Origin of the sequence: Stenotrophomonas sp. CASM114 (assembly GCF_049384325.1) — a bacterium.
Lineage (GTDB): Bacteria > Pseudomonadota > Gammaproteobacteria > Xanthomonadales > Xanthomonadaceae > Stenotrophomonas > Stenotrophomonas muris.
Map to the genome: position 1 here is coordinate 1 of NZ_JBMRGJ010000001.1, position 114462 is coordinate 114462.

Sequence of the window (114462 nt, forward strand, 5' to 3'; positions counted from 1 at the left end):
GGCCGCTGGACAGGACCGTTGGCGCCATCCTTGGCGCCATCGAGCACCATGGAGGGGCTTTTGCGTGTCCTGGCCAGCGGCCCCCGCCCCCTCCCACACGGATCAACGAAAGCGCCGGCAGGCGAACCAGCCGCCAGCGCCTTCATCAACTCAACCAATCCTTGCACGCACCATCAACCTGTTCCCCGCACGCCTGCTGCATCCGCTGCTGCAGCCGCGCCAGTGTTTCGGCGCCCTGGTGCTTGCCGCTCCACGTCTTCAACTGCCCGGCCAGGCGCTCGAAACGCTGGCGGGTACGCTGGTGGTAGCCCGACGGCTGCGCTTCCAGTTCGGCGATCAGCGAGGCGGTGGCCTGCTCGATGCGTGGTGCATCATCCGGCGCCAGCTTCAACAGGCCCTCCACGTACAGCACGCCCCACTGTACGCGGGTGGCCGGGCCCTGCGCGCCATCGTAGGCGCGCTTCAGCCACTCCAGCGCACCGGCGGTGTCGCCGCGCTGCTCGGCCAGTTCGGCCAGCTCGGGCATGTAGTAGTACGGCTGTTCGCTGCGTTTCAGCTCGGCCAGCAACAGCGCCTCGGCGCCCGCGTCGTCGCCGACCTGGCGCAGTGCGTAGACCGCGCTGCTGATCGTCGCCTGGCGTGCATGCGCATCGGTGGCGGCGGCATCGGCAGCGACCACCCGCTGCTTGACCCGCTCAACCAGGGCCGCGGGCAGTGCGCCGTTTGGCTGCTGCTGACGGGCCAGCGACACTTCGGTCAGCGCACGCGACAGCGCGTCGTCGGCACGGTTGCCGCGCTCGGCATCTGCGCGCTCCAGTGCGACCAGCAGCTGCTGCCCCAGCGTGTTGCTGGTGGCCGGGCCGGCGCTGGCCTGCTTGACCAGCGTCGCGCCCGCGTAGCCCAGCAGTTCGCGGTTACGACGGACTTCGGCAGGTTGCGCCAGCACTGCCTGCAGCAGCTCACGCACCTCGGTGGGCGAGCTGGCGGGCGTGTCGGCGGTGGCCAGGGCCAGCAGGGCGAAGCGGCGTTGCAGCGCCGCGTCGGGTGCGGCCTTGGACAGCTGGCGCAGCACATCCTGGCTCTTGCGCTCGCCGGCCAGGCGGTTGGCGTCGACTTCCCAGCCGTAATCGCCCAGCACCTGCCAGTCTTCGGCGGCCAGCCTGTCCGGCGTGGCCAGTGCCGTCGCCAGGGTGGCGGCGATGGCGCTGCGGCGCCCGGCCGCGACGGTCAGCGCACGGGTCAGTTCGGCCGCGTCGTTGCCGCCGGCCACGCGGGTGAGCTCATTGCGTTGTGGGTCCAGCACGATCAGGGTCGGATAGCCGCGCACCCCGAAGCGTTCGCCCCAAGCCTGTGCCCCTTCCTCGTCGCCATCCAGGTAGACCGGCACGAACTTGCCGGTCAACGCGATGAACGCCGGGTCCTTGAACAGGCCGGCCTTGAGCTGGTTGCACGGCGGGCACCAGACCGCGCCCCAGTACAGCAGCACCGGCTTTCCGCTGTCGGCGGCCTCGGCGAAGGCATCGTCCACATCGCCCTGGCGCCAGGCGATGGCGGACGCCGGCGCGGGCGCCTCGGCGGAGCTGGCGGTGGACACCGGGGCCGGGGTGCAGGCGCTCAGCGCCGAAGCCAGCAGCAACACGGAAAGCGCGACGCGCATCGGCGGCATCTCGAAGGGGGGACAGTCCATTGTAGGAATGGCCGGGGAGTGTGCTGATTCAGTTTGCTTATATCGGCCGTGCAGCGGGGCATGACACCCGCTGCCCTCAGGCGGCTGCCCGCACCATCTGCTGGTACACCAGCCCGTTGAACTCGCCGACATCACCGTCCAGCACGAAGCCATAGCGCAGGTAGGTAGGCACTGCGTTGAGCGAGGCGCGCACGGTCAGCACCGGTGTGCGCAGGTGCGGCAGCACGGCTTCGAACAGGGCATGGCCGATGCCCTGGCCCTGGCAGGCGGGATCGACGAACAGCATCGCCAGGTGGCGGCCTTCCTTCAGCTCTACCACGCCGAGGATGCGGCCATCCTGCTCGGCCACCAGGATGTGGTTGTCACCCTGCAGGCGTGCAGCGAACGCATCGGCGGCGGCGACACTGCCGAACGTAGCAATGCCGGCCGCGCTGAGCGAGGGCGCGACGGCCGCAGTGAATGCGGCCAGGCATACCGCGCTCATCGCGGGCAGGTCATCGATGTGGGCGGGGCGGATCCTCGGCATGCAGCGATCTTCATGTGGTGTGTGGCGTGTCATCGTCGCCGGTTGCCTGCACGCTAAGCTGGTCCCATGAGTGAATTCAATCCCGCCTACGCTTCGTTGTTTCCGCAACAGGGACTGAGCCTGGGCCTGATGACGCCCGTTGCGGCGCATGGGCTGGCCGATCCGGGCGCGGCGCGGCGCATTGCGCGGCTGGCCGACGATCTTGGTTTCGCCGCGTTGTGGGCGCGCGATGTACCGCTGATGGTGCCGCAGGGCCCGGACGCGACGGCGAGCGCGCTGGACGACCCCTTCCTGTGGCTGGGCATGCTGGCCGCCGCGACCACGCGCATCGTGGTCGGTACCGCCGCCATCGTGTTGCCGTTGCGCCAGCCGTTGCAGGTGGCGAAGTCGGCCTTGAGCCTGGACCGGATCAGTGCAGGGCGGTTCGTGCTGGGCCTGGGTTCGGGTGACCGCCCGGAAGAATTCGCCGCCTTCGGCGAGGATCTGGAGGGCAGGGCGACGACCTTCCGTGAGCGCTGGACGTTGCTGCGCGCGGCGTTGTCACCGGAGGCCGATGCGCGGACCGCCGTACTGCAGGCCACGGGTGGCTTCGACGTGCTGCCGGCGCCGGCAACCCGCATCCCGATGCTGGTGGTGGGTACCGCGCGGCAGAGCCTGCAGTGGATCGCGCGCGAGGCCGAAGGCTGGGCCACCTATCATCGTGAGGAGGCCGCGCAGGAGGGGCGCATCGGCCTGTGGCAGCAGGCGCTGGTGCAGCGTGGTGGCCCAGGCAAGCCGTTCGTGCAGTCGATGCTGCTGGATCTGCAGGCAGATCCGCAGGCGCCAGCTGAGCCGCTGCCGCTGGGCCTGAAGGTCGGCCGCGATGGCCTGCGTGACTATCTGCTGCGCGTGCATGGGCAGGGCGTGGCGCACGTGATGTTCAATCTGGTCGACAACGGGCGGCCGATGGACGCGGTGTTGCGTGAGATCGGGGAGCAGGTTCTGCCATACACGCTCCGGTAGGTGTCCACCTTGGTGGACACGCTCCAACAGTCGAGCACGGCTCGACTCCATACGTGGCTCGCCTCTGCGTATCATTCGCATTTGATACCCCCGCTGCCGGAGCCCCGTGTGACCCAACGTTCCCCCATGCACCCGAGCGGACGCCTGTTCGCCGCGGTCGCTTTCATCGAGGCCGTGACCTGGGCCGGCCTGCTCATCGGCATGTGGATGAAGTACGGCCCCATGGCCAACGTGGCCCTGGTGAAGCTGTTCGGACCCCTGCACGGCGTGGCGTTCCTGCTCTATGTGGCGGTGACGCTGTTCGCGGCGCTGCGCCTGCGCTGGCCGTGGTGGGCCAGTGCGCTGGCGCTACTGGCAGCCATCCCGCCGCTGGTGACGCTGCCATTGGAATGGTGGTTCAAGCGCCGTGGCCTGTTGGGCCTGCGCGCGGTGCGCTGAAGTCGCTGTTGCGTGCCCGTTCAAGAGAATGGGTATCAAATGCAAATACGAGCCGTTATCATTTGAGGATGGCGTCCGGTCCTGAGCAGGGCCGGCGCCGGGCGGGGCGCAGGTGCGCCCGGCGATCCCTTCCTGTTACGGCTGGTGTTCCATGCACGCACGTCCCGTCGTTCCCGGCTTGCCGGCGCTGGTAGTGGCCGCCCTGATCGGCACCATGGCGATGATGTCCTTCGTCGCCGTGATCGGTCCGGTGGTCCGCATGCTCGGGCTGTCCGAGTGGCATGCCGGCCTGTCGGTCACCGCCGCAGGCGTGTTGTGGATGCTGGCCGCGCGCCCCTGGGGCCAGCTCAGCGACCGCATCGGCCGCAAGCGCGTGCTGATGCTGGCGATGAGCGCCTACACCGTGGTCTACATCGCGCTGGCGGTGTTCATCGACGTTGCCCTGCAGGCGGTGCCGCCGGTACTGGTATCGGTGCTGGTGCTGGTCGGTGCGCGAGGCCTGATCGGCCTGTTCTACGCGGCGGTGCCGCCCACCGCAGCCGCGCTCATCGCCGACAAGGCACCGACCGGCCAACGTGCGAAATTCCTCGCCCGACTGGGCAGCGCCAATGCGCTGGGCATGGTGCTCGGGCCGGCCGCTGCCGGCTGGCTTGCCTATACCAACCTTTCGCTGGCGCTGTACGTGGCCGCGTTGCTGCCGCTGCTGGCACTGGCATTGCTGGCCTGGCGGCTGCCGGCTACACCGCCGGTGGTTGGCGCGTCCGCACAGCGCCGCGCGCCGATGAGCCGCCTCGACCCGCGCCTGCGCCTGCCGCAGCTGGCGGCGCTCATCGCCATGGTCTCGGTGACCATCGCGCAGGTGACGGTGGGCTTTTTCGCGATTGATCGCCTGGGCCTGGATGCTGCCGCTGGTGCACGCATGGCCGGCATCGCGCTGACCGCGGTCGGCATCGGACTGATCCTGGCGCAGGCGCTGGTGATGAAGCTGGAGGTGCATCCGCGCCGCTGGATCATCCTCGGCGCGCTGATTTCCGGCATTGGCTTTGCTTCGGTGGCGGGCGTGCAGCAGGGCTGGCAGTTGCCGGCGGCGTACGCGCTGGCCGCGTTCGGCATGGGCTTCGTATTCCCCTCGTTCCAGGCGCTGGCCGCCGACGCGGTGGAAGCGCACGAGCAGGGTGCCGCAGCGGGCACGGTCGCTGCCGCGCAGGGGCTGGGCATGGTGGCCGGGCCGATGCTCGGCACGCTGTTGTATCGCGGCGGGCCCAGCCTGCCATATCTGCTGGTCGGCGCGCTGCTGCTGTTGCTGTGCGCGCTGGCTGCAGCGCATCGGATGAAGGAGACCCCATGAACGATTCCCTGATGCAGGGCGCGTGGCCGGAGGCTGCGCCCGCGCCGCTGGAGAGCACTGACGACGCGTCGCTGTTCCTGCTGCAGCACGCAGGCCAGCATGTGCACGCACGCGGTTGCCGCCTCGCGCTGCCGGGTGGCGCGCTGGCAACCCTGGCGGAGCGCGTTGCGGCCTTCTTCGCCCAGCAGCGTGGCGGTCCGGGCCTGCTGGTCGGTGCGGTGCCATTCGAACCGCATGCCGACGACGCGTTGTACCAGCCCGAGCGCCTGCTGCCGGCCCTGCCGTTGCAACCACGGGCGGCGCCGGCGCTGCAGGGCCCGCTGCAGGCGGAGCCCGCAGCGCAGGACTATGCAGCCGCGGTTGCCGCGGCAGTGAAGGCGCTGCGCGCGCCCGACCAGGACCTGCACAAGGTGGTGCTGGCGCGCAGCCTGCTGGCGCACAGCCGCCATGCGCTGTCTCCAGAGGTGCTGCTGGCGCGGTTGGGCGCGGATCCCTCGGTGGCGACCTATGCGGTGCCGCTTCCGGTTGAACCGGGGCACGCACCGGCCTGGCTGGTCGGCGCAACACCGGAGCTGCTGCTGCGCAAGCGTGGCGCCGAGCTGTTGTCGCACCCGCTGGCCGGGTCCGCGCGCCGCAGTGCCGATGCCGCCGAGGACGAGCGCGCCGCGCAGGCGCTGCTGGCTTCGAACAAGGACCATGACGAGCACCGCCACGTGGTCGAGGCCATCATCGAGGGCCTGGCGCCGTACTGCAGCCACATCGATGCGCAGCCGCGCCCGGTGCTGCATGCCACCGCCAGCATGTGGCATCTCGGCACCCGCATCCACGCCACCCTGAAGGATCCGCAGACATCGGCGGCCGAGCTGCTGGCGCAGTTGCATCCAACGCCGGCGGTCTGCGGTACACCCCGGCTGGCGGCACTGCAGCGTATCCGCGAGCTTGAGCCGGTGCCGCGTGGCTTCTATGCCGGGGCGGTCGGCTGGCTGGATGCGCAAGGGGATGGTGACTGGTATGTGGCGATCCGCTGCGCACGCCTGCAGGGCACGCAGCTGCGCCTGTACGCCGGCGCCGGCATCGTTGCCCAGTCGCAGCCCGAGGCCGAGGTCGCCGAAACCGCGGCGAAGTTTGCCGCCCTGTTGAACGCGTTGGGCGCCCACGACGCCGCGCCCGTCATCGGGCCTGCTGCATGAACACGCCCACTGTTTCTTCCCGCCTGCCACTGCAGCAGGCATGGCCCGATGCGCTGGTGGCGCGCTATCGCGAGGCGGGCTACTGGCGCGGCGAGACCTTCCCGGCGTTCCTGCGTGAGCGTGCGGAACGCTACGCTGATGACATCGCCGTGGTCGCTGGCGATGTGCGCCTGAGCTACGCGCAGCTGTGGCACGAGGCCGGTCGCATCGGTGCCGGACTGCTGGCACTCGGCCTGCAACCCGGTGAGCGGGTGCTGGTACAGCTGGGCAACACCGCCGGGTTCATCGCCACCGTATGCGGGCTGTTCCGCGCCGGCCTGGTGCCGGTGTACGCGCTGCCGGCGCACCGCATCACCGAGCTGGTGCACTTCGCCAACAAGGCCGAAGCCAGTGCCTACATCACTGCCGACCTGCACGATGGCTTTGATCATCGCGGGCTGGCGCGGGCGCTGCAGGCCGAGGTGCCGGCGCTGCGCCACGTGGTCATCGATGGCGACGCAGCAGAGTTCACCGCGCTCGAGGCGCTGCAGGGAGACCGCAACCAGCTGCCGGCCGACCCGGACCCGCAGTCGGTGGCGTTCCTGCAGATCTCCGGTGGCAGCACCGGGCTGTCCAAGCTGATTCCACGCACCCACGACGACTACATCTACTCGTTCCGTGCCAGCAATGACCTCTGCGGCATCGACCGCGACAGCGTGTATCTGGTCGCGCTGCCGGCCGCGCACAACTTCCCGATGAGCTCGCCCGGTTTCTTCGGTGCGCTGTATGCCGGTGCCCGCGTAGTGCTCAGCCCCGGTCCGGGGCCGGATGCGGCCTTCCCGCTGATCGCGCGCGAGCAAGTGACCTGCTGTGGGCTGGTGCCGCCGCTGGCGCTGTTGTGGGCACAGGCCGCCGCCACCAGCAAGCACGACCTGTCCAGCCTGCAGGTACTGCAGGTAGGCGGGGCCAAACTGGTGCCGGAAGCCGCACGGCGGGTGATTGACGGCCTGGGCTGCACCCTGCAGCAGGTGTTCGGCATGGCCGAAGGCCTGGTGAACTACACACGGCTGGATGATCCGGAAGAGCTGATCGTAGCCTGCCAGGGCAGGCCGATCAGCCCGGACGACGAGGTGCGCGTGGTCGATGACCATGACCAACCGGTGCCGGAAGGCGAGGTAGGGCATCTGCTGACCCGCGGCCCGTACACCATCCGTGGCTACCACAACGATGCGGTGGCCAATGCGCGTTCGTTCACCGACGACGGCTTCTACCGCACCGGCGACCGCGTGCAGCAGCTGCCCGGAGGCTACCTGGTGGTGCAGGGCCGTGCCGGTGACCACATCAACCGGGCGGGCGAGAAAATCTCCGCCGAGGAGATCGAAGATCACCTTCTGGCCCACCCCGGCGTGTTCGACGCCGCCGTGGTCTCCATTCCTGACGAGTATCTCGGTGAGCGCAGCTGCGCGTTCGTGATTGCGCAGGGCGAGCCGTTCAAGGCGCCGGCACTGAAGGCCTGGATGCGCGGGCGCGGCCTGGCCGCGTTCAAGGTGCCGGACCAGGTCGTGTTCGTCGACAGCTTCGATACCACCGCGGTCGGCAAGATCAGCCGCCGCGAACTGCGCGCGCAGTTGCGTGCGCGTCATCTGCAACAGACAGGAGGAACGCGCTGATGGCGCTGCCCCGTATCACCGATTACCCCTTGCCGACTGCCGCCGAACTGCCGCAGGCGCGCGGCCCGTGGCGCCCGAAGCGCGATCGTGTCGCGCTGCTGGTGCACGACATGCAGCGCTATTTCCTGGCCGCATTCGACGCCGGCAACGCACCGCTGCGGCCGGCAGTGGACAACATCGCACGGCTGCTGGCGCATTGCCGCGCGCACGGCATTCCGGTGTTCTACACCGCCCAGCATGGCGACCAGGACCGCCGTGACCGTGGCCTGCAGGCCGACCTGTGGGGACCAGGCATGCGTCGCAGCGCCGACCATGAACCAATCATCGAGGCACTGGCACCGCAGCCTGGCGAGCACGTGCTGGTGAAGCACCGCTACAGCGCGTTCCAGCGCAGCAACCTGGAGACGCTGATGCGGGTGCGTGGACGCGACCAGCTGCTGGTCATTGGCGTGTATGCGCATATAGGCTGCACGGCCACCGTGGTCGAAGCCTTCCAGCGCGACATCGAGGCGTTCATCGCGGCCGATGCGGTAGCGGATTTCTCGCGTGCCGACCACGATCAGGCCCTGCACTGGATTGCCCGCACCTGTGGCGTACCGATGACCACCGACCAGTTGCTGGAGGTGCTGTGATGGCCGCCACGGGTGACGTGCTGGATCTGGAGCGGATGCGTGCCGACGTGGCGCGCGTGCTGGAATGTGCTCCGGCCGAGATCGGTGACGACGACAACCTGATCGACCTGGACCTGGACTCGATGCGCATGCTCGGCCTGGTCCTGGCCTGGGGCAACACCGGCCTGCCCATTGAGTTCTCGCAGCTGGCCGAGCACACCACGCTGCGCCAGTGGTGGGCTGTGGTGCAGCAACTGCAGGCCGCGCAGAACGCATGAACGCCGCTGCGCTGGCCACACCGGTGGCATTGACCGAGGCCCAGGCCGGACTGTGGTTCGCACAGCGGCTGGCACCGGACAATCCGTCATTCAATACCGCGCACGCGGTGTGGATCGACGGCCCGTTGGACGTGGCCGCGTTCATTGCAGCGGCAGACCAGGCTGCAGGCGAGGCCCAGGCCTTCGCATTGCGCTTTGCCGAAGGGGCCGATGGCCAGCCGCTGCAGTGGCATGACCCGGCACACGTGCCGCTGCTTTCGGTGCGCGATGTTTCCACCGCGGCGGATCCCACCGCGGCGGCACGCAACCTGATGCAGGCCGATCGGCTCAGCGCGGTCGATCCGACCCGCGACCGGATCAGCCAGCAGGTGTTGTTTGACCTGGGCGGGCAGCGCTGGGTCTGGTACCTGCGCGTGCATCATCTGGCCGCCGATGGCTACGGCATGGCGCTGTTCACCGATCGCGTGTGCGCGTTGCATGCCGGTCGCATGGCTGAACCGCTGCCAGGGCTGGCGGGCGTGCTGGCGGATGACGCCGCCTATCGTGCCGACCCGCGTCGTGCGCAGGCCGGGCACTGGTGGCGCGAGCAGTTGCAGGGGGCGCCGGCGGGCGTGGGCCTGGCAGGCACCGTGGCGGCCAGCGACGATGCGCTGCGCTGGGTGCGGCCGCTCGATGCGGCCTTCCGTGAGCAGCTGCTGCAGGCCTCGGCACGTTGGCTGCAGCCCTGGCCGGATGTGCTGGCCGCGCTGGCGGCCGAGTACCTGCGGCGGATGAGCGCCGCCGATGAAGTGGTGCTGGGCGTGCCCTACATGGGCCGGCTCGGCAACGCGTCGGCGCGGGTGCCGGCGATGGTGATGAACGTGTTGCCGCTGCGCGTAGCGGCCGGCGAGGGCAGCGTCGAGGCCTTCACCCGCGGCCTGGGCCGGCAGCTCAGCCAGGGTCGCAAGCATGGCCGTTACCGCAGTGAGCAGCTGCGCCGGGACCTGGGGCTGGTCGGCGCGCAGCAGCGCCTGCACGGTCCGCTGGTGAATGTGCAGCCGTTCTACAAGCCGCTGGCGCTGGCCGGCGCGCAGGCAACGCTGGAGGTGCTGTGCACCGGGCCGGTGGATGATCTGACACTGGGCTTCCGTGGCGATGGCCAGCACCTTCTCGATCTGGAGATCGAGGCCAATCCCGCGCTGTACAGTCGCGAGGATGTCGGGGCGCATGCAGCGCGGTTGCTGCATTTCGTGTCGGCAGCATTGCAGGCTGACGATATCGCAGCCGTGCCTTTGGCGACGCTTGAGGAGGCGCAGCAGGTGCTGCACGGTTTCAATGCCACCGCGCATGCGCTTCCCGAGACTACCCTGGTTGAACTGCTGCAGCAGGGCATGGATCGGGATCCGCACGCGCCGGCGCTGGTGTTCGGCGACACTACGCTCGACTATGCAACGCTGGAAGCGCGCAGTTTCGCGCTTGCCGCACAACTGCGCGGCATGGGCGTCGGCCCGGGCAGCGTAGTCGCGGTGGCATTGCCGCGCTCGCTGGAACTGGTGCTCGCGCTGGTCGCGGTGCTGCGCGCAGGCGCGGCCTATCTTCCGCTGGACCTTGCCCATCCCGATGAGCGGTTGGCACGTATTCTTGCGTCGGCGCAGCCGGTGTGCGTACTGGCTGCGCCAGACGTATCGGTGCGCATGGCCGGTGTGCCGGTGCTCGCGCCGGAGCAGTGGACCGCGCTGAGTTTTGCAGCGCCATGGGCGGATCCTGCGTCCAGCGATGCCGCCTATGTGATCTATACCTCCGGTTCGACCGGCGAGCCCAAGGGCGTGGTCGTCGAACACCGCGCGATCGTCAATCGCCTGCTGTGGATGCGCGAGCACTACGGCATCGGCGCCGATGACCGCGTGCTGCAGAAGACCCCTGCCACCTTCGATGTCTCGGTCTGGGAATTCTTCCTGCCGCTGCTGTGCGGGGCTACGCTGGTGGTTGCCGGGCCGGACGCGCATCGCGATCCCACCGAGCTGGCGCGCTTGATCCGGGGCCATGGCATCACCACGGCGCATTTCGTGCCGTCGATGCTCGACGCCTTCCTCGCTGCGCCGGCTTCGGCAGGGCTGCAGCTGCGCCGCGTATTCACCAGTGGCGAGGCGCTGGACGCTGCGTTGCGCGACCGCTTCCATGCGCGCGTGCGCGCAGAACTGCACAACCTGTACGGCCCGACCGAGGCCGCAGTGGATGTCAGCTATTGGCCGGCGTCAGCGCAGGATCGCTCGCGGCCGGTGCCGATCGGCTTCCCGGTCTGGAACACCCGCCTGTACGTGCTGGACGCCCGGATGCAGCCGGTGCCGGTCGGTGTGGCCGGTGACCTGTACCTGGGCGGCGTGCAGCTGGCACGCGGCTATCTCGGTCGCGACGATCTGACCGCCGAACGCTTCCTTGCCGATCCTTTCCTGGCGGGCGAGCGCATCTACCGCACCGGCGACGTGGCGCGCTGGCGCCGCGATGGTGCGGTGGAGTACCTGGGCCGCAGCGACCATCAGGTGAAACTGCGCGGCCTGCGCATCGAACTGGGCGAGATCGAGGCGGCTTTGCGCGAACTGCCGGGCATGGAACGGGTGGAAGTGCTGCTACGCCAGGATGCTCCCGGCGAAGCGCGTCTGGTGGCCTATGTGCCGACCGCGCTTGCCGATGCCGTAATGCTGCGCAGCCACCTCGCCACGCGTGTGCCTGACTACATGGTGCCCTCGGCCATCGTTGGTGTGGACCACTGGCCGGTGACCGCCAACGGCAAGCTCGACCGCAACGCGTTGCCGAAGCCACCGCAACGTGAAGTTGCCGGCTTGGCGCCGCGCACGCCGTTGGAACAGGAGCTGGCGTTGCTGTTCGCACAGGCGCTTGGGCGTGAGGCGCCGGTGGCGGTGGATGCGGACTTCTTCAGTCTCGGCGGTGACTCGCTGTCGGCGGTGCACCTGCTGCTGGCGATCGAGCAGCGCTGGCGCTGCGATCTGGGTTTGGGCGCCTTGTTTGCCCAGCCCACCGTGGCCGCGCAGGCGGTTCGTATTGCCGCGCCACCCGCGCTGGCCGATCACGGGCTGGGGCCGGTGATCGCGCTGGCCGCAACCGACGCTGCCGGGCCCACGCCGCTGTTCGTGCTGCACCCGGCCGGTGGCATCGCCTGGAACTACCGCACCCTGGCCCGGGCACTGCAACCAGCCCGCCCGGTGTATGGCCTGCAGTCGCCGGCACTGGACGCGCGGCTGCCACTGCCGAGCAGCATCGAGGCGATGGCCAACGAATACGTACGGCGCGTGGTCGCACTGCAGCCGAAGGGGCCGGTGCATCTGCTGGGCTGGTCGGTGGGCGGCATCCTCGCCCAGGCGATGGCGGTGCGGCTGCATGAGATCGGCCGCGACGTCGGCGAACTGGTGCTGCTGGACGCCTATCCCAGCGAGTGCTGGCGGGCCGAGCCTGAACCGGACGCCGTCGCCGCACTGCGGGCACTACTGGCGATTGCCGGCCATGACCCGGATGCGCATCCGGAACTGGACAGTCGTGAACGCATACTCGCGTTCCTGCGTCGCGGCGGGAGTGCACTGGGCAGCCTGCCGGATGTGGTGCTTGACGGCGTGGTGCGCGCGGTGACCGGTACCAACCGGCTGATCCGCGAGCACATCCACCAACCATTCGACGGCACGCTGGTGCACGTCCGCGCGGGCCGGGATCACCAGGCGCGGCCACAGCTGCAGTCGGCGTTGTGGCGGACCCACGCGCGCAAGGTGCAGGCACTGGAACTGCCGTTCCTGCACGCCGAACTGACCGGCCGCGATGCGGTGGCGCAGCTGGCACCGTGGTTGTCGGCGCGGCTGCGCCACTGGGACGAGCAACAGGAGACCGCAACATGCAATTGACCGGTTTTGATGGTCGTGTGGCGCTGGTGACCGGCGCTGCCGGCGGCATCGGCGAGGCACTGGTACGGTTGCTGGCCGCGGCCGGTTGCACCGTGGTGGCGACCGATCGCGAGGCACCCATGTTCGCGGATGCACGTGTGCAGGCGTTTGCTCTTGACGTGACCGACAGTGCGGCCGTCGACGCCTTGGTGGATCGGGTCGAGTCCAGCATCGGGCCGATCATGCTGGCCGCCAGCGTGGCCGGTGTGCTGCATGTGGGCGGCGTGACCGAGACCGGCGATGACGACTGGCGCCGGGTGTTCGCGGTGAACACCGACGGCGTGTTCCATGTCGGGCGTGCTCTGGCGCGGGTGATGTCGCCGCGCGGGCAGGGCGCGATGGTTACCGTCAGCTCGAATGCGGCCGGTGTGCCGCGACACGGGATGGCCGCCTATGCGGCATCCAAGGCCGCCGCCACCATGTTCACCCGCTGCCTCGGGCTGGAGCTGGCGCCGCTGGGAATCCGCTGCAACATCGTCGCCCCGGGATCGACGTTGACCCCGATGCAGACCGGCATGTGGCAGGACGAGCACGGTGCCGAGCGGGTGATCGCCGGCAGCCTGGAGACCTACAAGGCCGGCATTCCACTGCGCAAGCTGGCCACCCCCGAGGACATCGCGCACTCGGTGATGTTCCTGCTCTCGGAACAGGCCGGGCACGTGGCGATGAGCGACCTGTACGTCGACGGCGGCGCCACCCTGCGCGGCTGAGCCCCGACGGCTGGTAGTGCCGGCCGCTGGCCGGCAACCTCACTCACCTTCAGACATCTCCCAACCCCCGTCGAGCCATGGCCCGACAGCCAACGCGCAATGATCGACCCACCATGGCGCATGAGCAGCCATCGCCTCCGCCTGGGCCGTCACTCGATCATCGGCCAGGTCTACGTTCTGACAACTACCACGCATCAGCGCCGCCGGCTCTTTGAAAGCGAAGCTGCAGCAGCATGTGTGATCGACCAGTTCGATTACATCGAGCAGCGCGGGCTCGTACGGTCACACGCATGGGTCGTCATGCCGGATCACGTCCACTGGATGTTCGAGCTGCGCGCAGCCCACCTTCCAGACATCGCACGCCGGATGAAATCGTCGAGCGCGCTTGCCCTGAATCGCTTGGCGGGCCGTCGAAGTACGGTGTGGCAGCCCGGCTACTTCGATCATGCCGTGAGGGCCGAGGAGTCGATGGCGCGGCAAGCGCTGTACATCCTGGGGAATCCGGTACGCGCCGGTCTTGCTGGGCAGATTGGCGAGTATCCGCATGCGTGGTCGGTCTGGGTGTGATGCCGGCCAGCGGCCGGCACTACCACGGCAGAACCGAAGCGCAGCGCAGATCGCGCTGCGGCGCACAGAGCACCCGCGATGGTAGTGCCGGCCGCTGGCCGGCAACCCCATGACCCGCGCGGAGACGCGTAGCCGCCGGCCAGCGGCCGGCGCTACTCCTTCGGCGCCTGGCGCGGCTTGCGCGTGCGCTTCGGCTTTGCGCTATCCGCACCGCTGGCGGCGCCATCCTGCAGTGCCTGCAGCCAGGACAAGGTGTCCACGTAGTCGATGAAGTGGCGCAGGTAGCCGGGGCTGGTGGCCTGCATCGTGTCCAGCATGCGCTGCACCAGCACCGCCGAGTTCAGCGGGCCGCCGTCAGCCGGGGCCTCTGTGCGCAGGGAGCGGCGCACCTGCAGTTCGCTGCGCAGCTCCGACCACTCGCGCTGCACCTGCTGCAGCATCGGCACCTGCGGGTAATGCGGCAGCGAGCGCGACCCTGCATCAAGGTCGCGCACCAGTGCGCGCAGGCCTTCGAGCGCTGGCGGCTTACTTGGCATCCGGGGCCTTGGGCTTGGGAATCGGCGCGATCTCTACGCGACGGTTGCGTGCGCGGCCTTCCTCATTGGCATTGGAACTGACCGGCTGCTCGCTGCCGAACGCGGCGGCGAACACGGCGTCCGCCGGTACGCCATCGGCGATCAGGGTGCGGGTGACGGTCAGCGAGCGCTGCGCCGACAGCTCCCAGTTGTCGGCGAAACGCCGGTTGCCTTCGCGCACCGGCGCGTCATCGGTGAAGCCGCTGACCATCAGGATCTCTTCGCGGCTGCCCAGGTAGGCGGCCAGCGGTGCGGCCAGGCTGCGCAGCAGCTCCTGGCCTTCCGGCTGCAGCTGGTCGGAGTTCAGCGCGAACAGCACGCTGCCGCTGATGCCGATGCGGCCATCCACCAGCGTCACGCGACCGGCCGCCAGCGGGCCCGCCAGCGCCTGTTCCAGGGTCTGCAGACGCTTGGCTTCGGCCTGGCGCTGTTTCACTTCCTGGTCCAGTCGCTGCGACAGCTCCAGCTGCACGGCGACCACACCGACCAGTATCAGCACGAACGCGCCCAGCAGCACCGACATCAGGTCGCCGAAGGCTGCCCAGATCGGGGCATGCGAACCGCCGTCGACCTCCAGCTCGTCGCTCATGCGCTGCCGGCCTTGCCGCGGCGCGCGGCCAGCTGCTGCAGTTCTTCCATCACCTGCTTCTGCGACAGCAGGCTGAGGTCGACCACCTCGCGCGCCTGGGCTACGTAGTAGGCCAGCTGCTCGTCGCTGCGGGCCAGCGAGGCATCCAGTGCGCCGCCGATCTGTTCCAGGCGGCCGGACAGCTCGGTGGCGGCACTGCCGAACTGCGCGACCGCTTCGCCGAACGTGCCGGCCAGCTGGCCCACTTCGGCAGCGCTGCCGTTGAGCGCTGCGGCAATGCCATCCAGCTTGCCGGTCTCTGCGGCGATATGGTCGGTGAAGCGATTGCCAACCCGCTCCAGCAGCTCGGCCGAGCCACCGACCAGTGCGTCCACAGCGGTGCGCTGCTCGTGCGAAGCGTGATTGATCGCATCCAGCAGGGTCTGCACGGTGGCCAGCAGGCGGCCGCGCTCTTCCAGCATCGCGTTGTCACGCACCAGGCTCTCGGACAGCGTGCTGCGCAGCTCGTTGATGACGTCGGCAGCAGCCTTGGGCGCGGCCGCGGCGGTCTGCAGCAGGGTAGACACTTCAGCCAGCGTGACGCTGGCCTGCGCGCGACCGTTCTCGCCGATCTGCTGTGCGGTGGCCGCCAGGGTGTCGCAGACCTGCTGCTGCTGCGCAGCCAGGTGTTCGCCGTTGGCCTGCAGGCGCTCGGCCAGGTCGCTGGAAACGTGCTGCAAGGCTTCGCTCCAGCGCTGCAGGCGCTGTTCGTCGCCGGCCTGCAGCTGCGCCTGCAGCGCGGCGTGGGCCTGCTGCAGCTCGGCGCTGACCGCGTCCCAGCGCGCCTGGCGCTGCTGCTCGCGGCTGTCCAGGCTGGCTTGCAGTTCGGCGTGCGCGGCCGCGGCGGCGGCCTGCGCAGCCTGCCACTGCTGCGAACGCTGCAGTTCGTGGTCCTGCAGCAGCGCCTGGCTGGTGCTGTGGTGCTGCTCCAGCGCCTGTAGCAGCGCCTGCGCGCGCGCGTCCAGATGCTCGCTGGAGGCCAGCAACGCCTGCTGCTGGCGTTCGACCAGCGCGCTGTTCAGTGCCTGCTGCTGTTCGGCGGCAGCACGCAAGGCCTCCGCATTGTCCTGTGCATCGGCCTGCAGGCGCTCGCCGATACGTGTGACCAGCGCTTCGGCATGCGTGGCCTGGCCATCGCTGAAGGCCTGCAGGTGCTGGCGCAGATCACTGACCAGCGCCTGTTGTGCCTGGGTCTGCTCGCTCACCACCCTGGCCCAGCTGGCCTCGGTGGCGACGCAGCTGCGCTCGAAACCCTCGCTCAGGCCGGCCAGCTGCTGCTGCACGGCCTGCTCGACGCGGGCATGCAGTGCTTCGCCGTGATGGGCCAGGCCAGCCAGGGTGGTTTCGGCCATCGGCTGCAGCGCACCACCGATGGCGGCGGCGCTGGCTTCGGCCCCTTCGCGCAGCGACTGCTGCAGCGAGACGGCCAGGCGTTCCTGCAGGGCCTGGCTCTGGGTCAGGAACTCGGCCTGGCCGGCCAGCAGGCGCTCATTGGCGGCCGCACTGTGCTGTTCAAAAGTGCTGGTCATCGCCTGCAGGCGGTCGACCAGCGCCGGCAGCGCCGCAGACTGTGCCTGCAGCAGGCGCAGCGATTCGGCGCGCTGCCAGGCCTGCGAGTACGGATGCAGGTCGCCGGCAATGGCGCGGTCCAGCTGCTGCACGGCCTGCAGGCGGTCACGACGCAGCAGTGCCGCCAGCAGGCCGAGCATGGCCGAGCTGGCCACACCGGCGATCGAGGTACCGAATGCCACCGCCAGGCCCTGCACCGGCGAGGCCAGCGAGCCGCGGATCGCGGCCATGTCGGTCGCACTCTGCAGCGCCAGGCCGGTGCCACGCAGCGTGTCCATCATGCCCAGCAGGGTGCCGAGCATGCCCAGCAGCACCAGCAGGCCAACCAGGTATGGGGTCAGCACCGGTGCGGGCAGGGCGGTGCGCTCGCCTTCCACGCGCAGGCGCACGGCGTTGCGCAGGCCCAGCGGCACGCGTTCCAGCCAGGCGGCGAGGCTTTCCTTCGCGCTGGACAGGTCGTTCAGCGCGCTGCGCAGGCCGTTGCTGGCCTGGCGGTAGCGATACAGCTCCACGCCACCGGCGATGTAGCAGGCCGCGATGATCGCCGCCACCGCTGCACCCAGCGGATGCACCGAAACGTAGCCAATGCCGATCCAGCACACGGCCAGCAGGCCGACAAGGAAAACAACGACATGGAAAGCAGTTCTGGACATGGTGTTCCGGTCAGTGGGAGCGCAGGGCGTCTTGCAGCCCTTCGATCGGGTGGAAGCGCAGCTGCAGCTCGGCGAGCAGCAGGGTGCGCATGTCATGGCGGAAGGCCGCGCGCCAGCCGGGCTGGCCGTGCACGCGTTCAAAACGGGCGCCGAGCACCGCCGGCGCCGTGGCCAGCAGGCTGTGCTCGCGCGGGGTAAGGGTCTGTTCCATCACCGCATCGACCTCGGCCAGCCGCGCCAGCTCGGGCGAAACCTGCACCAGCTGGTCGCGCAGGCGGCCGCGCAGGCGCCCGGTGGCGGTCTGGATGGCCTGCTGCAGCACCCGATAGCGCTGGCGCAGCGAGGCGAAGTTGGGTACAGCGGCGGCTTCGGCCAGGTCCAGCAGGCGCTCGGCTTCGGCATCCTCACTGATCGAGGCCAGCAGGCTGGCGTGCGCCTGCGCGCAGTCGGCCAGCACATCCTCGAGCGCTTCGGCGGCTTCACCGGGCTCGGGCAGGCGTCCGCCGAGCGCCCCGGACAGGGCCACGGCGCGGCTCCAGTCCACCCACTGGCCGAGGCGATCGGTCAGGGCGGGACTGGTGGCCGGCATCGCGCCGTCGCTGAGACGGGCGAGCATGCGGAGGAACTCCGGTCCACCCAGGACCGGCTGCGCTGCGTTCGCCATCAAGGGGTGAGGGGCCAAAAACCGTTGATTTTACAACCAGATGACCCGGCCTGGATGAAGGCGGGGCCGGGGGGAGGGGCCCGCGGGCGCGACAAGGCTTAGAATGTCCGGCTGCACCCATCCGTTCGACCCCTGGAGTTCCCCAATGACTGTTGCGCAGTTCTACCCGATCGGCACCCCCGGACAGCCCTGGGGCGACGCGGAACGCGCACAGTGGCGGGCCCGCCAGCAGCGCCAGCGCAGCTACCACGACGATGTGGTGGCCGCCCTTGAACGCCTGGACGACAGCTTCGACGTGATCCAGTACGGCCAGTTGGACTATGCGCCGGACCATTACCCGCTGTTCGCCGTGGTCAACCACGACTGGAACCCGGCGCTGCCGACCGCGCTGATCACCGGCGGCGTGCACGGCTATGAGACCAGTGGCGTGCATGGCGCCCTGCAGTTTCTGGAACAGCAGGCCGAGCGCTACCTGGGCCGGCTGAACCTGATCGTGGCGCCGTGCGTCAGCCCATGGGGCTACGAGCGCATCCAGCGCTGGAACCCGGATGCCATCGACCCGAACCGCAGCTTCCGTGACGGCGGCCAGATCGAGGAAGCCGCCGCGCTGATGCGCTGGGTGGCCGAGCGCAAGCCGAACCTGCTGGTGCACCTGGACCTGCACGAGACCACCGACAGCGACCTGCACGAGTTCGATCCGGCCCGCTGCGCCCGCGACGGCAAGCCGTTCGAGCGCGACACGATTCCGGACGGCTTCTACGTGATCGGCAACAGCGAGGATCCGCAGGCCGAGTTCCAGAAGGCCCTGATCGCCGCCGTCGCCCCGGTCACCCATATCGCCCCGGCCGACGCCGAGGGCAACCTGGTCGGCCTGCCGTTGCAGTCGCCGGGCGTGGTCTGGGGCGAATCGCGTTCGATTGGTGCCTGCGCCGGCTTCACCGATGCACGCTTTGCCACCACCACCGAGGTCTACCCGGACAGCCCGCGCACCAACCCGCAGGAATGCAACGACGCCCAGGTGGCGGCGGTATGCGCCGGCCTGGATTTCGCCCTGGCCGCACAGTAACGCGCCACGTTCCGGGCGGTGACCGGCATCAGCCGGTGCCGCTTGGCCGGCGCGGTGGCGAGCGGCGCGCCGGTCGTCGCCCGGCAGCCGGCGAAGACATCCAGATCGCGCTGGTACACGCTGCTGCTGACACCGAACAGGCCCAGCAGGGAATGGAAGACATTGTCGTGGCTGTAGGCGCGGCGCAGCGCATTCCCACGCAGGCAGGCCATGTCCAGGCCCGCGTTGCGGCTGAACTCCGTTGAGAACCACATCACCATCGGCACCTGGGTCTGTTCGCGCGGGGCGATGAAGTAGGGCGTGCCGTGAAGGTACATGCCGCGTTCGCCGAGCGACTCACCATGGTCGGAGACATAGAACAGCGCAACGTCGCGGTGGTCCGAATAGCCCTGCAGCAGGTCGATGGTCTCCGCCAGCACCTGGTCGGTATGCACCAGGGTGTTGTCATAGGTGTTGACCAGTGCCTCGTTGCTGCAGTGCTGGATCTGGTTGCTGTCGCAGGTCGGGCTGAAGGCCCGCGACGCTGCGGGATACCGTTCAAAGTAGGTCGGCCCATGGCTGCCGAGTTGATGCAGCACGACCAGGGCATCGCCGTGGATGGCGTCGATGCGTGCGCCGAGCTGATGCAGCAGCACGTCGTCGTAGCAGGTGCCGTCGGCGTTGACGCACTGGTCGGCCACCTTGAGTGCGGGCATGTCCTCGGTCGGCACGCGCTCGCACACGCCCTTGCAGCCGCCATTGTTGTTGTTGCGCCAGAGCACGCCGACGCCGGTACGCTGCAGGATGTCGAGCACGTTCTCCTCGGTCGCCGCGCGGACGTCGTCGTATTGCTGGCGGGTCATCTGCGAGAACATGCACGGTACCGAAATCGCCGTTGCGGTTCCGCATGAGGAAACATCACTGAAGCTGATGACGCCATCCTTGCGCGAGAGCCGGGGATTGGTCGCGCGTGGGTAGCCGTTGAGCTGGACGTTCTGTGAACGCGCGGTCTCGCCGACGACCATGACCACCAGCTTCGGGCGCGGGCCCGGAACGCGCCGCGCGTCCGTGCCGATCGGGCGCAACGGTTGCTGGCGGGTGCTGTAGAGGCTTTTCAGGTAGCCGTGGGTATGGCGCACCACGTTCAACGGCAGTACCTGGTCGCGGATGTAGCGGTTGTTGCGCAGCAGCGAGGAGTAGTCCTTGTAGAACGCAAAGCCGATCGCCAGCAGCACCACAAGCGACGCCAGGACGTTGGCCGGCCACACCAGCAGGGAACGTATCGAACCGGCCCTGCGGGTGGTGCGCACCAGGGCGAGCCCGGCAGCGGGCAGCACGCCCAGCGCCAGCAGCGTGAGCAGCAGCGGCAGCGACAGATAGGCGTTCAGTTCGGCCTGATTGGTCTCGAACACGTTCTGCACCATGCTGCGGTCGATCAGCACGTTGTAGTGCAGCATGAAGTAGCTGCACGCGGCGCCGACGACGAGGAGCAGCACCAGCAGCGGCTTGCGCACGAAGGGGAGTGCCAGCAGTGGCGTCAGCAGCAGGTTGAACAGGCAGAACAGCAGCGGCGGCAGGCTGGCCAGGAACAGCGTGCTGCGCAGGCTGTTGAGATCGATCAGCCCCCACAGCGTCTTCCAGAGGGCAAGGTTTCCAATCGTGGCGAAGAACAGTGCGGCGGCCCAGACCAGAACGATTGGATGGGACCGCGGGAAACGGAGGCATTGACGCACGAGCAGGTTCCGCGGAACAGGAGTGCGCGCAGTATCGAAACGGCCTTATCAGGAAGTTGTCAGGATTGCCGGGCTAGCCCAGCAGGATCACGCCCCACACCGCACCCACCATCAACAACGCGGTGGTCTGCGCGGCGCTGCCCATGTCCTTGGCGTTCTTGGACAGCGGGTGCTGCTCCAGCGAGATGCGATCAACCACGGCTTCAATCGCCGAGTTGAGCAGTTCCACCAGCAGGCTGATGAAACAGACCGCCAGCACCAGCGCCCGCTCGACCGTGCTGATGTCCAGCACGAACGCGGCCGCCATCAGCAGCGCGTGCAGCAGCAACAACTGGCGGAACGCCGCCTCGCCGCGAAAGGTGGCGATGAAGCCATCGCGCGAATGGATGAGGGTGTGGAAGATGCGGCTCAATCCGGTCTTGCCGTGCGGGTACTTGCCGCTGTCCTTGGGGTGTTGCATGCCGTCTCCAGAGCGGGGGAGCAGCCCGGAGCATGTGCAGCCCGATGTCAGGAATCCGTCAGATGCGGGAGGCGGGGCCAGCGCAGGGTGAACCGGCACCCCTGCCCGGAGGATTCCACGGTCATCGTCCAGCCCAGGTGCTCGACGATGCGCTGCACGATCGACAACCCCAGCCCCTCGCCGCTGTGCGCGCCACCGGGCACGAAGCGCTGGAACTGCCGTGGGTCGATGCTGGACGGCAGGCCGGGTCCGGTGTCAGCGACGATGAGTGCGGTGTCGTGGAGGGTGATCCGCACTTCGCCGCTTTCGGTGTACTGGCAGGCATTGCGCAGCAGATTCCAGATGATGCTGTGCGCCAGATCCGCGTTGGTGACCAGCACGGCGTCACGCCGGGCATCAAACGCAACGGTCACCGGCTTGCCGGAAAGCCAGGGCTGGCAGCGCTCCATGCAGGATTCGAGCAGCGGACGCAGGGCCACCGCGTTGCGCGGCACGGCGCCGGGGGCACGCGAGAGCAGCAGCAGGCAGGTCAGCTGGCGCTGCATCTCCTGGGTGGTGCGCAGGATGCGTGCCGCGCTGGGAACCAGGTGGCTGTCGGCCGGAAGCTGGCAGGCCAACGTTTCGGCAGCACCACCGATGATGGCCAAGGGCGTGCGCAGCTCGTGGCTGGCATCGCCGCTGAAGCACTGCTCGCGATGCAGGAACCGTTCGAGCTCGTCACTATGACGGGCAAAGGCGCGCGCGAGCACGCCGATCTCGTCGCGTGCGTCCTGGTACGGAAAGGGCTTGTGGCCGTCCTGTACCGCATCGGCCAATCGTGTGATGGGCGCGATGACGTGGGTAGCGACGCTGCGGCCGATCAGGAAGGCGCCGAGTACGCAGACCGAAATGACCAGTGCCGCAAAGGCATTGATCAGGTGTTCCAGATAGCCATAGGGTGCAGCGTCCTGCAGCAGGTAGTAACGTTGGCCACGACTGTCGAACACACGCAGGTGCCACTCGTTGGGCGCCTCTTCGCCGTGGTAGCCCGGGCCGTACTGGCGCAGTACGAATGGCACGTCCTGGGCATCGAACAGCTGGGTCCCTGGTGGCAGGGCGGGGCGTTGGCCACGATCCAGCGCGGCCTGCAGCCTTTGCACTTCGCCGTGCTGGGTCCGTGCGACGACAGCAGCCCGGACCTGGTCGTAGTCGACCTGTTCGGCCAGTACGATGAAGCCCATGGCACCGGCCATCAACAGCACGAACGAGATCGTGATGCGGGTGCGCAGGCTCAGGCGGCGGTAGAGGGAGGCAGGGCTCACGCCTGCATGCGCCAGCCGACGCTGTGCACCGTGGTGATCAGCGCGGTGTCGAAGCTGCGGTCCACCTGCAGGCGCAGCTCATGGATGTGGGTTCGCAGCGCGCCGCTGTCCGGTGGCTCGTCGCCCCAGACCAGGTATTCCATCTCCTGCTTGCGCACCACGGCGGGAGCTGCACGCACCAGGCACATCAGCAGCTTGTGCGACGTGGGCGTCAGCGCAATGCAGCGGCCTTGCCGCCAGGCCTGCGGCGAGCGCGTGTCCACCTGCAGGTCCTTCCACGCCAGCACGCTCTGGACCTGGCGCCCCTGTGCCCTTCGTACGAGGGCCTTGATCCGTGCATCCAGTTCCGTCAGCGAGAACGGTTTGACCAGGTAGTCATCCGCGCCCAGGGCCAGGCCCTGCACGCGGTCTTCGACCGGATCGCGTGCGGTCAGCATCAGGATCGGCACCGGGTTCTGGAACTCCTGGCGCAGCTTCTGGCACAGCGTCATGCCGTCCAGGCGCGGCAGCATCAGGTCCAGCAGGATGGCGTCGTAGTCGTGCTGCGTGGCCCGGCGCAGGCCACTGGCGCCGTCGCGCGCGTCGTCCAGCACGTAGCCGAGCGGTTCAAAGAAGGCATACAGGTTGGCAACCAGCTCGGGGTTGTCTTCGATGATCAGCAGGCGGGTCATGGCATGCGTCCTTGCGCGTGGCCGAACTCTGCCCGATCGATGGCCGAATGCCAATGCCCTTGCTGAATGGATCGCGGCCTGGGTTCGGCCCGGTCAAGCGACGTTCAATCACCCGGGCTGCGTGAATCGCGGATCGAGTAGATCACCGAGAAGATCTTCCAGCCCTGCTCGGTGCGGACCAGCTGCCACATTTCCTTGCCCCAGTTGGTCTTCACCCCATCGTCGTGGAAGCTGTAGTCAAACGAGACCGAGGCCACATCGCCGTCCGTTTCGATCCTCGTGTTGGAGAACTTCTCCTCCTTCGGCTTCGGCGAGGCCATCGCCCCGTCGATCAGCGCGATGAAGTTGTTGGCGGGAATCTGCCGTGCCTTGATCGCATCGGGCTTGGCCTTGCGGATGTCCTGCAGGCGCACATCCTCGGAAACGAACTGCCAGCCGATGTCTTCCGGTTTGTCAGAGAAGAACAGGCCCATGTAGGTCGGCTTGTCCTTGTTGATCAGCGAGGTGCGGAACGCTTCGACCACCTGTTCGATCGCCTTGACGTCGGCGGGGGCATTCTGCGTGGCGTAGGCCGGCAGCCACGCCGGGAGCAACAGGGCGAGGGCGACGAAGCGTGCACGTGCGTTGGGCATCATGGGGTCCTGGGGAGGAATAGGGTGGCGCGGGCGCATCACCGCGCGTAGGTTCGCCAGAAGAGCACGTGGTCTTCGGTCCTGTTGATGGCGACGAAGACTGATTTTCCGGATTCGGGCGCGCAGCGAAAGACGCGGTACGACGACTTGAGCGTCCCGTCGCCCGGCCACCAGTATCGATCGAACGCAACAGGATCGCTGCTACTGAATGTCGTTGCCTGGCAATCCACAGGCAGCTGCAGTGATACCGCAGGGGGTTTGGTGAAGGCCAGCGCGCTGGTGCTCGAGTCGAGGTCATGTACCTCCCGCAGGTCGGTCGCCGCTTGCGGCACCCAGCCGGGAATCCATCCCTTGTTCACCATGTCGGAATCGAGCGCCTCGCGCAGCGTGTCGAACGAACTATCCATCACCAGGCCGCAGGCGCACAGTACACTGCAGAGCGTCACGAAGATGGCGCGCCGGATCACTCCTCCAGGGCTGATCATCGTTGTCGTCCTCACCGGGGAGCATCCTGACCCGCTCTTCTGGCGCCAGACGCTTGAGCCGCTCTCGCAGTTCCAGTCGCAGGGCCGGTCGCTGGATTTGGCATGGCGCCGCCCTTGGGCCCGTACCGCTTCACGAACAGACCGTGCTCCTGCGTGATCCTGTCCTTCCGGCGCTTGCCTGCCATCGACGGGTGTCCCTGCGTTCATCCTGAATCATCGGTCGGCGCACGCTAGCACGGTTGCCGGGCGCTGCAACAGGTCCGCTTGTCGTTGAAGTTTGACGTCGAAGAGCGTCTGCGCGGATGATGCGCGGGCGCGCGGCGCAGGAGGGGATCTGTCAATGAGGACACTGATGTGGGGGCTGGTCGGGCTGTTCGTGGCGTACGTGGCCGGTTGCTCGGCGATCTCGGCGTGGCATTCCCACGCGCTTGCCTCGGTCCCGGTCGGGGCGAGCAGGGCCGAGGTACTGCGGGCGCTGGGGCACCCTGACGTGGTGGAGCACGCCGGTGCTCCCTTTACCCGCTATGCCAGCCGTGGATGCAGTGGTCGCTGTGCGCAGCGATGGTGGTATGAGAACCGGCTGCGCCTGGATACCCAAGCCTGGTCGGTAGAGCTGGATGCTTCCGATCGCGTGCTCGCAACGTCGCGCTGGACATCACCGTAGAAGACCGCAACGAGCGCATGCGTATCCATCGACCTTTCATCTTCATCGCAAGCCTGGCCCTGATGGCGTGGTGCGGGCTGATGGGCGTACTGGTGCTCATCCATGGCTTCAACGAGCACGGCCTGCGCTGCGGCAGGCTGTGCTCACTGCAGACCTCCATCCGCCTGCTCTTTGGTGATCGGGGATTCGAAATACTGGTGGCGATGGGGCTATTTGCCACAGCGCTGATGTGCGGGTATATCGCGCTGCGGGAGGGCCTGCATGGCGGGCCGCGGAGGCGGGCGGGGCACCGTGGGCGCAGACACCGCCGACCGGGGCGGCCCCGGTCGTAAGGTGTCTGCACCGATGTAAATCGCTGCGTGTGCGGACGCTGCAGGTCGCTTCAGCGATGCAGGGCGTCGATGATCAGCCCGGTGGCGATCTCCACCAGCAGGTACTCGTTATCGGACTGGCGCACCCAACGCCGGTCGCGGCCCGGTTCGCGCAGGTCATAGCGCGCGTAATCGTCTACCCAGTAGCGGCGGTCCACTTCGGCCCACGGCAGGCGCTCGCCACGTCGCCAGGCCTTCTTCTGCCAGCCCGGCGGCGGCGCTTCGCGGTTGTGCGGGCCGCCTGCGTGCGGCGGCGGGCCGTTGCCACGGGCGTGGTGCGGCGGATCGGCGAACGCGGGGGCCGCAGCGAAAGCGGTGGCGGTGGTCAAGGCGATGGCCAGCAAACGTGTTGTCTTCATGGATATGCCTCCGTCATGGCCGCAGCATGCGGCGCTGTGGCAGGAATATAGGGCAGTCAGAGTGAATGAATACGGGTGTAGGCGGTACGTTCCTGAACAGACGGCGCGGCGTGCAGTCGCTGCCCTGAACGGGTCACCGGGCACCGCGCGCGGCCGAATCCGTTGCGGCCCAGCCTCCGCCCAACGACAGGAAAAGATCCAGCTGGCGGTCGACCCGGTCCGCGCGCGATGCAGCCAATGCGGACTCCGCATCTGCCAGCGCGGCCTGGGCCGAAAGCACATCGAGGAAATCGATCCTGCCGTAACGGTACAGCTGCTGCGCCTGCCCGGCGGCCCGCGCTGCATCCCCACGCGCCTGCGCCAGGCTGCGCTCGCGTTCAAGCTCCTGCGTGCAGGCAGAAAGCGCGGTCTCGGTCTGCCGCAGAGCCTGCAGCACGACGCCGTCAAAGGACGCGAGAGCGGCATCTGCATTGGCGCCGGCCGCCGCGATGCGGGCCTTGGCTACGCGGCGGTTGGGCCAGTGCCATGACAGCACGGGACCGATGCTCGCACCGAAGCCGTCGGCCGACAGCAGATGCGCCGGTGTGCCAGCCACGCCCGAAGAGGCGCCCAAGGTGATCTGCGGATAGAGACCCGCCGTCTCTACGCCGATCATCGCCGTGGCCGCCGCAAGGCTGCGCTCGGCGGCACGTATGTCGGGGCGCCGCTGGAGCAGCTGCCAACCATCACCGACCGGCAGCGCCTGCTCCAGCTCCGGGGGGCGTGGGCAGGCTTCGGCCTCCCTGGGATAGTCCGCCGGGAGCCTGCCCATCAATGCGGCCAGTTCGAACAGTGCGGCCTGCCGTTCCGCCAGCAGGTGCGGTATCGCCGCCGCGCTGCGATTGACGGCTGCACCGGCACGGCTGACATCGAAGTCCGTTCCGCGTCCGCCTGCAGCCAGGCGTCGGGTTGCGTCCAGGGTGGCGCGCTGGACCGCCAGCACCTGCCGGGTTGCAGCGAGCGTGTGATTGCGGGTGCACACCTGGAGATAGGCACGGGTGACGGCCGCAGCGACGACCACGCGGACCTGGTCGCGTGCCGCAGCAACCGCCTCCGCGTCGGCGTTGGCGGCTTCGATGCCGCGGCGGATGCCACCTGCGAGATCCAGTGGATAGGAGAGGTGAAGGCCCAGCGCGTACGACTGCGGGGCGGCCGACGCCTGGGTGTAGCCACCGGCATGGGTGAGCGTGCCCGATGCATCCACGTCGGCCTGTACGGCACCGCGCGCGCGATACTCCAGCACGGTAGCGCTGGCGCGCCGAAGGTTGGCATCGGCGGCGCGCAGGTCGGCGTTGGCCGCCAGTGCTTCGCGCACGTAGCCGTCAAGCTGGGGGTCGCCATACAGTTGCCACCATCGATCCGGTGGCGCGTCGTGGCTGAACGATGCCTCCTTGCCCGAGACGAACGGCTGCGCCGCGCGTGTGGAGGCAGCGACGGCATTCGCAGGCAGGTGATAGTCGGGGCCGGAGACGCAGGCCGTCATCGGCAGCAGCAGGGCAAGCAGCCCACCGCGTAGTGTTCGCAGGCTCACTTGCAGGTTCCCTGTGCCGGGGGCGTGATGGTCACACTCGCAGTGCGACCGACGATCAGGCGGGTATCCGGCGGCGCATCATCGATGCGGATGCGTACCGGGATCCGCTGTGCCAGCCTCACCCAGGTATAGGTCGGCGCCACGGCCGGCAGCAGGTTGTGCGTGCTTGAGCGCTGATCGTCGGCGATGCCGGCGGCGATGCTGTCAACGTGTCCGCGGACATCGTGGGTGTCGCCCATCAGCCGGGCCACGGCGGCATCGCCTTCGGTGATGCAGCCCAGTTTGGTTTCCTCGAAGTAGCCTTCAATGCGCAGGCTGCGGGTGTCGATCAGCGCCAGCGCCTGCGCCCCTGGCTGCAGGTAGTCGCCCGCGTGCAGGTCCAGGTTGGTGACGATGCCATCGGTGGTCGCGCGCACCTCGGTGCGTTGCACATTGAGCCGGGCAACGCGCTGTTCGGCCCGCGCCTGCGCCAGGGCGGCCAGCTCGGTATCGACCTTGGCGGCATTGCGTTCGCGTGTTTCCGAGGCGACCAGGTTGCCAAGAGCGTTGTCCCGCGTCGATTCGCGGCGGGCCAGCGCCAGCGTCGCGCGTGCGCTGCTGACCGCTGCGTCGGCCTTCTCAAGCGCGGCAGCCAGGCGTGGCTGATCCAGCACCAGCAGCAGTTGTCCGGCGCTGACCCGCTGGTTGTCGTGCACCAGCACCTGGGTGACCAGCCCCCCCATGTCCGATGCAACGCGCACCACATCGGCGCGCACCCGCCCATCCCGCGTCCACGGGCGTGTTTCGTAACGCTTCCAGATGGACAGTGCGGCAACAACAGCAATCGCGAATACAACCAGCGTAGCGCTCCAGCGCCCGATGACAGCAAGCAGGTGTTTCATTTCATTTCTCGAGCAGGGGCGAGAGCCGGATCATCAGCTCCGCCAGGATCACGAACAGGGACAGGCCCACCAGTGGTCGCGCGGCGAACAAGCGGTACAGACCGAGACTGGCGAGCAGGCGCGAGGTCAGCATCGAAAGCACCAGCGCGGCGGCGGCCACGGCGAGCAGGCCGGGAATGAGCACGCCATCAATGGAAAGATCAGAAAACATGAGGTCAGTGCCGATGGGTGAGCGCGGGCGCCAGCAGGTCGCGGCGCAATCCGCAGAGCAGGTGCGACAGATGCTCACGATCATCCCCGCTGCTGGCCACTGCTGCCTCGCGCATGCGGTCGAGCAGTTCCAGAAGATGGGCGTCGACGCTGCGTGGCGCGTGGGCACGAACCCTGAAATGTGCGGCGACGCGTTCGATCAGCGCCGCATGAAGCACCCGGACCTGCGGGTTTTCCTGGCACTTGTCCAGTGCGCGGAGTTGGTTGGATGCACGTACCGCACGCACGTCCGCAAACAATGCCCGCAGGTCGTCTGCGGCACTGGAACCGCCCCGCAACCGGGGAGCGAGCAGTCCGATTCGATCCAGCATGCGGCTGAGCCAGGCCCGGGCCACGCCACCTTGTCCGGCGGCGTGTCGTGCGATATCCCGACGGATCGAACGCTCCAGCCGTGTGCGGTTGCGGCCCGCATCGGCGGTCTGGAACAGCTGCATGCTGCACAGTGCCACCGTCGTACCCACGAACAACGCAACGCTGTTGTTGAGTGCGCCGACGATGTTGACCGTATTGGTCGCGCCCAGTCCCGCGATGAGCGGAAACGTCAGCACCACGCCCAGCGCAGCCATGATGAAGGGTGGCCGGGCCAGGAACGATCCGCACAGCAGCAGCGCAGGCGCCAGCGCGGCCATCAGGCCGACGAAATCGGACAGCGCGGGGAATATCAGCAGACCGTAAAGCAGGCCGACGCCAACGCCGATCAACGACCCCACCAGATAGCGCATGACATGCGGCGCAGGCGCTTCGATCGTGCCGAACAGCACGCACGCCGTGCCGATGATGGACACCGCCGTGGCGCCGTCCGACCAGCCGGTAACGATCCACAACACGCAGCTCAGCAGGATGCCGACGAACGCGCCCAGCGCGCTGCGCAGGGCAAGCCGATGATCCCGGTGAAGTACCGCACCCTGCGCATGTCGCGCAAGGCGGGCAGGTACATGCCGGCGCCAGTCGGGCCGGGCAGTGTGCAGCTCCGCCTGCAGTACGCGGCAATCGGCGTGGGCAAGGTCGATCTCGGCCTGTTGCGCGACCAGGCTGGCCCGCAGCAGATCGCGCCAGTCTGTTGCATCCATCGCGCTGGCCTGTGGTGATCGCAGCCGGGCGATGGAATCTTCCACCGCGCTGGACAGCATCAGCACGTCCAGCATCCGGTCATGCAGGGCACGCAGGATCTGCACCTGGGCCACGCCGTGGGCGCTGTCGAAGGGCAGGTGGATCGACAGCACATGCAGCTCGAGCAGGTCGGCGGCCACTTTCGAGCGGTCCGTCGCCAGCACCGTGTCCGATGCACTGGCGCGCATGTCGCGTGTCCATCGTTCCGCATCTTCCAGCACGGCAGCAACCCGTGCGTGCACGCGCATCGAAACCCGGCGCGGCAGCACCAACCCATGTACCAGCGTGGCGGCCAGGATGCCGATGGCGATTTCCTGCACCCGCGTGATGGCAATGGTGAACACCTCTCCCGGCACCATCACCGCAGGAAAGCCGATCAGGCTGGTGGTATAGCCGGCCAGAAGGAACGCATACGCACGCGGCGTGCGGTCGAGCATCGCCAGGTACAGGCACAGCGCCATCCAGGTCGCAAGCGCGGCGCTCAGCACCAGGGGTGCATTGGCGAAACGTGGCACCAACGCGACGGTGGCGATGGCCCCGCCCACGGTACCGAGCAGGCGGAACAGGCCGCGGCTCAGTGTTGCCCCGGAAAGGGGCTGCGACACCAGATAGACCGTCCCGATCACCCAGAATGGGCGATTCAGGCCGATCCGCAGGGAGACATACAGCCCCAGCGACGCGGCGAGCAGGCATTTGAGCGAGAACAGCACGGCCTCCTGGTCGGTCCGGAGGGCAGGGCTTTTCAATCGGGCGAATGCTTGGAGCAGTTGGGGAAGGAAAGGTGTGGGGAGGTGCATGCGGCTCATGCTAGTGATCGGCCGCACTGGCGAATTTCGCTACAATGACAACCAATCGCTAAAACCGGTCAATGTGAGAATGGCTCGCATTTCGCTCCCCGGCTTTGACCTGGACCCGGACGAGACCGATCGCCCGGCGGTTGCCAGCCGCCTGCAGGTGGCCGAGCACGACGCAGAGATTCCCGTGCATGAGCACCGCAAGGGCCAGCTCATTCTTGCGCTGCATGGCGCGGTGACCTGCGAAGTGGCCAATGCGTTGTGGATCGTGCCGCCCCAGTGTGGCGTCTGGATTCCGGGTGGCATGCCGCACAGCAATCGCGCCACCGCCAACGCGCGCCTGTGCTACCTGTTCGTCGAGCCCGGCGTCGTCGACCTGCCGGCGCAGTGCGTGACGCTGGCGATCTCGCCGATGCTGCGCGAGATGATCCTGCACCTGGCCGACGCGCCGCTGGACTACCCGCATGGCAGCCACACCGACCGGTTGGCGCGGGTGCTGCTGGACGAACTGGTGCAGATGCCGGCCGAGCATCTGTCGCTGCCGGTCAGCCATCACCCGAAGGTGCGGGCGTTGGCGGCGGCGCTGTCGGCGGATCCGGCAGACCGCAGCACCATCGGCCAGTGGGCCTTGCGCCTGGCCCTGGGCGAGCGTACGTTGACCCGCCTCATCGAACGGGAAACGGGCTTGTCCTTCGGGCGCTGGCGGCAGCAGCTGCACCTGCTCATCGCCATTCGTGAACTCGCCGCGGGCGCACCGGTACAACGCGTTTCCGAGACGCTGGGCTATGAGTCGGTGACGGCCTTCATCACGATGTTCAAGAAGGCGCTTGGCCTTTCCCCAGCGCGGTACTTCGCGGTGCGCCTGCGCGGGCAGTAGCGGGGAACAACGGGCGAAGCCGTTGCCTGGAACGGCTACTTCGAGGTGCCGGAGACCGATTGAATCGCGGCCACCACCGCAGCAGGGTCCTCGCGCTGGAGGGTGTGGCCGGTCGCCAGGTAGCGGTGCGAGCCACGCGTGAAGCCCGAGAAGAGCAGGGCGTGCTGCGCCTTCCAGAGGGCCTTGCCCGCTGCGGTTTCTTCGAAGAACAGCGGTTCGGCAGCCAGCTGGGTTGCAGTCAGCAGCTCAACCGGTACGTCCGGCATCGTGCGCGGGGTCTCCGCACCGGGTGCATCCAGCTGTTCGGTCAACACGGCGTAGTCGGCGGCCATGGCTGGCGGCAGCATCGCCCGCAGCTGGGCATCATCTGCCTGCACGCGGGCACTGTCGGCCTGCTTGAACGCATGGCGCTGACCCATCGTGGCCGGGTCCACCAGCACCAGGCCCTGCAGGCGCTCCGGATGGCGGCGTGCAAACTCCGTGGCCAGCAGGCCGCCATAGGAGTGACCCACCAGCACAACGCGGCGACCGGGAGCGAGCGTATCGATCACGGCCGTGAGGTCGGCCAGATGCGCATCGATGCGCTTGGGGTGACCGTCGCTGCCGGACTTGCCGAGCCCTGCGCGGGCGTAGGTGATGCTGTGGTAATCGCGCCCCAGACCCGCAACCACCTCCTTCCAGGCACCCGCACCCTGCCCGAAGCCGGATTCAAAGACCACGGTGATCGGGCCGGCCCCGGTCTCTTCGGCCTGCAGCGCGTAGGCGCCGCGATCCACCTGGATTTCCCCTGCGTGCGCGGCGCCCACTGCGGCCATCATCGCGGCCAGCGCCCACAACGTCACTCGGCTGCTCTTCATTGCCATTTCCCCTAGGCCGTGACGCGTGCCGGCCCTTCCGATGGGTCAGGTCTGCAGCGGAGTGCCGTAGCCTGCCGACCTCGCGACAGGTCGTGCTGGTAATGTAGTGAGGTATAACACCAACTCCCTGTGCAGGAAGTCATGGGGACGGAGCGTAGACCGCTGAATGGCGTTGGATGCTTGAATCTGTGATCGGTTACGCGACTCCACACTTGAATGTGTAAGCGTCCTCAACGATAAAGGCGGCATGTGGCAACTGCCGCATTCCGGACCAAGGACGATCCGATGCATGACGCGTGGGCACAGCTCCGCGTTCTCGTTCCCGCCGGCGCTGTGTTCGTCCAGGAAGGAGAACAGGGATGTTGGAACGACTGAAGACCATTTCGTGTGCCGTGCTGGCGATCATCGCCGTTGCCTGCTTCGCCCCTGCTGTGGCGCATGCGCAGGAAAGCAAGATCACCTGGCGCATTTCACAGCCCGGCGGCGATGCGACCCAGTACAAGACCCAGCAGGCGGCGGTGGCCGGCATCAAGAACCTGCCGGCGCCCAGCCCCTTCCCGCCGGAGTTCCAGTTCGGCTGGCAGTACGTCGACAAGATCAAGTCGAAAGTCGTGGACTTGAACGGAAACACGTCGATCACCTACTGGATGGGAAGGACGCAGCCCTCCGACCCTGACTGGACTTACTACGGCGCGGGTGATGGTGGCTTCCTGTCCGAAGAGGAAGTGCTGGAAGCGCTCATTGCAGACTTGCAGGACATCAATCCCCAGTGTCCTGGGGAAACTGCTGTGCCGGAAGGAGAATGGGGCCCAACTGCTCCAGGGATGGACGGAATTTCGGAGGTCAGAGAGTACCGGGTCACCGGCATGCTGGGCAGCAATTCGGCGGAGTCTCCGTGCGTGCCCTTCGACGCAGGAACGACAGGGCTTGCTCGCATGCGACGCTTGAACTGCCCGATCCCCTTCACGCAGTGGTCCAACACACACAACGCCTGCGTCAGCGAAGAATTCGTTGCAACCATTACCTCGAAGTCGCAGAAGTGCGACAAGGACAGCGCGGGTCCGAGTTGTCCCTCGACAGAAAAAGGTGAGGAGGCAAACAACGCGCCTTGCGACGGCACCGTAGGCAATCCGTGCGACGTCAAAACGGGCGAGAAATACGAAATCGCGCCGGACTTCGATCTGGGCTGGATCGCGCTGACGCGCTTCTATCACTCCGGCATCTCGACCTCATCCGGTGGCTTCGGTTATGGCTGGACCCATTCGCTGGGCGCCCACTTGGCACTGGATGGCGTTGACAGTGTGGGCATCATTGAAAGTACTGGTTTCCAGCGTGCATTCAAGAAGGTCAGCCAAGCCTATGAGGCAGACGACGACAGTGGCGATCGTCTGGTCCAGAACGGCAACTGGACACTGTACTCGAAGGGCTCCATCTCGACCTTCGACGCGGACGGGCGTCTGGCCGCCAAGCGCTTCGCGGATGGCACGTCGCTGACCTATATCTACGACGACAGCGACCGCCTTGCGGCCGTTACCCACAGCAGTGGCCGCACACTGGAGTTCGTCTACCAGTCCAACGACTATGAGGCGCTGATCAGTTCGGTGCTGGTCGAAGGCATTTCGCTCGCCACCTACACCTACACACCGCAGAACCAGGTCGCCACGGTGACCTATGCGGGTGGCGGTGTGCGCACGTATCACTACGAGAACCAGGCTTTTCCCCAGCACCTGACGGGTATCACCGCCGAGGACGGTCGCCGCTACAGCACCTTCACCTACGATTCCATCGGCCGTGTGATTTCCAGTCAGCATGCCGGCGGTGCCGATGGCGTGACACTGGCCTACAGCCCCAATGGTGGTGCGGTGGTGACCGACGCGCTGGGGCGGCAGACCGACTACACCCTGACACCCGGCGGCGATAGCGCTCCGTCGCGCAAGGTGACCGGCCTGACGGATTCGCAGGGAACCGTCAGCCGGACCTACTACGACCAGAGTGTCGACTTCCGCCGGCGTCTGGATACCTACACCGATCGCCGCGGCATCCAGACCAAGCACACCTATGCGCAGGGCACCGATCCGGTGAGTGGTCGTGCCGTCAGCATCCATACCGTGACCGAAGCGTTCGGCCTGCCCGAGCAGCGGGTGGTGACCACGGCGCGCGACGTCGAAATCAACGCGGTACTGACCACCCGCATCGGCAATCGTGAAACCCGAACGTCCTTCAATACCCGGCGTCAGCCGACAACCAACACGGTGACCGACACCGCGTCCGCTCAGACGCGCATCACCAGCTACACCTACTGCGAAGCCGCTGATGTGGCAGCGGCAGGCAGCTGCCCGGTGGAGGGGCTGCTGAAGAGTGTGGATGGCCCGCGCACGGATGTGGCCGATGCCGTTACCTATGCCTATTACTCGGCGGATGATGCAGGGTGCGCGACCGGAGGTGCCTGCAGCTATCGCAAGGGCGACCTGCGCAGCGTGACCAATGCGCTGGGCCAGACGGCCGAGACTCTGGCTTACGACGCGTTCGGGCGGCCGTTGTCGGTCAAGGATGCCAACGGCGTGGTGACTGATTACACCTACCATCCCCGCGGCTGGACGACCTCAATCACCGTGCGCGGCGCGACCACTGCCGAGGATCGGGTCACCCAGCTGAGCTACTGGCCAACCGGCCAGGTGCAGAAAATCACCGAGTCGGATGGCAGCAGCGTGTCCTACGTCTACGATGCTGCGCTGCGCTTGACCGACATCGAGGACAACGCGGGCAACACGATTCACTACACGCTGGACAACGCCGGCAACCGCCTCAAGGAGGACACGCTGGATACCGGCGGCACCCTGCGCCGTACCCTGGCACGGACGTTCAACACGCTCGGTCAGCTGACCGCACTGAAGGACGCGAGCAATCACGCCACAGGCTTCGCCTACGATGCCAACGGAAACCCGCAGACGATCACCGACGCACTGCAGCGCGTGACCAGCCAGCAGTATGACCCGCTGAACCGCCTGGCGCAGACGCTGCAGGACGTCGGCGGCGTCGCGGCGGAGATCCGCAGCCAGTACAACGCGCTGGATCAGGTCACCCAGGTCACCGACCCGAAGGGCCTGCACACCACGTACGCCTACAACGGGTTCGGCGATCTGACCGGTCAGGTCAGCCCGGACAGCGGCGCCAGCAGCTTCACCGTGGACGCCGCCGGCAACCGCAAGACGGCTACCGATGCACGCGGCGTCACCGCCACCTATCACTACGATGCGCTCAACCGCCTGATCGGCATTGCCTATCCAGACCCCAATCTGGACGTGGGCTACAGCTATGACGTGGCACCGACTGCCTGTGCCACCGACGAGCGCTTTGCCAAGGGACGCCTGGGGCAGGTGCTGCATGCCAATGGCAGCACCCAGTACTGCCATGACCGCTTCGGCCAAGTCACCCGCAAGGTGCAGACCGTCAATGGTGTGGCCAGCACACTGCGCTATGCCTACAGCAAGTCGGGTCGCCTGACTGCGTTGACCTACCCCGACGGCAGCGTGGCCGACTACGTGCGCGATCCCCAGGGGCGCATCAGCCAGATCGGCCTGACTCGGCCCGGCCAGGCACGCCAGATCGTGGTGAACAACGTGACCTACGCGGCCTTCGGACCGGCGACCGGTTGGACTTATGGCAACGGCCGCCAGTTGCAGCGCCCGCTGGACCTCGACTATCGCCCGCAGGCGGTGCACGACCCGGCTGCAGGCGGCCTGTCGCTGGGCTACGGGTATGACCCGGTCGGCTCGGTCACCGAGCTGAAGAACGGCACGGGCTCGACGGTGCTGGCCAAGTACGCCTACGACACGCTGGGCCGCCTGACCCAGACTCAGGACGGCGCGACCGGCACGCCGATTGAAACCTATGCCTATGACGCCACCGGCAATCGCACCGCGCTGACCACCTCGGCAGGCACCGTCAGCTACACCTATCCCGCAACCAGCCACCGGCTGACCGCCGTGGATGGCGAAGCGCGCACCCAGGACGCGGTGGGCAACACCACCCGCATCGGCAGCAAGACGTTCACCTACAACGATGCCAACCGCATGAACGCGGTGAAGCAGGGTAACGCCACACTGGAGAGCTACGGTTACAACCACCGCGGCGAACGCGTGCTGCGCACCCCGACTGGTGGCGCTGCACAGATCACCCTGTATGACGAAGCAGGGCAATGGCTGGGCAACTATTCGGCCACGGGCCAGGCGCAGCAGCAGGCCATCTGGTTGGACAACTATCCGGTGGCGCTGATCAATGTGCCTGGTACCGGCGTGCCGGAACTCGCTTATGTCCAACCAGATCATCTGGGCACACCGCGCGTGGTGATCGATCCGGTCCGGAATGTCGCGATCTGGGAGTGGAGCAACAAGAGCGAGGTATTCGGCAACCAGATTCCAAGTGCCGATCCGGATGGCGATGGTGTGGCGTTCGAGCTGGCGCTGCGCTTCCCGGGGCAGCAGGCCACGGATGCGAGTGCGTTGTTCTACAACTATCAGCGGGAATACGACCCGGTGGTGGGGCGGTATTCGCAGAGTGATCCAATTGGGCTTGGTGGAGGTGTTAGCACCTATACCTATGCAATCGGCAATACAATTTCGCACGTTGATCCACTGGGTTTGAAAGACTCCCAGCCTGGAGTGACTGTGACAGAAACTGGCGCATATACGGTCGATTGGCGCTATTACGTGAATAGGACATTGGAAGCTCTTGGCTTTCCGGGGGCATTTGTCGCGGGAGCCAGCGACTTCGGCGGGCAGTATGCCAATCAATGGTCAGCCACACACGTGGTTGGTGGGTCTCATAACGGATGGGTTGGCCAGGATAAGTACTTCCACTGCATGGCGAACTGCGAGGCTGCACAGAAGGGTATGGGCGGATCAGCTGCTGCTCAGTGCATAAGCAACGGGCGCGAGTGGTTCGATCAAAGCGTCAAGGGCGACTCTGCCGCTGACTCCGCTGCGGATCAGTTGGCAAATCGCCTCGGACGATCATCTGGACAAATGAGTCGTACGGGGAGTTGCTCGCAGATGTGCGGGAGCTATCGTCCCGGTGGAAACTTCCCCTACTGATGATTTGGACGCCTCAAATGTACGCTCCCAAGCTGCTCCCAGTCGTGATGCTGTCAATCGCACTTTCTGGTTGCATGGAAGTTGCCAGCACCGAGTATGCAGACCGCAATCAAGCCGTCTCAAGACAAGCAATCGGTGAATCGAAATGGTTGCCTTCATGGTTGCCTGAGGACGCAGTCAACATACGCGAGTCGCACGACATGGACACAAATGAATCGTGGCTGGTTTTCCGCCTGACCAGCGGGGTTCTTGCTTTGCCCGAAGAATGTAGGCTGGTGAGCAAGCCGGAGATGTCCGACGTGCGAGTCATGCGGAGATTTCCTCCGTTTGCCCGCAACGCGTGGTCGCGAGCGTCAAGCTATGGCGGCAAGTTCTATCTGTGTCCGGAGGGAAATGCTGGCCGCTGGGTCATGCGCGATGAAGAGCTGGGCCTTGTTTACAGCGGAATAAAGTTATAGGTGGCTGGGCGGTCTCACCTAGTAAGCGAAATGCGTGAGTGGCACGTGGCGATCTCCTTTCCCGGTGCCTGGTTCGCTACTTTCCGGCCGAGCGTCGAGGTCGGGCATGGGTCACATTGACCTCGCCACTGGCCATGTTCACGAATGGGAAGGCGCTGTCAGAGCATCGCAGGTTCCGGCAGGTCCTGGGGCGCGTGGCCGTGGTGACGACTGTATGGGAGGGGTTCTGTGATATCGGCTCCATGGCCTATTGTGGCTGCAGCGCAGGCGGCGGATGGAGGCGAATGGAAATGAAAGACAAAATGAGAGAAAGAGAGGCGCTGTCGCCAACTGGCTTCTATGACCAATACTATGCGGACAGTGGCCTAGACCAGGAAGTACAGCTCATACAACCGGAACGAAGTGGAACGGATGATTGAGCTGTTTTGCACGCAGCAGGAGCAGCTGGGTGTGTACGAAATTCTCAGGCAAGGAACCAATCGCCTGATCCATGAAGTGCTTAAACTCATCTAAATATGCGCGAACGAACACCACCACAATACAGACATCAGGGTGCACAATCATTCCACTGAGACTTGTGAGCTAGGTCGCGGTGTCGGAGGGTAGACAGTGCTAGGCTCGCGCATCGAGGCATGTGAAAGCCTCGATGATTTGTTGCAAGCTCTGGAGATGTCGCATGAAATGGAAGGTTCTAGGATGCTCCGCAGCACTTCTTGTATCCACCTGTGCTTTGGCGCAGGTGCCTGACGCTGACACGCAAGAAGGCAAGGAGATGCAGATTCAGATTCACAGCTATATGAGTGAACACCCCACGGTCTCGATAGACGAAGCAATCACGCGCCTAGCGGTACAAGGTGAGGTGATGTCGGATATTGAAGCGTTGCGTATCGAGTTCGCAGATCGTCTAACGGAACTGTCGATAAAAGACGCGCCAGATCAACACATCCTGGTTCAACTCAAGGGGCCAGATCCAGTCGCGGATCGAACGATTACCACCGAGAGCGGGACGACCCGTGTGGTGTTCGAGGTCGGTCACAACTACACCCAGGACGAATTTTACGCGCTCCTTGCTCAGCACAGACCTCTTCTTCACAGCGCCATACCAGGCATCACGGGGACGACTGGGTTCCCAGGCGAAGAACGGGTGCTGATTGACATAAACGGCGACAGCCGCCAAGCAGAAGAGTTGAAGGATACAATCAAGAAGCTTGAAAGAGTCACCGGTCTCAAGATTGAAGTCCGCCCCAACATGCCGAAGTCAGTCAACGCGGAGTATGTTGTTGGCGGCGCCCCCCTCCAATCCAACAATAGCTACTGCACCTCAGGATTTCCGGTTATTCATAAGGCCACTGGACGAAGGGGTATCACCACTGCGGCGCATTGCCCCGACAATCTAATCTATGGCAACTACGCAACCGGCGCAGGGAAGTACACCGTGCCGCTGACGTTCGTGGACCAGATCAATGATGCGAGCCACGACGTTCAGTGGCATACGGTGGGGTCACACACACCGCTACGGGAGGTGTATGCCACCTCCACTTCGGATTACAGTAGGCGCCGCATCATGTACATGTGGACCAACGCTACTCAAGGCCAGAGCATGTGCTTCAGAGGCGTCACCAGCCAATACACCTGCGGAACAGTCGTGAGCATCAAGCACAGGCCCGAGCTCGCATGCGGTCCAACCGGAAACCTTCCCTGCGCGGACGCGTGGATACGCATCGAAGGATCGTCGTTGGCGTGCGGATTTGGAGATAGCGGTGCCGCTATCTTCTTCGGAGACAATGGATACGGCATTGTCGCTAAGGCAAGCCTGAAAGACGGAAGTTGCAAGGGAGTCTCCGCAATGCCTTGGGGCGCAGTCAGCGCATTAGGGCTGGAGGCAGGCGGTTAGTCGCTACAACGAAACGTCCGGCTGAGGATGCTGGCTTTGCATCCTCAACCGGATATCCGCGATCGACTCTTTTTAATTGATTAAGTGAGCACGCCCGGTCCCTCTGGGGTTGAGGCGGTCAAATCGATGCTGGACGTGGTGAAGGAGAAGAATGTTAAGAAGCTGGGCGGGGTCTGATTCAAAGGTTAATCGTCCAGTGTTTCCTGGGTAGCCATCAGCCGCCAAGTGCATGCCGCGTGTCGAACTTTATTGGGGCGGCTCGTCGCTGGCGCGGTGGCGCTGTCTTGGGTTCTAGAACATCTCGATGTGCAGGGCGACGTTTGCGCGTGTCTCGTCGTGATTGCTTTAGATCCTCGGCTTTGTATGTTTCCCGCTACTGTCGCTGGAAGAAGTTCTCCATCGATGCGTTGTCATGGCTGTTTCCTATCCTGCTCATGCTGCACAGGATGTCTGCTCGCGCAGAACGCTCTGCCAGTTTTACTGGGTGGAGAGCGAATTGAGTTCGCCAAGGTTGACGATAACGAGCCGGGACTTGCTGATCTTCTTGACCGTTGGAAGGCGGTCGGCTAGCCGTTGTCCGGCCTGAAGTGTTTCCGTATCGAGACCACCTCGACCGGAAGCGTCATTCTCATCTACGTCAGGACATGGCGGATCGAGCATCTACCGATGGCGGATGCAGTGCCCTGAAGGACATTCCGTGCCCAGATTGCTCACCCCCGACGAGGTCTCCCTCATCCATAGGCTGCTGCCGGAGACGACCGAGCGGTCCGAACGGTTGTTGAAGGATCTGGCGCTCGCCCAGGTGGAGGACGTGGAGGTCGTCGGATTCGGGGGCGTGGTGTTCCTGTCCAGCACGACCAACTCTTCGGAAGTGACATTGCCACGGCCATGCTCGCCGATGCCGACGGTGTGCCGGTGAGAGTCACCCTGTGCCTGGACAATCACGATCAGCTCTTCGAACTGGAACTGTGGAAGGTGGACTTCTCGCCGATCATCGGCGTCGATCTGAGGAGCGCTTTCAGCGAGCACTGACGCCTGCTGAAAGCGATCCAAGCTGAAGGGCGTTGCGCATGGCATTCACCCTTCGGGCTGCAACCGCCCCACCGCCTGCGCGCACAGCGACTGGCAAGCCATGACCAACCCCTCCATCACCCGGTCGCCCACGTACTCTTCCGGTTCGCCGTTCTGCCGGGTGCGTTCCGCCGCCAGCAGCATTTCCAGCACCACCCGCAACCCGTTCAGAGCGCAATCGGCATCGGCGAGGGCCAGGCAGCGGCCGGGTAGTTGATGCCGCTCCGGCCAGGGTTGTCCGTCGGCTGCCGCACCGGAGCCGATGCGGTGGAGATTGGCAATGAAGGTGTTCCTGTCCACTGTTGGCGCAGCCTGTGGCGAACCGTCGTCGCCGGCGGTGCTGCGGTAGGCGTGCAGATGCGGGAAGTCCGATTCGTTCATGGCAAGGCTCCGTGCAGGGCAATCGGTAGCCGCCACCCGAAAGGTGGCGGGCGGTACGTGGTTCGAATCCGGGTTGGCCTCAAGCCGGCGGGCGCGAACGCCCCCAACGCACCGCCCGCCATAGCCGGCAGACGGATTGCCAGCCGGCGCCACGCATGGTGACGCCGGCTGGCAAGCGCACTTACTCAAGGCCAACACGGGATTCGAAGCCCGGCCACCCTTTTGCGGTGGCACGCCATCTGAGCCCCTGGCGCTGTGCAATGCCAATCAGAAGAGTTGCAAACATCACTCGATTGGAGACGCTTTCGGCATTCTCCCATGCCGCTAAGCACCGCCAGTGCTGGCTGGCGCGGTGATCCGCCCGCACCGTGCAATCTGCGACAGGCGTCGAGGTTGGGGGGGCCATAGGGAACCGGTGGGGAGGGGCGATGACGACAGGCTCCGCAGAGAGGGTGGCCGGAGCCGAGCATGGCTCGCCTCTACAGGCGTCAAAGCGTGATGTGCGACTCGGGTTGACGTTCCCAGCCACCAAGCGCAGGCTTGTTCAGCACGTTTCCTAAACAGAAGGAGACTTATGACCGCGACCGCTTCGCTGCACCCAACCCCCGACACCCAGGGCCGTTCCCGCCTGTGGAGTGTGTTCTGGCTGCAGGGCGTCATTCCCAGCAACATTCTGTGGGCGGTAGCCCTCTGGGCCCTGGCCAACCAGCGCACCACGCTGCTGCTGGGGGTATTTGCCGTGCTGCTGCTTTATACCGGCTGGATCATCCCGGCGGTCTGGCGGGCGGCGCCCACCGCGCACAACCCCAACCTGGGCGTGGCTGCGCGCGGGTTGACCGTGGCCTGGGGGCTGAACACCGTGCTGGTGATCTTCTTCCTGACCCTGCAGCTGGTGGCTCAATAGAACTGAACGGGCTCGCCGCCACGGTCGAAGGCGGCGAAGCGGCCGATCTGACCGACATGGATGGCGTTGACCATCAGCTTCAGCGGGCGCGCGGCTTCGTCGCTGTTGGGTGCGAAACCGCCTCTGCCATCCAGCGCCGCCACGAACACCAGGTCCCAGTCGATGCCGGTGGTGGTCGACTCGGCCGCCAGCGCCTGGAAGCTGGGCACCTCGGCCGGCAGCTTGTCCACGCACAGCACCGGCGACAGGGTGCCGCCCTCGCGGCGGTCATGCCGGTCGCGCTGGTCGCTGGTGGGCGAATCGGGCAACTCGGTGCGCACGAACACGAACAGCAGGCGTTGCGGTTCAGCCTGCTCGCCGGCGGCATGCAGCAGTTGCTGGAAATCGTTCATCATCATGAGGGTTGTCACACGCCCGCTGCACGGAAAGCCGCATGCTGCCACAACGCCTGCCGCGCGGGGCCGAACGCGATTGATTTAAGTCATGCCCATGGAACTGAAGGCCGCGTACTCTGGCAATCGTTCCAGCAGGCGAGGGTATCCGGGCCGTTCCGGGCACAGGCAAGACGGTGGAGCAACAAGGTGGACCAGCCATGAGCCAACTCACCGACGGTTTCGGACGCAGCTTTCCGTACCTGCGCCTGTCGTTGACCGAAGCCTGCAACTTCCGTTGCAGCTACTGCCTGCCCGACGGTTACCAGGCCGATGGCCGCCCGCGCTTCCTGCAGGTGGATGAAATCTCGCGCCTGGTGCGTGCGTTTGCCGCGCTGGGCATGAGCAAGATCCGCCTGACCGGCGGTGAGCCCAGCCTGCGCAAGGACCTGGACGAGATCATCGCCACGGTTGCGGCGGTGCCGGGCATCCGCAAGGTGGCCATCACCACCAACGGCACGCTGCTGCCGCGGCGCCTGCCGGGGTGGCACCGGGCTGGCCTGACCGCGCTGAACGTGAGCATGGACAGCCTGCAGCGCGAACGCTTCAAGACCATCACCGGGCACGACCGCCTGCCGGAGATCGAACAGGGCCTGGCCCTGGCGCAGGCGCTGGGCCTGCCGGCGATCAAGCTCAACGCGGTGCTGCTGCGGGGCCTGAACGACGACGAGCTGCCGCAGTGGATGGAGTACCTGCGCGATCGCCCCTTCAGCGTGCGCTTCATCGAACTGATGCGCACCGGCGACAACGAAGCCTATTTCCAGCGCCACCACCTGCGTGCCGACGTGGTGATCGAGCAGCTGCTGGCCGCTGGCTGGCACGAGCGTCCGCGCGCCGCCGATGCCGGGCCCGCGCGCGAGTTCGGCCACCCCGACCATCGCGGCAGCATCGGCATCATCGCCCCGTATTCGCGTGACTTCTGCAAGGGCTGCAACCGCCTGCGGGTGACCGCCAAGGGCGACCTGCGGCTGTGCCTGTTCGGCGAGTTCGGCGTGCCGCTGCGCCCGCTACTGCAGAGCGACGATGACCATGACGCACTGCTGGCACGCATCACCACACAGCTTGGCCTGAAAGCGGCCGGGCATGGACTGCACCAGGGCCAGACCGGGCTGACCCCGCACCTGGCCTCCATCGGAGGATGAGCAACACGATGAGTGGGGAATTGAATGCGGCCTTCCATATGGCCGATGTCCGCGACAAGCGCATCACCCGCCGCCGTGCGGTGGCGGTGGGCGAGCTGCATGCCGGTCCGGTGGCCTATCCGCTGATCGTCGAGCGCCGCCTGCCCAAGGGCGATGCGCTGGTGATGGCCGAGATTGCCGGCCTGCAGGGCGCCAAGATGGCCTCGATGCTGATGCCGCTGTGCCACCCGCTGCCACTGGAACTGGTGCAGGTGTTCTGCGCGCCGGTGCCGGAACGGCAGGCGATCCGCGTGTGGTGCGAGTGCGCCAGCGAGGCGCGCACCGGCGTGGAGATGGAGGCACTGGCCGGCGTCAACGCGGCGCTGCTGACCCTGTACGACCTGAGCAAGCCGGTGGAACCGGCCCTGCGCATCGAAGGCATCCGCCTGCTGTTCAAGGAAGGCGGCAAGCGCGGTGTCTGGCTGCACCCCGACGGCATGGACGATGCCGAGCGCGCGCGTTTCAAGCCGCGTGCGCCGAAAGGCCTGGAGGGCGCGGCCTGCGCAGTGATCACGCTGAGCGATCGCGCCAGCGAGGGCACCTATGACGATATCTCTGGCCCGACCCTGGTGACCGGCCTGAAAAAGCTGGGCGGTGAGGTCGTGGCCGCCGAGGTGTTGCCTGATGGCATCGAGCCATTGGCGGGCCGCCTGCAGGCCTTGGCCGCCGAGGGCGTGCGCCTGTGCCTGTGTACCGGTGGTACCGGGCTGGGCCCGCGTGACCTGACGCCGGAGGCGCTGCGTTCCTTGAACGCGCGGCCGGTGCATGGCCTGGCGCAGATGGTGCGGGCACTGAGTGCACAGCACACGCCGATGGCCTGGCTGAGCCGCGCCGAGGTGGTGCAGCTGGGCAACATGCTGGTGTTTGCATTGCCTGGCAGCCCGAAGGCGGCGGCGCAGTGCCTGGATATCCTGGCGCCGGTACTGGGCCACGCCCTGGCGATGGTCGAGGGTGGTGGCCACTGATGATTGCCTACAGCGATGCCTTGCAGCACCTGCTGGACGCGGCCACGCCGCTGCCGGCCGAGCGCCTGCCGCTGCATGAGGCCGGCGGCCGTACCCTTGCCAGTGACATCCACAGCGGGCAGTCGTTGCCGCCGTTCGACAATTCGGCAATGGACGGCTTCGCGCTGCGCGCCAACGGCGCGACATTCGAGGCCGGTACCGAATTCGCGGTGCAGGGCTGGCAGGCAGCCGGCGATGCCGGCGCCGAGGGCGGCGAGGGTGCCTGGGAAATCATGACCGGTGCGCGCATGCCGTCGGGGCTGGATACGGTGGTACCGGTCGAGAATGTGGAGATCCTCGCCAGCGAGGAGGGACGCCCGACCCGCATCGCCCTGAAGGCATCGGTGAAGCCGGGCCAGCACGTGCGCCTGCGCGGCCAGGACGTGAGCGAAGGCGAGCGCGTGCTGCAGGCCGGGCAGGTGCTGGATATCAATGCGCGCACCCTGCTGCATGCCATCGGCGTGGGCCAGGTGGCGGTGGTGGCACGGCCGAAGGCTGCGGTGATCGCCACCGGCAAGGAGCTGGTGACTGAAGCTGCGCAGACGCTGGAATCCGGGCAGATCCGAGACAGCAACCGGCCGTATCTGGTCGGTCGCCTGCAGGCCGCCGGTGCCGAGGTGGTCTGGCAGGGCACGGTGAGCGACGACGTGGCCGCGTTCAATGAGGTGCTGGATGAAGCGCTGGCCGCTGGCGCGCAGGTGCTGATCAGCACCGGCGCGGTGTCGGCCGGGCGCTACGATTTCGTTCCCGATGCGCTGCGCGGCCGTGGTGCGCGCATCGTGTTCCACAAGGTGGCGATCCGCCCGGGCAAGCCGCTGCTGTTCGCAGTGCTGCCCAATGGCGCGCTGTATTTCGGCCTGCCGGGCAACCCGGTGTCGGCTGCGGTGGGCCAGCGCTTCTTTGTCGAGCCGGTGCTGCGCCGCCTGCTGGGGCTGGCACCGGAGCAGGTGCTGATGTTGCCGCTGCAGGCCGACGTGCGCACGCCGCCGGGCCTGCGCTTCCATGCGCGGGCCCGGGTGGAAGTGGACGCGCAGGGCCGCCTGAGTGCGCGCGTGCTGGCAGGGCAGGAGTCGTTCCGTTTGATGTCCATGCTGCAGGCCAACGCCTGGGTGGTGCTGGACGGCGAGGGCGGTCTCGCCCCTGCCGGCACGCCAGTGCGCGTGCAGGGCTGGGGTCATCAGGACCCGGTGCAGCTGGCAAGCCAGGAGCCGTGATGAGACAGGTGAATCTGCAATTGTTCGGTGCGTTTTCCGATCTGGATGCCAGCCGCGAGATCGCCGTGGATGTAGCCGGTGGCACCGTGGCCGATCTGCGCCAGGCGCTGCGCGAGCTGATGCCGCTGCGTTGGCCGGGTTTCCGTGCCGGCTTGCTGGATTACTCGGCATTCGCCGACCAGCAACGCGTGCTGCGCGACCACGAGGCGCTGCCCGACGATGGCCGGGTGGCGATCCTGCCGCCGGTGAGCGGGGGCTGAGCGATGAGCGGGACGATCATCGCCAAGGTCGTGGACCGCGCGCAGGCGGCAATCGATCCGGCCGAGGGCATCGCGGCGGTTTCCGATCCGGGCTTCGGCGGCATCGACGTGTTCATCGGCAAGGTGCGCGACGTCAATGTGGGCCGGCGGGTGACCGGGATTACCTACGATCTGTTCGAACCGCTGGTGCTGAACGAGTTCAAGCGCCTGGCCGCCGAGGTCGAGGCGACGTTCGGTCCGAAGTTGAAGCTGTATGTGGTCCACGCCAAGGGGCGGTTGGGCATTGGTGATGTGGCGGTGGTGGTGGCGGCGGGCAGCCCGCATCGAGACGAGGCGTTCCGCGCCTGCCGGCAGTTGATCGAGGTGGTGAAACACCAGTGCCCGATCTGGAAGCAGGAACATTACGAGGACGGCGACAGCGAGTGGAGCGAGGGGTGCAGCCTGTGCCATGCGGACACCGAAGCTTCGCACTCCCATGACCATACGCATGACCACGGGCATTGACCGCGCCTTTCAGGGCGGCGCGGGATTCAGTAGATCCACGCCATGCGTGGATGAGGCCTTTCCCGTGCATCCGGCCGGCGCAGCCACGCATGGCGTGGCTCTACTGCGATGAGCATCAACGGCATCGTGCTTGCCGGTGGCCTGTCCAGCCGGATGGGTCGCGACAAGGCGCTGCTGCCGTGGCAGGGCCGCACGCTGCTGGAACACATGCGGGGCCTGTTGATGCAGGCCGGCGCAGGCGAGGTCTGGGTCAGCGGAAATTACCCGGCGTTCGGCGGCGTACCGGACTGCGTGGCACGTTGCGGGCCGCTGGGCGGGCTCTACAGCGTGGCGATGCGCATGCCCGATGGCCCGGCCTGGGTGGTGCCGGTGGATACGCCGCTGCTGCCGCCGCGATTGCTGCAGCAATTGCGTGACGGCCATCGCGGTCCATGCACGATCTTTGCCGGCCACCCCCTGCCCATGCTGGTGGATATAGACGATGCTTGTCGCAACGTACTTGAATCGATGCTGGATGACCCGGACGGTCCGCGCTCGCTGCAGGCCCTGCAGCGTCGTCTTGGCGTGAACACCGTGGCGCTGGCGCCGGTTGACGAGGCCGGGCTGGTCAACTGCAATACCCCCGAACAATGGGAGGATGTTGCGTCATGAAAGTGCAGTTGCAGGACCAATCGGTACGGCTTCGCCTGGACGAGGCCGAGCTGGCGCGCCTGCTGGCCGGTGAAACGGTCGAGAACATGACCCGCTTCGGCGGTATCGAAGGCTGGGGCATGGCGGTATCGCTGCATGCCGGTGAACAGCCCGTGCTGCTGGACGGCGGCACCTTCTGCCGCCTGGTACTGCCGCGCCCGGCAGTCGAGGCATTGGCGGCGCGGCTGCCGTGCCGGGATGGCCTGCCATTCGACATTGCCCTGGAAGATGGCAGCCAGCTTCAGCTGCAGTTCGATGTGGACGTGCGCGACAGCGTGCGCCAGCGCGGGGTGACCCGCCGCAGCACCGCTTCATCGGTTTGACATTTGTCAGGGGCAGGGTGGAAACCGGCCCCTGATTGATCCAGATCAACCCCGTCGTTGTTGCTGCACGGCCTAATGGCTGCATGACGACGGGTCACAACTTGAAACGCAGTACCCACGTCATTCCACAGCCTTGGAGCCATGTATGACCGTCGGTAGCGATCCTGTTGTCCGCAGCACTGCCAGTCCCGGTCGCGTCATCAGCGACTGGACGCCGGAGGACCCGGGCTATTGGGAGCGCACCGGCAAGCGGGTCGCCACCCGCAACCTGGTGATCTCGATCCCCTCGCTGCTGCTGGCCTTCTCGGTCTGGGTGCTGTTCTCGGCGGTGTCGATCAGCCTGCCGAAGATCGGCTTCAACTTCAGTACCGACCAGTTGTTCTGGCTGGTGGCGCTGCCCAGCCTGTCCGGCGCGACCCTGCGCATCTTCTATTCGTTCGTGATCCCGATCTTCGGCGGCCGCCGCTGGACCGCGCTGTCGACTGCCTCGCTGCTGGCGCCGACGCTGTGGCTCGGCATTGCGGTGCAGGACCCGGCCACGCCGTACTGGGTGTTTGTGGCCATCGCGATCCTGTGTGGCTTTGGTGGCGCGAACTTCTCGTCGTCGATGTCCAACATCTCCTTCTTCTACCCCAAGCAGAAGCAGGGCCTGGCGCTGGGCCTGAACGCCGGCCTGGGCAACGTGGGCGTGTCGGTGGCGCAGGCGGTGATTCCGTTGGTCATCACTGTGGGCGTGTTCGGTGCGCTGGGTGGTGCACCGCAGCCCGCGGTGGAGGGTGGGGCACCGCTGTTCCTGCAGAACGCCGGATTCATCTGGGTGCCGGCCATCGGGCTGTGCGCCATCGCGGCCTGGTTTGGCATGAACGACCTGACCAGCGCCCGCTCGTCGTTCTCCGAGCAGGCGGTGATCTTCCGCCGCAAGCACAACTGGCTGATGTGCTGGCTGTACATCGGCACCTTCGGTTCCTACATCGGTTTCTCGGCCGGCTTCCCGATGCTGGTGAAGAGCCAGTTCCCGGACGTGAACCCGCTGGCCTACGCCTTCATCGGCCCGCTGCTGGGCGCACTGATGCGCTCGGTGGGTGGCAGCATGGCCGACCGCTGGGGTGGCGCACGCCTGACCTTCTGGGTGTTCGCGCTGATGATCGCAGCGGTGTTCGGCGTGCTGCACTTCCTGCCCAGCGATGGCCAGGGCGGCAACTTCCATGGCTTCCTGCTCAGCTTCATGGCGCTGTTCGTGCTCAGTGGCATCGGCAACGGCACCACCTTCCGCATGATCCCGGTGATCTTCCGCACCCTGCATGAGCGCTGGTCGGCCAACGACAACGCCGAGGGCAAGGCCACGGCCGCACACCAGGCCAGCATCGAATCGGCCGCGGTGGTCGGTTTCTCCGGTGCGATCGGTGCCTACGGCGGTTTCTTCATTCCCAAGAGCTACGGCTCGTCCATTACGTTGACCGGCAGCCCCGACATGGCGCTGTACGGGTTCGTTGTTTTCTATGTCACCTGCCTGGCCGTGACCTGGTGGTGGTACTACCGGCGCGGTGCCGAGACACCCTGCTGACGACATGAAAACGCACCGCAGCCAGATGACACACACAGCCACGATGCCGATGTCCGCAAAGGGAGATCCCCGATGAGTTATTTCCTCGATCGCTTGCAGTTCTTCAAGCGTGACCCCCAGACCTTTGCCGATGGCCATGGATTTGCCAAGAGCGAGGGCCGCGACTGGGAAAACAGCTACCGCGCCCGCTGGCAGTACGACAAGATCGTGCGGTCCACCCATGGCGTGAACTGCACCGGCTCCTGCAGCTGGAAGATCTACGTCAAGAACGGCCTGGTCACCTGGGAAACCCAGCAGACCGACTACCCGCGCACGCGCCCGGACCTGCCCAACCATGAACCGCGTGGCTGCCCGCGTGGCGCCAGCTATTCCTGGTACCTGTACAGCGCCAACCGGCTGAAGTACCCGCTGATCCGCGGCACGCTGCTGCGCCTGTGGCGCGAAGCACGCAAGAGCAAGGCCCCGGTCGATGCCTGGGCCAGCATCGTGGAGGACAAGGAGAAGGCGCGTTCGTACAAGACCCGCCGCGGCATGGGCGGCTTCGTGCGCCTGCAGTGGGAAGAGGCCAACGAGATCATCGCCGCCTCCAACCTATATACGGTGAAGCAGTACGGCCCGGACCGCGTGGTCGGGTTCTCGCCGATTCCGGCGATGTCGATGGTGTCCTACGCCGCCGGTGCGCGCTACCTGTCGCTGCTGGGTGGCGCCTGCCTGTCCTTCTACGACTGGTACTGCGATCTGCCGCCGGCCTCGCCGCAGATTTGGGGCGAGCAGACCGACGTGCCCGAATCGGCCGACTGGTACAACAGCCGCTACATCATCGCCTGGGGCTCGAACGTGCCGCAGACGCGCACGCCCGATGCGCACTTCTTCACCGAGGCGCGCTACAACGGCACCAAGACAGTGGCGATCTGCCCGGACTATTCCGAGCTTGCCAAGCTGACCGATCATTGGCTGCACCCCAAGCAGGGCACCGACGCGGCGCTGGCCTTTGCGTTCGGCCATGTGATCCTGCGCGAGTTCCATGTCGATTCGCCCTCGCAGTATTTCCAGGACTACTGCCGCCAATACTCGGACATGCCGATGCTGGTGCGCCTGGAACGTCGCGACGATGGCCGCCTGGTGGCGGGCCGCTTCCTGCGTGCCAGTGAGCTGGGCGGGCTGGGTGAAGCCAACAACCCGGATTGGAAAACCCTGGCCTACGACGAGAACAGCGGCCAGATCGTGGTGCCCAATGGCTCGATCGGTTTCCGCTGGGGTGAGAAGGGCCGCTGGAACATCGAAGAGAAGGCAAGCAATGGCGCCGACACACGCCTGCGCCTGAGCTTGTCCGATGCCAACGACGGCATCGAGGCAGTGAGCTTCCCGTACTTCGGTGGCATTGAAAGCGATGGCTGGACCGCTGCGCCGGCCGAAGAAGTGCTGGACCGCAACATTCCGGTGCGCCGGCTGGCCATGGCCGATGGCGGCCAGACGCTGGTGGCCACGGTCTACGACCTGCTGCTGGCCCAGTACGGCGTGGACCGTGGCTTTGGCGGCGGTAACGTGGCATCGAGCTTCGATGACATGGTGCCGGGCACGCCGGCGTGGCAGGAGCGCATCACCGGCGTGTCACGCGCCGAGGTGATCGAGATCGCCCGTGAGTTCGCGCGTACCGCCGACAAGACCCACGGCCGATCGATGATCATCGTCGGCGCGGGCATGAACCACTGGTTCCACAACGACATGAACTACCGCGGCCTGATCAACATGCTGATCATGTGCGGTTGCGTGGGCCAGACCGGTGGCGGCTGGGCGCATTACGTGGGCCAGGAAAAGCTGCGCCCGCAGACCGGCTGGCAGCCGCTCGCGTTCGGGCTGGACTGGAGCAAGCCGCCGCGCCACATGAACGGCACTTCGTTCTTCTACTTCAACACCGGGCAGTGGCGCTACGAGAAGCTGCAGGTGGACGAGCTGCTGTCGCCGCTGGCCGATGCTAGCAAGTACGGCGGCAGCCTGGCCGACCTGAACCTGCGCGCGGTGCGCATGGGCTGGCTGCCGAGCACCCCGCAGCTGGACCGTAACCCGCTGCAGCTGGTACGCGAGGCCGAAGCGGCCGGCGTGGCCCCGGCGGACTACGCGCTGGGCAAGTTCAAGGATGGCTCGCTGGACTTCGCCTTCGCCGACCCCGACGCCAGCCAGAACCACCCGCGCATGATGTTCATCTGGCGCTCGAACCTGCTCGGTTCCTCGGGCAAGGGCCATGAGTACATGCTGCGACACCTGCTGGGTACGCGCCACGGGCTGCAGGGCAAGGATCTGGGCGAAATGGGCGCAGTGAAACCGCAGGAGGTGAAGTGGCGCGACGAGGCGCCGGAAGGCAAGCTGGACCTGCTGGTCACGCTCGACTTCCGCATGTGCACCACCGCGCTGTACTCGGACATCGTGCTGCCGACGGCAACCTGGTACGAGAAGGACGACCTCAACACTTCGGACATGCACCCCTTCATCCACCCGCTGTCGAAGGCGGTGGACCCGGCCTGGGAATCGCGCAGCGACTGGGACATCTTCAAGGAGGTGGCCCGCACCGTGAGCGAGATGGCGCCGGGCGTGCTGGGTGTGGAGAAGGACCTGGTGCTGGTGCCGACCCTGCACGACACCCCCAACGAGCTGGGCATGCCGTTCGGCGTGGCCGACTGGAAGAAGGGTGAGTGCGAGGCCATTCCGGGCCAGACCATGCCGTCGATGACGGTGGTGGAGCGTGACTACCCGAACCTGTACCGCAAGTTCACCTCGCTCGGCCCGCTGCTGGACAAGCAGGGCAACGGCGGCAAGGGAATGAGCTGGGACACCAAGCACGAGGTGGAGTTCCTCGGCAAGTTGAACCACACCGTGCACGAAGAGGGTGTAAGCCAGGGCCGTCCGGCCATCTCGACCGCAATCGACGCGGCCGAAGTGATCCTGCACCTGGCGCCGGAAACCAACGGCCACGTGGCAGTGAAGGCGTGGGAATCGCTGGGCACCTTCACCGGTCGCGAGCATACGCATCTGGCGGTGGGCAAGGAACACGAGGCGATCCGCTTCCGTGACATCCAGGCGCAGCCGCGCAAGATCATCTCTTCGCCTATCTGGTCGGGCCTGGAAGACGACAACGTCAGCTACAACGCCGGCTATACCAACGTGCATGAGCTGATTCCGTGGCGCACGGTGACCGGTCGCCAGCAGTTCTACCAGGACCATGAGTGGATGATCGACTTCGGCGAGGCCTTCATGAGCTACCGGCCGCCGGTCAACACGCGCACGGTGGAGCCGCTGCTGAACCAGCGCCCGAACGGCAACAAGGAGATCGTGCTGAACTGGATCACCCCGCACCAGAAGTGGGGCATCCACAGCACCTACAGCGACAACCTGATCATGCAGACACTGTCGCGCGGTGGCCCGATCGTGTGGATCAGCGAGGACGACGCGCGCAGCGCCGGCATCGTCGACAACGACTGGATCGAGCTGTTCAACGTCAACGGTGCGATCGCCGCGCGTGCGGTGGTCAGCCAGCGCGTGATGCCGGGCATGGCGATGATGTACCACGCCCAGGAACGCATCATCAACGTGCCGGGCTCGGAGATTTCCGGCACCCGCGGCGGCATCCACAACTCGGTGACCCGCATCGTGCTCAAGCCCACCCACATGATCGGTGGCTACGCGCAGCTGGCCTATGGCTTCAACTACTACGGCACCTGCGGTACCAACCGCGACGAGTTCGTGATCGTACGCAAGATGGACAAGATCGATTGGTTGGACGATGAGCAGCCCGCTGGTGCTTCGGCATCGGCCAGCAAGGAGGTGGTGTGATGAAGGTCCGTGCACAGATCGCGATGGTGCTGAACCTGGACAAGTGCATCGGCTGCCACACCTGCTCGATCACCTGCAAGAACGTCTGGACCTCGCGCGAGGGCGTCGAGTACGCCTGGTTCAACAATGTGGAAACCAAGCCGGGCATCGGCTACCCGAAGGAATGGGAGAACCAGGACAAGTGGAACGGCGGCTGGGTGCGCACCCGCGCCGGCAAGCTGGTGCCACGCGCGGGTGGCCGCTGGCGCATGCTGGCCAAGATCTTCGCCAACCCGGACCTGCCGCAGATCGACGACTACTACGAGCCGTTCGATTTCGACTACCAGAACCTGCACACCGCCAAGGACAGCCAGCACCAGCCCACCGCGCGGCCGCGTTCGCTGATCAGTGGCGAGCGCATGCAGAAGATCGAGTGGGGCCCCAACTGGGAGGAGATCCTCGGTTCGGAGTTCAGCAAGCGCTCGCGCGACTACAACTTCGACCAGGTGCAGAAGGAGATCTACGGCGCCTTCGAGAAGACCTTCATGATGTACCTGCCGCGCCTGTGCGAGCATTGCCTGAACCCGGCGTGCGTGTCGGCGTGCCCCTCGGGCGCGATCTACAAGCGCGAGGAAGACGGCATCGTGCTGATCGACCAGGACAAGTGCCGCGGCTGGCGCATGTGCGTGTCGGCCTGCCCGTACAAGAAGATCTACTACAACTGGAAGAGCGGCAAGTCGGAGAAGTGCATCTTCTGCTACCCGCGCATCGAGATGGGTGAGCCGACCGTGTGCTCGGAAACCTGCGTGGGCCGCATCCGCTACCTGGGCGTGATGCTGTACGACGCCGACCGCATCGCCGAGGCCGCTTCGGTGGCCGCCGAGAAGGACCTGTACCAGGCCCACCTGAACATCTTCCTGGACCCGAACGACCCGGCGGTGATCGCCGCCGCGCGCAAGGAGGGCATCCCGGACAGCTGGTTGGAGGCGGCCAAGCAGTCGCCGGTGTACAAGCTGGCGATCGACTGGAAGCTGGCGCTGCCGCTGCACCCGGAATACCGCACGCTGCCGATGGTCTGGTACGTGCCGCCGCTTTCGCCGATCCAGTCCGCCGCCGAGCGTGGCCGCGTGGGCATGAGCGGCGAACTGCCGGACGTGGCGTCGCTGCGCATCCCGATGCGCTACCTGGCCAACCTGCTGACGGCCGGTGACGAGGCGCCGGTGGTACGCGCGCTGGAACGGCTGATGGCCATGCGTGCCTGGCGCCGGGCCAAGAACGTGGACGGCGTGGAAGACACGGCAGTGCTGGAACAGACCGGGCTGAGCATCGCCCAGGTGGAAGAGATGTACCGCTACCTGGCCATCGCCAACTACGAGGACCGTTTCGTGATTCCGACCGGCCACCGCGAATACGCCAACGACGCCTTCGGCGAGCGCGGCGGCTGCGGCTTCACCTTCGGCAGCGGCTGCAATGGTGACAGCCCGGCCGACCTGTTCGGCCAGCGCAAGACCACCACCTTCGTGGTGGACAAGGGGCCGAACCACCGTCGCAAGGAGGTGGTGTGATGAGCGTGCTCAAGCTGGTCGGGGTGCTGCTGGACTACCCGCGTGAAGAACTGTGGCAGCACGGCGAGGAGCTGCTCGCCGCCTGTGACGACCCGGCGCTGAACGCCGCCCGCCGCCAGCAGCTGCGCAGCTTCGTGCAGCAGCTGCTGGCCACCGATGCGCTGGACGCACAGGCCGCCTGGCTGGCCAGTTTCGACCGCGGCCGCTCGATGAGCCTGCTGCTGTTCGAGCACATCCATGGCGAGTCGCGCGACCGTGGCCAGGCCATGGTCGACCTGGTCGAAACCTACCGCCGCAACGGCTTCGAACTGGATGCGCGGGAGCTGCCGGATTACCTGCCATTGCTGTTGGAGTTCCTGGCCCATCGCCCCGGCAGCGAGGCCCGCGAGTGGCTGCACCACATCGGCCATATCGCCGGGATGCTGGCCGCGCGTGCCGCCGAGCGTGAGCTGCCGCACCGGGTGCTGTTCGAGATCCTGGTCGAAGCCGGGGACGGCAAGGCCGATCTGCAGGCGCTGCGCCAGCGTGCCAGCGAAGAAGTCCGCGACGATACCGCCGAGGCCATGGACCGCTTGTGGGAGGAGGAGGCGGTGCGCTTCGGTGCCGAAGCCCCCGCCGAAGACTGCAAGCCGCCCGTGCGTTCGCCGGCCCGTCCTTCGCATCGAGAGGTCCAGCCATGAGTTACTCCCTGCATCAATTCGCCTTCCAGTACTACCCGTACATCGCCGTGGCGGTGCTGCTGATCGGCAGCTGGGCCCGCTATGACAAGGCCATGTACACCTGGCGCACCGGCTCCAGCCAGATGCTGTCGGACAAGGGCATGCGGATCGGCAGCAACTGCTTCCACATCGGCATCCTGGCCATCCTCGGTGGCCACCTGGTCGGTCTGCTGACCCCGCACGCAGTGTACGAGCACTTCATCACCTCCTCGCAGAAGCAGATGCTGGCGATGGTGGTCGGTGGTGTGTTCGGCGCACTGTGCTTCATCGGCATCAGCATCCTGCTGGTACGCCGCCTGTTCAACGCGCGCGTGCGGGCCACCGGCAGCTTCGGTGACACCCTGCTGCTGGTGTTGCTGTTCGCCCAGCTGTGCCTGGGCCTGTACAGCATCCGCATCTCGTCCGGCCACCTGGACGGCGGGGTGATGGTGCAGCTGGCCGAGTGGGCGCAGCACATCGTGACCTTCCGTGCCGGTGCCGCCGACTACATCGAGGGCGTCAGCTGGGTCTACAAGATGCATATCTTCCTGGGCCTGACCCTGTTCCTGATCGCGCCGTTCACCCGCCTGGTGCACGTGTGGAGCATTCCGATCAGCTACCTGTGGAGGCCGTACCAGGTGGTGCGCCGCCGCCAGGCCACGCTGCGCTACGGGCCGCGGGAGTAAGCCATGGGCAGCCTGCCGAAGTTCCTGCCGATCACCGTGATCGACTCCGCCGCGCCGGTTCCTGCCGAGGCGCATTCGCATCACCATGACGCGGCAGCGCAGGGGGCGCGCTCGCTCGGGCAGCCGGCGCCGTGCCGGCTGTTCGTGGACGAGACCGCGATCAGCGAGGCCGACATCGCCCGCGAGATGCAGCACCATCGGGCGATGCGCCCGGAACAGTCACGTGCCGCAGCGGCACGTGCACTGGTGGTGCGCGAGCTGCTGCGCCTGGAAGCGCAGCGGCTGGGCCTGCAGGCACCGGAGGGCAACCGGGTAAGCGATGAGGAAGTGCTGATCCAGCAACTGCTGGAAGACGCGATCGAAGACCGCGTGCCGACCGATGAAGACTGCCGGCGCTACTTCGTGCAGAACCCGGAGCGCTTCCGCTCTCCCGACCGTGTGCGCCTGCGCCATATCCTGCTGGCCGCGCCGGCCGACGACGTGGCTGGGCGCTTCGCCGCACGTACCGAGGGCGAGCGGCTGGTCGGGCTGCTGAAAGAGTCGCCGCACCTGTTCGCCGATTTCGCCCTGCGCCATTCGCGTTGCCCATCCAGCAGCGAGGGCGGCGACCTGGGCTGGCTGCAGCGTGGGCAGACCACGCCGGAGTTCGACCGCCAGGTGTTCCGCCTGCGCGAGGGCCTGGCCGGTTTCCCGGTGGAATCGCGCTGGGGCTACCACGTGGTCTGCGTCGATGCACGCGAGGAAGGCCAGCCGCAGCCGTTCGATGCCGTGTTGCCGCAGCTGCGCGACTACCTGGAACTGCAGGTGCGCCAGCGCGAGGTGCAGGCCTACCTGCTGCAGCTGCAGGAACGCTACCCGGTGCGCGGGCTGGACGCGATCGAAGCCGAAGCGGATATCGGCTGAAGCGGATATCGGCTGAATCCCCATGAACGAGGAGAATTCATGAACCAGGCCCTTGCCCCCGCCAGTGCCGGTCAGCAGCAACGTGCGCTGTGGCTGACTACGTTCGCCTTCACCGTGTGCTTTGCGGTGTGGATGATCTTTTCGATCATCGGCATCCAGATCAGTCAACAGCTCGGCTTGAATGACACCCAGTTCGGCCTGTTGATCGCCACGCCGGTGCTGACCGGTTCGGTCAGCCGGGTCTTCCTCGGCATCTGGTCCGACCAGTTCGGTGGCCGCAAGGTGATGGTGCTGGTGATGCTGTGTGGCGCAGTGGCCACCTGGATGCTGACCTACGCGCAGACCTACACCCAGTTCCTGATTGCCGCGCTGTGCGTGGGCATCGCCGGCGGCAACTTCTCGGTGGGCGTGGCCTACGTCTCCAAGTGGTTCCCGGCCAGCAAGCAGGGCACCGCGCTGGGCATCTTCGGTGCCGGCAACATCGGCTCGGCGGTGACCAAGCTGCTGGCGCCGCTGGTGATGGTGGCAGCCGGCTGGACCATGGTCGCCAAGGTCTGGGCCGTCGCGCTGGCTGTCACTGCGGTGCTGTTCTTCCTCTTCAGCAAGGAAGACCCGTCGCTGGAGCAGCGCCGCCGCGAGGGCGTGAAGCCGGTGCCGTTCGCCGAGCAGATGGCACCGCTGAAGAACCTGCAGGTCTGGCGGTTCTCGCTGTACTACTTCTTCGTGTTCGGCGGCTTCGTGGCGCTGGCGCTGTGGCTGCCGCACTACCTGGTGGGCGCCTATGGCATGGACGTGGGCCATGCCGGCATGCTGGCGGCGTGCTATTCGATCCCGGCCAGCCTGTTCCGCGTGGTTGGTGGCTGGATGTCGGACCGGATGGGCGCGCGCCGGGTGATGTACTGGACCTTCGGCGTGTCGGCCATCTGCACCTTCCTGCTGGCCTACCCGGATACCGAGTATGTGGTGAAGGGCATCCATGGCCCGATCCACTTCCATCTGGCCATCGGCGTGGTGATGTTCACCGTGCTGGTGTTCGTGCTGGGCTTCTTCATGTCGCTGGGCAAGGCCGCGGTCTACAAGCACATCCCGGTGTACTACCCCAAGCACGTGGGTGCCGTGGGCGGCGTGGTCGGCATGATCGGTGGCCTGGGTGGCTTCATCCTGCCGATCGTGTTCGGTGCATTGAACGATGCGGTGGGCATCTGGAGCAGCTGCTTCATGCTGCTGTTCGTGCTGGTGGCCGCTGCGCTGGCATGGATGCACTTCGCGATCCGTCGCATGGAACGCCGCCACTTCCCGCAGATCGACCGCGAAACCGATCTGCCCGAAGCCATCGATGCGGCCGCCGCCGAGCGGGTGCGCGGCGGGTGAAGGTGCGTGCCGGCCAGCGGCCGGCACTACCGGGTGGTGGGTGAAGGGGTAGTGCCGGCCGCTGGCCGGCATGAAACAGCCGATGCACCACGCTTGATTTCAATCAGGGCCATGCGAAGAGGAACGCCCGACGATGTCTGCCATGAGCTTCCACGTTGACGAGAGCGAGGACACTGCGCTGCAGGCGGCATTGCTGCGGCAGCCCCGGCACGTGCTGTTCCCGCCGGCTGACCAGTTCAGCACCGGCTTTGGCGAAAGCGGTTGGCGTACCGCCGTGCGCGCCAGCAACGAGCACCTGATCCCGCGCGGCTTGACGCTCGGCTTCCAGGCCGGTCGTGGCGGGCGCGATGTGCCGCCGCAGGCCTATCTGGACACCTTGCTGCTGGCGCTGCGGCTGCAGGCCGACGTGCTGGCCGAGGACCGTGAAGTGGTGGCGATGGTACTGCAGCTGGGGCTGGCCGAGACGTTGCCGCCGCCGCAGCTCGGCCAGCTGCTGGATGCGGTGCCGCAGCACCTGCGCACCGTGGCGCGGCCCCAGGTGGAGGTGCGGCTGGACGCAGGCAGCGCGCTGGCGCCGGCGCAGCTGCGTGCGGTGGGCTGCACCCGTTTGAACGTGATCGATCGCGCCGATGCACCGGGGCCGACCCTGCTGGCACAGGCGCGACAGGTGGGCTTCACCGCGCGCTACTACCAGTTGCGGGTACCCGGCAGCGAGGACGCTGGCTTCATTGAACGGCTGCACGAGGTGCTGGCCGAGGCACCGGAGCGCATCCTGCTGCCGGCGCCGTGTGCGCTGCCAGAATACCCCTCGGCCGTCCATTGGCTGCAGGCCTGGCGCCTGCTGCGCGCTGCGGGTTACGAACCGATTGGTGGCGATCACTATCAGCGCGGCGATCTGCCGAACCCGCACGGTCCGGGCGATGGCCAGCGCCATTGCGATCTTGCCAGCGTGCCACGCCGCGACCGCAGTGATTTCATCGGGCTTGGCCTGTCTGCCTGCAGCCAGATCGGCGAGGTGTTCTACCGGCTGGAGGACGAACTGGGCGAATGGCGTGCGCGGCTGCAGGCGGGTCACATGGGAGTCTCCGCCGGGCTGATCCTGTCCGAGGACGAGCGGTTGGTGGCCGAAGTGGCGCAGAGCATCGCCTGTGACCACGCCCTCGATGCGGCTGCCTTCGAGTGGCGCAACGATGAACCGTTCGAGGAATGTTTCGCCGAACAGCTGCCCGCGTTGTCGCCGCTGCTGGCACGCGGCTGGGCGCAGTGGGATGCGCGCGTGCTGCGCCTGGCCGAAGAAGGGCGCCTGCTGTGGCGTATGATGGCCGCATGCTTCCGGCCGGCGGCCGCCATCGCTTGAGTCTTGCCCCGATGTCTTCAATTCCGCCTTCGCAGGGCCGTCTCGGCCGGGCCACACCCAACCCCGCCGCCGCCGATGATGGCGACGCACTGCACTTCTGCAGCACCTGCGCGTTCTCCGACGCATGCATGTCGCAGGGTTACGACAAGACCGCACTGGTCGACCTGCACGTGCTGGTCGACCATGTCGGTCCGTTCCATGCAGGTGACTACATCTTCCGCGCCGGCGAATCGTTCGATTCGATTGCTGCGGTGCGCGCGGGCATGGTCAAGACCTTCGTCGATGACAGCCAGGGTAACGAGCAGGTGCTGGGCTTCAGCCTGCCGGGTGAAGTGATCGGCCTCAACGCGATCCACGGTTCGCGCTTCCCCTGCAATGCGGTGGCGCTGGATACGGTGCACCTGTGCCGCATCTCGTTCCCCAAGCTGAGCTCGCTGGCCACGCGCATGCCGGGGCTGCAGGCCAAGCTGTTCAGCCTGCTCAGTGCGGAGATCGGCAAGGTCGCCACGCTGGCCGCCAACCACCGTACCGAAGAGCGCATGGCCGCGTTCCTGCTGGACATGTCCGAGCGTTACGCGCGGCGTGGTTTTTCCGCCACGCGCTTCAACCTGACGATGGCGCGTACCGAGATCGCCAATTACCTGCGGATGGCGCCGGAAACCGCCAGCCGCGTGCTGCGCCGCCTGAGCGATGATGGGATCATCGCGGTGAAGCAGCGCGAGATCCTGCTGCTGCAGCCCGAGCGCCTGGTGGCGCTGGCGGTGGCCGACGAATCCGATCCGAACTGAACCTGGCCGGGAGCCGACGATGAAGCGAGCTGGACTGTTGTTGCTGGGCCTGCTGGCCACGGTGCCGGCCTGGGCGGCCGACCTGACGGTGTCGGCGGCATCGAGCCTGACCGAGAGCTTCCGCGAACTGGGCGCCGCCTATGAGAAGGCGCACCCGGGGACCAAGGTGGATTTCAACTTCGCCGCGTCCGGCGTGCTGCTGCAGCAGATCAGCCGTGGCGCACCGGTGGATGTGTTCGCGTCGGCCGACGAAACCACGATGGACCAGGCCCAGCAGCAGGACCTGCTGGCGGCCGGTACCCGCGAGGTGTTCGCGGTGAATGCGCTGTGGGTGGTGGTGCCGCCGCAGGCCAAGGCCGCGCCGCGTACCTTGAAGGATCTGGCCGGTGCCGGCGTGCAGCGCATCGCACTGGGCAACCCGGACAGCGTGCCGGTCGGACGCTATGCCAAGGGCGCGCTGGAAGCGGCAGGCCTGTGGCCGTCGGTGCAGGGCAAGACCATCACCACGCAGAACGTGCGCCAGTCGCTGGATTACGTGGCGCGCGGCGAAGTGGACGCCGGCTTCGTCTATGCCACCGATGCGCAGGCAATGCCTGATCGGGTGCGCCGCGCCTTCGCGGTGCCGGTGGCGGGGCGCATTGCCTATCCGCTGGCGGTGACCAAGGCCAGCGCGCAGCCCGCCGAAGCAAAGCGCTTCACCACCTTCGTGCGTTCGGCACAGGGCCAGGCGATCCTGGCCAAGCACGGGTTCGGCAAGCCCTGAGGCATGGATCTCGACTGGAGCGCACTGTGGTTGTCGCTGAAGGTGGCCGGCTGGGCCACCGCGATCAATCTGGTGCTGGGCGTGGCACTGGGCGCGCTGCTGGCGCGTCGGCGCTTTCCCGGCCGTGAGCTGCTGGATTCGCTGCTGACCCTGCCGATGGTGCTGCCACCGACGGTGCTGGGCTATTACCTGCTGGTGCTGATCGGTCGCAACGGCCCGATCGGCGCGTGGCTGCAGTCGTGGTTCGGCATCAACCTGGTGTTCACCTGGCAGGCGGCGGTGATCGCGGCGGCGGTGGCTTCGTTGCCGCTGGTGTTCAAGCCGGCGCGCGCGGCGTTTGAGGAAGTGGACGGGCAGCTGGAGCAGGCCGCACGCACGCTGGGTGTGTCCGAAGCGGCGGTGTTCTTCCGCATCACGTTGCCGCTGGCCTGGCGCGGCATCCTCGCCGGCCTGCTGCTGGCGTTTGCGCGCGCGATGGGCGAGTTCGGCGCGACGCTGATGGTGGCGGGCAGCATTCCCGGCCGCACGCAGACGTTGTCGATCGCCATCTACGAGGCGGTGCAGGCCGGACAGGACGGCAAGGCCAATGCGCTGGTGATCCTGACCTCGGTGGTATGCATCGTGATCCTGTTGCTGGCCGCGCGGCTGGTAGGCGGGCGTCGCCGGGAGCTGCGCGATGTGGCTTGACCTGCAGGTGCAGCGCCGCCTGCAGGCGGCCGGCCAGGATTTCGTGTTGGACGTATCGCTGCAGTGCACGCAACGCCAGGTGGTGCTGTTCGGGCCCTCGGGCGCGGGCAAGAGCCTGACCTTGAAGGCGGTGGCCGGCCTGCTGCGGCCGGGCCAGGGCCATGTGCGCGTGCAGGGACAGACCCTGTTCGATGCGGCCACCGGTGTGGATCTGCCGCCGCAGCGCCGCCGGTTGGGCTACGTGTTCCAGGATTACGCGCTGTTCCCGCACCTGAGCGTGCGCCAGAACGTGGCGTTCGGGCTGCAGAAGGGCTGGTTGAATCCGCGCGTGGGTCAGCGATTCGATGCAGTGGAGCAGTGGTTGCACGCCTTCCGCATCGACACGGTGGGCGATCTGCTGCCATCACAGATTTCCGGCGGACAGCGCCAGCGTACCGCGCTGGCGCGCGCGCTGGTGACACAGCCTCAGGCGCTGCTGCTGGATGAACCGTTTTCCGCGCTGGATCATGATCTTCGCCATCATCTGCGCCAGGAGCTGGAGACCGTGCTGGACAGGACCGGCATTCCGCTGCTGTTGATCAGCCATGACCCGCAGGATGTGGCCATGTTCGGCCAGCAGGTGGCGCGCGTGGTGGATGGCCGCATGGTCGGCAATTGACCCGTGATGGACGCGCCGGCGATGGTTGGGCACATCTGATGGTAGTGCCGGCCGCTGGCCGGCAACCACGGAATCCTGAGCAGCCGGCCAGCGGCCGGCTCTACCGGTTCAAGGTCCGTGCGGTCCGGTGGTCATGGATCAGTACAGCTCGCAGTGCGTGCGGCCTTCATCGCGCAGCGCGTCCCAGTGCCCTTCGCCGCCGATGGCATCGATGGCCTCGCGCACCGCGCTTTCCAGGTGGCGCTTGTTGCCGCACAGGTACAGATGCCCACCGCGGGCCAGCACATCGCGCACTTCATCGCCGCGCTGCTGCAGCACATGCTGCACATAGATCTTTTCGGCGCCATCGCGCGAGAACGCGGTATGCAGGCCGGCCAGCACGCCACGCGTGCGCCAGTCCAGCAGCTGGTCACGGTACAGGTAGTCGTGCTGGCGGTGCTTCTCGCCGAACACCAGGTGCACCTCGCGTTCGCAGCCGTTGGCCTGCAGCTCCTGCATCAGGCCCATCAGCGGTGCGATGCCGGTGCCGGTACCGACCAGCAGCAGCGGTGCCTCGCCGGTATCGGACAGGTGGAAGCCGGGGTTGGAGCGGCAGTACACACGGGCATGGTCGCCTCCATGCAGCAGGCTGCCGGTGGCAGTGCCGAAGCGTTCGCGGCCGCGCAGGGTGTAGCGCACTTCGCGCAGGCACAGGCTCAGCTGGTCGTCGCACGGGTGCGAGGCGATCGAATAGGCGCGCGGCAGCCGCGGTGACAGCAGTTCGCGCAGCCGGGCAAGCGGCACGCTGTCCGGGGTGGCGTGGTCCTGCAGCACGTCCAGCAGGTCCAGGCCGTGCAGGTAGGCGTCCAGCTCGCGCTTCTGACTGACCTTCAGCAGGCCCTTCAGTGCCTCACTACCGCCCAGCCGGGCCAGTTCGCGCAGCACGCCCTTGCTCAGCAGGCGCAGCTCGCGGTCATGCAGGGCGGCCACGGCGGTGGTGTCGCCGTACCAGGTGGCCAATGCCTGCAGCAGGGCAGGGTCGTTCTCGGGTACTACGTGCAGGGTGTCGCCCGCGCGATAGGCCATGCCACTGCCGGCAATGTCCAGTTGCAGGTGCCACGCGGCCGGGTCGCTGCTGTTCAAGCGGCGGCGTTCGAGGATGCGCGCGGCAAAGGCATTGTCTTCGCCATAGGCGGTGACCTGCAGGTGCAGGTGCTGGCCAGCGCTGAGGTCACCCTCCAGCACCTGGCCCAGCACCGGCTGCCATTGCTGGAAGAACTGCTCGTAGCCCAGGTCGGCGTCCACCCGATGCAGCAGCGGCCGGGCCTGGCGCTCGCTCAATGCAGCATCCAGCGCCTTGGTGAAGCCGCAGAAGCTGGGGTAGCCGGTGTCACCAAGGCCGAACACCGCATAGCGCAGGCCGCGCAGCGTCGGGGTCTGGCGCAGTGTTTCGAAGAACTGCTCGCCATTGGCCGGCGGTTCGCCATCGCCGAACGAGCTGGAGATTGCCAGCAGCACATCGCCTTGGCCGAGACTGGCCACGTCGATGTCGTTGAACGGGAGTACCTGCGGCCCGTGCAGCTGCAGGCCCGCGCCCAGGCGCTGGGCCAGGGCGCGGGCGTTGCCCGACTCGGACGCAAAACCCACCAGCAGGCGGCTGAAGGGTGTACTGGTCGGGAGAGCGTTCACGCGGCCTCGTAGAAGTCGTCGAACTTTTCCTTGCTGAACTCGACCAGGTCGTAGTTCTGCATCAGGTCGTTCACCACGCGGCGGATGCTGATGTACGAGGTGATGTTGCCGTCGGCGTCGAACAGCGGCTGCACGGTGGTGTCGACCACGTAGAGCACGCCGCCTTTGCCAAGGTTGGGCACGATGCCGGTCCAGGTCTTGCCGGCCTTGATGGTGTCCCACATGTCCTTGTAGACGGCCTTGGGCACGTCCGGGTGGCGCACGATGCTGTGCGGCTGGCCGATCAGTTCCTCGCGGGCGAAGCCGGTGAGCGTGCAGAACAGGTCATTGGCGTAGGTGATGTTGCCCTGCAGGTCGGTGGTGGAGATCACCATGACGTTCTGCATGGCGTTCAGCAGCTGGGCGTTTTCGGGGGTGTAGCTCATCGCAGGGTCCTTGTGGATGCCGGCAGTGCCGGCGTGTTCGGGTCCTGCATAGAAATACGCCCGCGCGGCGGCGGGCGGTTTGACATTGGTCAAGCGCGTCGCTCGATGGCCTGCGACCGGGTGTCGCAGGAAGAATCCCTGTAGAGCCGAGCCCATGCTCGGCTCACGCGGCAAACGGGATTGCCGGCAGCCGGGCGCGGGCTCGGCTCTACAGGAGAGACACGGGCAGGAGGCGGGCGCCTGTCATGTGTACTGAGCTCATGACGCCTTGTCACAAAGAAATCGCCATGGCTTCACGGTTGATTGATCGCATGGCGGGCTATTGTCGTACTGAGCCTCTCGCTGACGTCCCCCACGTCCTGCGTCGACTTCCTTCCCAGCACAAGCGCCCGTCCGGGCGCCGCTGGCGTCTGTCTGCCTGAAGCATCCGAGATCATCCCCATGGCCCGCGCCGCCCAGTCCGCTTCACCCGTTGCGATCTCTCCGCTCACGCCCGTGCCGATCGGCACTCGCCGCGGCCACTCGCAACCGTTGGATCTCCCAGAACTGGTGCAGCGCGTGCTGTTCGTCGCCACCGAGATGGCCGACTTCATCAAGGCCGGCGGACTGGGCGATGTGGCCGCGGCGTTGCCGCGTGCGGTGCGCGGTGCATGTGATTCGCGCGTGCTGCTGCCCGGCTACCCGGAGGTTCTGCAGCGCCTGCCACAGCTGCGACCGGTGGGGCGGGTCAGCGCCCGAGCCGGGTTGCCCGCGTGCACGATCGGCATGGCGGTGCAGGCCGACGGCCTTCCTATCTACGTGCTGCTGTCGCCTGGGCTGTACGAGCGCGAGGGCTCGCCCTACGTGGATGGGCAGGGACAGGAGTGGAAAGACAACGCGGTCCGCTTCGCCACGCTTTCGCATGCGGCTGCGGAGATTGCGGCCGGGCGCGCCGGGCTGGACTGGGCGCCGCAGCTGCTGCACCTGAATGACTGGCCGGTGGCCATGGCTGCCGCCTACGTACGTTGGGACCGGACAGCCGTGCCGACCCTGCTGACCATCCACAACCTGGCCTACCAGGGGCTGTTCCCCTACGCGCTTGCGCCGGTGCTGGGCGTGCCGGCCGAACACCTGGATGAACTGCACTTCCACGGGCAGATGTCGTTCCTGCAGGGCGGCATCACCAATGCCACGCGGCTGAACACGGTCAGCCTGCGCTACGCGCAGCAGATCACCGCCCCGGATGACGGCTGCGGGCTGCATGACCTGTTGGCGCGCCGGGCGGCCGGCGGACACCTGAGTGGCATCGTCAACGGCATCGACGCCAGCTGGGATCCACGCCGCGACATCCACCTCAAGGCCCATTTCGGCATCGGCGAATGGACCGGGCGCGCCACCAACGCGCATGCGGTGCGCAAGGCGTTCGGGCTGGCGCCGTCGACCGGCCCGCTGTTCGCGGTGGTCTCCCGCCTGGTGCACCAGAAAGGCCTGGACATCACCTGCGACGTGGCACCGCAGATCGTGGCGGCCGGCGGCCAGCTGGTCATCATCGGCGGCGGCGAGCCGCAGGTGGAAGCGCAGGTGCAGGCGCTGGCCCGGCGCTACCCCGGACGGGTGGGCGCATTCATCGGCTTCGAAGAGGCGCTGGCCCGCCAGATGTTTGCCGGCGCCGACTTCCTGCTGATGCCTTCACGCTTCGAACCCTGCGGGCTGAGCCAGATGTACGCGCAGCGCTTCGGCTGCCTGCCCATCGCACACGCGACCGGCGGGCTGGTGGATACCGTCGAGGATGGCGTGACCGGATTCCTGTTCCACGGCGCCAATGCCGATGGCCTGCGCCGCTGCGTGGAACGGGCGATGCGCACCTTCCGCCTGCCCGGCCTGCTGCAGGCCATGCGCCGCGCCGCCATGCTGCGGCCGGGTGGCTGGGATGCGGCCGGACGCGCGTACCTGGCCCTGTACCAGCAGACCTGCCAGGTGGCCGCATGAGCCACGACAGCCTGCATCTGGCCGCCCTGGAGGATGAAGCGATCACGGAGACGGGATTGGATCAGCGTATCGCCCCGGCGCTGCAGGACCTCGTCCACGCGCGCCCGGCCGATGCATTCGCCTGGCTGGGCCCGCATCGCCAGCCAGAAGGCGGACGCCAGCTGCGCGTGCTGGTGCCGCATGCGCAGCGCGTCGAGGTGATTGCAGACGATGGGCGGCGCTGGAACCTGTCCCCTGGCCCGTTGCCCGGCCTGTTCGAGGGCGCGGCCGGTGACGCGGCGATACCGCTGCTTGCCCTGCATTTCGAACAGGGCGTGGAGCAGGTGCACGATGCCTATGCGTTCGGTCCACTGTTGGACGAAGCCCTGCTGCAGCGGTTCCATGCCGGCGATGCCGATGCGGCGCGGCAGCTGGGTGCGGTGCCGATGCAGGTGCAGGGCATTGCGGGCGTGCGCTTCGCGGTGTGGGCGCCCAATGCCCAGCGGGTCGCCGTGGTTGGCGATTTCAACGGGTGGGACGGCCGACGCCATCCGATGCGGCTGCGTCACACCGCCGGCGTGTGGGAGCTGTTCCTGCCGGGCGTGCAGGCCGGTGCCCGCTACAAATTCCGCATCGTCGGCGCCGACGGCCGGGTGATGCCCGACAAGTTCGATCCGATGGCGCGCTGGGCCGAGCTGCCACCGGCGACCGCATCGCGGGTGCCTTCGGCTGGGCCAATGGAGTGGCACGATGATGCTTGGTTGGCGGCCCGCCGCCTGGCCGGAACCTGCGCACCGCTGTCGATCTACGAAGTGCATGCGGGTTCCTGGCAGCGCAGCGACGACGGTGCGCCGCTGGACTGGGATGCCCTGGCCGACCGGTTGATTCCGTACGTGGCCGGTCTTGGCTTCACCCATATCGAGCTGTTGCCGGTGAGCGAGCATCCCTTCGGCGGTTCCTGGGGCTATCAGCCGCTGGGGATCTACGCGCCGACGGCACGCCATGGCACGCCACAGGCCTTCGCACGCTTCGTGGACCGCTGTCACCAGGCCGGCGTGGGAGTGATCGTGGACTGGGTGAGCGCGCACTTCCCCAACGATGCGCATGGCCTGGCCGGGTTCGATGGCACCGCGCTGTACGAGCATGCCGACCCGCGCGAAGGGGTGCACGCCGACTGGGACACGCTGATCTACAACTATGGCCGCAACGAAGTGGCCGCCTACCTGATCGGCAGTGCATTGGAGTGGGTGGAGCGGTTCCACATCGATGGTCTGCGCGTGGATGCCGTGGCGTCGATGCTGTACCGGGATTACAGCCGTGCCGAGGGGGAGTGGGTACCCAACGAGCAGGGCGGGCGCGAGAACCTGCAGGCGGTCGCTTTCCTGCGGCGGATGAACCAGACGCTGCGGGAGCGCTTCCCGGACGTGCTGGTGATCGCCGAGGAATCCACCGCGTGGCCGGGGGTGACAGCGCCGGTGGAGGAGGGCGGGCTTGGCTTCACCCACAAGTGGAACATGGGCTGGATGCACGACACCCTGCAGTACCTGGGGCGCGATCCGGTCCATCGTTCGCATCACCACAGCCAGATCAGCTTCGGCCTGGTCTACGCCTTCTCCGAACGGTTCGTGCTGCCGCTGTCCCACGACGAGGTGGTGCATGGCAAGGGCGCGCTGCTGGCCAAGATGGCGGGCGAGCCGGCACAGCGGCTGGCCCAGCTGCGCGCGTATTACGGCTTCATGTGGGCGCACCCGGGCAGCAAACTGCTGTTCATGGGCGGCGAGTTCGGTCAGGGCCATGAGTGGTCGCACGATGCGGCACTGGACTGGGCACGGGCGGCCAGCAACGAGGGCCAGGGCCTGTCGCGCCTGGTGGGCGACCTCAATAACGTGCTCCGCGCCGAACCTGCGTTGCATCGCGACGAACGCGACGAACGCGGCTTCGACTGGAGCGTGGCGGACGACAGTCGCAACAGCGTCTACGCCTTCATCCGCCGGGATCCTGCCGGCAGCGGCCGCACCCTGCTGGTGGTGAGCAACTTCACCCCGCTGCGTCGCGACGGCTACCGGGTCGGGGTGCCGCAACCGGGGCGCTGGAGCGAACGGCTCAACACCGACAGCGCGTATTACGGTGGCGGCAATGCGGGAAACCTCGGCGCAGTGCATACCGAGCCGAGGCCGATGCACGGCCACGCGCAGTCGCTGCGGCTCACGCTGCCGCCGCTGTCCACGCTCTACCTGCAGGTTGATGCATGACGACAATGGCGCCGCGCCTGGGCGCATGGCCGGTGGCCGGTGACGAGGTGGAGTTCCGGGTGTGGGCGCCGGACGCAGTCGCGATGGCGCTGTGCCTGCACGGCACCCAGCGGCCGATGCAACGCGAGCCGGACGGCTGCCACTGGCTGCGAACGCCGGCATCGCATGGCGACCGCTACCGGTTCCGCCTGCCTTCTGGCCAGGACGTGCCCGACCCGGCCTCGCGCTGGCAGCCGGACGGCATCGACGGCGACAGCGCGGTGGTGCTGGATACCGACGCGACGGGGCCTGCCTGGCAGGGGCATGCCTGGCAGGACCTGGTGATCTATGAGGTGCATATCGAGGCCGGGGGCGGCTTCGCGGCGTTGACCGCGCAACTGCCGATGCTGGCCGCGCTGGGCATCACCGCCATTGAACTGATGCCGGTCGCGCAGTTTCCCGGGCAGCGCAACTGGGGCTACGACGGCGTGTTCCCGTATGCGCCGGCCCATGCCTACGGCGGGCCGGCAGCGCTGAGGGCCTTCATCGAGGCGGCGCACGATGCAGGGCTGTCGGTGCTGCTGGATGTGGTCTACAACCACTTCGGACCACAGGGCAACCACCTGCGCGACTACGCGCGCGGGTTCTTCCGTGACGACCGCAGCACGCCGTGGGGCGAGGCCATCGACTTCCGCCAGCCCTGGGTGCGGCGCTTTTTCATCGACAACGCGCTGATGTGGTTGCGCGACTACGGCTTCGATGGCCTGCGCCTGGACGCGGTGCACGCCATTGACGATGACCATTTCCTGCAGCAGCTGGCCGATGAGGTACGTGCGGTGGCCCCGCACGCGCACCTGGTGCTGGAGAACGAACGCAACCAGGCGCGGTGGCTGCGCGGCGCCTACCAGGGACAGTGGAACGATGACTTCCACAATGCGCTGCACGTGATGCTGACCGGCGAGCAGGAGGGCTATTACGCGGGCTATGCCGGTCGCGCCGAAGCACTGCTGGCGCGCTGCCTGGCCGAAGGATTCGCCTGGCAGGGTGAACCGGACCTGCGCGGCGATCCCCGCGGCGAACCCAGCGCCGACCTGTCGCCCGCGCGTTTTGTGGTATTCGCGCAGAACCATGACCAGGTGGGCAACCGCGCTTTCGGCGAGCGCCTGTCGATGCTGACCGATCCTGCGCCGCTGCGCGCGGCGCTGGCGCTGACCCTGCTGACGCCGATGATCCCGCTGCTGTTCATGGGCGAGCCGTGGCAGGCGCAATCGCCGTTCCTGTTCTTCACCGACTACGCGCCGCCGCTGGACGAGGCGGTGCGCGAAGGGCGTCGACGTGAGTTCGCTGGTTTCAGCGCCTTTGCCGAGGCCGCCGCACGCGCGCGTATTCCGGACCCGAACGATGCGGCGACCCTGCAGGCGTCGTACACGCCGCCGCCCGGCGATGATCCCTGGTCGCAGCACTGGCTGCGCTGCACGGGTGAGTTCCTCGGCCTGCGCAGGCGCTATCTGCAGCCGGGCCTGCTGCAGGCGCGGTCGCTGGGCGCGCGCGTGCTGGGCCAAGGCGCGGTGCAGGCGGGCTGGCAGTTGCCATCGGGCCAATGGTGGATCGCGATCAACGTGGGCCCTGTGCCGGTGGCGCATGCGGTGCCGGCCGGCGAGTGCGTCGTGGGGCCGGACGCTGCCGGGATGCTGCCGGCAGGCGGCGGCGTGCTGGCCTGCTGGGTCGCCGCATGAATACGGATGCAGCGGTGCGGGAGACGGCCCGCCGTGCGGGCCTGCTGGTCCGCTGGACCGACGTGGCCGGTGCCGCGCGCGAGGTCGCACCGGACGTGCTGCGCGCCGTGCTGGAGGGGCTGCAGTGCGAGGCGGTGCCCGAGCACGCTGGCCTGCGCACGGCCTGCTGCGGACAGCTGCTGGTGATGCCGGAGGCAGCCGGTGCAGCGTGCTGGGTGGATGAGCAGGGCGCAGCGTTGCCCGCCCGTGCCGATGCGCAGGGCCGCTGGCGCGTGCCGGACCAGCCCGGCTACTGGCAGTGGCGCCGGGGCGACCAGCAACAGGCGGTTGCGGTGGCGCCACAGCGTGCCTGGTGGCCGCGGGGCACGCTGCGCGGCTGGGGCCTGTCGGCGCAGGTCTACAGCCTGCGCGCGCCCGGTGATGCCGGCATCGGTGACAGTGCCGGCTGTGCACGATGGAGCGAGCTGCTGCACCGGCACAGCGGCGACGCACTGGCGTTGAGCCCGCTGCACGCGGGCATGCCACCGGGCCCAGGCTACAGCCCCTATTCGCCCAGCGACCGGCGCTGGCTCGACCCGCTGCAGGTCTCCCTGCCGCAGGTATTGCCCGATGCCGCCAACAGCGTGCTGGGCGGGGACGAGGCGCTGGCGGCGGCGGTGGAAGCGGGGACTGCCGCACGTCGCATCGACTGGCCGCACTCGGCGGCAGTGAAGTGGCGCTGGATACGGCAGGTTCGCCAATGGATTGCAGCGCAGGCACCGTCGCAGCACGCGCAGATCGAAACCTGGCGTGCCATGCAGGGCGATCCGCTGCGGCACTATTGCCAGCATGCCGCCGACCGGTTCACCGGCAGCGCGGACGACCATGCGTTTGCGCAGTGGTTGGCACAGCAGGGCTGGGCGCAGGTACACGCCACGCTGCGCGACGAGGGCGCTTCGATCGGGTTGATTGCCGACCTGGCCGTGGGCTGCGCGCCGCAGGGCGTGGAGGCACGCACCGGGGGTGCTGATCTGCTGCAGGGACTTGAGCTGGGGGCGCCGCCGGACGCGTTCAATCCGCTCGGCCAGGCCTGGGGCATCACCAGCTGGTCACCGATGGCGTTGCAGCGCGAGGGCTTCGCACCCTACCTTCGCGTGCTGCGCGCCGTGATGGCCGGCCGCGGAGGCCTGCGCATCGATCACATCCTGGGCCTGCTGCGGCTGTGGGTGTTGCCCCGTGGCGCGGGCGCCGGGCAGGGCGTGTACCTGCGCTATCCGTTCGATGATCTGATCAACCTGCTGGTGCTGGAGTCCTGGCGGCATCGCTGCGTGCTGATCGGCGAAGACCTGGGCGTGGTTCCGCCGGGCATGCGCCAGCGGCTGGCAGCCCGGGGCATTCTGGGCATCGAGGTGCTGCCGTTTGCCCGAAACGGCGCGCGCTTCCTGCCGGCGCCGCAGTGGCGCCGCGATGCAGTGGCCATGCCCTCCACCCATGACCTGCCACCGCTGGCCGGCTGGCTGCGCGGGCGTGACCTGCGCTGGCGTGCACGCCTGGGTGAGCTGGCGGATCTGCCAGCGGCACTGCGCGCGCGCGCCAGCGACGCGCAGGCACTGTCTGCGGTGGTTGGCGGCGAGGGCGCGCCGCTGGACGCCAGGGCGCTGTCTCTGGTCGCCCACTCGGCGTCCCGGCTGGCGTTGCTGCCGCTGGAAGACGCGCTGGGCGGTCGCGCACAGGTGAACCTGCCAGGCACCGTCGACGGCCATCCCAACTGGCGCCGCCGCCTGCCGCCGACGTGGGATGCTGACGCGGCCGATGCGCGCGTGGCGCGCCTGAGTGCCACGCGCCGCAGGACCGGGCAATGACGGGGTTGCGTGCCACCGCGCGCCTGCAGCTGCACGCAGGCTTCGACCTCGGGGCGGCTGCCGCGCAGGTGCCGTACTACGCCGCGCTGGGCGTCAGCCACCTTTACCTGTCACCGATCGCTGCGGCGGTGCCCGGGTCGACGCATGGCTACGATGGCATCGACCCGGCTCGCATCAATCCGGAACTGGGCGGTGAAGCGGGCTTCCGGCAGCTGGCGGAAGTGACGCGCGCGCACGGCATGGGCCTGATCCTGGACATCGTGCCCAACCATCTGGCGGCGTCCCCGCACAGCCAGTGGTGGAGCGATGTGCTGATGCACGGGCCTCGAAGCCCCCACGCAGCTTGGTTTGACATCGAGTGGGAGGCGCCGGGCTGCGAGGGCCGGCTCTGGCTGCCGGTACTGGACCGGCCGTTGCACGACGCGGTACGCGACGGCGTGGTGCGCGTGGTGGTGGACAACGCGCGGCCCGTGCTGCGCCACCATGGCCTGGCATTGCCGTTGTCGCCGCGCAGCCATCCGCTGGAACCCGCGCAGTGGCCGGCGTGGGCCGAACGCTGCAACCGCAGCGTTGAACGGTTGCACACGCTGCTGCAGCGGCAGCACTACCGTCTGGCCTGGTGGCGCACGGCCGGCGATCAGGTGAACTACCGGCGCTTTTTCGATATCAACGAACTGGCCGCGCTGCGGGTGGAGCGCGAGGATGTGTTCGAGGCAGTGCATGCGCTGCCGCTGCGGCTGGTACGCGAGGGATGGGTGGACGGCCTGCGCATCGACCACGTGGATGGCCTGTCCTGCCCGGGCGCGTACCTGCAGCGCCTGCGTGAATCGCTCGACGCCGCCTGCGCGGCCGGCGGTCGTGACCCGCAGACCGTCAGCCTGCATGTGGAGAAGATACTGGCCGAGGGCGAGCAGCTGCCCGACGGCTGGGCCTGCGACGGCACCACCGGCTATGACTTCATGGACCAGGCCGGTGCCTGGTTGCACGATCCGGCGGCTGCGCCCGCGCTCTCGCGCACGTGGCAGGCGCTGGGCGGTGACCCGCGCAGCTTCGACCGGATCCAGCAGGACGCCCGCGCCATGTTGCTGCGCCAGGGCCTTCATGCCGACTTCCAGCGGCTGCTGCGCAGCGCGCAGCAGGTCCTGCAGCCGCGGCTGGCCGAAGCCGATATCGGAGTGGCTGCGCTGGCCCGCGCATTGGCTTCCGTGCTGGGGCATTACCGCACCTACCGGCCCTATTCGCTGCAGGGGGCGGGTGAACGAAAGGCGCTGGCGGACGCTTCCGCCGCAGCGCGCCAGGCACTGGACGGTGCCGCACGCGCGGCGCTGGACCTGTTGCTGGCAGCGCTTGCCGGCGAGGCGCAGGCCGAGCGCGTGCTGCGTGCGCGTTTCGGTCAACTGGCCGCGCCGTTGAATGCCAAGTCGGTGGAAGACACCGGGTTCTATCGCTATTTCAGGCTGCTCTCGCGCAACGACGTCGGCAGTGATCCGCAGCGGCTGGGCATGGAGGGGCGCGCGCTGCTGGAACACGCCACTGCGCGCCTGCGTCGCCATCCCAGGGCGTTGCTTGCGCTTGCGACCCACGATCACAAGCGCGGCGCCGACAGCCGGGCACGGCTGGCGGTTCTCAGTACCTGCACGTTCGAATGGCGGGACGCTGTGCGGCGCTGGAACCGGATGTCGACCCGCGCCGGCGCGCCGATGCCGTTGCCGGGTGCCGAGGCCTACGCACTGTGGCAGGCGCTCGTGGCCGCATGGCCGATGCACGGTGCCCCTGGCGCCGACTTCGCCTTGAGGATGGTGCAATGGCTGACCAAGGCATTGCGCGAGGGCAAGCGGGTCAGCAGCTGGTCAGACCCGGATGTGGCCGTGGAGGAGGCCGCCGCGCAGTGGCTGCACGCGCTGCTGGACGCAGCGCCCTTGCAGCCGGTGCGCGAGGCGCTGGCGACGTTCGTGGCGCGCATCGCGCCGGCCGGCGCCTGCAACGGCCTGGCGCAGCTGTGCCTGCAGCACTGCCTGCCCGGCGTGCCCGACCTCTACCAGGGCGGCGAAGGCTGGGACCTGAGCCTGGTGGACCCGGACAACCGGCGTGCCGTGGACTATCCAACGCGGCAGGCGTGGCTGCGCGATACGCGCGGGTGGCCCGCGCTGCTGGAAGACTGGCGGGACGGTGGCATCAAGGCATTCCTGCTGCGGCAATTGCTGGAGTGCCGCCGCAGGCACCCGCACCTGTTCCTGCATGGCCAGTTGCAGCCGCTGTCCGCGCCTGCGCGCTCGCCGTGGCTGGCGTTCACGCGCAGGCATCAGGCGCAGGTGCTGCTGGTGATCGTGCGCCGGGGTTCGCCCGCCGCCGTGCCCGGGCCCAGCCTGCACGCCGCGCACGACGTCGGCACCGGCGCAGCACTGCACGGTGTGCCGACAGGCCCCATGCGCAACCTCCTGGACGGGCGCATCGAACATTTCAACGCAACCGCGGACGTGGGCAGGCTTCTGGCTGGCAGCCCGCTGGCGATATGGATCAACGAGGAGACAGGTAGGGATGGACAGCAGGGAACGACGGCAGCGGATTGAGGCATTGGCCCACCAGATCTGGGAAGCGGAGGGGCGCCCGGACGATCAGCAGCAGCGGCACTGGCACATGGCCGAGCGCCTGGTGGAGGCCGAGATTGCCGCGGCGCGCGGCGAGGAGGGCACCGATGGCCAGCCGTAAGTGGACGCAGACCTCGCGCGTGCGCGAAGGCCGGCCGTTCCCGCTGGGCGCGACGTGGGACGGGCTGGGCGTGAACTTTGCGCTGTACTCGCGGCATGCCACCCGGGTGGAGCTGTGCCTGTTCGACGCGCGCAACCGTGAAGTCGAGCGCATCGTCCTGCCTGAGTACACCAACGAGATCTGGCACGGCTACCTGCCGGACGTGCGGCCCGGGCAACGCTATGGCTATCGGGTGCACGGCCCGTATGCGCCGGAGGAGGGGCATCGCTTCAATCCCAACAAACTGTTGCTGGACCCCTACGCCAAGCAGATCGTCGGCGAGCTGAAGTGGGCGCCGCACCTGTTCGGCTACACCCTGGGCCACCGCGATGGCGATCTCAGTTTCGACCGCCGCGACAGCGCCAGCTACATGCCACGCTGCGCGGTGATCGATCCGGCCTTCAGCTGGGGTGTCGAACGTGCACCCGCAACGCCCTGGGACCGGACCGTGATCTACGAAGCGCACGTGCGCGGACTGACCATGCAGCACCCCGATGTCCCGCAGGCCGAGCGCGGCACCTTCTCTGCCCTGCGCCACGACGCGGTGGTCGACCACCTCAGCCATCTGGGGGTGACCGCCATCGAGCTGCTGCCGGTGCATGCCTACGTGGATGACCAGCAGCTGCTCGAGCGCGGGCTGCGCAACTACTGGGGGTACAACACCATCGGCTTCTTCGCGCCGCAGCCACGCTACCTGTCGCTGGGCACCGTGGCCGAGTTCAAGCAGATGGTCGCGCGGCTGCACAGTGCCGGCATCGAAGTGATCCTGGACGTGGTCTACAACCACACCGCCGAAGGCAATGAGCTGGGCCCTACGCTGTCCTTCAAGGGCATCGACAATGCCAGCTACTACCGCCTGGCCGATGATCGCCGCTATTACATCAACGATACCGGCACCGGCAACACGTTCGACCTGACCAATGCCGGCGCGCTGCGCATGGTGATGGACTCGCTGCGCTACTGGGTGACCGAGATGCGGGTGGATGGGTTCCGTTTCGACCTGGCCACCATCCTTGGCCGCGAGCGGCATGGCTTCGATGCCTCGGGCAGTTTCCTTGATGCGGTACGCCAGGACCCGGTCCTGAGCCAGGTGAAGCTGATTGCCGAGCCATGGGACATCGGCCCGGGCGGCTATCAACTGGGCCAGTTCCCGCCGGGCTGGGCGGAATGGAACGACCGCTTCCGCGATACGGTGCGCGCGCTCTGGCGCGGCGATGGCGGCCAGTTGCCGGAATTCGCCACGCGCTTCACCGGCTCGGCCGACCTGTTCGAACATCATGGCAGGCGGCCCTCGGCCAGCATCAACCTGGTGACGGCGCACGATGGGTTCACCCTGCACGATCTGGTGAGCTACAACGATCGCCACAACGAGGCCAACGGCGAAGACAACCGCGATGGCCACTCGCACAACCTCTCCAGCAACCACGGTGTGGAGGGCGACACCGATGATGCGGCGATCCTCTCGTTGCGTGCGCGGCAGATGCGCAACCTGCTGGCCACGCTGCTGCTCGCGCAGGGCACGCCGATGCTGCTGGCCGGCGATGAGTTCGGCCATTCGCAGCAGGGCAACAACAACGCCTACTGCCAGGACAACCCGCTGAGCTGGATCGACTGGGAGCGTGCGGCATCGCCGGCTGCACAGGCGCAGGTGGCGTTCGTACGCCGGGCGCTGTCGCTGCGCCGACGCTATGGCCTGCTGCGCAGGAACCGGTTCCTGCGCGGCGAATACGATGAAGCGCTGGGCCTGCGCGATATCGACTGGCGGCATCCTGACGGCCGCAGCATGGAGGAAGCGGACTGGCATGACGCAGGGCTGCGTGCGCTGCTGATCGTGCTGGACGGCCGCAGCCCGGACAGCGGCCTGCGCGAGCCCGGGCGGCATGTCAGCCTGGCCTTGCTGTTGAACGCCGGGGACCAGCCGCAGCGGTTCAGTGTGTCGGATGAAGCCTTGTCGTTCCGGCGCGTACTCCTGCAGACCGACGAAACGCCGTTGGAGCCGGATGAGGCAGGTGCCTGGACCCTGCCGCCGCGCAGCCTGTGCCTGCTGGCGGCAAGCAGCAGCGCGTGATTGCACTGCTGCGCCACTACGGACCGCCGGGCATTGCCCGGCGGTCCGGTAGCTACCCCATCAGATAGCGCAACACACCCGCAGAGACCACGCCGATCAGCACCGTCGGCAGCATCGACAGCCGCGTGGCGGCCAGCAGGGTGATCGCCAGCGCGGCCAGGTCGGCGGGCTTGTCGGCGACGAAATCCGGAGCGATCACCGAGATCAGCACGCAGCCCGGGGCGGCTTCCATCACCGTCACCGCGCGCTTGCCCAGCGTGCGGTTGCGCAGCGCGAGGAAGCCGACGATGCGGGTCAGGTAGGTGGCGGCGGCCATCAGCACGATGGTCAGCACCGAGGACCAGTGGATCAGGCCGTTGAAGATCATGCTGCGTCCTCCGCCAGCAGCCAGGCGGCGGCCAGGCCGGCCAATGCGCCGCTGGCCACGTACCACGCACCCGGGATCAGCAGATAGGTGGCGGCGGCCACGACCAGGCTGACCAGCCACGGGCGCGCGGCCTTCATGCCCTGCCACATGCCGCGCAGCAGCACCAGGAACACGGCGGGGAAGGCCATGTCGAAGCCGTAGGCGTGGATGTCGCCCAGCAGCGGCCCGACGATCGCACCCAGCGCGGTGCAGGCCACCCAGACGGTGTAGAGGCCCGCGGAGACGCCCAGGTAGTAGGCCAGGCTGAAGCCGAGCGCACGGCGGCGCGCATCGGCCACGCCCATCGCCCAGCTTTCGTCACACATGAAGAACAACGCCGGCAGCACCCGGCGGCGCGGCAGGTGCTGCAGCAGTGGGGCCAGGCTGGCGCCCATCAGCAGATGGCGGCTGTTGACCAGTGCGGTGATCGCCACGATCAGTGCGATGTGCGGTGGCGAGGTCCACAGTTCGACGGCGGCGAACTCCGAGCCGCCAGCGAAGTTGAGGCCCGTCATCAGTGGCACTTCCAGTGCGCTCAGGCCTTTCTGGGCGGCCTGCGCGCCGAGCACCAGGGCGAAGGGAATGAAACCGATCATCACCGGCACGGCGGCGCGCAGGCCGCGCAGGAATTCGGCACGCGGCGCGGTATCGCAGGTGTCGGGCAGGGGGAGGGTGGTACGGGCGTCCATGGAACGGCACAACGAGGTGGGGGTGGCCCATGCTAGCGGTCCGATCGCGAAATCGGGTTGCGTTGATGCCACTGGATTCTGGATGATTGATATTTCATGCGGCTAAAAGTGACAAGGACGAAATCCCATGCAGTATCAGCTCGACAACCTCGATCGGCGTATCCTCGACGCCCTGCAGCGCGACGGCCGCCTGCAGAACCTGGAGCTTGCCCGGCTGGTCGGGCTGTCGCCGTCGGCCTGCCTGCGTCGGGTGCGGCTGCTGGAGGAAGGCGGCTACATCGACCGCTACGTGGCCTTGTTGAACGAGGCCAAGGTGGGCCGTGGCTTCACGGTATTCGTCCGCGTGTGGCTGCGCGGGCAGGACGAGGACACCACCAATCACTTCATCAACAGCATCAAGTCTTTCCCGGAAGTGCTTGAATGCCATCTGATGGCCGGTGACTGCGATTTCCTGCTGCGGGTGGCGGTGGCCGACCTTGATGCCTACCGGCAGTTCCAGATGCAGCACCTGAACCGGATCGCCGGGGTGCAGAACACCAAGACCGAGATTCCGATGCAGCGGATCAAGCAGACGACCCAGCTGCCGCTGTGAAGGGCGGGGGTTTGCGGCCGGGTTGCACCCGGCGCCCGCAGGTAGTGCCGGCCGCTGGCCGGCAACCCCAGAAGCAACAGCCGAAGCAACAGCGTGCATTCCGTTGGATGGCGGGGTGGGTCCGGTTGCAGGGGACGCCGTAGACCCTTCCATGGGGGCTTGGCCGCGGCATCCATGCCGCGGACACCCCTGCAACCAGACCCACCCCGCCTTCGACAGTTTCCCGCGATCTGCCGGAACGGCATGAACTGCTCCTGGTGGGTGTCGACCTTGGTCGACACGTTTGGGCCGGCACGGGGTCGGATCCCGTTGCTTCGCAACGGGCTCTGACCCCAGGCGTGGATGAGGTGGTCTGTTCGATTTATTGATTCCTGATGGGTGACTGGCTTCACGTCGGCTGTAGGCGGCGGTCATCGCAATGACATGTGGCCCCGCTACGGTTTGAGCCCGCTTGCGGGTCGCGCGCGGGCCGGGGTGCTGGTCCTGGTGCGCGTCCACTGCAGCTGCTGTCGCTGCCGAGGGTCATGTGTTCTACGTCAGGGGGCTGAATGGACACCATGCGGTCAGAACTTGGAAGGTGGCCATCGTCGCGTGGCTGCTGCTGTCCTTTGCCGCTGCCGGGCAGGACGGAGTTCATGCCTACGACATCCCTGCGCAACCGCTGGAACAGGCGGTCGAGCGCTTCAGCGTCATCAGTGGGTGGTCGGTGATGTACCCGGGCGACCTGGCCGCGGGCCGCAGCAGCCATGCGCTGCGCGCCAGCCTGGAGCCGCTGCCTGCCTTGCAGGTGCTGTTGCAGGACTCCGGCATCGAGGTCGAGGTGATCGGCGCGCAGCGCGTGGTGCTGCGCCGGGGCACGTCCTCGGCCGCCGAACCCGGTGTTGGCGCCGAACTTCCCGAGGCCGAACGTCGGCGTCGCTATGGCGGGCTGCAGCAGCGGCTGCGTGCGGCGTTCTGTGACGACCCGGAGATCGCGCCCGGCCGCTACGCCGCGACGCTGCGCTTCCGCATCGACAGTGCGGGCCGGGTGAGCGAGCCCGAGCTGCTGTCCGGCAGTGGTAGTGCCCGCCGCGATGCACGCCTGCTGCAGGCGCTGCAGGGCCTGGTGCTGGCGACCGAGGCCGCCGCGCTGGCGCAGCCGGTGACCCTGCAGATACGTCCTTCCGGCACCGACCACGACTGTGGCGGGCGCGCGCCCCTTCCATGACTTCAAGGATTCGAACATGAGCAACGTTGCGGCTGGCGCAGTTGACCTGATGGACCACCTTCTGGGGGCCTACGACGAGCTGAAACGCCGGTTGGTGCGCAAGCTGGGATCGGAGGAGCTGGCCGGTGACGCGCTGCAGGACACCTGGATGCGCCTGAGTGCGCGCCGTGACCGCCTGGACGCCGTGCAGAACCCTGCGGCCTACCTGCTGCGCATGGCGATGAATACCGTGATCGACCGCCAACGTGCCGACCATCGCCTGCTGAGCCTGGAAGAGGTGGAGACGCTGATGGACATGGCCGACCCGGCACCGGGGCCGGCGCAGGCGGCCGAACTGGACTTCGCGCTGGAGGACATGGTGGGCCTGCTGCAGCGCATGCCCGAGCGGCGTCGCCGCATCCTGCTGGCAATCCGCGTCGATGGCCTGCAGCAGCGTGACGTCGCCGATCACCTCGGCGTGTCGCTGCGGCTGGTGCAGCGTGAGCTGAAGGCGGCCCAGGACTACCTGGCCGAGCGCAGCGGGCAGGGGCGCCAGGTGCGGTTCTGAGCGGCGGCATCCGTCTACACTTTGACGCCGAGCAGAACCCCGCAGCGTGCGGGTCCGGCATGAGCCCCCATGGATCCTGACGATCACCCGCAACGCCCGCTGGATGCCGTCGAGCGCCAGGCGCACGCGTGGGTGGTGCGCCTGACCTCGGGCGAGGCTACTGCGGCCGACGGGCGCAGCTTCCGCGCGTGGTGCGAGGCTGATCCCCGTCATCGCGAAGCATTCGGCCGTGCGCGCCGGCAATGGGAGCAGGTACGCCTGGCCGGCGAGCAGCTGCCTGCCGCCGCACGCCAACCGGTCGCGCCGACGCCGACCCAGCGCTGGAGCCGGCGTGCCTTCCTGGGCGCCGCGATTGCCGCCCCGGCCAGCCTGGCAGTGGTGGCGGCGATCCGTCCGCCGCTGGGGCTGTGGCCCTCGGTGACGGCGATGACGGCCGATTTCCACACCGGTACCGGTGAACGGCTGCAGATCGCACCTTCGCCACAGCTGAAGATCGAGCTGGATACGCAGAGCAGCCTGCGCCGCCGTGCGGACACGGAGGGCGAAGGCTTCGAGCTGGTGCAGGGCCAGGCTGCGATCGAGACCCGGGCCGGCCTGCGCCTGGCCCTGTTCGCAGGGGCGGGCTGCGTGATTGCCGATGAAGGGGCGGTGCGCCTGGACGTGCGCAACACCCACGGCCAGGTACGGGTGACCTGCCTGCAGGGCAGCGCCCGGATCGAGCACCCGCAGGGCCGCCTGCAGCTGCAGGCGGGCCAGCAGACCCGGTACGACGAGCGCCTCAGTGGCGTGGTGGCCGAAGCCGTGGCCTCGGAAGTGAGTGCCTGGACCGAAGGCATGCTGGTGTTCCGCCGGGCGCCGCTGCGCGAGGTGGTGGAGGAGATCAACCGCTACCGCCGCGGCAAGGTGCTGCTGGGTGAATCGGCATTGGCGCGCGCCCCGGTCAGCGGCCGCTTCCGCATCGATGATCCGGATGCGGCGCTGGAGCAGCTGCGACTGACGATGTCGCTGGATCTGCGTCGCTTTCCAGGTGGCATTGCCGTCCTTGGTTAGGTGAAGACGCTGGCCGTGCGCGCCGCGCAGGGCTGTTGCAAGCAAGGAGACGCCAAGGATGCGCAACGAGACCATCGGTGTGCTGGATCTGCGCCGCAATCTGTCGGCGTTGCTGGAAACCACCCAGCGACGGCCGTTGATGGTGCACCGCTACGGCTCGCCATGGGTATGCGTGGTATCGGACGCACAGTGGCAGCAACAGGCCGTGCTGCTGGACTTCGATCCGCAGTCGCACCCGCTGGCGATGCTGTTGCGCCTGCAGCAGCAGGTGCTGCCGCTGGCTGAAACCGGTGTGTTGCCGCCTGCGGCGCTGGCACGCGCACTGCTGCTGATGGACATGCATGGCATCAGGGATCTCGCGCAGCTGCACGAGCAGGTGCTGCACCACCGGCTGTGGCACTGGTTCGTGGCGGGCACCCGCGGGGTGATGGACGGCTGGCAGCTGCCCGCGGTGCGCATTGCGATGGCGTCGTGGTGCGATGACGTGGACATGACAGACGCGCTGGTCGCGTTCGCCGCGCGCAGCGACGTGGCGGTACTGGCCCGCCGCTGCGGGGGTGACGCACCGCGCCTGCAGCGCGAAGCCTGCAGGCGGATGACGCTGCGATGACGTTGCCGATGAAGCACCACCCAGCGCACAGAGCGGCATTCGCGCTGTCGCTTCACCTGCCTTGCTGACGTCTTCTCCAGAGTACGACGCACCGCGCGTCGCGGAGCACGGGCGACGCAGATGGCAGACAGTCGCAGGATCAGCATGCTGGAGCTGGATCGCCACCTGAGCCGGTCACTGGAGCAGGCGCGGCACACGCCCTTGAATGTGCAACGCTACGGGCACTCGTGGGTCTGGGTGCTGTCCAGTGATGCCTGGGCCGATGCGGCGCGCTGGGCGGTACTGGACAGCAGCGCGCATCCATTGGCGGCGCTGCGGCGCGCCCTTGATCTGCAGCTGCGGCCGTGGTCCGAAGCAGCCATGAACGCGCTGCCGCTTGACGCAGGCGATGCGCGGCTGCTGCAACGTGCGGCCCTGCTGGTGGTCGTGCGTGATCTCAACAGTGCGCAGCGCGTGTACGACGATCTGCGCTATCACCAGGCCTACCGCACGTTCATCGGCCTCGACCATGGCACCGCGTGGTCGCCGATGCAGTGCGTGCGCCTGTTGCAGGCGTGCGCGCTTCCGCTGCTGCGCGGCTGCATCGACGAAACGCTGTCCAGTGTGCCGCCACACCTGCTCGAGGCGGCACGCGTACCGGCTGCGCCGGCGCCTGCGCAGGCACATGCGCAGCGAATTGCCGGCGGATGTTTATCGTACTGACACATGCACCGCTGACCATGGCGCAGCGGTCTCTTCCAGGATGACGAGGGCGGAACAATGGCAAGGCAGGTGGGTGGTCGCAGGGCTCGGCAGCAGGGTTTCAGCCTGATCGAGATCATGGTGGTGGTGGTGATCATCGGCATTCTCGCGGCATTGATCGTGCCGCGCTTGATGGACCGTCCCGACCAGGCGCGCGTGGTGGCAGCGCGCCAGGACATCGCGGCGCTGATGCAGGCGCTGAAGTTGTTCAAGCTGGACAATGGTCGCTATCCCAGCGCCGAGCAGGGCCTGCAGGCGCTGGTGAAGCCGCCGCAGGGCAGTGGCGCGATGCCGGTCACGCCCTATCTGGATCGCCTGCCGAATGACCCGTGGGGCCATCCGTACCAGTATCAGGTGCCTGGCACACATGGCGACATCGATGTGTTCTCGCTGGGTGCGGACAGCAAGCCCGGTGGCGACGCCGGGAACGCGGACATCGGCTCCTGGCAGCTGTGAGGCAGGCCGATGTCAGCCCGGATGCGGTCTGTTTCGAGTGTCCGTCAACGTGGCATGGCGGTGATCGTCGCCCTGCTGGTGGTGGCACTGGTGGCAGTGATTGCCACTGCACTGCTCACCCGGCAGTCGGCCCAGCTGCGCGCGCTGCGTGGTGACCAGCTGCGCGCACAGGTACGCATGGCCGTGGACGCAACGCTGGAACGTGCGGCGCAGCAGCTGCGTGCGGATGCAAAGGAACAGCTGACCACGGTGCGCAGCGGGCGCTGGGCGCGCCCATTGGAGCTGCAGGCGCCGTTGCCGGTGCGGCTGCAGCTGGTCGATGCGCAGTCGATGTTCAACCTGCGCAATCTGCTTGCGCATGGCAGGCCGGACCCCGAGGCGCGGCGCGCGTTCATCACGTTGTGTGCCGGGCAAGGGCTTGGCCAAGGCGCCTGCACATCCGCCGCGGACCACATCCAGGCGCGCCTGCGCGATGGCGACATGCAGGCGCAGGCGCCGCTGCCGCGCGAATCACTGATCGAACAGGTGCTGCCGGGTGCCGATCCGGTGGCGTTGCAGGCGCTGGCGCGACGCACCGTGGTGTTGCCGGCACAGACCCTGGTCAACGCCAACACCAGCGACCTGCGCGTTCTGCAGGCGGTGACGCCTGCGGTCGAGCCGGCACGGCTGCAGGCGCTGCTCGGTGAGCGCGACGCTGGCCATTGGCTGCTCAATCGCGGCGACATCGCCAACCGACTCCAACTGAGCAACGAACAGATGGCGGTACTTCCCTTGGGTATCCATAGCGAGTGGTTCCTGGCCGTCGGCCAGGTGCAGGCTGACGGCAGCGCGGTTGATTTCCGCGCGCTGCTCTGGCGCGAGTACCGCGACGATGGCGTACGTGTGCAACGCGTGTGGACGAGGATCGGCGCATGAACGCGCAGCTTCGGGTACGCCTGCCGACGCTTGAGGGTCTGCACTCCAACAGCGCGGTGGACTGGGCGCAGCTGCACAAGGGCGAGGTGCTGGCTCACGGTTGCGCCACGCTGGCGGCGCTGGGCCTGCGGCATCCGCGGGCTGCGGTGCATGCCTGCCTCGATCCGAGCGACCTGATCCTGCTGGAACTGCAGCTGCCACCGTTGTCCGGGCGACGCCTGCAGTTGGCGTTGCAGGGTGAGGTGGAGGCGATGTTGCTGGACGACCTGCAGGACGTCGCGCTGGCCCACGGTGCGCAGGCGGCTGACGGCACGGTTCCGGTGGCCTGGCTCGGCCAGCAGGCGGTCCTGCAGGCGCAGCAGTTGCTGGCCTCGTGCGGACTGCAGCTGCAGGCACTCCATCCGACGCCGCTGCTGCTGCCCTGGCAGGACGGACAGGCCACGCTGCAGGTCAGCGGCGAGCACCTGCTGGTGCGAAGCGGGCGCGATCGGGGGTTCGTCCAGTGGTATGGCGGACGTGATGCGTGTGCAGTCATGCAGGCGCTGGCCGTGCGCCTGCGACAGGCCGGCGTGCAGGCCGTGCAATGGATCGGCAGCGTACCGCCGGCGTGGCCGGACAGCCTGCCGGCCACCGCCGTCATGAAGGAACGGCAGGCATGTGGCCCTCTGCCGGGGTGGTCACTGCCGCTGCCCGGTGCGGGTCGGCAAGCGCCACGCCTGGCAATCGGCCTCGCGTTGGCGGCAGTGCTGCTGGCCGCGCTCGGCCTGCAGCTGCAGGTCTGGCGTTGGCGGATCGAGGGCGAGGCGCTGCAACAGGACATGGCGCGGCAGTTCAGCGCACGCTTCCCGGAGATCACCGATGTGGTGGATCCGGTGCTGCAGGCAAGGCGTGCTCTGGCGGTGCCGCCACCGGCGCCACCGTTGCCGCCGTTGCAACGGCAGGTAGCCAGCACGCTGCTGGCGGTTCCGGAACTGGCCGGGCAGGTGCGCAGCCTGCATTACCAGCCCGGCCAGCTCGACATGGAGCTGGATGCCGATGCCCAGGCATTGGCCGACGATCCGCAGCGGCTTGAGCACTGGCAGCACGCGCTGCAGGTGCAGGGCCTGCTGCTGGCGCGCGACGCCGGTGGGCGCCTGCGGGTGAGCGGAGCGGGACAGTGACGGCCCGCACCCTGCGGCTGGGCGGGGGGCTGGCCGGCCTGCAGCAGCGCTGGCAACGCCTGCCACCGCGCGACCGGCGGATGCTGTGGGTGATGGTGGTGGCGCTGCTGGTGGCGGGCCTGTGGTCGTTGTGGCTGGAGCCACTGCTGAAGCAGCGCACGCACTGGCAGGCCGAGCTACCGCGGCTGCAGGCGCAGTGGCGCGCACTGGCACCGCTGCTGCGCGTCCGTGAGCGCCAGCAGCTGGCGCAGGGCCAGCATCCGACACTGGCCGGGCTGCGCGATGGAATCAAGACCGCCGGCCTTGCCGACGGCCTGCATATCGAAGCGCGCGACGGGCGCTGGCACCTGCAGGTGCAGGCGGTGCCCGCCGATGCGCTATGGAACTGGCTGCTGCCGCTGCTGGCCGACCCGGCCATCGAGCTGCAGCAGCTGCAACTGACACGCACAGGGGACGCGAACATGCCGGCGGCACGGATTTCCGGAAACATCGTGATGGTGGCCACTGCGGGTGCCCCTCCATGAGGGCGATGCGCAGCCTTGCCTGCAGTACTGCATTGGCCCTGATCGTGGGCATGGCCCACGTGCCGGCGCCGGTGGCAGCGCAGGACACACGCGATGAGCCGGTGCAGCTGAACCTGGTGGATACCGATATCGGTGGCGTGCTGCGGATGGCGGCACGGTTCACCGGCCGCCAGTTCCTGGTCGACCCGCGGGTGACCGGCAAGATGACGGTGGTCTCCGATGGCCCGGTCAGCCGTACCCAGGCCTACCAGCTGCTGCTGGGTGCGCTGCGCATGCGCGGCTTCGCCGTGGTCGAGAATGGCGGCGTCAGCCGGGTGGTGCCGCAGGCCGACGCCAAGCTGCTCGGTGGCCGGGTGGGCAGTGGCGGTGCAGGAGGCGAGGTCGCCACGCGCACCTTCCCGCTGCGCTACGAGAACGCCGCCGCGCTGGTGGCGGTGCTGCGGCCGATGATCAGCCCGGACAATCCGATCACGGCGAACCCGGGCAACAACACCCTGGTGATCACCGACTATGCCGACAACCTGGAGCGCATCGCGCGGGTGATCGCCAGCGTCGACACGCCGGCCGGCATGGACACCGATGTGGTGAAGCTGCAGCAGGGCATCGCCGTAGACGTCGCGGCGATGGTCGCGCCGCTGCTGGATGCGCAGGGCGCAGAGCCCAGCCAGAAGGTGGTGGTGATGGCCGACCCCCGCAGCAACAGCGTGCTGCTGCGTTCCAGCAGTCCCGGGCGCACCCGTCTGGCCCGGCAGCTGGTGGAGAAGCTGGACCGCGCGCAGGACGAGTCCGGCAACCTGCATGTGGTCTACCTGCGCAATGCCCAGGCCAATCAGCTCGCCGGCGTGCTGCGCGGCGTGGTTGCGGGGCAGAGCGATGCGCCGGCAGTGGGCAGCAATGAAGGCATCACGCCACTGCCTGGCGATGCAGGCCGTTCCGCACCGGCGCAGCCGTCGCAGCCACAACAGGCCAGGGCCGGCAGCAATGCGCTGGAATCGCAGCGGCTGGATCCGAACCGCCGCGACCCGATCGACGCCGGGAGCACCGGCTTCAGCCAGAACGGCATTTCGGTACAGGCGGACGTGGCCACCAACACGCTGTTGATCTCGGCGCCGGAACCGGTGTACCGCAACCTGCGACGGGTGATCGACCAGCTTGACCAGCGCCGTGCACAGGTGCTGGTGGAAAGCCTGATCGTGGAGGTCAACCAGACCGACGCGGCCGAACTGGGCGTGCAGTGGATGCTGGGCAATGGCCGCACCTTCGCCGGCACCCACTTCGGCGGCACCAGCGGTGGCAGCGGGCTGAACACCACCGCGCGCACGACCCTGGACGTGCTGCCCAAGGATGGCCTGAAGATCGGGGTGATCGACGGCACGATCAACCTGCCCGGCGTCGGCCAGATCCTCAACATGAAGGCGCTGGCCAACGCGCTGCAGAGCAAGGGCGGTGCCAACATCCTGTCCACGCCGAACCTGATGACGCTGGACAACGAGGCGGCCAGCATCATGGTCGGGCAGACCGTGCCGTTTGTGAGCGGCCGCTACGTGACCGACGGTGGCGGCGGCAGCAACAATCCATTCCAGACCATCGTGCGCGAGGACGTGGGCCTGAAGCTGCGGGTACGCCCGCAGATTTCCGAGGGCGGCACGGTGAAGCTGGACATCTACCAGGAAGTCAGCAGCATCGATGCGCAGAGCGCGAACAGCACGGCCGGCATCATCACCAACAAGCGCGCACTGGATACCAGCGTGCTGCTGGACGATGGCCAGATCATGGTGCTGGGTGGCCTGCTGGAAGACAGCGTCAGCCATGGCCGTGACGCGGTGCCGGGGTTGGGGAAGATTCCGGTGCTGGGTGCCTTGTTCCGCAGCGACACACGCAAGCGCGCCAAGACCAACCTGATGGTGTTCCTGCGTCCGCACGTAGTGCGTGACCCGGCCGCCGGCCAGCGCCTGACCCGCGACCGCTATGACTACATGCGCAACGCGCAGGCTGGCGCGCAACCGGTGCAGAGCTGGGCATTGCCGGCGCTGTCGGCACCGCAGCTGCCGCCGCAGGACCTGTCTGTACTCGGCCAGGGCAATGCGCGCGATGGCCAGGGCCAGCCGCTGCAGAACACCAGCCTGGCAGCGTTGTATCCGGCCGGTGACGGCGATGCGCAGCTGGTGCAGTTCGCACAGGGGCTGGACCCGACCCGTGCCCGCCAGGGCGTGGCGCAGGTGCGGGCGCTGGGCCTGCAGGCCTATGCCGAGGCGACGCCGGGCGAGAGTGGCCAGCGCCTGCGGGTGCGGCTGCCGCGCGACCCGGCGACGCTGGACCCGGCACTGCAGCAACTGCGCGGGCTGGGCTACACGCCGGAACTGGTGATCGGACCGTGAGCGCCGCCGCGCCACTGCCGTACGCCTGGGTGCGCAGCCATGGGGTGATGCTGTCCGAGGTTGGCGGTGAGCCTGTGCTGCTGGGTACCGTCGATACCGCAGCGTGGGCCGTGGCCGAACTGCGCCGCCGGCATGGACCGTTGCCCTTCCAGGTACTGGATGCCGCGACGTGGCAGCAGCGGTTGGCTGAGCAGTACCGTGACGGCGGCGACGCCGCTGCCGTGGTCGGTGCCGCCGAGAGCGAAGTCGATCTGGACCGGCTGATGCAGGACATGCCGGAAGTCACCGATCTGCTGGACGCGCAGGATGATGCGCCGGTGATCCGCATGATCAACGCGCTGCTGGCGCAGGCCGCACGCGATGGCGCCAGCGATCTGCACATCGAGCCGTTCGAGACCCATTCGGTGGTGCGCTACCGGGTGGACGGCACGCTGCGCGACATGGTGCAGCCACGGCGCGCACTGCACGCAGCGCTGGTATCGCGCATCAAGATCATGGCCCACCTGGACATCGCCGAGAAGCGCCTTCCGCAGGATGGGCGCATCGCGATCCGCGTGGGTGGGCGTCCGCTGGATATCCGAGTCTCCACGGTGCCGACCGGGCATGGCGAGCGCGCCGTGCTGCGACTGCTGGAAAAGGATGCCGGCCGTCTGCAGCTGCAGCGCCTGGGTATGGCCGATGACACTCTGGCCACGTTCACCGGATTGATCCGGCAGCCGCATGGCATCGTGCTGGTCACCGGCCCGACCGGTAGTGGCAAGACCACCTCGCTGTACGCCGCGTTGGGCCAGCTCGACAGCAGCACCAGCAACATCCTCACCGTGGAGGACCCGGTGGAGTACGACTTCGCCGGCATCGGCCAGATCCAGGTGAACGCGCGCATCGGCATGAGCTTCGGCACCGCGCTGCGCGCGATCCTGCGCCAGGACCCGGACACCATCATGATCGGCGAGATCCGCGACCTGGAGACCGCACAGATTGCGGTGCAGTCGTCGCTGACCGGCCATGGCGTGCTGGCGTCCCTGCATACCAACGACGCGATCTCGGCAGTGACGCGCCTGGCCGATATGGGCGTGGAACCGTTCCTGCTGGCCTCGTCGCTGCGCGGTGTGCTGGCGCAGCGGCTGGTGCGGCGGCTGTGTACCCAATGCCGGCGTGCCGAGGTGGATGGGGACGGCCGTACCGTATGGCGCGCGGTGGGTTGCGCGGCCTGTGCCAACAGCGGCTACCGGGGGCGTACCGGCATCCACGAGTTGTTCGTGGTGGACGATCGCGTGCGTACGCTGATCCATGAAGGGCAGGGTGAACCTGCACTGCGCGAGGCGGCGCGGCGTGCCGGCATGCGGACCTTGCGTCAGGACGGCCAGCGTTGGGTCGACAGCGGGGTGACCACGCTGGAAGAGATCCTGCGCGTCACCGGCGACGACTGAGGCTTGCATGGCGCTGTTCGACTACCAGGCCGCCAACGCGCAGGGCCGCATCGAGAAGGGCCAGCTGGACGCTGACAGCCCGCGCGGCGCGCGACAGGTGCTGCGCGGTCGTGGGCTGACACCCGTGCAGGTCAGCGTGGCGCGCAGTGCCGGCAGTGGCTGGGCTGCCCGGCGACTGTCTGCCAGCGAGCTGGCCTGGGCCACGCGCCAGCTGGCCAGCCTGCTGGCCGCCAGCCTGCCGTTGGAAGCTGCATTGAGTGCGGTCATCGACCAGGCCGAGCGCGCGCATCTGGCCCAGGCACTTGCCGCCGTGCGCGCCGACGTGCGGGCCGGCCAGCGCCTGACCGTGGCCCTGGCCGCGCGGCCACGCGATTTTCCGCCGATCTATCGGGCGCTGGTGGGCGCTGGTGAAGACTCTGGTGACCTGGCACGGGTGATGGAGCGCCTGGCCGACTACATTGAAGAACGCAACGCGCTGCAGGCCAAGGTACTGACCGCCTTCATCTATCCGGCGGCGATCAGTCTGGTGTCGGTGGCGATCGTGATCTTCCTGCTCAGCTACGTGGTGCCGCAGGTGGTGACCGCGTTCGTTCAGGCACGGCAGACGCTGCCGATGCTGACCCAGGTGATGCTGGCCGCCAGCGCGTTCGTGCGCAGCTGGGGCGTGTGGGCAGGGCTGGGCATCGCTGCGCTGGTGGTGGCCTGGCGGCTGGCGTTGCGCCGGCCGGAACTGCGCCTGCGCTGGGACGCGATGCTGCTGCGGGTCCCGATGGTCGGGCGCTTCGTGCTGGGTGTGAACAGTGCGCGCTTTGCCTCGACGCTGGCGATCCTGCTGGACGCCGGTGTCCCGCTGCTGCGTGCGCTTGAAGCGGCGCGGCAGACGCTTGGCAATGCGTTGCTGGCGCGCTGTGCCGATGATGTGGCTGCTCGCGTACGCGAAGGTGCGGCACTGGGTGCTGCGTTGAAGGTACAGAAGGTCTATCCGCCGATCCTGGTGCATCTGGTGGCCAGCGGCGAGAAGACCGGTTCGCTGGCGCCACTGCTCGAACGCGCCGCGCAGACGATCTCGCGCGAGATCGAGCGTCGCGCGATGGCGCTGACCGCACTGCTGGAACCGACCATGATCCTGGTGATGGGCGGCGTGGTGTTGACGATCGTGCTGGCGGTGCTGATGCCGATCATGGAAATGAACCAGCTGGTGCAGTGATGCGCAACGCGCATCACGGGTGGAGTCGACTGTCAGTCGACTGCTTCCCAAGCACACTTCGACAGGACCAGCGCTCCGTGCACCAGTCGACGCACAGTCGACTCTACCCGGTCGCCGTCTTCGATTCTCCACACAATCCTCCACACCTTTTTCCGATCTTCCACAGGTTTCTTAAGCGGCCTGTCATCGGCGCGGACCAGCATGGACACGTCGCCGCAGAGTGGGCTGGGAGGCCCTCGGCGGCAGCAGGCGTGTAGTGACCGTTCCTCCCTTGGTGTTTCCCTTCGCAGTAAACCCTTCAGGAGAAGATCATGAACAAGTGCAAGACCCTGGCCGCGCTGGTTGCCACCGCGCTGCTCGCCACCGTGGGCGCCGCCTCGGCGCAGACCGTGACCGGCGGCGGTGCCTCGTTGCCGGCCGACCTCTACAAGGGTTCGTCCGACAGCATCCTGCCGGCGAACTTCAGCTACGCCGTGACCGGTTCGGGCACCGGCAAGAAGGCCTTCCTGGAAAACAACTCGCTGCTGTTCTCGACCACCGGCACCGTGCACTTCGCCGGCAGCGATTCGGTACTGAGCGGCACCGAGCTGAACACCTACACCACCAACTTCAACCAGCCGACCAATGCCAACCGCTACGGCGCGCTGATCCAGGTGCCGTCGGTGGCCACCTCGGTCACCATCCCGTTCAACAAGGCCGGTTCGGCGGTGAACCTGAGCGTGGCGCAGATCTGCGGCGTGTTCTCGGGCGCGATCAGCGACTGGTCGACCATCGATGCCAACCGCAGCGGCCCGATCCAGGTGGTGTATCGCGCGGAAAGCAGCGGCACCAGCGAAATGTTCAGCCGCTTCCTGACCGCGGCCTGTGCCGCTGAGAATGCTGACACCTCGAAGCTGGTGGGCGGCAAGTTCGCCATCAAGTCGACCTTCGCCGACCTGTACAAGCGCGATGCCAACGGCAACCTGCCGGCGTTCCTGGTGGCCGCCCCGGCCACCGGCGGCACCTCGCTGTACAACACTGTCTACGCGGCTGAAGGCCGCATCGGCTACGTTGGCCCGGACGTGATCCCGAACCTGACCGATGCGACCAAGGTCGCCAAGGTCAAGGGCTTCTCGCCGGACCAGGTGAGCGTGCAGGCCACCCTGGACACCGTCGCTCCGCCGACCGGCACCGATGCAGAGAACCCCGCCAACTGGGTGCCGGTGTTCGGCAACCCGTCGGCCGGCTATCCGATCGCCGGCTACACCAACCTGGTGATTGGCCAGTGCTACAAGGATTCGAGCGTCGCCACCAGCCTGCGCGGCTTCCTGGCGCGCCACTATCCGGCGACCTACACCGTCGCGTATGAGAAGTCGATCACCGACCACGGCTTCATCCCGCTGACCAAGGCCTGGCGCGATGCGATCCGCAACCGTTTCGTGCTGGCCAGCAGCACTGCCGGCCTGAACAACCCCAGCACCTGCGCCGGCATCGGCCGTCCGCTGTAATCCGCAGCACGGGTTGAATCCTGCTTGACCCGACGCCGGCCTCTGGGCCGGCGTCGCCATTTCCGCGACGGTGCCGCCGTTGCAGCGTTTGGCTGTCGGCTTCGTCTCGCGTGAACCGTCTATCAGTGGCAGGGCATGCGTTGCGTGTGCCTCCCCGATCGTCGCCGCAGCTGCGGCCCACCAGGTTGATGAGGTTCCGATGTCGCACCCGCTCCCGTCCGCTGTTCATCCGGCCGCGTCGATGCGCCGCAATCATCCGATGGCGTGGGCCATCGCGGTCGCACTGGGGAGCATGGTGGCCCCGGCCAGCCAGGCGCAGCAGGCGTTCAGTCCGGGCTGGTTCGCCGAACGGGGCGCGGCCCAGGGCAGCGCGGCACAGAGTGGCCGGATGCCCAACGGCGTGCCGATCCAGTTCCAGTTGCCGGCCCAGCAGCAGGATGCGGCACGGCAGAAGCTGCAGCAGTCGATCGACAATCTTGGCACTGCGGCGCAGGCGATTGCCCTGCAGCAGCGCCTGCAGGAACAGGCCCGGCAGGCGCGCCGCGAGGCTGGCTTCATCGTTGCCGATGGCCTCGGCAAGGACGGCCTGAGCGTCGACCAGAACCCGCTGACCCGTGGCTGGCTCAATGCGCGCGACGCGATCCAGTCGCAGGGCAGCGACGGGAGGGTGCAGGTCACGGTCGAGCAGACCGCGGACAAGGCGATCCTGAACTGGGAGACCTTCAACATCGGCGGCAACACCACGCTGAATTTCCTGCAGAACCCTGACTGGGCCGTACTGAACCGCGTCAACGATCCGCAGGCGCGGCCCAGCCACATCCTGGGCCAGCTGAAGGCCAGTGGCACGGTGTTCGTGGCCAACCGCAACGGCGTGGTGTTCGGCAACAACAGCCAGGTCAATGTACGCAATCTGCTGGCGGCTGCAGCACGGATCAGCGATGCGCAGTTCCGCGACAACGGCCTGTACAGCCCCGACGCCAGCAGCAGCGCGCTCAGCGATGCATTCGGCAAGGTGATGGTGGAGCGGGGCGCCCGCATCGCGACCCATGAGCCGACCAGTGCGACGCGCGGCGGTGGCTACGTGCTGCTGGCCGGGCACAGCGTGGACAATGCTGGCCAGATCGAAGCGCGCAAGGGCCAGGTGCAGCTCGCAGCAGGTGACAGTTTCGTGATCCGGCGCGGCGTGGGTACGGCCACCAACACCAGTTCCACCACCCGCGGCAATGAAATCGCGCCGCGCTTCATCGCTGGCAGCACGGCTGGCAGCGTGCGCAATACCGGCCTGCTGCGCGCACTCGAGGGTGACGTGACCCTGGCCGGACGCAGCGTCGAGCAGGCCGGTGTGGCCGTGGCCAGCACCACGCTTGCACAGCGCGGCACCGTGCATCTTCTGGCCTCGGCCAGTGATGCAGGCAGCAGCGTCACGCTTGCTGACGGAGCCACCACGGCGGTGCTGATCGAGGACGATGGCAAGACCACGGTGCTGGATACGCAGCGCGACGCCCTAATCAAGGAATCGGCCGAGCAGGACGCGATCCGCGCTGGCGCGCGTTCGGCAACCTTCGACAATCTGTCCCAGCACAATGATCGCCGGGACCAGTCGCGGGTGGAGATCGTCTCGGGTGGCAACATCCATTTCAGCGCGGATTCGCTGACGGTTGCCACGGGCGGCCAGATCATCGCCGATGCGGCGGCCCGTAGCTACGTGGACGATGCCGCGCGCGTGGACGTGTCCGGCGCAGTGGGCGTGCGGGTGTCGATGGAGAGCAACAATGTCCAGGTCAAGGTGCAGGGCAACGAACTGCGCGATGCCCTGGACAACCGCGACAGCGGCAAGCTGACCAGCAGCGAAGTCTGGGTCGACCGCCGCAGGCTGGTCCACGTTCCGGCCGGTACCGGGGGCTACGAGGGTGAGCGCTGGTACGCCGCAGGCGGCCTGCTGGAAGTGGGGGGCTACCTCGACAACCAGGGGCACTCGATCGGCGAATGGGCTGCGCAGGGAGGCACCGTCCTGCTGGGCGGCAGGGAAGTGATCACGCAGGGTGGCTCACGCATCAACCTTGCCGGCGGCAGCCTGGATGTGCAGAGCGGCGTGGTCCGGCAGAGCTGGGTGCGCGGCGTTGATGGCCAGGTCTACCGTCTTGATGAGGCGCCAGCGGAGATGCTGTTCGATGGCCTGTACAGCGGCCATGAAGTGAAGCAGGAACGCTGGGGCATCACCGAGACCTTCCGTGATCCGATCGTATTCGCGGCGCAGCGGGTCGATAACGGGTACACGGTCGGACGCGATGCAGGACGGCTGATCGTCTCCGCACCGACCGCGGTGCTGGATGGAAAGGTTGAGACTGCCACCTTCCAGAGCGCGCAGCAGAACCGCAGGCCGGATGCCGCGCTGGATGGCTATGCACAGGCGCAGACGGCGGTCGCGCGCAATGCGCAGTTGTACCTGGGGCGCTACGACGGCCAGGGCCGCAGTGGTGTGTTCGGCTCGGATGTGCGCCTGGGTGACAAGGCTCCGACGAAGACGGCGTGGTCGCTGGCGGCTCCGGTCAACGAGGAGCTGCGTGACACGGTGTGGCTGGATATCGCAGAGCTGAGTGCCCAGCAGTGGGGGCGGATCGACCTGGCGACCGCCGATCGCATCCGCATCGACAGCAGCCTTCGGCTTCAGGCCGGCGGGCAGCTCAACCTGACCGGCAGCGAGGTGGAGCTGGCAGGCGACATCGGCATTGCCGGCGGCCAGTTGTCGGCGGGCAACCTGCTGGATGTCCAGGGCCGGCCGACGGCGCTGCTGCACGATGGCCGCGCCCGCACCGTCATTGCCGACGGCACGCGGATCGATCTCTCCGGCGAATGGAGCAACGCCTCACTGGCGATGCCGCGCGACGCGAGCGGTGCCTGGACGGATGGCGGCCGCCTGAGCCTGGGCAACAGTCATGACGTGGCCGTGGGCGCCAAGGCAACGGTTGACGTCGAGGCCGGTGCTGCGCTGGACCTGCGCGGCAAGGCCCATATCGGCAAAGGCGGCAGCGTCAGCCTGCAGGCGAACAGCAGTACGGTGACGACCGACGGCAGTGGCCGGGTGCAACTGGGTGAGGGAAGCCGGTTCAGTGGTCGAGGACAGGGCGGTGGTTCTTTCTCGCTGGGTACCGGTGGCCAGGTGCGGGTGGGCGATGCGGACCTGGCGGGCGCGTCGCTGCGACTGGACCCCGGCCTGTTCGGCAGTGGCTTCGCGCAGTACGACATCAATGGCCACCACGGCGTGGAGGTGGCCGATGGCGCGCGGCTGGTCGCTGCCCTGCCAGGCCTGCGCCTGACCCAGGACGCGCCGATGGCGACCGACCGGGCGTCCGCACTGGCGGCGTGGGACGCGCCGCTGTACAGCGCCGATCCGTCGAGCGGGCGCGTCAGCCAGCGCGCGGGTGCGAGCATCAGCCTGCGTTCGGAGCGCAACAGCGTGGGCGGTGACCTGCGGGTCGGCAAGGATGCACTGGTGGCGGTCGATCCAGGGCAGACGATCTCGCTGCTTGGTGCGGGCAACATCGATGTTGAAGGCACGCTGCGCGCGAAGGGCGGACGCATCCTGATCGACGATGTGCGCCCGGAGAACGCGCTGTACGCCGGGCAGCGCACCGAACGCACCTGGCGTTTCGCCGAAGGCGCGCTGCTGGATGCCGATGCAGACGCGATTTCGCTGCCCGATTCCAGCGGCCGTCTGCGCGGGCAGGTGCGCGCGGGTGGACGCATCGAGATTGGCGGGGCGCTGGACTGGGAGACCACAGCGTTCGTCGACAACCGACCACCGGAAGCCTTCGTGGTGGTCGAACGCGGTGCGCGCCTGCAGGCGCGGGGTGCGTCGGCCGAGCTGGACGTCGACGGCCAGGGCCGCGTGCGCGTGGACAGCGATGGCGGGCAGATCGTGCTGCGCTCGGCCAATGCGCTGTACCTGGACGGCGGGATGGATGCGGCCGCCGGCGGTGCCGGCGCACGCGGCGGCACCCTGGGGCTGGCCTTTGGCGGCAGCATCCATGCACGTGGCGCCAGCGAGGAGGTACTGCGGTCACGTGCGATCACCCTCAGCCAGCACAGCGCGCCGGGGCAGCCACTGCCGACCACATTGGAGTATGGCCACGCCGCGTTGTCGGTCGAGCAGCTGCAGGCTGGCGGTTTCGACAATCTGTCCGTGTTCGGTGACATCCGCGCGGTCGGCGACGTCGACCTGCGCCTGGCCCAGAGCCTGCGCATCCACGGCCAGGGTACTTCGAGCCTGGGCATGGCCGTGGATGCCGGGCCATCGTCGGGGCTGCGACTGAGTGCGCCCTACGTTCGCCTGGCGCAGGCACGCTGGCGCCAGATGCCGGGCGAGAACCTGCAGGGCACCGCCGCGGTCGCTTCGTACGGGCCGGAAGATCACGCGCTGGCGGTGCAGGCCGGGCTGATCGACATCCGCGACGTCACCTGGCTGCCGGGTTTCAAGCATGTGGCGCTGGAAAGCCGCAGTGACGTGCGCCTGACCAACGGCATTGCCAGCAGTGGCAACACCAGCGCGTTGATGACGGCTGGTTCGATGGACGTGACCGCTGCGCGCCTGTATCCCACCACAGGCGCGGTCGGCACGCTGGTGGCCGGCGCGTCGGCGCAGACCGTGCAGACCGCTGATTACTGGTCCGATCCGGATGCCGTGCTGCGCATCCACGGCACCGGTGCGGCCACGAAGCCGGCGCCGGAATCGGCGCTGGGTACGCTTCGCCTGGTGGCCGCCACGGTGCAGCAGGGCGGCAACGTACAGGCGCCGATGGGCACGCTGCAGCTGGGTGGCCTGATCCAGAACGGAACCGTCGGCAGCCGGGTGGAACTGCTGCCAGGCAGCGTAACCTCGACCAGTGGCGCCGGCTTGTCGCTGCCCTATGGTGGCACCGTCGATGGTGTTGACTGGCGGGTCGGTACGCGCAGCCTGGGTTCGCTGACGCCGGCCGGTATCTCCTCGATGGGGGTGGCACTGAAGGCCAACGAGATCGAGGTGGCGCCGGGGGCCCTGCTGGACATGTCCGGCGGTGGTGAGCTGACCGGCGCCGCCTTCGTGTCAGGACGCGGTGGCTCTGTCGACGTCCGGCGAACGGCGTTGGCCGACGCCAACCCGCGCTACGGGTTCAGTGCGTCGGGCAACCCGGTGTACGCGATCGTACCGGGACGCGCCGGGGCGTTCGCCCCCAGTGGCGAAGAAGGGTTCGCAGCTCCGGCGGTGGGCCAGCAGATCACCGTGCCGGCTGGCGTGCCCGGCCTGGCGGCCGGCACCTACACGCTGATGCCGGCAAGCTATGCGCTGCAGCCCGGCGCATTCCGGGTGGAGCTGGGCGCCACCGGCACCTCCGGCATCGTGCAACCGATTGCGACCGGCACCGGCACCTGGCGTGTGTCCGGGCAGCAGCGCACGGCGCTGGGCGCGGCAATCTCGCCGTTGCTCACCGACATCCTGCTGACTCCCGCGGCAGTGGTACGCCGGCACTCGGGCTACAACGAAACCTCCTACAACAGCTTCGCGCAATCGGTAGCTGACCGCCGCGGCGAGTCGCGTGGCTGGCAGACCATCGATGCGCTCGGGTTGACCCTTGCGCTGGGCGAAGGTGCAGGTCGTGCAGACACGCCTGCCATCCACTTCGCCGGCACCGCGCGGTTCGCGGCTGCCACCGACAAGGGGCGTGGTGGCACGCTGGCAGCCACGTTGGCGAGCCCGGCGGTCGGTTCGCTGGAGATCGTCGATGGCAGCGCGCCATCGCAGGCGCGTGATCGCGGCGCCACCTTCAGCGACGACGCGCTCAATGCCTTCCTGCCGGCGCGGATGATGATCGGCGGGCAGTTCAACCAGGAGGCCTCGCAGGTTGCGGTGACCGGCCAGGCGCGCAGCGTGGCGATCCGTTCCGGCGTCACCTTGAACGCACCGGAAGTGCTGGTGGCAGCGGCCTCCGGTGGCAGCGGCGTGCTGGTCGAGGCCGGTGCGACCCTCGATACACTGCCGTTCGCATCCGCCAACGCGAATGCCAGCGCGACCCTGCCTTACCAGGTCTCCGGCGGCCTGCTGGCGGTGTCCAACCAGCGCCTGAACCTGATCACCGGCACCACCGGGGTGGAGGCCGGTCCGGTGGCGATCGACATCGGCGGATGCCAGGCGGCGTGCGACGGCCAGACGCGGCTGGTTTCCGATGGCAGCATCGCGGTAGCGACCGATGGCGCGCTGCAGATGCGCGACTCGGCCAGCTATGGCACCCGCCAGCTCGGCCTGAGCATGGCGGCGCTGAACCTCGGCAGTGCCGAAGCGATCGCCCAGGCCGCTGCGGCCGGGGCGCTGCCCAGTGGCATGACCATGAACCAGTCCGTGCTGCAACAACTGCTGCGCGGCAATGATGCGACCGGCGCGCCGGCGCTGGACACGTTGAGTCTGGTCGCGCGGGAGTCTGTCAACGTGTTCGGCAGCGTCGACCTGGATGCGCGCGACAGTGCCACCGGCCGCAGTGGCCTGCAGACGCTTGTGCTCGGTGCGCAGGCCATCCGCGGCTACGGTGCGGCGACCGACCGCGCGCGCATCCTGGTGGACACGCTGGTCTGGGACGGCTCATTGGCGGCGGGCCAGGCGCCGGGCAGCGACGCGACGGTGCCGCCGGCCGAGCCGATGGTGGACCGGCTCGGGGCCGGGCAACTGGACATCGTCACCCGGCAGCTGCAGCTGGGGCGGGCGCCATTCAGCCGTCCCAGCTCTGAAGTACCTGCGAACCGGCAGGTGCTCGGCTTCAGTGCGCTGAACCTGAGGGCTTCGGAGCAGCTGTCGTTCTCCGCGCAGGGCACGCTGGACGTATTCCAGCAGCGTGGCGACTATCTGGCCGACAAGGGGTGGCAGCACAGCGGAGGCAACCTGGGTATCGATACACCGCTGTTGGCCGCCGATCCCGCCGCGCAGCTGCGCGTACGCACCGGCGGCGACTTCCGCCTGCAGGGGGGCGCCGGCAAGACGGGTGGCGATGCACTGGGCAGTGAGTTGAGCATCGACGCCAACCGGATCGCGCTGGACAGCACGGTCGCGCTGGCGTCCGGACGGCTGTCGGCGAACGCACGCCAGGGCATCACGCTTGGCAGCCGGGCCGAGTTGGATCTGGCCGGACGCAAGGTCTCGCTGTACGACGTGGACAAGTTCAGCTGGGGCGGCGATGTCCTGCTGTCCAGCGACACGGGTGACATCCGCGCCGATGCTGCCTCCCGCATCGATGTTTCCGCACGCAACAACCGCGGCGGACGCCTGACGGTCACCGCAATGGCCGGCCGAGCCGATCTGGCCGGTGTTCTGCAGGGTGCCGCCACTGGTCGCTACGATGCCGGTGGCACGCTGGTGCCCTACGACGGTGGCGAACTGGTGGTGCGGGCACGCCAGCTGCAGGACTTCGCCGGCCTCAACCAGCGATTGACTGCCGGCGGCGTCGTCGGCGGTCGCAGCTTCCAGATCGGTGAGGGCGATCTGCGGATCGGCGACGAAGTGAAGGCGCGCCGGGTCGACATCAGCGTCGATGCGGGCAGCCTGACCGTGGCCGGCCGCATCGATGCCAGCGGCGAGCAGGTCGGCAGCATCCGCCTGTACGCCCGCGATCAGTTGCAGGTGGACGGCACGCTGGACGCGCACGGTACCGGCCTGCGCGTGGACAGCCATGGCAAGATCATCGACAGTCCCAACCGGGCCATCATCACGCTGGGCAGCGCCGAAGGTGCCGTCGGCCTGGGCAGCGCGGCGCAGCTGGACCTGCGTGCGGGCAGCGACGTTGCCGTTGGTGGACGTCCTGGCCAGAACGATGGCACCCCGCGCGGCACGCTGAAGATCGATGTGCCGCGGCTGGGCAGCAACGACGCGGCGATTGCCGCGGCCACCGGCCTGCGCATCGATGGCGCGGCCGACATCCAGCTCAATGGTGTTCGCCGCTACGACGATGCGCCCCTGGCAACCACCGCTGACGTGCGCGGCAACCGCGCGCAGCTGGTCACCCAGCAGTGGCTGGACCAGGTGGTCGATCCGCACAGCGTGGCCTGGATCGATGGTGCGCTGGGCAACGCGGATCTGCAGCAGCGCACGCGGGCGCTGGGCGATGTGCGCCTTCGTCCCGGCGTGCAGGTGCTGGCGCGGCGCAGCGACGCCAACCCGGACGGCGACCTGACCATCGCCGGCGACATCGATCTGTCCGGCTACCGTTATGGCCCCGATGCCAACCGCGCCGATCCATCGCGGCGTGGCTTCGGCGAATCGGCCTCGCTGGTGCTGCGCGCCGAAGGCAACATCAACGTCTACGGCAGCATCAACGATGGGTTCGCACCGCCGCCGTCCACGCCGGATGAGGGCGGCTGGCAGCTGTACGAGGGTCGCAATGGCAGCGCGGGGCACACCCCCTTTGGCGGTGGGCTGGTGGTGCCGGTGGACGGAGTGAAGCTGCAGCCCGGCACCGAGTTTCAGGCCGGCACCCGCCTGAACTATGACGTGCCGGTCGAATCGGTAACGCTTCCGGTCGGTACCGTGCTGCCCGCGCCGATGGTGATCTCGCAGAACCTGCGGCTGCCTGCAGGCACGGTGCTGGGTGCGGCGGTGACCACCGACTCCGGGCAGACGCTGGCCGCGGGCACCGTGCTGCAGGAGCCGCTGATGCTGGCGGCCGGTGCGCGGCTGGGGGCCGGCTTCCGCCTGCGCAGTGCGGTACAGATGGCGGCACAGGAGTGGCCCGCCGGCGCGGTGCTGCCGGTTGCGCTGCGCCTGGCACGCGAAGTCGCGCTCAAGGTGGGCGCGTACATCCCGTCGTTGACCAAGGTGGAGCTGCCCGGCGACGCGCCGCTGAATCTGAGGCCGGCCGATGCCGGCGGCAACCAGGGGCGCAACTGGGCGCTGGCGCCGATGCTGGCCGAGGGCACCACCTCCTGGGACCTGACCGTTGTTGCCGGTGCCGATGCCGGGGCAGCCGACCCACGCAGCCGGCGCTGGGGCAGCGAAGGCAGCGTGGTGCTGGCCGATACCCACCAGGGCTCGATCGGCACGGTCAAGACGGAAATCATCTGGGTGGGGGATCGCGCGTTGACCGAGCAGGCATCGTTGGACTGGATCGGCGACACCTCCTATGCAGGCCGTCCGATCGCGGACCTGGCCGACATGTTCGGCTTCACCGAAGACGAGTTCTGCGCGATGTCGGCCGACTACTGCGGGCCGGCACCCCGCCAGGTGGCCGCGCAGGGCTCGCTGGATTACTGGGGCGACGAGTCCTACGCAGGCACTCCTGCGAAGGACTTCGCCGCGATGTTTGGCATGACCGAAGACGAGTTCTGCAGCACCGCGCCCACCTACTGCGCCGGCGGCGGCACGCAGACCGAAGTGACCACTTACGGCAAGCGCGCAGGCACGCCGGCGTGGAGCGTACTGCGCACCGGCAGGGGCGACATGGAACTGCTCGCGGCCGGTGACGTCGTGATGAAGTCAGGCTTTGGCGTCTACACCGCCGGCACTCCCGCCGCGCTGGGTAGGGGCCGCGACGCTGCCTTCAATTCGCCCCGTGCAGCGGCCCCTTGGAACACCGCAGTGCTGGGGCCGAACCTGGTGCCGGGCAGCTATGACGCCGCGATGGCAGGCTACCAGGCCTGGTATCCGGATCATGGTGGCAACCTGCGCGTCGAAGCCGGACGCGATATCGTCGGCGATGCCTGGACCGCGCGCGCAGAGTCGGGCAGCAGCGATCGCGACTGGGCGCTGTACTCCAGTGCCGCGGTCGGCAACTGGCTGTGGCGGCAGGGTACCGGCGGCACCACTGGGGTCGAGCCGGTGCCGACCAGCTGGTGGGTGAACTTTGGCGCCTACACCAACGTGTCCGCTGCCGCCGGCGCTTCTCCACGGATGGTTGGTTTCACCGGCTTCGGCACATTGGGCGGGGGCAACCTGACGCTGGAGGCCGGGCGTGACGCCGGCGTGCGCGATGCGATAGGTGACGCGTTGGTGTCGACGATCGCACCGCGCTCGGGTGCGATCATTGCTGCGGTGGGATCGACCGGCCGGGTCAGCGATGGCCAGCTGCACCTGACCGGCGGCGGCGACCTGCAGCTGCGTATCGGTGGCGCGCTGAATCCGAACCTGCAGGCGACGATCTCCAGCCTCAACCCCTCCAGGGCGGGACAGAATCTCGACCTCAACGGTACCTTCAGCAACCTGCGTGGGAGCCTGCAGCTCGATGCGGGGCGCATCGGTGCAATGGGCGTCACCCTGGAAAGCTACGCGACGCTGGGTAAGCAGCGGGCGGCAGACCTGTTTGCGCCTGACGCCGCCCGCGCGATGGGCGGGCCGGTGCTGGTGCTGGGCGATGCCGCCGCGCAGCTGCAGGCGCGGGGCGATGTGGTGCTCGGCGGCGTCGCCGATGCCGGCCGGGTTCCGCTGGCCAACTACAGCGCGGTGCTGCAGGATGATGGCGCGCACGCTGCAGGCAGTACGTGGTTCTCCCTGTGGACCGCCAACACGGCCGTGGATCTGTTCAGTGCCGGTGGTGACCTCGCGCCAGGCCTCGCCGGGCCGGAAAACGTGACGGGCAGCAATCTGTGGCGCGAGCAGGTCCAGCTTGTTGTGCGTGGCGGTGATGATCTGCTGAATTACTGGCTCTATCCTTCGCGCCTCAGCGCGATTGCTGCGCAGGGTGACATCAAGCTGGACCGGATCAGCACCACGCCGGGGACGCAGGATGTGATCCTGCTGGCACCCTCGGCGACAGGACGGCTGGACGTTCTGGCCGGTGGAGGCATCTTCGCCCAGCCTGGCGCGACCCAGATCGCGCGCTCGGCCAGTGACGCGCGCCTGCCGGGACCCTTCGACCCGGCATTCATGGCCGAGCAGGGGGATTCCGCAGGCAATGTGACCCGCACGCGGCACAACCTGTCCGTCGACGGCAACACGGCATCGCCGGCGGGGTCGCTTCCACTGTTCGCATTCGGTCCGAATACGCCGCTGTCCACTGTGTCTGCGGCACTGGCGCCGAGCCGCTTCTACGCGGTGCAGGGCGACATCATGGGTCTGGCCACCGGCGCCCAGCGCACGCTGAATGTCAACGCGGGGCAGCGCACGCAGCTGAACTGGTTCGAGGCCGCCGGCGCCGTGCAACTGCGGGCAGGCCGGGACATCCTCGGGGTGTCGATGACCGCGTTGAACACCGCGCCCACCGACATCACGGTGGCGGCGGCAGGCCGCGACATCGTGCATCTGAACGCGACCATCGCTGGCCCCGGCAACACCGAGATCAGTGCCGGCCGCCAGCTGCGCCAGGAGGATGCGGGCAGCATCGTCAGCCTCGGTGGCATCGTGCAGGGCGACACCCGTCCCGGCGCCAGCATCGCGCTGACGGCCGGCAACCAGCAGATCGACTTCGCGGCCCTGCGTGCCCGTTATCTGGACCCAGTCAACCTTGCCGATCCCGCGCAATCGCTTTCATCGCAGCCGGGCAAGGCAGTCAAGGTCTACAACCAGGAGCTGAAGCAGTGGCTGCAGCAACGCTTCGGCATGGCCGCCGATGGCGACGCGGCGCTGGCTGCGTTCGATGCGTTGCCGCAGGAACAGCAGCGCATCTTCCTGCGCCAGGTCTATTACGCCGAGCTGCGCGAAGGTGGAAGGGAATATACCGATGCAGAAGGGCCCCGCTTCGGCTCCTACCTGCGTGGGCGCGAAGCCATCGCCACGCTGATGCCGGACAGGAATGCGGCCGGTGCGACGATCGACCGTACCGGCGACATCGTGATGTACGGTGGCTCCGGCGTGCGTACCGAGGCGGGCGGCAACATCGAGCTGATGGCACCGGGTGGGCAGATCGTGATCGGTGTGCAGGGCGTGGTGCCACCTGCCAGCGCCGGCCTTGTCACCCAGGGGCAGGGCGATATCCGCCTGTTCAGCCAGGACAGCGTGCTGCTGGGCCTGTCGCGGGTGATGACCACGTTCGGCGGCGACATCCTGGCGTGGTCGGAGCAGGGTGACATCAATGCCGGTCGCGGTTCGCAGACGACGTTGCTGTACACGCCACCGCGCCGCGTCTATGACGGCTGGGGCAATGTGATCCTGTCGCCGCAGGCCCCGGCCAGCGGTGCCGGCATCGCGACCTTGAACCCCATTGCCGAAGTACCGCCGGGGGACGTCGACCTGATCGCACCGCTTGGCACCATCGATGCGGGCGAGGCCGGTATCCGCGTCTCGGGCAACATCAACCTGGCCGCACTGCAGGTGCTCAACGCGGCCAACATCCAGGTGCAGGGCGAGAGCAAGGGCCTGCCGGTGCTGGCATCGGTGAACGTCAATGCGCTGGCCTCGGCCAGTGCGGCAGCCAACAGCGCCAGCCAGGCGGCACAGGATGTGATGCGCAAGAGCCAGGACGAGGCACGGCGCAACCAGCCGTCGGTGATCAGCGTGCAGATCCTCGGCTTCGGCAGTGGCACCAGCGCCATCAATCCGCCGGCGCGTGGCAACACTGCCAACAGCGGCTATGACGCCAACAGTGCCTTCCAGTTCCCGCAGGCAAGTCGCGACGAGGGCACGCAGCGCCGGTAGGTGCGGACCTTGGTCGGCACATGTTGCTGCCCACCAAGGTCGGCAGTAGATCCACGCCATGCGTGGATGCGACCGGGCCAGCCGCCACGGAACGGAAGCGGCCCCAGCCAGGATGGCACGGAGGGCAGGGAGCGGCCATCAGCGGTGAGGACCACCGACACGGCGCCGCCGGGTGCAGGAGCGCGCCCGGCGGCGGGCTCGGCAGTAGATCCGCGCCATGCGTGGATGGCTGGGCCAGCCTCAGTGCCGACCAACGGTCGGCACCCACCAGGGCAGGCCGGGCAGTAGAAGCCGCTCGGCAGTAGATCCACGCCATGCGTGGATGCTTTGCCTGGGAGGAATCCTAAAGCTCCAGCACGCGCCGGTAGCCCAGCGGTCCACGCCCGTCACGCAGGCCCAGCCGCAGTTCCAGCCCGGTGGCCGGCAGCACCTCGCCCTCGCTCGGCAGCATCGCCCAGCCGGCCCCGGGTTGCCAGGCGCGCACCTCGAACCGCTGCACATCCTTTGCCACTGCAATGCCTTCCGAAGGAACCGGTGCGGGCAGGGGATAGCGGTCCGTCGCCGTACCGCTGGCGCGCCATAGCGTGTTGCCTTGCCGCCACCAGCGCACCCGCTGCCAGCGCAGCCCATCACTGTCGACGCTGCGGGTGATTTCCAGCGCAAAGCTGCCATCCGGGTACCGTTCGCTCACCAGCGAAGGCGGCAGCAGTCGCTGCGGACGATCCGCCGGGCGCACCGCGCCGTTCATCAGCGCATCGTCGGCACGCATCTCGATATCGCGCTGGAACTGCTGCAGCACGCGTAGTGCCGTCGTGGTCTCGGCATCGGCCCGGCGCAGGCGCTGGTCGCTGCTGGCCACGCTGTCGAGCGCTCGCCAGCAGATCAGCGCCAGCACGCCCATGATGGTGATCGCGATCATCACCTCGATAAGGGTGAAGCCTGCTGCGGTACGCTTCATTGCGCCGCGGTCCACGGCAGCTGCATCCGCGCCAGCGACTGCCGCGGTGCATCTTCGGCAGCCACGCTGAGTTCCAGTTGCGGCTGTCCGTCACTCCCCGTGCCGATATGCTGCAGCACCAGGAAACTGCTTCGCCCCTGCACGCAGCGCAGCCGTGCATCCTGCGGCGGCTGCCCGGCCAGGCGCAGCTCCTGCCAGCGGTCCTGCGCGCACAACAGCGCCAAGCGACGGTCGCGCAGGCGTGACTGATCGTCGGTGGCCACCGCGACCGAGCGCATGACCGCAGCCAGCGCAATCGAAACGATCGCCAGTGCGATCAGCACTTCGATCAAGGTGAATCCGCGCATGTTCCGCTTCACTGCACGACCTGCAACTGTCCGCTGCCATCGTCACGAAGACGCAGCTGGCGGCCCTGCAACGACAACGTCAGTTCCCATGCCACGCCGATCCACTCCGGGCTCAGTTCAACCGGGGTGGCCGGCTGCACCACGATGCCGGCCGGTTGCCATGGCTGTGGGCGCAGCAGGTCGTCGCGTTGCACGTCCACCCAGCGGGTGCCTTCGCGCCTGCTGAACCGGTAGCCGGCGGCGTCGGCCTGCCAGCGCAGGGGGCGGCCATCGATGCGGGCCTCGTCGCGCGCCACCTGCAGGCGCTGCGCCAGTCGTTCGGCCTCCTGCCGCAGCTGGCGCGCGGGGTCGAGCAGGCTGCCCAGGCCCAGGCCGATGCCCGCCGTGCAGATGCCGATGATCACCAGCACCACCATCAGTTCCAGCAGGGTGAAACCACGCGGCACGTGCTGCATCGACGTTGCCTCCTGTCCAGGTCGATGCCTGCCAGCGTAGGCCCGCATGATGAAACAAAAGCGTCAGCGGCGGCTGCTAGCGTGGGCGGACACGAACGTGGCGATGGTGCGGAACATGGATGGCAGGCGCTGGGATCGCAATCGGATGTTGACCCTGCTGGCGGCCACCCTGCTGCTGGCGGTGGTGGCCTATTGGAGCGTCACCCTGTCTGCGGTGGCGCCTGCGGCGGCGGCCAGCGAAGCGCATGCCGATGCGCCGGCGCGGCCGCTGTTCGATGCGGTGGCCAGTCTGCCGCTGGTGCGGCTGCTGTCGCCCGGTGCGGTGCAGACCGAGGTGGTCGTGCTGGGTGTGATGGCGGGTGACCACGCGCCCCTGGCCCTGTTGTCGGTGGATGGACGCCCGCCGGAGGCTTACGCGCCCGGCCAGCGGCTGGGGCCCTGTACGGTGCTGGCCAGCATCAGCGCCAACGCGGTGGAACTGAACCAGGCTGGGCAATCGCGCAGCCTGCCGGTGCCCGCGCTGCCACCGGTGCCGAACGATGGCATCGTGCCGGCCGCTCCGCAGGGCGGCGCTCGGTAGAGCCGAGCCCGCGCTCGGCTGCCTCTGCATGGCCGTTGAAAGGTGTGCAGGCGCAGCCGGGCGTGGGCTCGGCTCTGCAGATGCATGGGTTCATCGCGCCGGACGCTGCGGTACCACGGACCGCCCGAAGGCATCGCCCATGCGTTGCCGCGTGCCTTCCAGGTTGTACTGCATCAGCTGGTTGCCGGGCTGCCGCATCAGGCGTTCGGCATCCGGCAGCGCCGCTGACTTCGCCGATTTCGGCGCCGGCGCCAGCCTGCGTTGCAGGCATTCCCACGCGGGGATGCGCTCGCCGTTGACCTGTACTTCGATGCACGGCGCAGCACCGTCCTGCTTCTTCGCCTCTCCGGCCCAGGCCGATGGCAACGCCAGCAACAAGGCAAGGGCGAGGGCAGGGCGAAGGCCCGCCTTCAATGGCTCACTCATCGCGAATCTCCTGCAACAACCGACGCTCTGCAATGAAGACGTGTGGCGAGGGCAGTCTACGCCGGCGAGTGCTCTGGCGCTGTCACAAGATGACAGTGCTGTCACAAAACTGGTGGCGGTTTTGACGCGACGTGCACGTCCTGTTGGTAGACCCACGCGCCGCTCCCTGGCCCCTCCCTCCGATACGACGCGATGCCTTCGATGACTCCTGTTCCGTGCCGAGCCGTCCGCTTTCCGTTGCGCCTGCATCCGCTGGTGCTGGCGCTGGCCGCGATGCCGCTGCCATTGTTCGCGCAGGAGGCAGCGCCTGCGCCCAGCGTGAACATCAATGAATACATCGTGCGCGGCAACACCGTGCTCGATCCGCGTCAGATCGAACGGGCGGTAGAGCCGTTCCTCGGCCCGGGCAGGACCCTGGCCGATGTCGAGAAGGCGCGCGATGCGGTCCACGCGCTGTACCAGCAGGCGGGCTACCAGTCGGTCTACGTCGAACTCCCCGAGCAGCAGGTCAGTGGCGGCGTGGTGCTGCTGAAGGTGCAGCAGACGCCGATCGGCCAGCTGCGCGTGGTCGGCACCCGCCACGAATCGCCCGACCGCATACGCGATCGCGTACCGGCACTGGCCGAGGGCAAGGTGCCGGACTTCGACCAGGCCCAGAAGGAACTGACCGCACTGAACGAAGGCGGGCGTCGCCAGGTGATGCCGCTGGTGCGCGAAGGCCAGGTGCCGGGCACGATGGATGTGGACCTGCAGGTCGAGGAGAAGTCGCCGTGGCGTGCCAGCGCGTCACTCAACAACGACCACAGTGCCGACACCGAGAAGCTGCGCCTGAGTGCGTCGCTGGCCTACGACAACCTGTGGAAGCGCGGGCACAGCGCCAACATCGGCGTGTACCTGGCGCCGGAAGATACAAAGCAGGCCAAGGTGTTCTCGGCCTCGTACACGATGCCGTTCGAAGGCACGCCGTGGAGCCTGGAAGCCTCCGGCTACAGATCCGACAGCCGCGTGCTGAATGCAGGCGGGCAGGTCGGTACCGGCACCGGCACCAACGTGATCGGCAACGGCCATTCGATCGGCCTCAAGCTCATCTACCGCCTTGCCGGCAGCAGCCAGTGGTGGCGCCAGCTCAGTCTCGGTGTGGATTTCAAGGACACCGAGGAAGACACGCAGATGGGCAAGGACAGCCTGAAGACACCGTTGAAGTATGCGCCGATCACCCTGGCCTTCGTCGGCGTGCGCCAGGGCGAGCAGGATCAGCTGAGCATCAACACCCAGCTGGTGGCCGGTACCCGCCGCCTGTTCGGTTACGGCAGCGACGCCACCGCGTTCGGGCAGAAGCGCTACTGGGCTGACCCGAGCTTCGTGGCCTTCAAGGCCGACGTGGCCAACACCCACACCTTCAGCAGCGACTGGCAGTGGTATGCGCGTGGCTCGCTGCAGGTAACCGATGCGCCATTGGTGTCGGCCGAGCAGTTCGCTGCTGGCGGCATGTACACCGTGCGTGGCTACCTGTCGGCCGAGGCGATCGGCGACTACGGCGGCCTGGCCAGCCTGGAATGGCGCACCCCGGCGTGGTCGCTGTGGAGCGGCACCGATCTGCGTGTCCACAGCTTCGCCGACGCGGCCTACCTGCGCCTGCGCCGGCCGCTGCCCGAGCAGCGTGACAAGTACAACCTGGCCTCGGTCGGCCTGGGCGCGCAGCTGCGCCTGGGTGAACACCTGCAACTGCGCCTGGACTACGCCTGGCCTTATGCCGATGGCCCGGTCACGCGCAAGGATGACCCGCGCCTGCATTTCAACATCAGCACCAGCTACTGACCCTTCCCTTGAACATGCGTTCTCCGGAGACCCTTCGCATGGACCGTTTGCTTTCCCGAGTATTGCTGCTGCTGGCCGCGCTGGTTGCGTTGCCTGCGGCTGCGGCCGATGCCAATTGGTGGCAGGCCGAATGGAAATACCGCAAGCCGATCACCGTAGACGCGGGCCCGCAGGGCGCGGGCCTGGCCGGTGACCCGGGCCGCACGCCACTGCTGCTGCGGCTGCATACCGGCAACTTCGGCTTCGACGGCACCCAGGATGCGGGCAACGACCTTCGCTTCGTCTCGGGTGATGGCCGTACCGTGCTGGCCCACCAGATCGAGCAGTTCGATCCCACGCTGGGCCTGGCCCTGGTCTGGGTGGACCTGCCGGCGGTCAGTGCCGCCGCGCCGCAGACCATCTGGATGTACTACGGCAATGAAAAAGCCCCGGCCAGCGGCAACGGCCAGCAGGTGTTCGATCCGGACTACACGCTGGTCTATCACTTTGCCGAGGCCAATGCGCCGGCACGCGACACCACCGCCTATGGCAACAATGCCGGTGCGGTGGTGCCGCCGTCGGAAGGCGCGGTGATCGGCCGCGGCGTGCAGCTGGGCGCCGGCTCGCTGCCGCTGCCGGCCAGCGCGTCGCTGGCGCAGGAAGCGGGCGCGCCGCTCACCGTTTCGGCCTGGATCAAGCCGGGCAGCAACAATGCGGCTCAAGCCATCTACGCCCGCCGCGATGGTGCTTCCGAACTGGTGCTGGGCATCGAGAACCGCGTGCCGTTCGTGCAGCTCAATGGCCAGCGCAGCACGCCGGCGCAGCCGGTTCCGGAAGGGCAGTGGGCGCATGTGGCGCTGACCGCAGAGAAGGGCGCACTGCAGTTGTACCTCAATGGCCGCGTGGTCGCCCAGCTGAGCGGCGAGCTGCCGGCGCTGGCCACCGCGCCGGTGGTCGGCGCCGATGCGCCGGGCGCGGCGCAGCCGCTGGCCAACTTCGAAGGTGCCCTGGACGAGTTGCGCATTTCGCGGGTGGCACGTCCGGCCGCGCTGCTGCTGGCCGACGCCACCGCTCAGGGCGCCGACTCGCGCCTGGTCAGCTACGGCGCCGACGAGCAGTCCGCCGGGCAGAGCCACTTCGCCTTCATCCTCAAGGCGATGCCGTTCGATGCCTGGGTGGTGGTCGCCATCCTTGGCCTGATGATGCTGCTGTCGTGGGCGATCATGATCGCCAAGAGCCGCCACTTCGGTCGTACCAGCAAGGCCAATGCGGTGTTCACCGAGAGCTTCGGCAAGCTGTCCGGCGTACCGCTTCGCACCCTGTCCGATATGGACCGCCAGGGCAGGGCGCCGACCGCCATGCACGATGGCTCGTTGTGGCGCATCTACCAGGTGGCCATCGATGAAATGCAGCAACGCCACCAGCGCGATGGCAACAGCGGTTACCTCAGTGGTGCCACCATCGCGGCGATCCGCGCCTCGATGGATGCAGTGATGGTGCGCGAGCAGGAAGCGATGGCGCGGCGCATGAACTGGCTGTCGACCACCATCGAAGGCGCGCCCTACGTGGGCCTGTTCGGCACCGTGATCGGCATCATGCTGGTGTTCGTGGTTGCGGCGATGGCCGGCGCGGTGGACATCAACTCGGTGGCACCGGGCATGGCCGCGGCGCTGCTGTGTACCGCCGCGGGCCTCGGCGTCGCGATCCCGGCGCTGTTCGGCTACAACTACCTGGGCGCGCGTGCCGAAGCGATCGGCGCGGACATGGCGGTGTTCATCGACGAGTTCGCCGCGCGCCTGGCCGAAGAGCAGGACGGGCGCGGCCCGGCCGCGGTCCAGGGCTGAGGGGCGCGCCATGGGCCAGAAGGCGAAGTTCGGCATCAAGAAGCGCGAGAAGGGCATCAACGTGACGCCCTTCGTCGATGTGCTGCTGGTGGTGCTGGTGATCTTCATCCTGACCAGCAACGCTTCCATCCCCGGCATCGAGGTCAACCTGCCGAAGGCCAGCAACAGCGTCGCGCTGGAGAAGCCCAAGACCAAGGCGATCACCATCGACCCCAGTGGCCAGGTGTTCCTGGATGCGTACCCGGTGACGATGGCCGAGCTGGAAGACCGCCTGCGTACCGAACGCGCGACCACGCCGGATTTCCCGGTGATCGTGCGCGGCGACGCGCAGGTGCAGTATGCCCGGGTGGTCGAGGTGCTGGACCTGCTGCGGCGCCTGGAGCTGGCCCAGGTGGGCCTGGTCACCGGCAAGGCGCAGGGCTGAGGCATGACCGCCCATCAACCCCCTCGGCCGGAGCCCGGCATGCGTGGTCGCTCGTTGCTGGTGACCGTCGCGCTGGTGCTGGTCGCGTTGCTGGTGCTCGGTGTCGCACTGTGGTGGCTGCTGTTCAGGGACACCGCCAGCACCCGTCGGCCGGTGGTGCAGCCGCCGATGCTGGCGTTGCCGCCACCGCCACCGCCCCCCCCGCCGCCGCCGGAAAAACCGCCGGAGCCGGAAACGCCGCCGGAAGAGACGATGCCCGAGCCGGAGCCGCTGGATCAGCCGACGCCGGCCGAAGAGCCGACGCCGACCGCGGACAACACCGACCCGGTGACGATGAATGCCGACGCGCAGGCCGGTGGCGACAACTTCGGCATCCAGTCCGGCAGCGGCGGCGGTTCGTCCGGCGTCGGTCGTGGCGGTGCCGGCAATGCCACCTATGGGCGCTACCTCGGCTACCTGATGCAGCAGGCGATCTCGCGCGACGACAAGGTCAAGCGCCTGGCGTTCCAGCTGCAGGTAAATGTGTGGCTGGCCAGCGATGGTCGCCTGGAAAAGGTCGAGCTGGTGCGTGGCAGTGGCAACGAGGAGGCCGACGCGGCCGTGCTCGATGCACTGCGTCGCATCGGCAAGGTCGACCAGGCACCGCCGCCGTCGCTTGATTTCCCCGCCCGCGTCCTGATCCAGGGCCGCCGGCCCGGGGCCTGATTCCCCGACCTCCGTGATTTCCCTTCTTTCGATGAGAACCGTGATGAACGACCACGTCCGCGCACGAACCGATTCCCGCCGCCCGCGGCCGGCCCGACGGGCGCTGCTGTGCTGCGCCGTGCTGCTCAGTCTGGCCGCCCCGGCCGGCGCGATGGCCGCCGAAACCACCATGGTCAAGCTGATCAAGGGGCTGATCGCCAGCGGTGCACTGAAACCCGAAGACGGCCAGGCATTGCTGGTGCAGGCGCAGGCCGAAGCAGCGGCGTTGCAGCACACCGCGGCCGCCGGGACCCCGGCCTCCAGTGGTGGCGTGGCCCTGGAGGCCGGTGACGTGCGCGTGCCGTACGTACCGCAGAGCGTGCGCGACGGCATCCGTGACGAGGTGCGCCAGGAGGTGATGACGCAGGCCAGGTCCGAGGGCTGGGCGGCGCCGAACGAAGTGGCTGAGTGGACCAAGCGCATCAAGGTCACCGGTGACATGCGGGTACGCAGCGAGTCGCGCTTCTTCTCCGAACGCAACAGCGACATCGTCAGCAACTGGTCGTCGATCAATTCCGGCAACGGCTTCGACACCAACACCAACACCAACCTGCAGCTGCCGCCGCTGCTGAACACCCGCCAGGACCGCCGCAACCTGTGGCGCATCCGCGCCCGCCTGGGCATCGAGGCGACCATCGGCCAGCACACCACGGCCGGCGTGCGCCTGGCCAGCGGCAGCAGCAATGGCCCGGTGTCAACGACCGAGCAGCTGGGGGGGGGGCTGAGCAAGAAGGACGTGTGGCTGGACCAGGCCTGGCTGGCCTACAGCCCGGCCGATTGGGTGACGGTGCGCGGCGGCCGCTTCGGCAATCCGTTCTGGACCAGCGATACGCTGTTCTCCAACGACCTGAACTTCGATGGCCTGGCCGCCAACCTGCAGTACGACTTCGACGACGGTGACCTTGGCCTGTTCGGTAATCTGGCGGTGGTACCGCTGGAGTACACCTCCGACAGCGCGCCCAGCCAGAGCCGGGTCAAGACGCCGAACGAGAACAAGTGGCTGTCCGGTGCGCAGGTGGGCGTGGACTGGCGCTTCAACGAAGACAACGCGCTGCGCGCGGCGCTGGGCTACTACGACTTCAAGAACATCAGCGGCCGCCTGTCCTCGCCGTGCGCGCTGTACGCAGGCGCGGTCGGCTGCGACACGGACTGGTCGCGCCCGGCCTTCATGCAGAAGGGCAACACCCTGATGCTGATCCGCGACATCGCACGCAACCCGCTGGATCCAGCCAACACGCCCACCCCGCAGTATGTCGGCCTGGCCTCGGCATTCCGCCTGGCCACGCTGAACCTGCGCTGGGATACGCAGCTGGCCCAGGGCATCGGCCTGCGCCTGGATGGCGACTACATCCGTAACCTGGCCTACGACAAGCAGAAGATGTTCATCCGCGCCAACAACGGCATCGTCAACAACTACGGTGCCGGTGGCACCGCCGGCATCGATACGTTCCGCAGCGGCGACACCGCCTGGATGGTGCAGGCCACCTTCGGGGCCACCGACCTGAAGGAGAAGGGCCAGTGGCAGGCGCTGCTGGGCTACAAGCGCATCGAGGCCGATGCGCTGCCGGACGCCTACAACGACCCGAACTTCCACCTCGGTGGCACCAACGCCCGCGGCTACTACGTGGGCGGCGCCTACGCGCTGGACGCGCGCAGCTGGATCAGCGGCAAGTGGATGGCGGCCAAGGAAGTGTCCGGTGCTCCACTGTCGATCGACGTGTTCCAGCTGGAGTTCAATACCGGGTTCTGAGTGACGGCGTGATCTGGATCACGTAGTGCGTGGCGGGGGCGCAGTGATGCGCCCGTCTAGGGAAAGGAGACCACGCGTTGCACATAAGGAGGAGTGGATGAGCCGTCGCAAGCTGTTCGAAAGTTCCGAACCGTC

At 67.6% G+C, this 114462-nt stretch carries 97 protein-coding genes (1 of these 97 only partly in view); 68 read left to right on the top strand and 29 right to left on the bottom strand.

What is annotated here, in order from left to right:
* Nucleotides 1–145: 145 nt before the first annotated feature.
* Entirely contained in the window at nucleotides 146–1666 is a 1521-nt protein-coding gene (locus VG566_RS00005) for a thioredoxin family protein (RefSeq protein WP_164165828.1), read from the bottom strand.
* A 97-nt stretch (nucleotides 1667–1763) separates the two neighbouring features.
* Nucleotides 1764–2213, bottom strand: coding sequence for a GNAT family N-acetyltransferase (locus VG566_RS00010; protein WP_032962518.1), 450 nt, complete (start codon nucleotides 2211–2213; stop codon nucleotides 1764–1766).
* Nucleotides 2214–2279: 66 nt separating this feature from the next.
* On the opposite strand from VG566_RS00010, the gene VG566_RS00015 reads away from it, so the two are divergent.
* From VG566_RS00015 to VG566_RS00060, 10 genes are all read left to right on the top strand, one after another.
* Nucleotides 2280–3215: a TIGR03571 family LLM class oxidoreductase gene (locus VG566_RS00015; RefSeq protein ID WP_241884012.1), complete on the top strand. Its 936-nt coding sequence runs from the start codon at nucleotides 2280–2282 to the stop codon at nucleotides 3213–3215.
* 126 nt (nucleotides 3216–3341) lie between these two features.
* On the top strand, nucleotides 3342–3653 hold the full coding sequence (locus tag VG566_RS00020) for a DUF3817 domain-containing protein (protein WP_041863547.1): 312 nt from the start codon (nucleotides 3342–3344) through the stop codon (nucleotides 3651–3653).
* A gap of 151 nt (nucleotides 3654–3804) precedes the next feature.
* A complete protein-coding gene (locus VG566_RS00025; protein WP_241884010.1) occupies nucleotides 3805–5001 on the top strand; it encodes an MFS transporter in 1197 nt (398 codons plus the stop codon).
* Complete coding sequence (locus VG566_RS00030; protein WP_241884008.1) at nucleotides 4998–6191, top strand: isochorismate synthase; 1194 nt, start codon at nucleotides 4998–5000, stop codon at nucleotides 6189–6191. Before VG566_RS00025 ends, VG566_RS00030 begins: the two co-directional genes overlap by 4 nt.
* On the top strand, nucleotides 6188–7840 hold the full coding sequence (locus VG566_RS00035; RefSeq protein WP_049439392.1) for a (2,3-dihydroxybenzoyl)adenylate synthase: 1653 nt from the start codon (nucleotides 6188–6190) through the stop codon (nucleotides 7838–7840). The genes VG566_RS00030 and VG566_RS00035 overlap by 4 nt, the downstream gene beginning before the upstream one ends.
* Nucleotides 7840–8472 carry an isochorismatase family protein gene (locus tag VG566_RS00040; protein WP_241884006.1) on the top strand — a complete coding sequence of 211 codons (633 nt, stop codon included), beginning with the start codon at nucleotides 7840–7842 and terminating at the stop codon, nucleotides 8470–8472. Before VG566_RS00035 ends, VG566_RS00040 begins: the two co-directional genes overlap by 1 nt.
* The gene (locus tag VG566_RS00045) at nucleotides 8472–8729 is read left to right on the top strand and encodes a phosphopantetheine-binding protein (RefSeq protein ID WP_032962506.1); all 258 of its coding nucleotides are present in this window, start codon (nucleotides 8472–8474) and stop codon (nucleotides 8727–8729) included. Before VG566_RS00040 ends, VG566_RS00045 begins: the two co-directional genes overlap by 1 nt.
* Nucleotides 8726–12616, top strand: a complete 3891-nt coding sequence (locus VG566_RS00050; protein WP_241884004.1) for an enterobactin synthase subunit F — start codon at nucleotides 8726–8728, stop codon at nucleotides 12614–12616. The genes VG566_RS00045 and VG566_RS00050 overlap by 4 nt, the downstream gene beginning before the upstream one ends.
* The gene (locus VG566_RS00055) at nucleotides 12607–13365 is read left to right on the top strand and encodes a 2,3-dihydro-2,3-dihydroxybenzoate dehydrogenase (protein ID WP_241884003.1); all 759 of its coding nucleotides are present in this window, start codon (nucleotides 12607–12609) and stop codon (nucleotides 13363–13365) included. The genes VG566_RS00050 and VG566_RS00055 overlap by 10 nt, the downstream gene beginning before the upstream one ends.
* A gap of 120 nt (nucleotides 13366–13485) precedes the next feature.
* Nucleotides 13486–13932: an REP-associated tyrosine transposase gene (locus VG566_RS00060; protein ID WP_164165835.1), complete on the top strand. Its 447-nt coding sequence runs from the start codon at nucleotides 13486–13488 to the stop codon at nucleotides 13930–13932.
* A 152-nt stretch (nucleotides 13933–14084) separates the two neighbouring features.
* Here the strand turns inward: VG566_RS00060 and VG566_RS00065 are convergent, their stop codons facing one another.
* The 4 genes from VG566_RS00065 to VG566_RS00080 are packed head-to-tail and all read right to left on the bottom strand — an operon-like array spanning nucleotide 14085 to nucleotide 18021.
* Nucleotides 14085–14468 carry a DUF2894 domain-containing protein gene (locus tag VG566_RS00065; protein ID WP_180835193.1) on the bottom strand — a complete coding sequence of 128 codons (384 nt, stop codon included), beginning with the start codon at nucleotides 14466–14468 and terminating at the stop codon, nucleotides 14085–14087.
* Nucleotides 14458–15096, bottom strand: a complete 639-nt coding sequence (locus VG566_RS00070) for an OmpA family protein (RefSeq protein ID WP_005409939.1) — start codon at nucleotides 15094–15096, stop codon at nucleotides 14458–14460. The genes VG566_RS00065 and VG566_RS00070 overlap by 11 nt, the downstream gene beginning before the upstream one ends.
* Nucleotides 15093–17357 (bottom strand): DUF802 domain-containing protein, encoded by a 2265-nt coding sequence (locus VG566_RS00075; protein WP_241884002.1) that lies wholly within the window; start codon nucleotides 17355–17357, stop codon nucleotides 15093–15095. The genes VG566_RS00070 and VG566_RS00075 overlap by 4 nt, the downstream gene beginning before the upstream one ends.
* 10 nt (nucleotides 17358–17367) lie before the next feature.
* Complete coding sequence (locus VG566_RS00080; protein ID WP_241884001.1) at nucleotides 17368–18021, bottom strand: DUF3348 family protein; 654 nt, start codon at nucleotides 18019–18021, stop codon at nucleotides 17368–17370.
* A gap of 145 nt (nucleotides 18022–18166) precedes the next feature.
* On the opposite strand from VG566_RS00080, the gene VG566_RS00085 reads away from it, so the two are divergent.
* A complete protein-coding gene (locus tag VG566_RS00085) occupies nucleotides 18167–19087 on the top strand; it encodes a M14 family metallopeptidase (protein ID WP_032962492.1) in 921 nt (306 codons plus the stop codon).
* Here VG566_RS00085 and VG566_RS00090 read toward each other — a convergent pair.
* From VG566_RS00090 to VG566_RS00115, 6 genes are all read right to left on the bottom strand, one after another.
* Nucleotides 18991–20799 (bottom strand): phosphoethanolamine--lipid A transferase, encoded by a 1809-nt coding sequence (locus VG566_RS00090; protein ID WP_241884000.1) that lies wholly within the window; start codon nucleotides 20797–20799, stop codon nucleotides 18991–18993. The two genes, VG566_RS00085 and VG566_RS00090, sit on opposite strands and share 97 nt — an antisense overlap.
* Before the next feature lie 73 nt (nucleotides 20800–20872).
* Nucleotides 20873–21259, bottom strand: coding sequence for a diacylglycerol kinase (locus VG566_RS00095; RefSeq protein WP_050483602.1), 387 nt, complete (start codon nucleotides 21257–21259; stop codon nucleotides 20873–20875).
* Between the two features lie 47 nt (nucleotides 21260–21306).
* Nucleotides 21307–22560 carry a sensor histidine kinase gene (locus tag VG566_RS00100; RefSeq protein WP_241883999.1) on the bottom strand — a complete coding sequence of 418 codons (1254 nt, stop codon included), beginning with the start codon at nucleotides 22558–22560 and terminating at the stop codon, nucleotides 21307–21309.
* Nucleotides 22557–23231: a response regulator transcription factor gene (locus VG566_RS00105; protein ID WP_032962486.1), complete on the bottom strand. Its 675-nt coding sequence runs from the start codon at nucleotides 23229–23231 to the stop codon at nucleotides 22557–22559. The genes VG566_RS00100 and VG566_RS00105 overlap by 4 nt, the downstream gene beginning before the upstream one ends.
* 104 nt (nucleotides 23232–23335) lie before the next feature.
* Entirely contained in the window at nucleotides 23336–23866 is a 531-nt protein-coding gene (locus tag VG566_RS00110) for a nuclear transport factor 2 family protein (protein ID WP_197574572.1), read from the bottom strand.
* Between the two features lie 35 nt (nucleotides 23867–23901).
* Nucleotides 23902–24348 carry a hypothetical protein gene (locus tag VG566_RS00115; RefSeq protein ID WP_241883998.1) on the bottom strand — a complete coding sequence of 149 codons (447 nt, stop codon included), beginning with the start codon at nucleotides 24346–24348 and terminating at the stop codon, nucleotides 23902–23904.
* A gap of 340 nt (nucleotides 24349–24688) precedes the next feature.
* Between VG566_RS00115 and VG566_RS00120 the strand changes: the two genes are divergently transcribed.
* Both VG566_RS00120 and VG566_RS00125 read left to right on the top strand, forming a co-directional pair.
* The gene (locus VG566_RS00120; RefSeq protein ID WP_136092954.1) at nucleotides 24689–25012 is read left to right on the top strand and encodes a hypothetical protein; all 324 of its coding nucleotides are present in this window, start codon (nucleotides 24689–24691) and stop codon (nucleotides 25010–25012) included.
* A 17-nt stretch (nucleotides 25013–25029) separates the two neighbouring features.
* On the top strand, nucleotides 25030–25344 hold the full coding sequence (locus VG566_RS00125) for a hypothetical protein (protein WP_241883997.1): 315 nt from the start codon (nucleotides 25030–25032) through the stop codon (nucleotides 25342–25344).
* A gap of 50 nt (nucleotides 25345–25394) precedes the next feature.
* Here VG566_RS00125 and VG566_RS00130 read toward each other — a convergent pair whose 3' ends face one another.
* From VG566_RS00130 to VG566_RS00150, 5 genes are all read right to left on the bottom strand, one after another.
* Nucleotides 25395–25742 carry an RcnB family protein gene (locus VG566_RS00130; RefSeq protein WP_041863539.1) on the bottom strand — a complete coding sequence of 116 codons (348 nt, stop codon included), beginning with the start codon at nucleotides 25740–25742 and terminating at the stop codon, nucleotides 25395–25397.
* A gap of 133 nt (nucleotides 25743–25875) precedes the next feature.
* Nucleotides 25876–27312 (bottom strand): efflux transporter outer membrane subunit, encoded by a 1437-nt coding sequence (locus VG566_RS00135; protein ID WP_241883996.1) that lies wholly within the window; start codon nucleotides 27310–27312, stop codon nucleotides 25876–25878.
* Nucleotides 27309–28193, bottom strand: a complete 885-nt coding sequence (locus VG566_RS00140; RefSeq protein ID WP_049407293.1) for a biotin/lipoyl-binding protein — start codon at nucleotides 28191–28193, stop codon at nucleotides 27309–27311. The genes VG566_RS00135 and VG566_RS00140 overlap by 4 nt, the downstream gene beginning before the upstream one ends.
* 1 nt (nucleotide 28194) lies before the next feature.
* Entirely contained in the window at nucleotides 28195–28404 is a 210-nt protein-coding gene (locus tag VG566_RS00145; protein WP_032962478.1) for a DUF1656 domain-containing protein, read from the bottom strand.
* Nucleotides 28405–28408: 4 nt separating this feature from the next.
* On the bottom strand, nucleotides 28409–30379 hold the full coding sequence (locus VG566_RS00150) for an FUSC family protein (protein ID WP_241883995.1): 1971 nt from the start codon (nucleotides 30377–30379) through the stop codon (nucleotides 28409–28411).
* Nucleotides 30380–30449: 70 nt separating this feature from the next.
* Here VG566_RS00150 and VG566_RS00155 point away from each other — a divergent pair, with 70 nt between their 5' ends.
* The gene (locus tag VG566_RS00155; protein WP_164165848.1) at nucleotides 30450–31244 is read left to right on the top strand and encodes an AraC family transcriptional regulator; all 795 of its coding nucleotides are present in this window, start codon (nucleotides 30450–30452) and stop codon (nucleotides 31242–31244) included.
* Between the two features lie 35 nt (nucleotides 31245–31279).
* Here VG566_RS00155 and VG566_RS00160 read toward each other — a convergent pair whose 3' ends face one another.
* Nucleotides 31280–32101, bottom strand: coding sequence for an alpha/beta fold hydrolase (locus tag VG566_RS00160; RefSeq protein ID WP_241883993.1), 822 nt, complete (start codon nucleotides 32099–32101; stop codon nucleotides 31280–31282).
* 359 nt (nucleotides 32102–32460) lie between these two features.
* Here VG566_RS00160 and VG566_RS00165 point away from each other — a divergent pair, with 359 nt between their 5' ends.
* Together VG566_RS00165 and VG566_RS00170 are read left to right on the top strand one after the other, a co-directional pair.
* Nucleotides 32461–37194: an RHS repeat-associated core domain-containing protein gene (locus tag VG566_RS00165; RefSeq protein WP_241883991.1), complete on the top strand. Its 4734-nt coding sequence runs from the start codon at nucleotides 32461–32463 to the stop codon at nucleotides 37192–37194.
* Nucleotides 37195–37211: 17 nt separating this feature from the next.
* Nucleotides 37212–37652, top strand: coding sequence for a hypothetical protein (locus VG566_RS00170; RefSeq protein WP_180886916.1), 441 nt, complete (start codon nucleotides 37212–37214; stop codon nucleotides 37650–37652).
* A 384-nt stretch (nucleotides 37653–38036) separates the two neighbouring features.
* On the opposite strand, the gene VG566_RS00175 is transcribed toward VG566_RS00170, so the two are convergent.
* Nucleotides 38037–38216, bottom strand: coding sequence for a hypothetical protein (locus VG566_RS00175; RefSeq protein WP_235647138.1), 180 nt, complete (start codon nucleotides 38214–38216; stop codon nucleotides 38037–38039).
* A gap of 112 nt (nucleotides 38217–38328) precedes the next feature.
* Here VG566_RS00175 and VG566_RS00180 point away from each other — a divergent pair, with 112 nt between their 5' ends.
* From VG566_RS00180 to VG566_RS00190, 3 genes are all read left to right on the top strand, one after another.
* Nucleotides 38329–39546, top strand: a complete 1218-nt coding sequence (locus VG566_RS00180; RefSeq protein WP_241883989.1) for a S1 family peptidase — start codon at nucleotides 38329–38331, stop codon at nucleotides 39544–39546.
* Between the two features lie 697 nt (nucleotides 39547–40243).
* Entirely contained in the window at nucleotides 40244–40465 is a 222-nt protein-coding gene (locus VG566_RS00185; protein ID WP_241883988.1) for a hypothetical protein, read from the top strand.
* Nucleotides 40435–40578 (top strand): DUF6984 family protein, encoded by a 144-nt coding sequence (locus VG566_RS00190; RefSeq protein WP_423172635.1) that lies wholly within the window; start codon nucleotides 40435–40437, stop codon nucleotides 40576–40578. Before VG566_RS00185 ends, VG566_RS00190 begins: the two co-directional genes overlap by 31 nt.
* Before the next feature lie 45 nt (nucleotides 40579–40623).
* On the opposite strand, the gene VG566_RS00195 is transcribed toward VG566_RS00190, so the two are convergent.
* Nucleotides 40624–40998: a hypothetical protein gene (locus VG566_RS00195; RefSeq protein WP_032959983.1), complete on the bottom strand. Its 375-nt coding sequence runs from the start codon at nucleotides 40996–40998 to the stop codon at nucleotides 40624–40626.
* A gap of 574 nt (nucleotides 40999–41572) precedes the next feature.
* Here VG566_RS00195 and VG566_RS00200 point away from each other — a divergent pair.
* Nucleotides 41573–41902: a hypothetical protein gene (locus VG566_RS00200; protein WP_005416862.1), complete on the top strand. Its 330-nt coding sequence runs from the start codon at nucleotides 41573–41575 to the stop codon at nucleotides 41900–41902.
* On the opposite strand, the gene VG566_RS00205 is transcribed toward VG566_RS00200, so the two are convergent.
* Nucleotides 41896–42300, bottom strand: a complete 405-nt coding sequence (locus VG566_RS00205; protein WP_423172636.1) for a ribonucleotide reductase subunit alpha — start codon at nucleotides 42298–42300, stop codon at nucleotides 41896–41898. The genes VG566_RS00200 and VG566_RS00205 overlap by 7 nt on opposite strands.
* Nucleotides 42301–42494: 194 nt before the next feature.
* Here VG566_RS00205 and moaA point away from each other — a divergent pair, with 194 nt between their 5' ends.
* From moaA to VG566_RS00300, 19 genes are all read left to right on the top strand, one after another.
* Nucleotides 42495–43475, top strand: a complete 981-nt coding sequence (gene moaA, locus VG566_RS00210) for a GTP 3',8-cyclase MoaA (RefSeq protein ID WP_032959978.1) — start codon at nucleotides 42495–42497, stop codon at nucleotides 43473–43475.
* A gap of 8 nt (nucleotides 43476–43483) precedes the next feature.
* Nucleotides 43484–44479 (top strand): bifunctional molybdenum cofactor biosynthesis protein MoaC/MoaB, encoded by a 996-nt coding sequence (moaCB, locus tag VG566_RS00215; protein WP_241883986.1) that lies wholly within the window; start codon nucleotides 43484–43486, stop codon nucleotides 44477–44479.
* The gene (glp, locus tag VG566_RS00220) at nucleotides 44479–45732 is read left to right on the top strand and encodes a gephyrin-like molybdotransferase Glp (RefSeq protein WP_241883985.1); all 1254 of its coding nucleotides are present in this window, start codon (nucleotides 44479–44481) and stop codon (nucleotides 45730–45732) included. The genes moaCB and glp overlap by 1 nt, the downstream gene beginning before the upstream one ends.
* Nucleotides 45732–45992, top strand: a complete 261-nt coding sequence (locus VG566_RS00225; RefSeq protein ID WP_241883984.1) for a MoaD/ThiS family protein — start codon at nucleotides 45732–45734, stop codon at nucleotides 45990–45992. Before glp ends, VG566_RS00225 begins: the two co-directional genes overlap by 1 nt.
* A gap of 3 nt (nucleotides 45993–45995) precedes the next feature.
* Nucleotides 45996–46496, top strand: a complete 501-nt coding sequence (locus VG566_RS00230; protein ID WP_423172637.1) for a molybdenum cofactor biosynthesis protein MoaE — start codon at nucleotides 45996–45998, stop codon at nucleotides 46494–46496.
* 108 nt (nucleotides 46497–46604) lie between these two features.
* Nucleotides 46605–47147 carry a molybdenum cofactor guanylyltransferase gene (mobA, locus tag VG566_RS00235; protein ID WP_241883982.1) on the top strand — a complete coding sequence of 181 codons (543 nt, stop codon included), beginning with the start codon at nucleotides 46605–46607 and terminating at the stop codon, nucleotides 47145–47147.
* Nucleotides 47144–47509 (top strand): DUF7009 family protein, encoded by a 366-nt coding sequence (locus VG566_RS00240; RefSeq protein WP_099526975.1) that lies wholly within the window; start codon nucleotides 47144–47146, stop codon nucleotides 47507–47509. Before mobA ends, VG566_RS00240 begins: the two co-directional genes overlap by 4 nt.
* A 145-nt stretch (nucleotides 47510–47654) precedes the next feature.
* Complete coding sequence (locus tag VG566_RS00245; protein ID WP_241883981.1) at nucleotides 47655–49073, top strand: NarK family nitrate/nitrite MFS transporter; 1419 nt, start codon at nucleotides 47655–47657, stop codon at nucleotides 49071–49073.
* A gap of 72 nt (nucleotides 49074–49145) precedes the next feature.
* Nucleotides 49146–52901, top strand: a complete 3756-nt coding sequence (locus VG566_RS00250; protein ID WP_088431200.1) for a nitrate reductase subunit alpha — start codon at nucleotides 49146–49148, stop codon at nucleotides 52899–52901.
* Nucleotides 52901–54445, top strand: coding sequence for a nitrate reductase subunit beta (gene narH / locus VG566_RS00255; RefSeq protein WP_241883980.1), 1545 nt, complete (start codon nucleotides 52901–52903; stop codon nucleotides 54443–54445). The genes VG566_RS00250 and narH overlap by 1 nt, the downstream gene beginning before the upstream one ends.
* Nucleotides 54445–55125, top strand: a complete 681-nt coding sequence (gene narJ, locus VG566_RS00260) for a nitrate reductase molybdenum cofactor assembly chaperone (RefSeq protein WP_075678009.1) — start codon at nucleotides 54445–54447, stop codon at nucleotides 55123–55125. The genes narH and narJ overlap by 1 nt, the downstream gene beginning before the upstream one ends.
* Nucleotides 55122–55829 (top strand): respiratory nitrate reductase subunit gamma, encoded by a 708-nt coding sequence (gene narI / locus VG566_RS00265; protein WP_241883979.1) that lies wholly within the window; start codon nucleotides 55122–55124, stop codon nucleotides 55827–55829. Before narJ ends, narI begins: the two co-directional genes overlap by 4 nt.
* Before the next feature lie 3 nt (nucleotides 55830–55832).
* Nucleotides 55833–56732, top strand: a complete 900-nt coding sequence (locus tag VG566_RS00270) for a peptidylprolyl isomerase (protein ID WP_241883978.1) — start codon at nucleotides 55833–55835, stop codon at nucleotides 56730–56732.
* A 39-nt stretch (nucleotides 56733–56771) separates the two neighbouring features.
* Nucleotides 56772–58103, top strand: coding sequence for an MFS transporter (locus VG566_RS00275; protein ID WP_043033286.1), 1332 nt, complete (start codon nucleotides 56772–56774; stop codon nucleotides 58101–58103).
* 142 nt (nucleotides 58104–58245) lie between these two features.
* Nucleotides 58246–59460: a coproporphyrinogen III oxidase gene (locus VG566_RS00280; RefSeq protein WP_241883977.1), complete on the top strand. Its 1215-nt coding sequence runs from the start codon at nucleotides 58246–58248 to the stop codon at nucleotides 59458–59460.
* An 11-nt stretch (nucleotides 59461–59471) separates the two neighbouring features.
* Nucleotides 59472–60248, top strand: a complete 777-nt coding sequence (locus tag VG566_RS00285) for a helix-turn-helix domain-containing protein (RefSeq protein WP_241883976.1) — start codon at nucleotides 59472–59474, stop codon at nucleotides 60246–60248.
* A 19-nt stretch (nucleotides 60249–60267) separates the two neighbouring features.
* Complete coding sequence (modA, locus tag VG566_RS00290) at nucleotides 60268–61011, top strand: molybdate ABC transporter substrate-binding protein (RefSeq protein ID WP_032959963.1); 744 nt, start codon at nucleotides 60268–60270, stop codon at nucleotides 61009–61011.
* A gap of 3 nt (nucleotides 61012–61014) precedes the next feature.
* A complete protein-coding gene (gene modB, locus VG566_RS00295) occupies nucleotides 61015–61698 on the top strand; it encodes a molybdate ABC transporter permease subunit (protein WP_005413347.1) in 684 nt (227 codons plus the stop codon).
* Nucleotides 61688–62356: an ATP-binding cassette domain-containing protein gene (locus VG566_RS00300; RefSeq protein WP_032959962.1), complete on the top strand. Its 669-nt coding sequence runs from the start codon at nucleotides 61688–61690 to the stop codon at nucleotides 62354–62356. Before modB ends, VG566_RS00300 begins: the two co-directional genes overlap by 11 nt.
* Before the next feature lie 138 nt (nucleotides 62357–62494).
* Here the strand turns inward: VG566_RS00300 and VG566_RS00305 are convergent, their stop codons facing one another.
* Both VG566_RS00305 and VG566_RS00310 read right to left on the bottom strand, forming a co-directional pair.
* Nucleotides 62495–64024, bottom strand: coding sequence for a diflavin oxidoreductase (locus VG566_RS00305; protein WP_241883974.1), 1530 nt, complete (start codon nucleotides 64022–64024; stop codon nucleotides 62495–62497).
* Entirely contained in the window at nucleotides 64021–64449 is a 429-nt protein-coding gene (locus VG566_RS00310) for a PAS domain-containing protein (protein ID WP_164110450.1), read from the bottom strand. Before VG566_RS00310 ends, VG566_RS00305 begins: the two co-directional genes overlap by 4 nt.
* 441 nt (nucleotides 64450–64890) lie before the next feature.
* Here VG566_RS00310 and glgA point away from each other — a divergent pair, with 441 nt between their 5' ends.
* Genes glgA through glgX form a run of 7 tightly spaced genes read left to right on the top strand, consistent with a single transcriptional unit; the run spans nucleotide 64891 to nucleotide 77020 of the window.
* Complete coding sequence (gene glgA / locus VG566_RS00315; RefSeq protein ID WP_080354736.1) at nucleotides 64891–66417, top strand: glycogen synthase GlgA; 1527 nt, start codon at nucleotides 64891–64893, stop codon at nucleotides 66415–66417.
* Complete coding sequence (locus VG566_RS00320) at nucleotides 66414–68648, top strand: 1,4-alpha-glucan branching enzyme (protein WP_241883973.1); 2235 nt, start codon at nucleotides 66414–66416, stop codon at nucleotides 68646–68648. Before glgA ends, VG566_RS00320 begins: the two co-directional genes overlap by 4 nt.
* The gene (gene treZ / locus VG566_RS00325; protein ID WP_164110446.1) at nucleotides 68645–70363 is read left to right on the top strand and encodes a malto-oligosyltrehalose trehalohydrolase; all 1719 of its coding nucleotides are present in this window, start codon (nucleotides 68645–68647) and stop codon (nucleotides 70361–70363) included. The genes VG566_RS00320 and treZ overlap by 4 nt, the downstream gene beginning before the upstream one ends.
* Nucleotides 70360–72204 (top strand): 4-alpha-glucanotransferase, encoded by a 1845-nt coding sequence (locus VG566_RS00330; RefSeq protein WP_241883972.1) that lies wholly within the window; start codon nucleotides 70360–70362, stop codon nucleotides 72202–72204. Before treZ ends, VG566_RS00330 begins: the two co-directional genes overlap by 4 nt.
* Nucleotides 72201–74774, top strand: coding sequence for a malto-oligosyltrehalose synthase (gene treY / locus VG566_RS00335; RefSeq protein ID WP_241883971.1), 2574 nt, complete (start codon nucleotides 72201–72203; stop codon nucleotides 74772–74774). The genes VG566_RS00330 and treY overlap by 4 nt, the downstream gene beginning before the upstream one ends.
* Complete coding sequence (locus tag VG566_RS00340; RefSeq protein ID WP_014647380.1) at nucleotides 74743–74913, top strand: DUF2934 domain-containing protein; 171 nt, start codon at nucleotides 74743–74745, stop codon at nucleotides 74911–74913. Before treY ends, VG566_RS00340 begins: the two co-directional genes overlap by 32 nt.
* Entirely contained in the window at nucleotides 74900–77020 is a 2121-nt protein-coding gene (gene glgX, locus VG566_RS00345) for a glycogen debranching protein GlgX (protein WP_241883970.1), read from the top strand. The genes VG566_RS00340 and glgX overlap by 14 nt, the downstream gene beginning before the upstream one ends.
* Before the next feature lie 52 nt (nucleotides 77021–77072).
* Here the strand turns inward: glgX and VG566_RS00350 are convergent, their stop codons facing one another.
* Both VG566_RS00350 and VG566_RS00355 read right to left on the bottom strand, forming a co-directional pair.
* Nucleotides 77073–77387 carry an AzlD family protein gene (locus tag VG566_RS00350; protein ID WP_032959954.1) on the bottom strand — a complete coding sequence of 105 codons (315 nt, stop codon included), beginning with the start codon at nucleotides 77385–77387 and terminating at the stop codon, nucleotides 77073–77075.
* The gene (locus VG566_RS00355; protein WP_049439472.1) at nucleotides 77384–78115 is read right to left on the bottom strand and encodes an AzlC family ABC transporter permease; all 732 of its coding nucleotides are present in this window, start codon (nucleotides 78113–78115) and stop codon (nucleotides 77384–77386) included. The genes VG566_RS00350 and VG566_RS00355 overlap by 4 nt, the downstream gene beginning before the upstream one ends.
* 127 nt (nucleotides 78116–78242) lie before the next feature.
* Here VG566_RS00355 and VG566_RS00360 point away from each other — a divergent pair, with 127 nt between their 5' ends.
* The 15 genes from VG566_RS00360 to VG566_RS00430 all read left to right on the top strand — a co-directional run bounded on the left by VG566_RS00360 (nucleotide 78243) and on the right by VG566_RS00430 (nucleotide 105002).
* Nucleotides 78243–78707, top strand: a complete 465-nt coding sequence (locus VG566_RS00360) for an Lrp/AsnC family transcriptional regulator (RefSeq protein WP_005413654.1) — start codon at nucleotides 78243–78245, stop codon at nucleotides 78705–78707.
* 526 nt (nucleotides 78708–79233) lie between these two features.
* On the top strand, nucleotides 79234–79914 hold the full coding sequence (locus tag VG566_RS00365; protein ID WP_423172638.1) for a TonB-dependent receptor: 681 nt from the start codon (nucleotides 79234–79236) through the stop codon (nucleotides 79912–79914).
* A gap of 16 nt (nucleotides 79915–79930) precedes the next feature.
* Nucleotides 79931–80461 carry a sigma-70 family RNA polymerase sigma factor gene (locus VG566_RS00370; RefSeq protein WP_241883968.1) on the top strand — a complete coding sequence of 177 codons (531 nt, stop codon included), beginning with the start codon at nucleotides 79931–79933 and terminating at the stop codon, nucleotides 80459–80461.
* Nucleotides 80462–80530: 69 nt separating this feature from the next.
* Nucleotides 80531–81511: a FecR family protein gene (locus VG566_RS00375; protein WP_111206989.1), complete on the top strand. Its 981-nt coding sequence runs from the start codon at nucleotides 80531–80533 to the stop codon at nucleotides 81509–81511.
* A 58-nt stretch (nucleotides 81512–81569) separates the two neighbouring features.
* Nucleotides 81570–82121, top strand: coding sequence for a hypothetical protein (locus VG566_RS00380; RefSeq protein WP_049439478.1), 552 nt, complete (start codon nucleotides 81570–81572; stop codon nucleotides 82119–82121).
* A 144-nt stretch (nucleotides 82122–82265) separates the two neighbouring features.
* Nucleotides 82266–82823: a hypothetical protein gene (locus tag VG566_RS00385; protein WP_241883967.1), complete on the top strand. Its 558-nt coding sequence runs from the start codon at nucleotides 82266–82268 to the stop codon at nucleotides 82821–82823.
* Nucleotides 82824–82880: 57 nt separating this feature from the next.
* Nucleotides 82881–83318 (top strand): type II secretion system major pseudopilin GspG, encoded by a 438-nt coding sequence (gspG, locus tag VG566_RS00390; protein ID WP_014647371.1) that lies wholly within the window; start codon nucleotides 82881–82883, stop codon nucleotides 83316–83318.
* A gap of 9 nt (nucleotides 83319–83327) precedes the next feature.
* Nucleotides 83328–84233, top strand: a complete 906-nt coding sequence (gspK, locus tag VG566_RS00395; protein ID WP_164165885.1) for a type II secretion system minor pseudopilin GspK — start codon at nucleotides 83328–83330, stop codon at nucleotides 84231–84233.
* The gene (gene gspL, locus VG566_RS00400; RefSeq protein ID WP_241883966.1) at nucleotides 84230–85393 is read left to right on the top strand and encodes a type II secretion system protein GspL; all 1164 of its coding nucleotides are present in this window, start codon (nucleotides 84230–84232) and stop codon (nucleotides 85391–85393) included. The genes gspK and gspL overlap by 4 nt, the downstream gene beginning before the upstream one ends.
* On the top strand, nucleotides 85390–85917 hold the full coding sequence (gspM, locus tag VG566_RS00405) for a type II secretion system protein GspM (protein ID WP_241883965.1): 528 nt from the start codon (nucleotides 85390–85392) through the stop codon (nucleotides 85915–85917). Before gspL ends, gspM begins: the two co-directional genes overlap by 4 nt.
* On the top strand, nucleotides 85914–88295 hold the full coding sequence (gene gspD, locus VG566_RS00410; protein ID WP_423172639.1) for a type II secretion system secretin GspD: 2382 nt from the start codon (nucleotides 85914–85916) through the stop codon (nucleotides 88293–88295). The genes gspM and gspD overlap by 4 nt, the downstream gene beginning before the upstream one ends.
* Nucleotides 88292–89725, top strand: coding sequence for a type II secretion system ATPase GspE (gene gspE / locus VG566_RS00415; protein WP_080354472.1), 1434 nt, complete (start codon nucleotides 88292–88294; stop codon nucleotides 89723–89725). Before gspD ends, gspE begins: the two co-directional genes overlap by 4 nt.
* Before the next feature lie 7 nt (nucleotides 89726–89732).
* Complete coding sequence (gene gspF, locus VG566_RS00420) at nucleotides 89733–90932, top strand: type II secretion system inner membrane protein GspF (RefSeq protein WP_241883963.1); 1200 nt, start codon at nucleotides 89733–89735, stop codon at nucleotides 90930–90932.
* 311 nt (nucleotides 90933–91243) lie between these two features.
* Nucleotides 91244–92419 (top strand): substrate-binding domain-containing protein, encoded by a 1176-nt coding sequence (locus tag VG566_RS00425; protein WP_014647364.1) that lies wholly within the window; start codon nucleotides 91244–91246, stop codon nucleotides 92417–92419.
* Nucleotides 92420–92618: 199 nt separating this feature from the next.
* Nucleotides 92619–105002 carry a filamentous haemagglutinin family protein gene (locus VG566_RS00430; protein WP_423172640.1) on the top strand — a complete coding sequence of 4128 codons (12384 nt, stop codon included), beginning with the start codon at nucleotides 92619–92621 and terminating at the stop codon, nucleotides 105000–105002.
* A gap of 343 nt (nucleotides 105003–105345) precedes the next feature.
* On the opposite strand, the gene VG566_RS00435 is transcribed toward VG566_RS00430, so the two are convergent.
* From VG566_RS00435 to gspH, 3 genes are read right to left on the bottom strand one after another with little or no spacing between them, the layout of a single operon-like run.
* The gene (locus VG566_RS00435; RefSeq protein ID WP_075075774.1) at nucleotides 105346–105960 is read right to left on the bottom strand and encodes a prepilin-type N-terminal cleavage/methylation domain-containing protein; all 615 of its coding nucleotides are present in this window, start codon (nucleotides 105958–105960) and stop codon (nucleotides 105346–105348) included.
* A complete protein-coding gene (gene gspI / locus VG566_RS00440; protein WP_153643303.1) occupies nucleotides 105957–106307 on the bottom strand; it encodes a type II secretion system minor pseudopilin GspI in 351 nt (116 codons plus the stop codon). Before gspI ends, VG566_RS00435 begins: the two co-directional genes overlap by 4 nt.
* Before the next feature lie 8 nt (nucleotides 106308–106315).
* The gene (gene gspH / locus VG566_RS00445; RefSeq protein WP_053495043.1) at nucleotides 106316–106762 is read right to left on the bottom strand and encodes a type II secretion system minor pseudopilin GspH; all 447 of its coding nucleotides are present in this window, start codon (nucleotides 106760–106762) and stop codon (nucleotides 106316–106318) included.
* A gap of 103 nt (nucleotides 106763–106865) precedes the next feature.
* On the opposite strand from gspH, the gene VG566_RS00450 reads away from it, so the two are divergent.
* On the top strand, nucleotides 106866–107342 hold the full coding sequence (locus VG566_RS00450) for a general secretion pathway protein (RefSeq protein ID WP_014647359.1): 477 nt from the start codon (nucleotides 106866–106868) through the stop codon (nucleotides 107340–107342).
* Between the two features lie 90 nt (nucleotides 107343–107432).
* On the opposite strand, the gene VG566_RS00455 is transcribed toward VG566_RS00450, so the two are convergent.
* Nucleotides 107433–107768 carry a hypothetical protein gene (locus VG566_RS00455; protein ID WP_014647358.1) on the bottom strand — a complete coding sequence of 112 codons (336 nt, stop codon included), beginning with the start codon at nucleotides 107766–107768 and terminating at the stop codon, nucleotides 107433–107435.
* Between the two features lie 201 nt (nucleotides 107769–107969).
* Between VG566_RS00455 and VG566_RS00460 the strand changes: the two genes are divergently transcribed.
* From VG566_RS00460 to VG566_RS00485, 6 genes are all read left to right on the top strand, one after another.
* Nucleotides 107970–109586 (top strand): ShlB/FhaC/HecB family hemolysin secretion/activation protein, encoded by a 1617-nt coding sequence (locus VG566_RS00460; protein ID WP_241883961.1) that lies wholly within the window; start codon nucleotides 107970–107972, stop codon nucleotides 109584–109586.
* 38 nt (nucleotides 109587–109624) lie between these two features.
* Nucleotides 109625–111409 (top strand): MotA/TolQ/ExbB proton channel family protein, encoded by a 1785-nt coding sequence (locus tag VG566_RS00465; protein WP_241883960.1) that lies wholly within the window; start codon nucleotides 109625–109627, stop codon nucleotides 111407–111409.
* A gap of 10 nt (nucleotides 111410–111419) precedes the next feature.
* The gene (locus VG566_RS00470; protein ID WP_005409874.1) at nucleotides 111420–111833 is read left to right on the top strand and encodes an ExbD/TolR family protein; all 414 of its coding nucleotides are present in this window, start codon (nucleotides 111420–111422) and stop codon (nucleotides 111831–111833) included.
* 39 nt (nucleotides 111834–111872) lie between these two features.
* Complete coding sequence (locus VG566_RS00475; protein WP_049413907.1) at nucleotides 111873–112538, top strand: cell envelope integrity protein TolA; 666 nt, start codon at nucleotides 111873–111875, stop codon at nucleotides 112536–112538.
* A 43-nt stretch (nucleotides 112539–112581) separates the two neighbouring features.
* Entirely contained in the window at nucleotides 112582–114327 is a 1746-nt protein-coding gene (locus VG566_RS00480) for a putative porin (RefSeq protein WP_241883959.1), read from the top strand.
* Between the two features lie 97 nt (nucleotides 114328–114424).
* On the top strand, nucleotides 114425–114462 hold the beginning of the coding sequence (locus VG566_RS00485) for a hypothetical protein (protein ID WP_005416760.1). 292 nt of this gene lie beyond the right edge of the window; 38 of the gene's 330 nt are visible here — the first part of the coding sequence; its start codon is at nucleotides 114425–114427; its stop codon lies off the right edge, out of view.

What these genes read in the sequence shown, in the direction of transcription:
- VG566_RS00005 (WP_164165828.1), bottom strand. Translation starts at nt 1,666, where the DNA reads ATGCCGCCGATGCGCGTCGCGCTTTCCGTGTTGCTGCTGGCTTCGGCG.
- VG566_RS00010 (WP_032962518.1), bottom strand. Translation starts at nt 2,213, where the DNA reads ATGCCGAGGATCCGCCCCGCCCACATCGATGACCTGCCCGCGATGAGC.
- VG566_RS00015 (WP_241884012.1), top strand. Translation starts at nt 2,280, where the DNA reads ATGAGTGAATTCAATCCCGCCTACGCTTCGTTGTTTCCGCAACAGGGA.
- VG566_RS00020 (WP_041863547.1), top strand. Translation starts at nt 3,342, where the DNA reads ATGCACCCGAGCGGACGCCTGTTCGCCGCGGTCGCTTTCATCGAGGCC.
- VG566_RS00025 (WP_241884010.1), top strand. Translation starts at nt 3,805, where the DNA reads ATGCACGCACGTCCCGTCGTTCCCGGCTTGCCGGCGCTGGTAGTGGCC.
- VG566_RS00030 (WP_241884008.1), top strand. Translation starts at nt 4,998, where the DNA reads ATGAACGATTCCCTGATGCAGGGCGCGTGGCCGGAGGCTGCGCCCGCG.
- VG566_RS00035 (WP_049439392.1), top strand. Translation starts at nt 6,188, where the DNA reads ATGAACACGCCCACTGTTTCTTCCCGCCTGCCACTGCAGCAGGCATGG.
- VG566_RS00040 (WP_241884006.1), top strand. Translation starts at nt 7,840, where the DNA reads ATGGCGCTGCCCCGTATCACCGATTACCCCTTGCCGACTGCCGCCGAA.
- VG566_RS00045 (WP_032962506.1), top strand. Translation starts at nt 8,472, where the DNA reads ATGGCCGCCACGGGTGACGTGCTGGATCTGGAGCGGATGCGTGCCGAC.
- VG566_RS00050 (WP_241884004.1), top strand. Translation starts at nt 8,726, where the DNA reads ATGAACGCCGCTGCGCTGGCCACACCGGTGGCATTGACCGAGGCCCAG.
- VG566_RS00055 (WP_241884003.1), top strand. Translation starts at nt 12,607, where the DNA reads ATGCAATTGACCGGTTTTGATGGTCGTGTGGCGCTGGTGACCGGCGCT.
- VG566_RS00060 (WP_164165835.1), top strand. Translation starts at nt 13,486, where the DNA reads ATGAGCAGCCATCGCCTCCGCCTGGGCCGTCACTCGATCATCGGCCAG.
- VG566_RS00065 (WP_180835193.1), bottom strand. Translation starts at nt 14,468, where the DNA reads ATGCCAAGTAAGCCGCCAGCGCTCGAAGGCCTGCGCGCACTGGTGCGC.
- VG566_RS00070 (WP_005409939.1), bottom strand. Translation starts at nt 15,096, where the DNA reads ATGAGCGACGAGCTGGAGGTCGACGGCGGTTCGCATGCCCCGATCTGG.
- VG566_RS00075 (WP_241884002.1), bottom strand. Translation starts at nt 17,357, where the DNA reads ATGTCCAGAACTGCTTTCCATGTCGTTGTTTTCCTTGTCGGCCTGCTG.
- VG566_RS00080 (WP_241884001.1), bottom strand. Translation starts at nt 18,021, where the DNA reads ATGGCGAACGCAGCGCAGCCGGTCCTGGGTGGACCGGAGTTCCTCCGC.
- VG566_RS00085 (WP_032962492.1), top strand. Translation starts at nt 18,167, where the DNA reads ATGACTGTTGCGCAGTTCTACCCGATCGGCACCCCCGGACAGCCCTGG.
- VG566_RS00095 (WP_050483602.1), bottom strand. Translation starts at nt 21,259, where the DNA reads ATGCAACACCCCAAGGACAGCGGCAAGTACCCGCACGGCAAGACCGGA.
- VG566_RS00105 (WP_032962486.1), bottom strand. Translation starts at nt 23,231, where the DNA reads ATGACCCGCCTGCTGATCATCGAAGACAACCCCGAGCTGGTTGCCAAC.
- VG566_RS00110 (WP_197574572.1), bottom strand. Translation starts at nt 23,866, where the DNA reads ATGATGCCCAACGCACGTGCACGCTTCGTCGCCCTCGCCCTGTTGCTC.
- VG566_RS00115 (WP_241883998.1), bottom strand. Translation starts at nt 24,348, where the DNA reads ATGATCAGCCCTGGAGGAGTGATCCGGCGCGCCATCTTCGTGACGCTC.
- VG566_RS00120 (WP_136092954.1), top strand. Translation starts at nt 24,689, where the DNA reads ATGAGGACACTGATGTGGGGGCTGGTCGGGCTGTTCGTGGCGTACGTG.
- VG566_RS00125 (WP_241883997.1), top strand. Translation starts at nt 25,030, where the DNA reads ATGCGTATCCATCGACCTTTCATCTTCATCGCAAGCCTGGCCCTGATG.
- VG566_RS00130 (WP_041863539.1), bottom strand. Translation starts at nt 25,742, where the DNA reads ATGAAGACAACACGTTTGCTGGCCATCGCCTTGACCACCGCCACCGCT.
- VG566_RS00140 (WP_049407293.1), bottom strand. Translation starts at nt 28,193, where the DNA reads ATGAAACACCTGCTTGCTGTCATCGGGCGCTGGAGCGCTACGCTGGTT.
- VG566_RS00145 (WP_032962478.1), bottom strand. Translation starts at nt 28,404, where the DNA reads ATGTTTTCTGATCTTTCCATTGATGGCGTGCTCATTCCCGGCCTGCTC.
- VG566_RS00150 (WP_241883995.1), bottom strand. Translation starts at nt 30,379, where the DNA reads ATGAGCCGCATGCACCTCCCCACACCTTTCCTTCCCCAACTGCTCCAA.
- VG566_RS00155 (WP_164165848.1), top strand. Translation starts at nt 30,450, where the DNA reads ATGGCTCGCATTTCGCTCCCCGGCTTTGACCTGGACCCGGACGAGACC.
- VG566_RS00160 (WP_241883993.1), bottom strand. Translation starts at nt 32,101, where the DNA reads ATGAAGAGCAGCCGAGTGACGTTGTGGGCGCTGGCCGCGATGATGGCC.
- VG566_RS00165 (WP_241883991.1), top strand. Translation starts at nt 32,461, where the DNA reads ATGTTGGAACGACTGAAGACCATTTCGTGTGCCGTGCTGGCGATCATC.
- VG566_RS00170 (WP_180886916.1), top strand. Translation starts at nt 37,212, where the DNA reads ATGTACGCTCCCAAGCTGCTCCCAGTCGTGATGCTGTCAATCGCACTT.
- VG566_RS00175 (WP_235647138.1), bottom strand. Translation starts at nt 38,216, where the DNA reads ATGATTGTGCACCCTGATGTCTGTATTGTGGTGGTGTTCGTTCGCGCA.
- VG566_RS00180 (WP_241883989.1), top strand. Translation starts at nt 38,329, where the DNA reads ATGAAATGGAAGGTTCTAGGATGCTCCGCAGCACTTCTTGTATCCACC.
- VG566_RS00190 (WP_423172635.1), top strand. Translation starts at nt 40,435, where the DNA reads ATGCTCGCCGATGCCGACGGTGTGCCGGTGAGAGTCACCCTGTGCCTG.
- VG566_RS00195 (WP_032959983.1), bottom strand. Translation starts at nt 40,998, where the DNA reads ATGAACGAATCGGACTTCCCGCATCTGCACGCCTACCGCAGCACCGCC.
- VG566_RS00200 (WP_005416862.1), top strand. Translation starts at nt 41,573, where the DNA reads ATGACCGCGACCGCTTCGCTGCACCCAACCCCCGACACCCAGGGCCGT.
- VG566_RS00205 (WP_423172636.1), bottom strand. Translation starts at nt 42,300, where the DNA reads ATGATGATGAACGATTTCCAGCAACTGCTGCATGCCGCCGGCGAGCAG.
- moaA (WP_032959978.1), top strand. Translation starts at nt 42,495, where the DNA reads ATGAGCCAACTCACCGACGGTTTCGGACGCAGCTTTCCGTACCTGCGC.
- moaCB (WP_241883986.1), top strand. Translation starts at nt 43,484, where the DNA reads ATGAGTGGGGAATTGAATGCGGCCTTCCATATGGCCGATGTCCGCGAC.
- glp (WP_241883985.1), top strand. Translation starts at nt 44,479, where the DNA reads ATGATTGCCTACAGCGATGCCTTGCAGCACCTGCTGGACGCGGCCACG.
- VG566_RS00225 (WP_241883984.1), top strand. Translation starts at nt 45,732, where the DNA reads ATGAGACAGGTGAATCTGCAATTGTTCGGTGCGTTTTCCGATCTGGAT.
- VG566_RS00230 (WP_423172637.1), top strand. Translation starts at nt 45,996, where the DNA reads ATGAGCGGGACGATCATCGCCAAGGTCGTGGACCGCGCGCAGGCGGCA.
- mobA (WP_241883982.1), top strand. Translation starts at nt 46,605, where the DNA reads ATGAGCATCAACGGCATCGTGCTTGCCGGTGGCCTGTCCAGCCGGATG.
- VG566_RS00240 (WP_099526975.1), top strand. Translation starts at nt 47,144, where the DNA reads ATGAAAGTGCAGTTGCAGGACCAATCGGTACGGCTTCGCCTGGACGAG.
- VG566_RS00245 (WP_241883981.1), top strand. Translation starts at nt 47,655, where the DNA reads ATGACCGTCGGTAGCGATCCTGTTGTCCGCAGCACTGCCAGTCCCGGT.
- VG566_RS00250 (WP_088431200.1), top strand. Translation starts at nt 49,146, where the DNA reads ATGAGTTATTTCCTCGATCGCTTGCAGTTCTTCAAGCGTGACCCCCAG.
- narH (WP_241883980.1), top strand. Translation starts at nt 52,901, where the DNA reads ATGAAGGTCCGTGCACAGATCGCGATGGTGCTGAACCTGGACAAGTGC.
- narJ (WP_075678009.1), top strand. Translation starts at nt 54,445, where the DNA reads ATGAGCGTGCTCAAGCTGGTCGGGGTGCTGCTGGACTACCCGCGTGAA.
- narI (WP_241883979.1), top strand. Translation starts at nt 55,122, where the DNA reads ATGAGTTACTCCCTGCATCAATTCGCCTTCCAGTACTACCCGTACATC.
- VG566_RS00270 (WP_241883978.1), top strand. Translation starts at nt 55,833, where the DNA reads ATGGGCAGCCTGCCGAAGTTCCTGCCGATCACCGTGATCGACTCCGCC.
- VG566_RS00275 (WP_043033286.1), top strand. Translation starts at nt 56,772, where the DNA reads ATGAACCAGGCCCTTGCCCCCGCCAGTGCCGGTCAGCAGCAACGTGCG.
- VG566_RS00280 (WP_241883977.1), top strand. Translation starts at nt 58,246, where the DNA reads ATGAGCTTCCACGTTGACGAGAGCGAGGACACTGCGCTGCAGGCGGCA.
- VG566_RS00285 (WP_241883976.1), top strand. Translation starts at nt 59,472, where the DNA reads ATGTCTTCAATTCCGCCTTCGCAGGGCCGTCTCGGCCGGGCCACACCC.
- modA (WP_032959963.1), top strand. Translation starts at nt 60,268, where the DNA reads ATGAAGCGAGCTGGACTGTTGTTGCTGGGCCTGCTGGCCACGGTGCCG.
- modB (WP_005413347.1), top strand. Translation starts at nt 61,015, where the DNA reads ATGGATCTCGACTGGAGCGCACTGTGGTTGTCGCTGAAGGTGGCCGGC.
- VG566_RS00300 (WP_032959962.1), top strand. Translation starts at nt 61,688, where the DNA reads ATGTGGCTTGACCTGCAGGTGCAGCGCCGCCTGCAGGCGGCCGGCCAG.
- VG566_RS00310 (WP_164110450.1), bottom strand. Translation starts at nt 64,449, where the DNA reads ATGAGCTACACCCCCGAAAACGCCCAGCTGCTGAACGCCATGCAGAAC.
- glgA (WP_080354736.1), top strand. Translation starts at nt 64,891, where the DNA reads ATGGCCCGCGCCGCCCAGTCCGCTTCACCCGTTGCGATCTCTCCGCTC.
- VG566_RS00320 (WP_241883973.1), top strand. Translation starts at nt 66,414, where the DNA reads ATGAGCCACGACAGCCTGCATCTGGCCGCCCTGGAGGATGAAGCGATC.
- treZ (WP_164110446.1), top strand. Translation starts at nt 68,645, where the DNA reads ATGACGACAATGGCGCCGCGCCTGGGCGCATGGCCGGTGGCCGGTGAC.
- VG566_RS00330 (WP_241883972.1), top strand. Translation starts at nt 70,360, where the DNA reads ATGAATACGGATGCAGCGGTGCGGGAGACGGCCCGCCGTGCGGGCCTG.
- treY (WP_241883971.1), top strand. Translation starts at nt 72,201, where the DNA reads ATGACGGGGTTGCGTGCCACCGCGCGCCTGCAGCTGCACGCAGGCTTC.
- VG566_RS00340 (WP_014647380.1), top strand. Translation starts at nt 74,743, where the DNA reads ATGGACAGCAGGGAACGACGGCAGCGGATTGAGGCATTGGCCCACCAG.
- glgX (WP_241883970.1), top strand. Translation starts at nt 74,900, where the DNA reads ATGGCCAGCCGTAAGTGGACGCAGACCTCGCGCGTGCGCGAAGGCCGG.
- VG566_RS00350 (WP_032959954.1), bottom strand. Translation starts at nt 77,387, where the DNA reads ATGATCTTCAACGGCCTGATCCACTGGTCCTCGGTGCTGACCATCGTG.
- VG566_RS00355 (WP_049439472.1), bottom strand. Translation starts at nt 78,115, where the DNA reads ATGGACGCCCGTACCACCCTCCCCCTGCCCGACACCTGCGATACCGCG.
- VG566_RS00360 (WP_005413654.1), top strand. Translation starts at nt 78,243, where the DNA reads ATGCAGTATCAGCTCGACAACCTCGATCGGCGTATCCTCGACGCCCTG.
- VG566_RS00370 (WP_241883968.1), top strand. Translation starts at nt 79,931, where the DNA reads ATGAGCAACGTTGCGGCTGGCGCAGTTGACCTGATGGACCACCTTCTG.
- VG566_RS00375 (WP_111206989.1), top strand. Translation starts at nt 80,531, where the DNA reads ATGGATCCTGACGATCACCCGCAACGCCCGCTGGATGCCGTCGAGCGC.
- VG566_RS00380 (WP_049439478.1), top strand. Translation starts at nt 81,570, where the DNA reads ATGCGCAACGAGACCATCGGTGTGCTGGATCTGCGCCGCAATCTGTCG.
- VG566_RS00385 (WP_241883967.1), top strand. Translation starts at nt 82,266, where the DNA reads ATGCTGGAGCTGGATCGCCACCTGAGCCGGTCACTGGAGCAGGCGCGG.
- gspG (WP_014647371.1), top strand. Translation starts at nt 82,881, where the DNA reads ATGGCAAGGCAGGTGGGTGGTCGCAGGGCTCGGCAGCAGGGTTTCAGC.
- gspK (WP_164165885.1), top strand. Translation starts at nt 83,328, where the DNA reads ATGTCAGCCCGGATGCGGTCTGTTTCGAGTGTCCGTCAACGTGGCATG.
- gspL (WP_241883966.1), top strand. Translation starts at nt 84,230, where the DNA reads ATGAACGCGCAGCTTCGGGTACGCCTGCCGACGCTTGAGGGTCTGCAC.
- gspD (WP_423172639.1), top strand. Translation starts at nt 85,914, where the DNA reads ATGAGGGCGATGCGCAGCCTTGCCTGCAGTACTGCATTGGCCCTGATC.
- gspF (WP_241883963.1), top strand. Translation starts at nt 89,733, where the DNA reads ATGGCGCTGTTCGACTACCAGGCCGCCAACGCGCAGGGCCGCATCGAG.
- VG566_RS00425 (WP_014647364.1), top strand. Translation starts at nt 91,244, where the DNA reads ATGAACAAGTGCAAGACCCTGGCCGCGCTGGTTGCCACCGCGCTGCTC.
- VG566_RS00430 (WP_423172640.1), top strand. Translation starts at nt 92,619, where the DNA reads ATGTCGCACCCGCTCCCGTCCGCTGTTCATCCGGCCGCGTCGATGCGC.
- VG566_RS00435 (WP_075075774.1), bottom strand. Translation starts at nt 105,960, where the DNA reads ATGAAGCGTACCGCAGCAGGCTTCACCCTTATCGAGGTGATGATCGCG.
- gspI (WP_153643303.1), bottom strand. Translation starts at nt 106,307, where the DNA reads ATGCGCGGATTCACCTTGATCGAAGTGCTGATCGCACTGGCGATCGTT.
- gspH (WP_053495043.1), bottom strand. Translation starts at nt 106,762, where the DNA reads ATGCAGCACGTGCCGCGTGGTTTCACCCTGCTGGAACTGATGGTGGTG.
- VG566_RS00450 (WP_014647359.1), top strand. Translation starts at nt 106,866, where the DNA reads ATGGTGCGGAACATGGATGGCAGGCGCTGGGATCGCAATCGGATGTTG.
- VG566_RS00455 (WP_014647358.1), bottom strand. Translation starts at nt 107,768, where the DNA reads ATGAGTGAGCCATTGAAGGCGGGCCTTCGCCCTGCCCTCGCCCTTGCC.
- VG566_RS00460 (WP_241883961.1), top strand. Translation starts at nt 107,970, where the DNA reads ATGACTCCTGTTCCGTGCCGAGCCGTCCGCTTTCCGTTGCGCCTGCAT.
- VG566_RS00465 (WP_241883960.1), top strand. Translation starts at nt 109,625, where the DNA reads ATGGACCGTTTGCTTTCCCGAGTATTGCTGCTGCTGGCCGCGCTGGTT.
- VG566_RS00470 (WP_005409874.1), top strand. Translation starts at nt 111,420, where the DNA reads ATGGGCCAGAAGGCGAAGTTCGGCATCAAGAAGCGCGAGAAGGGCATC.
- VG566_RS00475 (WP_049413907.1), top strand. Translation starts at nt 111,873, where the DNA reads ATGCGTGGTCGCTCGTTGCTGGTGACCGTCGCGCTGGTGCTGGTCGCG.
- VG566_RS00480 (WP_241883959.1), top strand. Translation starts at nt 112,582, where the DNA reads ATGAACGACCACGTCCGCGCACGAACCGATTCCCGCCGCCCGCGGCCG.